The sequence below is a fragment of the Pseudarthrobacter sp. As-47 genome (assembly GCF_058215595.1).
Window position 1 is genome coordinate 724,892 of record NZ_CM177088.1, and the last position, 113,004, is coordinate 837,895.

Consider the following 113,004-nt stretch of genomic DNA (forward strand, 5'->3'; position numbering starts at 1 on the left):
GGGACGGGCGGGAACATGGCGACGTACTGCCAGATGGAGGAGCCGGTGAAGCCGACGACGGTGTCCACGCCGAGTGCCTTGGCGAGCCGGGCGGTGTGCTGCATTTCCTCGGCGGCGCGCTGGCGGACGCCCTCGGGGTCGCCGTCACCCCAGACCTTCGGCCCCACGATGGCCTGGTGGCGGAAGTCGATGGGGTCATCGCAGACGGCCTGGCCCTTGAGGTGGTTGGAGATGGCCCAGACCTTGAGGTTGTACTTCTCCAGCAGGGCGAGCTTGGACTCGACGTAGCCGGGCTCGTCCCAGCGCCAGGCGTCCAGGTGGTCTCCGGAGACGGCGATTTCCAGGCCGTCGTAGCCCCAGCCCGAGGCGAGTCTGGCAACTTCCTCGAGCGGCAGGTCGGCCCACTGGCCGGTGAACAGGGTAAACGGGCGGGTCATGTCAGGCTCCTTCGGTGGTACCGGCTGTGCCGGCTGCCGGGGTTGCGGCGGGGGAGAGTTGGACCAGGGTGCTGTTGGACGCGGCGGACTGCTCCACCGCGTCCAGGATGCGCTGGACTTCCAGTCCGTCCTCGAACGACGGCGATGGCGCGGTTCCGGAGCTGACGGCCAGCAGGAAGTCGCGCACCTCGTGCGTGAAGGTGTGCTCCCAGCCGATGATGTGGCCCTGCGGCCACCACGCATCCACGTAGGGGTGCTCCGGCTCGCTGACCAGGATCCTCCGGAAGCCCTGCTCCCGGGCGGGGGCGGTGGCGTCCAGGAACTGGAGTTCGTTGAGGTTTTCCAGGTCGAACCGGAGGGCTCCCTTGTCGCCGAAAACCTCGAGCTGGAGGGAGTTTTTCCGGCCGGTGGCCACCCGGGATGCCTCCACTGAGGCGATCGCTCCGGAGGCGAGGGACAGCGTAGCCCAGGCGGCGTCGTCGACCGTTACGTCCTCCAGCCCGCCTGCCTGACCGCCCGTGCCGGGGCGGCGGTTCACGAAAGTGTGCACACGGCCCGAGACTTCCGTGACCCGGTCATCGAGCAGGAACAGGACCTGGTCGATCGCGTGGGAGGCGATGTCGCCGAGCGCGCCGGAGCCCGCGGTTTCCTTCTTCAGCCGCCAGGACATCGGCGCCTGGTCATCCGCGAGCCAGTCCTGGAGGTAAGCGGCGCGGACGTGCCTGACTGTTCCGATCCTGCCCTCGGCGATGAGCTCTTTGGCCAGGGCGAGGGCCGGGACCCTGCGGTAGTTGAACCCGACCATCGACTGCACGCCCTTGGACCGGGCATGTGCTGCGGCGGCGGTCATGGCTTCAGCCTCGGCCATTGTGTTGGCCAGCGGCTTCTCCAGCAGGACGTGCTTGCCGGCATCCAGGGCGGCGATGGCGATTTCCGCGTGCATCCAGCCGGGTGCGCACACATCGATGATGTGGATGTCGTCCCGGTCCAGGACAGTCCGCCAGTCCGTGGCGGTTTCTGCCCACCCGTACTTGGCGGCGGCCTCCGCAACGGCTGCGGCATCCCGGCCCACCAGGACCTTCTGCTCGAACGCGGGGACGTCGAAGTAGCTGGCCACGTTCCGCCACGCATTGGAGTGCGCCTTGCCCATGAAGGCGTAGCCGATCATGGCCACGCCCAGCGGCGCGGTGGTGCCTGCGTCCGGGCTCATGCGGAGCCTCCGAGGGTCAGGGTTTCCGGCGCCCAGTCTTCGGGGAGGGGAGCCGACGCCGGTGCGGAGCTTGCCACGTCCACGAACGTTCCCGAGTCCATGGACTCCGAGATGGAGACCATCGCATCCAGCACGTGGTACGCCAGCCCGCCGGTGGCCCGGTGCGGGACACCGGCGCGGAGCGAACGCGCCATGTCCAGGACGCCCATGCCGCGGCCGTTGGCAGGCCCCGTGGCCGGGATGGTGGTCCAGTCCTCGTCGCCCGCGCGCCAGAGCCTGACGTCGCCGTCGAAGTTGTTGGGGTCCGGCAGGGACAGGGTGGCCTCCGTCCCGGTGATCTCCACGAAGCCCATCCGCTGGCGGGGGGATTCGAAGGAGAAGACGCTGTGGGAGGATGCTCCGCTCTCGAACTGGGCCATCGCTGAGACGTGGGTGGGGACTTCCACCGTGAATTCCTCGCCGGCCTTGGGGCCGGAACCGATGACGCGGACGTCCTTGGCTTTGGACCCGACGGCGGCCACCTTGCGGATGGAGCCGAATGCCTGGACCAGGGTGGTGAGGTAGTAGGGGCCCATGTCGAACAGGGGGCCCGCCCCGTAATGGAAAAGGAACGCCGGGTTGGGGTGCCAGGACTCCGGTCCGGGCGTCTGGAACGTGGTCATGGCCGTCAGCGGGGTGCCGATGTCGCCGCGCTGGATCAGGCGGAGCGCGGTCTGGAGGCCGGCGCCGAGGAAGGTATCGGGGGCGCAGCCCAGGCGGATGCCTGCGGAGTCGGCCGTCTTGAGGAGCCCCAGACCCGATTCGCGGTCGAGGGAAAAGGGCTTCTCGGTCCAGACGTGCTTGCCGGCGTTGACGGCTGCGGTGGCCACCTCAACGTGCGCTGCCGGGATGGTCAGGTTGACGATGATTTCGACGTCGGGATGGTGAAGCGCCTTTTCCACCCCGCCCCACTCGGCGATTCCGTATTCCTTGGCGCGGGCTTCGGCCGCCTCCTCGAAGAGGTCGGCAATGACGTGGACCTTCAGGTCAGGGAACGTGGTGAGGTTGTCCAGGTACTGCTTGCTGATGTTGCCCGCGCCGATGACGCCGACGCCAACCGGGCCCTTGGCCGTGGAGGGGGTGCTCATGCCTGGGCTCCTTCGGTGCTTGCGGCGGCCTTGAGGAAGGCAAGGCTCTCCGCGATGCCCTCGAAGATGTCCCCGTCGTAGTCATCGAATTCCACCACGCCTACCTCCAGGGAAGTGGCCGCGCCGATGACGTCGAGGACCGGAACCCGGCCCTTGCCTGCAGGCTGCTGCGCCTTGGTGTCCGTAGTGAGTGGCCCGTCCTTGATGTGGATCAGCTTTACCCGGTCGCCGAGCCTGGTGAGGATGTCCACGGGGTCCTGCCCGCCGACAGCCACCCAGTAGGTGTCCACTTCAAGGACCAGTTCCGGATCGAGCAGGCCGGCGAAGTATTCCAGGGCGGTCCTGCCCTCAATGGTGGACTCCAGTTCCCATTGGTGGTTGTGGTAACCCACCCGGATGCCGTATTCGGCACCCTTCCTGGCGGCCTCGTTCAGGGCCGCTGCCGTGGCCTGGATGTCCTCAGCCGCCTGCCAGCGGTCGGCGGGGATGAACGGGTCGATCACCGTGGTGATGCCCAGGTCCCGGGCTGCCGCGAAGATCTGGTCCTGGTCTTGGCTGAGCAGCGGTGCGTGGCCGGACGGTGCCGTCAGTCCGTTCTCTTTCAGGGCCGCCCCCAGTTCCTTTGCGGTGGCCACGAAGTTGTAGGGCTCCACCTGGGTAAAGCCGATGTCCGCGACCCTGCGGATGGTCCCTGCCAGGTCCTCCTGGATGGCGTCGCGCAGGGTGTAGAGCTGAATTGAGTAGGACAAGGTGTCTCCTGGTTGCTTGGCCGTACCGGCAGTGTGATGCAGGTCTACCTGCAAAGCTAGGAGTACTTTTGCCGAACGTCAAGCAAAAGCTGCTGCCGTGACATAAATAAGTAGATCTGCTATCCATGTCCTATGAACAAGACGACCGGTCGGCAGGTTTCCGCCGAGGCCCAGGCGTTGCCGGGACGCGCCGGCGACATCTTCCAGCTGCTGCGGGACGGCAGGGCCCGCACCCGCGCCGAACTGGCCGGCACCACAGGCCTGGCCAGGTCAACCGTGGCCGCCCGGATTGACGCCCTCATCTCTTCCGGACTTGTTGGCCCGGCAGGTGAGGCAACCTCCAGCGGCGGCAGGCCGCCGTCGCGCTTTGCCTTCAACCCGGCCGCCCGCGTGGTGCTGGCGGTGGACGTCGGAGCCACGCATGTGGCGCTGGCCGTCACGGACCTGGGCGGATCGGTGCTCGCTGAACGGCGGGTGGACCAGCAGGTGGCGGACGGGCCGGAGAAGGTCCTGGGGCTGGTGGTCCGCGAGGCGGCGAAACTTCTGGCGTCGGCATCCCGCGGCGTGGCGGACCTGGCGGGTGTGGGGATCGGGCTGCCCGGACCCGTGGAGCATGACACCGGCCGCCCCGTCAATCCGCCCATCATGCCCGGCTGGGACGGGTTCGATGTGGTCCGGTTTGTCCAGCGCTCGCTGCCGGTCCCCGTGCTGGTGGACAACGACGTCAACATCATGGCGCTGGGTGAGCGAACCGCCCACTGGCCGGACCAGGACAATTTCATCTTCGTGAAGGTGGCCACCGGCATCGGCGCGGGGATCATCAGCAGCGGCCAGCTGCAGCGCGGTGCCAACGGCACGGCCGGCGACCTTGGACATGTCCGCGTCCCCCGGGGGGACCACGTCCTGTGCCGGTGCGGCAACCATGGCTGCCTCGAAGCCCTCGCGTCAGGACCCGCCATTGCCGCTGGCCTTCGCAGCGAGGGGCTGGAAGCGGCGACGGGGGCGGACGTGGTCAGCCTGGTGGCCCACGGGAACCAGCAGGCTGTCCAGGCACTGCGCCAGGCAGGCCGGGACGTGGGCGATGTGCTCGCCACTGTGGTGAACCTCCTGAACCCGTCGGTCATCGTCATCGGCGGGAGCATCGGGGAATCGGGCGAGCACCTGGTGGCCGGCGTCCGGGAGGTTGTCTACCGGCGCTCGCTGCCCCTTGCCACGTCGCAGCTCCGGATCGGGCTGTCCCATGCAGGGGACAAGGCCGCGATCCTCGGCGCCAGCCAGCTGGTGACCCAGCATGTCCTTTCCCCGGCGGTTATCGAGGCAACCCTCGCGGGGAACGCCATGGCGGGCTGAAGACCGGCTACGGCGTGATGGTCCGGACGGGGGCGCCGGCCAGCCAGGCGGTGACATCCTCGAATGCCCCGCCGTAGAACTGGCGGTAGCTTTCCCGCGTGACGTAGCCGAGGTGCGGCGAGAGCACCGTGTTGGGTGCGGTGAGGAGCGGATGCCCGGCCTGCAGCGGTTCCTGGTCGAACACGTCCAGGGCCGCCCCCCGGATCCAGCCCTCGCTGAGGGCCCTGAGCAGTGCGTCCTGGTTGACCAGCGGGCCCCGGGCGGTGTTGACCAGGATGCCTTCGGGTCCCAGCAGGCGCAGCTCCGGTTCACCCACGATGTTCTCCGAGCGTGCCGAGAGCCGGAGGTGGAGCGTGGCGACGTCGGACTGGCGGAACAGCTCCTCCTTGGACACCAGCCGCGCACCGGCCTCCTCCGCCGCCCCGGCCGTCAGGTTCTGGCTCCAGGCCAGCACCTCCATCCCGAAGGCCTGCCCGTAGGCCGCAATGCGGCGCCCGATCTTGCCAAGTCCCACAACACCAAGGGTTTTTCCTGCCAGCTCGAATCCCACCGAGGTCTGCCAGGTACCGGCGCGCAGGGAGTTCTCCTCGGCTGTCAGGTTCCTGGCGATGGCCAGCAGGAGTGCCCACGTCAGCTCGGGAGCGGCGGTGGGCGAACCCGGAGTTCCGCAGACGGTGATGCCCTGCTCGGCAGCCGCGGCAACATCAATGGAGGCATTCGCCATCCCGGTGGTTACCAGGAGTTGGAGGCCGGGAAGTTTCTCGAGCACTTCGCGCGGAAAGGCGGTCCGCTCGCGCATGGCAACCACAATGGTGGCATCCGCCAGCGCGGCCACCAGGGACTCGGCCGAGGCGAAAGGTTCACGGTAGGTAACAACGCTGACCCCCTCCGCTTCCAGGGCTGCCCAGTCGGCAAAACCATGGGCTACATCCTGGTAGTCATCAAGGATGGCGAGGCGGTGCTGCATGGCGGTGTCCTTCGTCCCGGATCTCTCTGGCGTGAAGTTCATCGTAAGGCAGCAGGTCCTGCGGGGACGCCTGGAACCGCTGAACCGCCGGGCGTGATAGCAATGGGAGTGATGAAACCACCCCCAGACCGGTCCCTGGCCCTGTGAGCGGCCGGATCCTCGCCCGGGTTCCCTCCAGTTGGATCCTGCTGGCCTGCATCGGCCTGCTGGCGCTTAATCTTCGGGGACCGTTCATAGCCGTTGCCCCGGTGGTGGACCTGATGCAGGCCGAGCTCAACTTCTCGCCGGTGATGTTGGGGCTGCTGACCAGTATCCCGGTTCTTTGCTTCTCCCTGGCCGCGCCCTTGGCATCCCTGGCCTCCAGGAAGTTCGGTGCCGAGTTCGCAGTGACGCTGACCATCCTTGGAGTGCTGGCCGGCGTCCTGGTCCGTTCCTCTGGGGGACCGGTCCTGGTGATGGCCGGCACGGTCGTGATCGGCCTGGCCATTACGGTGGGCAACATCGCGGTGCCCCTGATTATCCGCCGCGACTTTGCCCCCGCCCGGCAGGGGACCGCGATGGGCATCTACACGGCAGCCCTGAACATCGGCTCGTTCCTGACGTCGGTGGCCACGGCACCGCTGGCCGGCGTGGCGGGGTGGAGGTTCGCGCTGGGATCGGTGGCGGTCCTGGCGGTGGCAGCGGTGGCGTTCTGGATTCTCGCCGTGGGTCCGCGAAACGCATTCCTGGTCTCGCCCGAAAGTACAGCGACCAGCAGCCTGGCGCCGGTCCGGGGCTCGCGCTGGATCACTGCGGGGCTGACGGCGGGCTTCGCCGGGCAGGCGTTTTCCTATTACGGGGTGACGGCCTGGCTGCCCAGTTACCTCAACGACGAGCTGGGAATGTCCGCAACCGAGGCCGGCGCGGCTTCCTCCATCTTCCAGATCCTCGCCATCGTGGGTGGTCTTGGCGTGCCGTTTGCCGCCAAATACATGAGCATGACGTCCGTGACGGTCACCTTGGGTGTCCTGTGGATCACCGTGCCCGCCGGTCTGCTGCTGGCACCCGGAGCATGGTGGCTGTGGTCCACTGCCGGCGGTATCGCCCAGGGCGGCGGCATCACCGTCATCTTCATCGCCATCATCCGGCTGGCAAGGGACCAGGCATCGGCGGGACGCATGTCCGCTGTGGTGCAGGGCGCCGGCTACGCAATCGGAGCCGCCGCCCCGCCGCTGGTGGGCTTCATCCACGACGCCTCCGGCTCCTGGACCCCGGCCCTGCTGGTGATCCTGGCGTCCGTGCTGACGTTCTTTGCCAGCACTGCCCTCTCCGTGCGGCGGGTGCCCAAGGGCCGCTGAGCCAGGCGCCGCCGTCGTACGTCCTTCCGCTCCAAGGGACGCTCTCTCACTTAATGCCGCTTAACGACGATCGCTCTCTCACTTTCCTGGGGAAAGTGAGAGAGCGATCGGGAATTTCCTGCATCAAGTGAGAGAGCGTCCGGGGGGTGTTCCGTCGCCGGGCCAGCCCTCCGGATTTCGGAGGGGCCTGTTGCGGAGGGCGTGCCGGCCCGGCGAACGGAATTCTGGTTATGCGGCGGCGAGTTCCTCGACCGTGGCCTTCTCGCGGGCCTCTGTCAGGTACCGCGCGTAGGCGGGCAGGGTGAGGAAGGACGGGAAGTCCCGGGCCATGGTGACCTCCTCGAAGATGTCGCGGGCGTCCTCGAAGCGGTCGCCGTCGAAGCGTTCCAGCCGCGCGAATTCCTCGTCCAGGAGTTCCTCGATCCAGTGGTGGGTGACGATTTCCCCGCGGTCCGTGATGGCGCTGGCGAACATCCACTGCCAGAGCTGCGAGCGGGAGATTTCCGCGGTGGCGGCGTCCTCCATGAGGTTGTGGATGGCCACCGCGCCGTTGCCGCGGAGCCAGGATTCGATGTAGCGGATGCCCACTTCGATGTTGTTCCGGATGCCCTGTTCGGTGATGGTGCCGGTGGTGGCGGCAACGTTGATGAGGGCCCGGTCGTCGGGGACCACGTCCTCGCGGGTGCGGTCCAGCTGGTTGGGCTTGCTGCCCAGGATGCTGTCGAACACCTCGCGGCAAACGGGCACCAGGTCAGGGTGGGCCACCCAAGAGCCGTCGAAGCCGTCGTTGGCCTCGCGGGTCTTGTCCGCACGGACCTTTTCGAGGGCGTTGGTGTTGGCGGCTTCGTCCTTGCGGTTGGGGACAGCTGCGGCCATGCCGCCGATGGCCATGGCGCCGCGCTTGTGGCAGGCACGGACCAGCTGTTCGGTGTAGGCCCGCATGAAGGGCTGGGTCATGGTCACCTGGCTGCGGTCCGGCAGGACGAAGCGCGGGCCGCGGGTGCGGAAGTTCTTGATGAGGGAGAAGATGTAGTCCCAGCGGCCGGCGTTGAGTCCGGCGGCGTGGTCCCGCAGTTCGTAGAGGATCTCCTCCATTTCGAAGGCCGCGGTGATGGTTTCGATCAGCACGGTGGCGCGGATGGTGCCCTGCGGAATGCCGAGCAGGTCCTGGGCCAGGATGAAGATGTCGTTCCACAGGCGGGCTTCGAGGTGGTTCTCGATTTTCGGCAGGTAGAAGTACGGGCCTTTGCCCTGGGCCAGGAGGCGGCGGGCGTTGTGGAAGAAGAACAGGCCGAAGTCCACGATGCCGCCGGCGATGGGTTCGCCGTCGATCAGCATGTGCTTCTCGGGCAGGTGCCAGCCGCGGGGGCGGACCACGATGGTGGGGAGGTCGCCGGCGGGGCGGAGCTTGTATTCCTTGCCCTCGGGGGAGGTGAAGTCGATGCGCCGCTCCAGGGCATCGGTGAGGTTCAGCTGGCCCTTGATGACATTCCGCCAGGTAGGGGTGGAGGAGTCCTCCATGTCCGCGAGCCACACCTTGGCCCCGGAATTCAGGGCGTTGATGGTCATCTTCTTGTCCACCGGACCGGTGATTTCCACGCGGCGGTCCTCCAGCCCCGGGGCCGGGGGAGCGACGCGCCAGGACGGGTCGTTGCGGATTTCCTCGGTCTCGCGGAGGAACCGCGGGTCCTGCCCGGCAGCGATCTCCGCCCGCCGCGTCCGGCGTGCCTGCAGCAGCTCCTGCCGCCGGGCCGCCGTCGTCCTGTGCAGCTTGGCAATGAAAGCCAAGGCATCCGGTGTCAGCACTTCGTCCTGCCGGCAAATCGGCTGGGCAGTCATGGTGATTCCATTGATCGTGAAACTGTCAGTAAAGCTGTTCATCTCGGTCTCCTGGTGCATGGCCCATCTGGGTAGCAGTAGGTGTCGTTTTGAGCCCTCAAAACGACACCTACTGCTACTTACTTGGGAAAGATTTAGTGGAACTGGCCCTCTTCGGTCGATCCGACCAGTGCGAGGGTGGATGCGTTCGGGTTGAGCGCAGTGGCGATGTCGTCGAAGTAGCCGGTGCCGACTTCGCGCTGGTGCTTGGTTGCGGTGTAGCCGCGGGATTCGGAGGCGAATTCCTTCTCCTGGAGCTCGACGTAGGCGCTCATGCCTTCACGGGCGTAGCCGTGGGCGAGATCGAACATCGAGTAGTTCAGGGCGTGGAAGCCGGCCAGGGTGATGAACTGGAACGTGAAGCCCATGGCGCCGAGTTCACGCTGGAACTTGGCGATGGTGGCGTCGTCCAGGTGCTTGCGCCAGTTGAACGACGGCGAGCAGTTGTAGGAGAGCATCTGGTCCGGGAACTCGGCCTTGACGGCCTCGGCGAACTTGCGGGCAAGTTCGAGGTCCGGGGTGCCCGTTTCCATCCAGATGAGGTCGGAGTACGGGGCGTAGGCCTTGGCGCGGGCGATGCAGGGTTCGATGCCGTTGCGGACCTTGTAGAATCCTTCGGCGGTGCGCTCGCCAGTGATGAATTCCTGGTCGCGCTCGTCGACGTCGGAGGTGATCAGGGTGGCTGCCTCGGCGTCGGTGCGGGCGATGACGACGGACGGGGTGCCGGCGACGTCGGCTGCGAGGCGGGCCGCGTTCAGGGTGCGGACGTGCTGCTGGGTGGGGATCAGCACCTTGCCGCCGAGGTGGCCGCACTTCTTCTCGGACGCGAGCTGGTCCTCCCAGTGAACGCCTGAGGCGCCGGCCTGGATCATGGACTTCATCAGTTCGTAGGCGTTGAGCGGCCCGCCAAAGCCTGCCTCGGCGTCAGCAACGATCGGGACCATCCAGTCCTCGACGGTCTGGATGCCTTCGGAGAACTCGATCTGGTCCGCCCGGAGGAGGGCGTTGTTGATGCGGCGGACCACCGTGGGAACCGAGTTGGCCGGGTAGAGCGACTGGTCCGGGTAGGTGTGGCCGGAGTTATTGGCGTCGGCTGCGACCTGCCAGCCCGAGAGGTAGATGGCGCGGAGGCCGGCTTTTACCTGCTGCACGGCCTGGTTGCCGGTGAGAGCGCCGAGGGCGTTGGTGTAGCCGCCGGTCTTGTGCTCTTCGGTGAGCTGCTTCCACAGCTTCTCCGAGCCGCGGCGGGCCAGGGTGTGCTCTTCGGAGACGCGGCCGCGGAGGCGGACGACATCGGAAGCCTTGTAGTCCCGGGTCACACCTTCCCAGCGCGGGTTGGCGGCCCACTCGAGCTCCAGGGCGGCGGCCTGCTCTGCGGGCGTCTGCTGGGTGGGCTCAAATGCTGCAGTCATCGTTGATCTCCTTGATTGAGCTCCGGAATCGGTAGGCGGGAACTGCGCCTTTGCAGTTCCCGCCGGCTTCCGGTGCGGTGTTTCTTTCCGTGATCACTACTTTTCAGCACTTTCAAGCACCTTTCTAGAGAAAAAGTATGGAAAGAAATGCACTTCTTCACGTATCCTTCAGAAATGACGCCTGGAAGCTGGAACAGAGAAGTCACGCCGCAAGCACCCTCCGCCGCGTCCGCCGGCCTGGACGTCATCAGCCTCGGCCGGCGGGTCAGGCATCTGCGCAAGCAGGCTGGACTGACCCTCGATGACCTCAGCGCCGCCGTCGGCACGGCGCCCAGCCAACTGAGCCTGATCGAGAACGGAAAGCGGGAACCCAAGCTGGGGCTGCTCCAGCACCTGGCCTCCGCGCTCAACGTCAGCATCGACCAGCTTCTTGGTGCCGAGCCGCCCAGCCGCCGAGCTGCCCTGGAGATCGAGCTGGAACGCTACCAGCGCAGCCCGCTGTACGAGACGCTGAACCTGCCCAAAATCCGCATCAGTTCGCGGCTTCCGCTGGATGTGCTGGAGGCCCAGGTGGGCCTGCTGCATGAGCTGGAACGCAAGATGAACGAGCAGGTGGCCACCCCAGAGGAAGCCCGCCGGGCGAATGGCGAACTGCGGGCGATGATGCGTGAACGCGGCAACTATTTCCCGGAGTACGAGGCCGAGGCGCAGAAGGTCCTTAAGGCCGTGGGCTACGCCGCCGGTCCGCTCAGTCAGCACGTCATCGCGGACATCGCCGAGAATCTTGGATTCACGCTCCACCACGTGGGTGACCTGCCGCATTCAACGCGGTCCGTGACCGACCTGAAGAACCGCAGAATTTACCTCACCCAGAACCAGCGGACGGACCATGACCCCCGGTCGGTGCTGTTGCAGGCGCTGGGCCACTACGTCCTGGGCCATGAAACCCCGAAGAATTACGGCGACTTCCTGGCCCAGCGCGTGGCAACAAACTATTTTGCCGCCGCACTCCTGCTCCCCGAGCAGGCCACCATGGAATTCCTGCACAAGGCCAAGGCCGCCAAGGAGATCGCGGTGGAAGACATCCGCGATGCTTTTGCCGTGTCCTACGAAACGGCCGCCCACCGGTTTACCAACCTGGCCACCCAGCACCTGGGCATCACCACGCACTTCCAGAAGACCCACCAGAGCGGGATCATCTACAAGGCCTACGAGAACGACGGCGTGGCGTTCCCCCAGGACCACACCGGCGCCATCGAGGGCCAGCCGTCATGCAAGGCGTGGACGTCCCGGGCAGTGTTCGACGTCCCGGACAAATTCAGTGCCTACAGCCAGTACACCGACACGCCCTCGGGGACTTACTGGTGCACCGCCCGCACCGAACGCTCCGCCACCGGGGAGTTTTCGCTGAGCATCGGGGTCCCGTACCAGCACGTGAAATGGTTCCGGGGGCGGGAGACGACGGCAAGGGCCAAGTCCACCTGCCCGGATCCAAACTGCTGCAAGCGACCGCCAGCCGAGCTTGCGTCGCACTGGGCCGGTAATGCATGGCCTTCCGCGCGTGCCCATTCGCACCTGCTGGCCGCCATGCCGCCCGGGGCCTTCCCCGGTGTGGACGAGACCGAGGTGTACAGCTTCCTTCAGGCGCACGCGGAGAGCTAGCCAGCGGGGGCAGTCGTGGCGACGTTAGCCGTCTCCGCGCCGCCGGGTGCCGTGCGCATGTCCAGGCAGATGATGTCCGTCAGGATGCCGTTTACTGCCCGGTACGATTCCGGCTTGCCGGACCACCGGCCGGAATCGTGGAGAAAGCGCAGGAACGTCGTCAGCGAATAGGTGGCCACGATGCCTTCATAGACGGTATGGATGATGAGGGACGCCAATCTTGCTGCGACCTCGGCCGGGTCGAGGGCAGTGATGGAACGCTTTTCATCAAACTCAGGGTAGAAGCGGAAGAAGAGCTTCAGGCTCGCCAGCACCTCTTCCACGTCTGTGCTGAAGGGGCGCTGGACGTACCAGCAGATGAAGGCCGGGGCCAGGGTTTCCAACTCCCGGACGTTGCCCGATGAAGGGGTGGCCACTTGCGGTGCGGAGGCTTTGAACGGGTCACCTGGTTGGTTCCGCACATGATTCGTTCGTGCCGCCTGCCTTCCCTGCTTTCTTGCCACCTTGATCCTCATCTCGCTTGCTGGTTCCGATTAGCTCAAACGTAGGGAGGCAGCATCCCGCACCGCCAGAACATAAAAGCTGTATGTGGAAAGCCCGGAAGCCGGGCCCTGCGGGCGACCTTGTGATAGGGCGTCCCGGGTTTTCTTGCGTTAAGTGAGAGACCGTCCGGCGGTGCTCCGGCGCGCGCGAGACCAAATCGAGTGCAAAGCGTGATCCTGCCGGCATGGTCCTCCGCCGCCGTCGCTGTTTCACTGGGAGGAGGCGGAGGATTCCCGCCCGCGGCGTGCCGGGGGAGGCAACAGAGGTGTTTCGTTTTCAGCGGATGATTGCGTTGGGTGCTGTGATGGGACTGGCAGGCTGTGGGGCGCCAGCCCCGCCGCCGGCGCTCCCGGAGCTCCTCACGGCCGACGGCGTCGAGCGGGTATCGGTGGACCGTGCGGACTACGCCGCTGAACTGCGCTCCTTCCGGGCGTCCGCGTTCTTCCTCGGCGAAGCATTGCTGGCCGACGGCGGCGACGGCTCAAACGGGAATGTGGTGTCCTCGCCCGGGAGCCTCCTGATTGCCCTCGCCATGCTCCGTGCAGGTGCCACAGGTAAGACCGCGGCCGAGATGGACAGCATCCTGCAATTTCCTGCTGAGAACAGGGATGAAACCATGAACTCGGTCCTTCGGTCGCTCGAAGAGTTTGACGGTGACCCTGGCGCGGTGGATGAGGACAACCCGCCGCGGAAGCCGGTCATGCACCCGGCCAACGGGCTGTTCGTCGACAAGGACGTGCCTGCCGGACAGCCCTTCCTGGACACCCTGGCTCGGCACTATGGAACCGGCGTGTATCCCGTGGATTTCAGCGATGAGGGTGCAACCAAGCCTGCCATCGATGCCTGGGTGAACAGGAACACCGGCGGCAGGATCAAGGAAGCCCCGGCGGAGTACAGCCCAAAGAACACTTTCAGCCTGCTCAACTCGTTGTACTTCGCCTCTGCCTGGAGCACACCGTTCGATCCGAACGCCACCTCTGACCTGCCCTTCACCACAGCCGCGGGGGAGGAAATCATCGTGCCCGCCATGCACAACGAACTCAGGATGAAATATGCGGAAGGCGCTGGCTGGCAGGGCGTGGATCTTCCCTATGTCGACGGTTTTGTCATGCGGCTGGTCCTGCCCGACGGGAACACCGCTCCCGACGGCACGGCCGCTTCCCGTGACACTCCCGCCCCTGGGGCCTTCGACGCGGAGAAACTGACGGAAATCGCGGACACGTTCGATACTGCCCAGCCCGCGTCAGTCCAGATCCAGCTGCCCCGCTGGGACCATAAGTCCAGTTTTGATCTCCGCAAGGTCTTCGGGGCGCTGGGGCTGGAGAACATGCTCGGCACCACGGAAGACTTCAACAACATCCAGCCGCAGATGATGATTACCCAGGCCGCCCAGGCTGCCAACATCACGGTGGCCGAAAAGGGCACCATTGCCGCCGCTGTGACCCAGATCAACGGCGAAGCCACCAGCGCTCCGCCGGAGCCCGAGCGGACCATCGCGTTCGACAGGCCGTTCCACTACCAGATCGTTCATGGCGAAACCGGGCTGCCGCTGTTCATGGGAACTGTCACCGACCCCAGGTGAACGTCGACTGGGATCGGTCCGCCGCCGTCCCCCTCCCAGTCGACGCTCTATCAGCTAATGCAGGAAAAGCCGGAACCCTCTCGCGCGCAGTGCAAGAGGGTTCCGGAAAAACGCGCATTAAGTGAGAGAGCGTCCGGAAAAACGCGCATTAAGTGAGAGAGCGTCCGGGGCTGGGCGGCGAAACTAGCGGGCGCCGCCCTGCCACAGTGCATCAAACGGGGCGCCGGAGGCCACGCGGTTCCGGATCCCCGCGGTGACAAACTCCTTGGCGGTGCGGGCAGCGTCAAGAGGCGACGCGCCCTTGGCGAGTTCGGCAGTCACTGCGGCCGCCAGCGAGCAGCCGGCGCCGGAAACGGCCACCTCGCCCACCTTGGGCGCGCTCAGCACTTCCAGGGTTTCACCGTCGTAGAAGACGTCGACGGCGTCCGGGCCTTCCAGCCGTACACCACCCTTTGCGAGCACAGCTGCACCGCTGAGTTCGTGGATGCGGATAGCGGCAGCCTTGAGGGACTCAACGTCGGTGATTTCCAGGCCGGACAGCGACTCGGCTTCAAAGTGGTTGGGCGTGACAAAGGTGGCCAGCGGCAGGATCTGCGCCTTGAGGGCCTGGTCCGTATCAAGGGCATGCCCCGGCTCCTGGCCCTTGCAGATCAGGACCGGGTCGAGGACAACGTTCCCGAACCGGTTTCCGCCCAGGGCATCGGCCACGGTGGCGATGGTGGCGGGGCTTCCCAGCATCCCGATCTTGACGGTGTCCAGCACCGGCCGGCCGGGCACGGACTGCCCGTCCGGGGCCGGACCGTACGCCGCCGTGGTCGCCTCCAGCTGGTCCGCGATAACCTGCTGGTCCACCGGGACAAAGCGGTGGTTCCAGTCGTCGTTCGGGTTGAACGAGACGATGCAGGTCAGGTTGGCGATGCCAAAGACGCCGAGCTCCTGGAACGTCTTCAGGTCGGCCTGGGCGCCGGCGCCGCCAGTGGCTTCGGAACCGGCGATGGTCAGGACGACGGCGGGAGTGTCAGCGGGGGACTGGGCGTCAAGGGAAGCGGAAGTCATGGCACCATCCTGCCATCCGGCGTCGAACGCTCGCTTTGTGGTGCTGTACAGCATGTGGCCGTGCTGCTGGTCAGGGTTCCAAGGCCGCGGCGGGGCCGAAAGTCACCCTGCGCGGCCGGCTCATGCGCCCCTGGCGATCTGCTGAAGCGCTCGGCCCAGTTCGGGCTGGCTGTAGACGAAGCCCGCGTCCAGCAGCTTCTCCGGCTGGACCCAGCGGCTCTTCAGCACCAGTTCCGCCTCCGTCCGGATCAGGATGGCTCCCAGCCGCAGCAGCCAGGCCGGAGTGGGGATGCCGAACCTGGCTCGATAGGCCCGGCGGACCATGCGCATCAGCTCGCGGTTGTCCACCACATCCGGAGACGCCACATTCACGGGGCCGCTGAGGTCCTTCCGGGCATGCACGAAGCGCACGCACCGGTAAAGGTCCTCCACATGGATCCAGCTGAACTTCTGCGTGCCGGGGCCCATCCGGCCGCCCAGGCCCAGCCGGGCAAGGGTGGCGAAGGGCCGCAGTGCTCCTCCTCCGGGGCCCAGGACGATCGAGATCCGCAACGGGATCTTACGCGTCCCCGGGGTAACGGCGGCTGCAAGTTCGGCTTCCCACGCGCGGGCAACGTCCACTGAAAATCCCGTGCCCGGTTCGCCGTCACGTTCGGTTTGCGGGCCATCCATGGCATGGCGGTAGATGGTGCCGGTGCTCGCATTGAGCCAGGTCGACGGCGGCTGCCGGCACAGTGCGACGGCACGGCCTAGTGCCGCTGTAGTGGAAACGCGGGACTCCCGTATGGCGGCCTTGTTCCGGGCGCTGTAGCGGCAGGAGACGGAGCGTCCCGCGAGGTTCACGAGGAGCTCCGCACCGTCCAGCACCCGGGCCAGGCGGGCGTCGTCGTCATCCCACGTGGCCGACGGCGACCCCTTGGCGCCTTTGCGGCCAATGGTGCGCACCGACCAGCCGTCCTTCTCGAACCGGGCCCGGAAATACCTGCCGATGAATCCGGAAGCTCCGGCCAGTACCACCGTTCTTGTGCCGCTCATGGTCCCCCCAACTGTGTTGTTTCGATCGTCAGCCACGGATGCTGCGGCTCAGGCTCAGGAAGTCGTCCAGGATCCTGCCCACACCGGGAACCCGGGCCAACGAGAGTCCCCGTGTGATCAGCGGGACGGCGCCGTCCACCAGGCGCCTGGTCCGCTGCTGCCCATCGGAGGTGTCGTAGACCCAGAAGAGGGTGACGGCCATGTAGAAAAGCCACAGCAGTTCCGGAAGATCGCACCTGAGCTTTTTCGGTGCCGGCGGTTTCGCGGCCTCAACCGCCGTGCGGAAGATGTCCAGCGAGGCTTCGCGCGCTGCGGTTGATCCGGCGGCGAAGGGATTGACCGGGGACGTCGGGCGGATGGCGGTGGCTATGAAGTCGCCGCCAAACCGGTGGTAGGGGGCCATGGCGTCCAGGCCCGTGTGAAGGGTGGCCTTAAGCCGGCTGGTGAGGTCGGCAGCGTCCTTGAGCGCTTCGGCCGCCCTGGCCGCGTGCTCAGCCTGTACCTGCAGATACAGCTCCTGCACCAGATCGTCCTTGGACGCGAAGTAGTAGTAGGCGTTGCCCACCGAGACGCCCGCCTCGGCTGCGATGGCCCGCATGGTGGTCTTGGCGAAGCCGATTTCCCGGAACATGCGCAGTGCGACGCCGGCCACCAGCTGTCGCGTCTGCTCGCTCTTTACGGTCATGGGCTTTCCTCGAAATTGAACGTGTTCAAGAAAACTACCACAGATTTGAACGCGTTCAGATTGGGCCCATCACGCCGCCGCACGGCAGTCTCCCGCACAGTGGGAGAATGGGGGAACAGTGCTAATACAGCCGGTGTTCCCGCTCCCCGGGCGCCGAGCGAACCACTACGAACGGACCTCCGCCATGACCCCAGCTTCAGGCCACCACACCATGCCCCAAAACCCTCCAGTTCCGGACCGCCCACGGTTCGCCTCGATCGGGTCCCCGTACTTCGGCATCATGCTGGCCATCATGGCGGTGGTGCTGATCCTGTCCAACATCGGGGCGTCCAAGGGAGTGGCCATCGGGCCGATCATCACCGACGGCGGCTTCTTCCTCTTCCCGCTGGCGTACATTCTTGGCGACGTCATCAGCGAGGTCTACGGCTTCAGGGTGGCACGCAAAGCCATCCTCACCACCTTTGGGCTGTCCGTCTTCGCATCACTCTGCTACTGGGCGATCATCGCCCTGCCCGGATTCGACGACGAGTTCGGAATGTCCAAGCAGGCAGCACTGGAGGGCGCGCTCGGTCCCGTCCCGCAGATCGTGCTGGCGTCGCTGCTGGCGTTCCTGGCCGGGCAGACCATCAACTCCTGGATCATGGTGCGGATGAAGGCACGCTCCGGCGAGAAGTCCCTGTGGGCCCGCATCATGGGCTCCTCGGTGGCCGGCGAGTTCGTGGACACGCTGATCTTCTGCAGCATCGCCGCCTCGGTCATCGGAATAACCGACGCCGCGACCTTTGTGAACTACGTGGTGGTTGGCTTTGTGTACAAGACCCTGGTGGAGTTCATCCTGGTCCCCGTAACGTCGCTGGTGATCCGCTGGGTGAAGAAGCGCGAACCGAGCTACGGTGCCCCGGCGGCAGCGGTGACGAACGCAGCTTAGGCGCCGCCCTTGAGCGTCCCGTCGAGCAGGGCCCGCAGTTCCCGGAAGTGCCGTTCCGTGGCCTTCGCGTGGAAGGCAGAGGTGTCGGCCATCGAGTAGCCATGCGATGCGCCCTTGTAGACCTCGTTGGATGACGCAAGGCCGGCCGCGTCGAGGGCCTTACCCAGCCGGGCCACGGCGTCGGGGCCCATGCTCTGGTCGTGGTCGGCGTGGCCGAACACGAACCGTGCCGTTGCCCTGTCCAGCCCCAGATGCGGGCTGTCCGGCTCGTCTGTGGCAAGACCGCCGCCATGGAATCCGCCACAGGCTGCCACCACGTCCGGGTGGGCCGTGGCGGTGCGCACCGCCAGCCTGGCTCCCATGCAGTAGCCGAACGTGCCGATGGGGCCCGGCGCAACGCCGTCGAGTGTTCCAAGGGCCGCCACCCAGGCGTCAATGTCCGGCAGCGCCTTGTCCGTGGTGAGGCGTCCCACCCGGGGAAAGGCAGCCTTGCCGGCCGCCTGCCTGCCCTCCGGCGTGGTCATGTCACCGCGCGGTGCCAGCTCCGCGGCCGTCCCTTCGCGGTAGAAGACGTTCGGTGCCAGGACCACATAGCCCCAGTCGGCGACGCGCTGGGCCATGTCCTCTATGCGCGGGCGCAGGCCAAAGGCGTCCATGTACAGGATGACGCCGGGAAACGGGCCGCTGCCCGTGGACGGGCGGGCCACCAGGGCTTCGGCAGTGCCGTCGGCGGCGGGGATCTGGATCAGCATCGGGTCAGGATACCGGAACAGCTGGCGACGGCGGCCTTCCGGGCAGGTCAGGAGTAGTACTGCCCCAGGGTCTCCGCCTTGAAATCGAAGAAGGTCCCGTCCTCGATGGCGAGGCGGGCGTCGTCCACCATCTTCACCACGAACCGTTCGTTGTGGATGGAGATCAGCGTGGCGGAGAGCATCTCCTTTGCCTTGAAGAGGTGGTGGATGTAGGCCCGCGAGTAGTTGGTGCAGGCGTAGCAGTCGCACCCGTCCTGGAGCGGGCCGAAGTCGCGCTTGTACTTGGCGCCGGAGAGGTTGAAGCGTCCCCGCGGGGTGTAGAAGGCGGAATTGCGGGCCACCCGGGTGGGGGAGACGCAGTCGAAGGTGTCGGCGCCGTTCTCGATGGCCGTGAAGATGTCGTCCGGTTCCGAGATGCCCAGCAGGTGGCGCGGCTTGTCCTCGGGCAGTTCCTCGTTGCACCACCGGACAATGGTGCCCAGGTTCTCCTTCTCCAGTGCCCCGCCGATGCCGAACCCGTCGAACGGCATCGCGCCCAGGTCCCGGCATGCCGTGCGGCGCAGGTCCTCGTACTGCGCACCCTGGATCACGCCGAACAGGGCCTGGTACGGCTTGCCCGCCCGGGACGAGGTCAGCCGGAAGTGCTCCTCGATGCAGCGCAACGCCCACAGGCGGGTGCGCTCGAGGGATTCCTCCTGGTACCTGCGGGAGTTCTGCAGGGTGGTCAGCTCATCGAAGGCGAACATGATGTCCGCGCCGATCTGGTGCTGGACCTGCATGGAGATTTCGGGGGAGAACCGGTGCCTGTCGCCGTTGAGGTGGCTCTTGAACCACACGCCGTCGTCGTCAATGTGGGCCAGGCGTTCCTTTCCGGGGGCGACGGCGTCATCCGGCCCGGACGCATCCACGGCTTTCATGTCGATGACCTTCTTGAACCCCGAGCCCAGGCTCATCACCTGGAATCCGCCCGAGTCCGTGAACGTGGGCCCGGACCAGTTCATGAAGGCGCCAAGGCCGCCCGCCTCGTCGAGAATGTCCGCGCCGGGCTGCAGGTACAGGTGGTAGGCGTTGGCCAGCACGGCCTGCGCGCCCAGGTCCGCCACGGCTTCGGGCAGCACCGCCTTGACGGTGGCTTTGGTTCCGACGGCGATGAACGCGGGCGTCTGGATTTCACCGTGCGGCGTGGAGATGGTCCCGGTCCGTCCCAGGAACCGGCCGCCGTTGGAAGCCACCTGGGCAGCGGTTGGCGGGCAGTTCTCGCTGAGCCGGGTGCCCACCCGGAAGGAGAATTCCGACTGCCGGTCCGCCGCGGCGCCGGCCGCAGTCCACGGCGCCGTTCCAGTAAGGGCCGTTTCAGCCGCGGCGGCAGGGAAAGGAGCTGGGGCAGGGTTGGCTGGCACCGTACCAGTGTGCCAGCTTTCCGTCCCGTCCCGGCAACCGGCCCTGTCAGCTGACCGGTTCGGATGCCGGGTAGTTCCCAGCCCGCCAGGCATCCCAGGAGGAGCGCACGGATTCGAGCCTTGCGGCGCCCAGGTCGTAGGTGGAGACGATGACCAGCGAGCCCTCGCCTTCCTCGCGCACGTCCTTGATCGCCGGGTGGTCGGCCACCACCAGGAGCCCCTCCCCATGCTCGGCATAGCTGTGGACAGTGAGGCCCACCTGGTGGCTGGTCCGGTACCAGACCTTGCCGCTGATCTCCTCGCCGGTCCCCAGTTTCACCTGGTAGTTTTCGCCCGGCGCCGGGACGTCGGTCAGCCCGAGCTTCTCGATGGCGGAGCCCTCTCCTTCCGTGAGATGCAGGAAGAGGGTGTGTCGTTTGCCGTGCGGATGGCGTTCCAGGGCGAAGCGGAGCTGCTGCATGAACGTGAGCCAGCCCTGGGTGATGTCCTCGTCCCAGGCAGCCCATTCGGAGTCGTGGTCCAGTGCCCCGCGGGTCACGCTGACCTGCGTTCCGTTGGGTACGGGTTTCAGCTCAAAGATGTCCCCGCCGTGGACGGTCAGGCTGGTGTGGTCCGGGGACTCCTCAACATCGCCGGAGAAGTAGATCTCCTTGATCTCGGAGTCCAGGTCTTCTGCCTGCCAGCCATGCCACTGGGCTACTTTGGACGGTTCCCGCAGCATGGTCCAGACCTGCGGCGCGTCGGCGTTGATCACTACGCTGAGATTGTTCGTCATAGCCCCGAATGTACAACTCCGGCACGGCGCCGGGTAGGGGGCAAATTACCCAACCAGGCACCGTACCGGCGGGAGGGGTCCGGCGTCAGGCGCGGACGGCCTCAAGCTCGTTGCTGATGCGCCGCTCCAGCTCGACCATCCCGATGGTTTCGGAGCCCCCGTGGGCCCGCAGGAACAGCAGGGACTCGAGCCGCAGCAGCCGCCATTCGCGTTCGGCGTCATGGTTGGAGTTGTCGATGGAGCGGAAAATTTCCTTGTCGTACAGGTTGGGCTCATTGAGGGAACGCTGCCGTACCTTGGCAGCCATCCTGGCCTTGAATGGGTCCGTCTCCTGGTTTTCCGGGGTCCGGATCAGCTTTTCGTAGACCTCGGCCCGTTCCGACTGGCCGTTCTGGCGGCAGATGTAGCTGGAGAGCGCCAGGGATGCTTCCACGGATGACCACCGGCCGGGATTCCCGTCGAAGGGAAGGACGTTGAGGAGGTCGGCCACGGCCAGGGCGCCGTCGGCGTCCTTGAGGGTGATGAACAGCTCATGGGCGAGGTCGCTCAGGTCCTTCAGGCAGCTGCCGGACTTGAAGTTGACGCCCTTGGCCAGCCGGTCGGACAGCAACAGGACGCCCATCGCGTCAGGATGGGCCTCCGCGGCAGCTTCCACAACGGACTCCGGGGTGCCCTGCGGGGCGGGAATCAGTGCCAGGTCCTCTTCGCTGGGTCCGCTGAGGGCCGGCGGGACCGGCGGAAGGGGAGGAACGACGACGGCGGGAGCGGCGGCAGCGGGCGCCGCCTCTTCGCGGAGCTGCCTGGGCTGCTCCTGCCCTGCGTCTTGCCCTGCCTTCTGCCCCGAGCCAGTCGCAGGGCGGGCCGCCCGCGGAAGCTGGGTGACGGCGTCGGGGTTTTCGTCCACCACCGTCACGGTGGTGCCCACCGCGATGCGCAGGGTTCCGCCGCCGGTAAGGCTGGCGAGCACCAGTGCGGGGGCTCCGAAGTCGTCCCGCTCCAGCTCGACCTGGTGGACTTCCGCCGTGCGCCCGCCGTCGGGCAGGACAATGTGGGTGCCGGTGGTCAGAGATCCAGCCTGCTGTTCAAGATGGTGCCTGGCGGCTGGTGTTTCGGTCATGGGAGTCCTTAAGTTCTCTTGCGGTCCGCCCTACAGTCTACAAAGGCGGGCACCTAAAATCGGGGACCCCCAGGTTCCGGCGTGAGTGTCAGAAGCCAACGCCGGCAAAGGCCAGCGCCTGGCGGATGAGGCTGCCGCGGCCGCCGACGAACTCCATCTGGACGCCGGGGCTGAGGACTTCCTCGGGGGTCATCCAGGTCAGTTCCAGGGCGTCCTGGCGGGGCTCGCATTCACCCGTGACCGGGATGACGTAGGCCAGGGCCACGGCGTGTTGCCGCTCGTCCGTGAAGCCGGTCTGGGACGGTGCGGGAAAGTATTCCGCCACGGTGAAGGGCACCGGGCTGATGGGGAGCTGAGGGAACGCCAGCGGTCCCAGGTCCTTTTCCATGTGCCGCAGCAGGGCAGCGCGGATGGTCTCGCGGTAGATGACGCGGCCCGAGACCAGGGAGCGGACCATGGTCCCGTCCTCATCCGCCTGGAGCAGGGTTCCCACCTCATTGACGAAGCCCAGCGGGTCCAGCCTGACCGGCACAGCCTCCACATAGACCATGGGCAGCCGCCCGCGTGCCTCAAAGAGGTCTTCTTCGGAGAGCCAGCCGGGATTCGGGTCAGGGGTGCGCACGTTCATGGTTAAGTTCTACCCCATGGGACGCTGCGTGACGGGTGGAACTCAGCTGCCGGCGGAATGCGTCGGTTCATCCGGCCTTCCCGTGGAGGTCCTGTCACGCGTGACGCTGGGAGATCCAGAGCGTCGCCGGCACGTGCGCAGCTGCCCCGGCATCCGGGTTGGCAACGTGGAGGGTGCGCGCGAAGGCTTCCTCCGTGATGCCGGCCTGGATACCCGCTGAGGCGAGGCGTTCCCGCAAAGGTTCCAGTCCGCCGTCGTACTCAAAACCCAGGCCGGAACGCGGCGCTCCCGAGGCCGGGCGGACCATCAGGACCCCGCCGTTCTTGGCGGTGAAGTCGGCGGTGTCGTCCTGGTCCGGAACCGGGCGGGGACGCGCGCCCACCTGCTGCAGGGTGCGGGAGGCAGACGCGGGGTCCTCCGTGAACCAGACCCCGACGACGGCCAGGGCAGGATCGGCGTCGGCGCACTGGGCGCCGTGGGCGGCTTTGTCCGCAAGGAAGCTGAAACCGTCGGGAGCCGTGATCCGGCAGGCGTCGCCATGGTCCGCGGCGACCAGCTCTGCGGGTGTGGTGCCATCTTCCGCAGCGGCCAGGTTGGTGCGCCGGGCGAACTCCGCGAGGTCCCCCACCTCCACTGCCAGCGCGGTGCTGCCGTCTTCCGCGGCACCCTCGGGGACGGCGTGGAGGGCCAGGCGTCCCAGCCCGGCGTCGAAAACCTGCCAGCCGGCGTCGTTCTCGGTCCGGACCATGCCCAGGGCGGTGAGGAGCCTGCCCCAGGAATCCAGCCTGGACGTGAAGTGAAGGGGGCGCACACGGAGCATCTTGGTTTCCTTAATCCTCGGTATCCAGGGACCTCTAGGCCCATGATGCCACGGCGCCGGCGCTTGTGGAGAGGGGCTGCCGTGGTGCCGTGATGCGGGGGCAGAATAGGGCCATGACCGTTGAACTTGAGGAGCTGCTGCTGCCGGACGCGGCGGCGTGGCGCCGGTGGCTGGAGGCAAACCACAGCACCAGTCCCGGGGTGTGGCTGGTCCTGCACAAGAAGGGCGGAAACGTCACGGAACTGGATTACGCCGCGGCGCTGGATGAGGCCCTGTGCTTCGGCTGGATCGATGGCCAGGCGCGCCGCCGTGATGAGCAGACGTCGCTCCAGCGGATGACACCGCGCCGGCCCAGGAGCCCGTGGTCTGCCAGGAATGTCGGCCATGTGGCGCGCCTGGACGCGGCAGGCCGGATGACCGATGCCGGCTGGGCAGCCGTGAATGCGGCGAAGGCCGATGGCCGCTGGGACAATGCGTACGGCGGCCAGGCGGTGGCGGAGGTCCCGGCTGACCTGGCGGCGGCCATCGCCGCGGTTCCAGCCGCCCAGGCGATGTTCGATGTCCTCACCGGGACAAACCGGTTCGCAATGATTTACCGGGTCAACTCCGCTGTCCGGCCTGCCACCCGCGCGAAGAGGATCACTGACTTCGTGGAGATGCTGGCGCGCGGGGAATCGCTCTATCCGCAGAAGAAGCGTCCCGGCGGCGTGGCCTGACCGTACGGGAAGTGGATCCAGGAATCCGTGCCCGGTTGGGTTCCTGCCGGCCTGCCTGTAAAATTGACGGTTCACTTGCGCTGGTGCCGTTCCCCTGCTGGGGAGCGGCACTTGTGCGTTCAGCGACGGATCGAAAACCATGCCCCGAAAAATCCTCGGACCTGTACTCCCTGCCCTTAGAAAGCGGCCCCTGCTCTGGGTGGTTGCCGCCGTGGCCGCTGCCCTGGCCCTGGTGGTTTCCCTGCTGCTCGCCGGCAACGTCCGGACGGGGCCGGCCGCCGTTGCCGGCCGCGTCCTGGACGGTGTTGCGTCGGCGCAGGCAACGGCCAGGGACTCCACCGGCAGCTACGCGACGCTGTGGCTGGACGGCGGGGACACCACGCTCGTGGACCGTGGCCGGGCGCTCGACGCCGAGGGCGCGGAGGATGTGCGGAGCATTGAATGCGGTGCGGGCTGGCTGGCCGGAGCGCGCGTGGACGGCAAGGTTTTCCTGCGAAGCAGCGCGGCCCCGGACACGGTTGGGGATGCTGCTGCGGCGCGCCTTCCTGACTGCATCAGCACCGAGGCGCGCGATGCCCTGCTGGCTGACCTCGGCGTGGACCGGACGTGGCCCGCGCCGGCTGCGGACCGCTTCGAGCCGCCCGCGGGGGAGTACCGCCCCGCCTACCACCTCACACCGGACCAGCGCTGGATGAACGATCCCCAGAAGCCGTTCTTCCTGGACGGCCAGTGGCACTACTACTACCTGTACAACGCCGATTACCCGGAAGGGAACGGCACCGAATGGTTCCACGCCACCAGCACCGACCTGGTCAACTGGAAAAACGAGGGCGTGGCCATCGGGAAGTACCGCAACGGACTCGGCGATATCGAGACCGGCACAGCGGTGGTGGATACGGAAGGCACCGCGGGATTCGGCAAGGGAGCCGTGATCGCGGTCCTTACCCAGCAGCATGACGGCGTCCAGCGGCAGTCACTGTTCTACTCCACGGACAACGGCTACAGCTTCCAGAACTACGAGCAGAACCCGGTGATGGAGAACCCCGGCGAGGAGCACTGGCGGGATCCCCGCATTGTCCGCGACGACGCCAACAACCAGTGGCTGATGCTGCTGGCCGAAGGCCACAAAATCGGCTTCTACACGTCCCCGGACCTCAAGGACTGGACCTATGTTTCGGCATTTGAGCGCGACGGGCTGGGCATCCTTGAGTGCCCGGACTTCTTCCAGCTGGACGTCGACGGCGATCCCTCCAAACGGACCTGGGTGCTGGCCGCCAGCGCTAACGGCGCGGACGAGGGCCGCACTACCGGGCTGGCGTACTGGACCGGCAGCTTTGACGGAAAGGGCTTCACGCCCGACGGAGACCACCAGTGGCTCGACGGCGGAACGGACTTCTACGCCGCCGTCACCTGGGATGATCCGCGCCTGACGGACGGCCAGCGGAAGGCCTCGCGGCACGCCATCGGCTGGATGAACAACTGGGCGTACGCCCGGGAATTGCCCACCGGCGATTGGTTCGGGGCGGCCTCCGTGGTGCGTGACATCCGGCTGGTGTCCGACGGCGGTCGCCCGGTTTTGGCCTCGGCGCCCACCCGTGCGCTGGCGTCCCTGGAGGGGAGCCCGGAGCGGATCCCTGCGGGAACGGCCCGCGAAGGCGCGGGGGAGCCGTTGCCGGTTCCGGACAGCGGTGCGTTCAAGGTGGACCTGGAACTGGAAAGGCCTGCATCCGGCCGCGGTGAAGCCCGTGTCCTCCTGCAAAGCGCCGGCAAGGTTTACGCCACGGTGGGCTACGACTTCGGGACCGGGCAGGCCTTTGTGGTCCGGGACGGGGATTCGGTGGCGCAGGCTGCCGGCGGCCCGGCGGAGGGGTACCGGACGGTGAGCTCGGCCAGTGGCAACACCGACGCGGACACGGTTCAGCTGACCGCCTATATTGACCGGTCTTCCGTGGAAGTCTTCGTGGACGGCGGCCGCGAGACGCTGACCTCGCTGGTCTTCCCGCCGGCGGGGGCCAAGGACGTCCGGCTTGCGGCTTCGGGTGGTGCCATCGGCATCAGGGGCGGTACCGTCACGCCGCTTGCCGCCATCCGCTGAGCCGGACGTCCCGTGGCGAACGTGGGCCCGCGCCTGTGCGCGGGCCCACTGTTCAGGAATGGAGACTGTTCAGGAATCGAGCGGGAATGCCACGCCTTCACCCACCACACGCAGGCACAGCTCCATTCCCGGGCGGGCGATGGACGCGTTCCAGTGCCGGATGGTGATGATCTCGCCGCCGCCGGGGTAGCGGTGGTCGGGGGTGGAGGCCAGCTGCGGCGGGACCGAGAGCTTCAGCCGGACGGTGGTTTCCGGACCAAAGTAGTCCGTGTCCACCACCACCCCGCGGATGGCCGCGTCCTCGGCAATCCGGATCTGCTCCGGCCTCAGCATCAGCTGCACCCGGCCCTGGGCCGGCGGCCTGCGGACGGGGATGGCACCCAGGGAACAGGTGGCGAGCGATCCCTCAAGCCAGGCATCGAGGATGACGGCGTCTCCAAGGAACTCCGCTGTGGCACGGTCCGCGGGGCGGGTGTACACCACGAACGGGTTGCCGATCTGGGCGAGTTTGCCGCCGCGCATCACGGCCACCTGGTCCGCGAAGGACAGTGCCTCGGCCTGGTCGTGGGTGACCAGGATGGTGGTGACCCCCGCCTCGTTCAGGACCTTGGCCACGGCACGGCGGGTGGCCACCCTGAGTCCCGCGTCGAGTGCTGAGAAAGGCTCATCCAGGAGCATCAGTTCCGGCTCGCGCGCCAGGGCCCGCGCCAGGGCCACCCGCTGCTGCTGCCCGCCGGACAGCTGGTGCGGGCGGCGCTTGGCCATGGCCGGGTCCAGGGACACCATTTCCAGCAACTCGCTGACCCGTCCGGCCACCGCCCGCCGGCCGCCCGGCAGGCGGTCCTGGTCCAGCCCGAACGCGATGTTCTGCCCCACGCTCAGGTGCGGGAACAGGGCGCCGTCCTGGGCCACATACCCAATGTGCCGTTTATGCGCCGGCACCCACACGCCGTCGCCCGCCACCTTGGCGCCGTTCAGCGCGATGCTGCCCGTGTCCGGGTGCTCAAACCCGGCAATCAGCCGGAGCAGGGTGGTCTTGCCCGATCCGGAGGGTCCCACAATGGCTGTGGTGCCGCCCCTGGCCACGGAAAGGTTGACGCCCTTCAGGACGGCCTGGTTGCCGAAGTTCTTGGTGACGTCGGTGATCTCCAGGTGGCTGTTGGTGGTGGGTGCCACGGACGGGGCCACCCGCGGCTCAGGCAACCTGGAAGGGGCTTGTTCTGTCACTGTCCGGCTACTTTCTTGGACTGCTGGAAGAGGAGGTACGTCATGGGCGCGGAGAGCAGGATCATCAGCAACGCATACGGCGCGGCGCCGGCGTAGTCGATTTCGCTGCTCTTGCTCCAGAATTCGGTGGCCAGGGTGCGTGTCCCGTTGGGGGACAGCAGCAGGGTGGCGGTGAGTTCGTTGGCGATGGCCAGGAACACCAGCGCCGCACCGCCTGCGGCGGCCGGCGCCGTGAGCCGCAGGGTGACCCTGATGAAGGACACCAGCGGGGGCTTGCCCAGCGCCTGTGCCGCCTCGTCCAGTTCCTTGGGCGCCTGGGCCAGGCCTGCCCGGAGGTTGACCAGGGCCCGGGGCAGGAACAGCAGCACGTACGCCGCCACCAGCACCCCTGCCGTCTGGTAGATCCCGGGAACAACCCGGATGCTCACCGTGACGAAAGCCAGGCCCACCACGATTCCGGGCAGCGAGCTGGTGACGTAGTTGGAGAGCTCCAGCGACTTGCTGAACCAGCCGGGATGGCGGACAGCAAGGTAGGCCATGGGGAACGCCACCACGGTGGTGGCAAGGGCGCCCGCCAGGCCGTAGCCGAGCGTTGTGAGCAGCGCCGGGAGGAACTCGTCCGCGGCCCAGGCTGCCGTTCCGCCGGAAGCCACCCAGCGCAGCACAAAGAACAGGGGCAGGCCGAAAGCCAGTGCCGTCAGCGCCAGCAGGAACAGCTGGGCGGGAACTTGGTACACGTGCAGCGGCAGGCGCAGCGCCTTGGCCTGTGCTCCGGGGCCGATGCGTGCGTACCGTGCGGTGCCGCGGCTGCGGACCTCGGCCAGCAGCAGCAGGAGGCAGAAGAACACCAGCACGCTGGCGAGCATGTTCCCTGCCGCCCCGTTGAAGGTCGACTGGTACTGGACCATGATCGCCGTGGTGAAGGTATCGAAGCGGATCATGGCGAACGCCCCGTACTCGGCCAGCAGGTGCAGGGCCACCAGGAGCGCGCCGCCGGTCATGGCGATGCGGAGCTGGGGGAGGACCACCCGGAAGAACGTGCGCCAGGCTCCGAGGCCCAGCGCGGCCGCGGACTGCTCAATGGCCGGGTCCAGCCGGCTGAGGGCGGCGGCGGCGGGAATGTAGACCAGCGGGAAGTAGGAGAGTGTGGCAATCAGGACTCCGGAGCCCAGGCCGCCCAGGGAAGGAATGGCGGAAACCCAGGCGTAGCTGTTGACGAACGCCGGGATGGCCAGCGGCGCAGCCAGCAGCACGGCCCACACCCGCGCGCCCCGCAGCGTGGTGCGTTCCACAAGCCAGGCGCCTGCAACCCCCAGGACCAGGCACAGCGGGACGGTGAAGAGCATCAGCAGGACGGTGTTCAGCAGCAGTTCGGCCACGCGCGGCCGGAAGATGAGTTCGACGGCGGTGTCCCACCCCGTTGCCACGGTCATGTAGGCCACGTAGCCCAGCGGGACGAGCGAAAACAGGGCAATCAGCACCGCCAGGGCGGACACCGCAGAAACGCCGAAAGGCGGGCGGGGGCTGATGCCCCGGCCCGCCGTCGTCGTGCTCCCCCGCGGGGGAGCCGATAGATCAGGAGTCACGAAATCAGAGGAGTCCTGCCGAGGTCATCAGTTCGGTGACCTTCTCCGAGTTCAGCTTGGCAGGATCCACGGTGGGGGCCTGCAGCTCCGCGATGGGAACGAGCTTCTCGTTTGCGGGAACGTCGGACGCGATGGCGTACTCGAAGGAGGTGCCGTCCTTGAGGATTTCCTGGCCCTTCTTGCCGGTGACGTACTTCAGGAACTCCTGGGCAGCTTCCTGGTTCTTGGAGGTCTTCAGCACGCCGCCGCCGGAGACGGACACGAACGCGCCCGGATCCTGGTTCTTGAAGTAGTACGGGGTGACGTTGTTGGAGTTCTCGCCGGTCTTGGCCTGGTCACCGTAGTAGTAGTAGTGGTAGATCAGCGCGGCATCAACTTCGCCGGCGTTGACGGCCTTCATGGCGGTGCTGTTGCCCTTGTAGGCCTTGAAGTTTTCCTTCATGCCCTTGAGCCATTCCTCCGTGGCAGCCTCGCCCTTGAGCTCCAGGAGCGCCGAGACGATGGCCTGGAAGTCGGCGCCGGACGGGGAGGCCGCCCACTTGCCCTTCCACTCCGGGGTGGCCAGGTCCAGCATGGACTTGGGCAGCTGGTCTTCGGTCAGCTTGTTCTTGTCATACACCAGGACGGTGGAGCGGGCAGCGATGCCGGTCCACTTGCCGGTGGACGGGCGGAACTCTTCAGGCACCTGCGCGATGGTGGCTTCGTCCACGTCGGCAAACAGGTCGGCGTTCTCCACCTGGGTCATGGCCGGGGAGTTCTCCGTCAGGAACACGTCAGCCGGGGAGGCTGCGCCTTCCTGGATGATCTGGTTGGAGAGCTCGGTGTCCGAGCCCTGGCGCATGGTCACCTTGATGCCGGTCTCGGCGGTGAAGCCATCGATCCATTCCTTGGTCAGGCTCTCATGCTGTGCGTTGTACACGGTGATTTCGCCGTTGCCCGCACCAGCGGTGGCGTCGGACGAGCCAGTGGCTGCGGGGGTGGTGCTGCCGCCGCAGGCGGTCAGTCCAAGTGCTGCGGTGGCGGCGAGTGCGATGCCTGCCAGGGCGCTGTTGCGGATCTTCATTGAGGGACTGCTTTCTGGGGAAACGTCGGGCGGACGGGGTCCTGTTGGGCGTCGGGGAAGGATGCCCACGCTTGGAACTGTAGGGTAGGCAAACCTAAGCAACAAACCAGAAAGCGCTTTAAGTGACGAGGGTCACAAGAATTACAAAACTATTGCGTGTCCTAATTGCCGGCGTCATTACCGGCGTCGCCGGTGTTGCCGGGGAGAGCTGCCGCGGCCTCCAGGGCCATCCACGCCTGCAGCTGGGTGGAAAGTTCGACGGCGGCGCCCGGGGGGTACGTTGCGTCCGCCGGTTGCGCGGCGTGCTGGGAGAAAATGACGGCGCCGCGGTGACTGTCCGCAGCCTCGCCGGCCTGCACGGAGCGCTTTCCGGACCAAAAGGCCCCAGCCGTTCCTGCCACCAGCCGGGCGGCGGTGGTGCGGGTCTGCGCCGGGAGCCTGCTGTCGGCTGCGGCGAGGGCAAGGTAACGGCACAGGATCCCGGTGAACAGGCCGCCATCGCCCGATCCCTCGCAGCGCAGCACCCGGCGCCCGCTGCTGGTCATGGCGCCGGTGGCCGGCAAATGGCCGGCTGTATTCATGGGTGAGGGGGCCTGTGGCTGTCCGGCGGGGGACGGGAGTGTGAGCAGCCGGTCCACCGCGTCCACCACCACGGCTGCCCTGTCAAGGTCTGCCTCCCTGCCCATTTCCAGGAGGGCGCCCAGCACCGGGCCCTGGTTGTAGGTGTAGACCGCGCGTTCCACCAGCACTTCCCCGGACGGGCCAAGCCGTGCACCGTCCAGGTACAGGCCCTGGTCCGGGTCGAAAAGGGTGGCATCCAGCCAGTCCAGCAGCGCCCTGGCTTTCTGAGGGTGGCCGGTCCGGGCAAAGTGGAGCGCTATGGGCGCCGAGGCCGGGGTGTTTTTGAAATCCCGCTTCTTGCTCCAGAAGGCACCGCCGTCCAGGTCATCCGTGCACGCGGCCTCGAACTGGAGCGTGAGGGACCTGCGGACGCGGGCGTTGCGCCGGCGTCCGGACCTGCGTGCTTCTTCGGCGAGGGTGTCGAGCCGGTGGGTGGCGAGTGCCAGCCAAGCCATGTCGTCGTAATAGCTGTTGACGAAGGTGAAGGCGTTGCGCAGGCGGATTCCCGTCACCAGCCGGGATGCCAGGCGGCCGGCGCTTGGGTGGCCGGAGCCGTTGAACCTGGCGTCCGGCGTGCCGCCGTTGGCCAATTCCCGCCGTCCCGCATCAACCAGGCAGTCAACATAGTGTGCCTGCCACCAGTAGTGCCAGGGCCCTGCCAGCGCTCCCTTGGGATCCTTGCGCCATGCGGGGGCAGGCCACTGCACGGCACCCAGGTGGGTGCCCGGCAGGAAGAACAGCCTCCGCCCGAACAGTGCGGTCACCGACTGTGCCGCCTGGTTGGCGCGGGCATCCCAGCCCAACGGGTCCTGGCGGGCGGGGGCGGGGTCCAGGCGGGTCATGCTTTCCACCCTAACGCGCGGCCCCGGGCCGGTCCCGGCCGGCGGCTGGTGCGGGTCGCCGGTATTTCAGTTAACATTCACTAACTAACACCGGGCGGCCGGCAGCCGCTGCGGGCCCGCATCAAGGAGGATGTATGGACGTCAAAGGCGCTGTTGCACTGGTGACCGGGGGAGCCTCCGGCCTGGGGGCGGCTACGGCCCGACGGCTGTTCCGTGACGGTGCCTCCGTGGTGCTGGTTGACCTCCCGTCCTCCGGCGGCGCGGCCCTGGCAGAAGAGCTCAATGCGTCCGGGACTCAGGGGCGTTCCGCCGTCTTTTCCCCCGCAGACGTGACGAACGAAGCCGAGGTGCAGGCCGCCGTCGACACCGCTGCCAGCCTGGGGCCGCTGCGCATTGTGGTCAACTGCGCCGGGATCGCCACGCCCGGGAAGGTCCTGGGCAGGGACGGCGTGCTTCCGCTCGAGGCCTTCAACCGCGTCATCCAGGTGAACCTGGTGGGCACCTTCAACGTCCTGCGGCTGGCAGCGGCGGCGATGGTGGCCACCCGGCCGGCGGTCACGGAACTGGGCGGCCCGGAGCGCGGCGTGATCATCAACACCGCCTCCGTTGCCGCCTTCGAGGGGCAGATCGGCCAGCCCGCCTACGCGGCTTCCAAGGGGGCCGTGGCGGCCATGACCCTGCCGGTTGCCAGGGAGCTGGCGCGCTCGCTGGTGCGCGTGGTCACCATCGCGCCCGGCATCTTTGAGACACCCATGATGGCCGGGCTGCCGCAGGAAGCCCAGGATTCTTTGGGAGCGCAGGTGCCGCATCCTTCCAGGCTCGGCAGGCCCGGCGAGTACGCGGCCCTGGTGGCGCACATCGTGGAGAACGCCATGCTGAATGGGGAGACCATCCGCCTTGACGGGGCCATCCGGATGGGACCGAAATGATGGGGGCTGACAAGGCGGGCTCCGAAACAGTGCGGGACAGCATGCCGGACCTGCCCTCAGCGGACTTTTTTGATTTTGAGTCCCTGCTGGACCGGAAGGAACGGGACAAACTGGCCGAGCTGCGGGAGTTCCTAGCCGCGGAGATCGCACCCCATGCGGGCGACTGGTGGAACAAGGCCGAGTTCCCGGCGCATATCCTGCCCAAACTGGCTGCCCTGGAACTGAGCACTCCCGCCGAGCGCGGCTACAGCCATCTGTTCGCCGGCCTGGTCATTGCCGAGATGACGCGCGTGGACACGTCGATCGCCACGTTCTTCATGGTCCACCACGACCTGTTCGTCCAGTCGCTCTATGACTTCGGCAGTGAGGACCAGAAACAGCGGCTGCTGGCCGACGCCGCCAGCCTGCGCATCACCGGTGCGTTTGCCCTCACCGAACCCAACCACGGTTCGGACGTTGCCGGCGGGATGGAGACGCGGGCGCGGCGGATCTCGTCGGCCACCGGAGAACCGGACGGCGGCGGTGACGCCTGGGTGCTGAACGGGGCAAAGCGCTGGATCGGCAACGGGACGTTCTGCGACTACATGCTGGTGTGGGCCCGCGACGAGGCTGACGGGTCCGTGCGCGGCTTTATTGTGGACGCCACCCTGCCGGGCGTCAGCCGGACCCGGATCGAAAACAAGATCGCGCTCCGGACGGTGCAGAACGCGGATATTGTCCTGGCGGATGTGCACGTGGCCGAGGCAGACCGGTTCGCGAATATCGGCAGTTTCGCGGACACCAGGGAGCTGCTGCGGGGTTCGCGGATCATGGTGGCGTGGCAGGCCGTGGGCCAGCAGCTTGCCGCCTTCGACGTCGCCCGGCAGTACGCCGTGGAGCGGCGGCAGTTCGGCCGGCCGCTGGCCCAGTTCCAGCTCATCCAGCAGCAGCTGGTGACCATGCTGGGCAACGCCGTGGCCGGCATGGGGATGATGGCCGGGCTTGCCCGGCTGCAGGATGCAGGCGCCGCGGACATGCCGCAGGTGGCACTCGCGAAATCGTACGTGAGCGCACGGATGCGGGAGACCGTGGCACTGGGCCGGTCCATCCTGGGCGGCAACGGCATTGTCACCGACTACCGGATGGCGAAGATCTTCTCCGATGCCGAAGCCATCTACACGTACGAAGGGTCTTTCGAGATCAACACCCTGATCGCGGGCCGCGCCGTCACCGGAATGTCAGCCATCGCCTGACGCAGCCAGTCGGCTGGATCAGCTCAATCAGCGGAGGGCAGCTTCTCGCCTGCCTCCACGCGCACATCCAGCGAGTTGTTCTTCACGGGCATGGGGCACGTGCCGTAGGGGGTGAACGCGCTGGGATAGTTGATGGCGCGGTTGAAGTCCAGGACCACGGAATGGTCCGGCCGCGGGCGGGGCACGGCGAGCTTCCGCCAGTCGTCCGTGGTTTCCCCGTTGGTTTCGTCATGGAACGTGACGGTCAGCGCCCCAAGCTTCTCCTCTTCCGCCTGCAGCCGGAACTCGTGCCCGCTGCCGGGAACACGGAACACCACCTCACCCACGGTCCGGTGGACGCCGTCCACCAGGGGGTTGGCGGTGGCGATGGGAACGTCCACGGGCTCGGGGTACGGCTCGAACCGGCCCGCCACCTCCCACTCCGGTTTGTATCCATAGGTGGGGACGCCGGTGAACTCCGTGAGTACCGGCGAGGTCGCGTCCCGGGTCCGGATGGCGTAGCGCCCGGCCCGCCTGGCCAGTTCCACCACCACTTGGTCCCCGCCGGGGCCGCCGAACTGGACCCACATCAGGGACTCCTCATCGGCCAGGGCCGCCGTGATGGTCCCGGTTACAGCGTCCCCTGACTCCACCAGGGACAGACCGTCCGCGGGCAGTGCGGTGAGTGACGCCGTCGTACCATCCGTTGACCAGAGGCCGGGTGCCAGTTGGACGGCGGCAGGGGAGTCCTCCAGCCACTGGAAGGAGGTGAGGGTGAGCCAGCCGTGGCGGGCGGCGAGGGCCTTGTTGCGGTTGTCGCGGAAGCGCTGCCAGCGTTCCAGCTTGGCGGCCGGGAGGTTGCCCATGGTTCCTTTCAAGCGTTTCGGGTTGCCCCGGCTACAACCGCTCCGCGCCGTTGTTCATTCCGGCGCTTGCCTTGTCCGGGCCGGGGAGTACCCTCGGAACCAGAGGGACCGGGTGCTTCACGGCCCCCGCACCTGCTTTTGACACCACTTCCAAACTGTCTGCTTTCCAGAGGGGGAGGCCATGAAGATCGCGGTGCTTGGCACAGGCATGGTGGGACGGACCCTCGCGGGGGCGTTCACCGCGCTGGGGCATGTCGCGGACATCGGAACACGGGATCCAGGCGCCACCTCCGCCAGGACCGGGCCGGACATGATGGGTGCGCCTGCTTTCAGCGAATGGCATGCCGCGAACCGCCACATCCCGCTGATGACCTTCGCCGAGGCTGCGGAGGCCGCTGAGCTGGTGGTCAATGCCACGAACGGCGCGGGAGCGCTGGACGCGCTGGGGTCAGCCGGGGCAGCACGCCTTGCCGGCAAAGTGCTGATGGACGTTTCCAACCCCCTCGATTTCTCCCAGGGCATGCCGCCGGTGCTGAACCCGGTGAACACGGACAGCCTCGCCGAGCGGATCCAGCGGGCCTTTCCCGGCGCGCGGGTTGTGAAGACCCTCAACACGATGAACGCCGGACTGATGGTGGACCCGCGCCGGCTCGCGGACGGAGACCATTCCGTTTTCCTGTCAGGGGATGATCCGGACGCAAAGGCGGTGGTCAAGGGTCTGCTGGAGGAGCTGGGCCACCGCGATGTGATCGACCTGGGCGACATCACCACGGCCCGCGGAGCCGAGATGCTGCTGCCGCTGTGGCTGCGCCTCTACGCCGCCCTGGGCACACCCAATTTCAATATCAAGGTGGTCCGCGCGGTTGAATAGGTGCCGTGGACATACTTGCTGGCATAAGTGGTGACTGGCTCAAAGCCCTGACGTGGATCACGGCCGTGACAGCCGGGGTGGCGGTCCTGCTGTGGCGGCCGCGGCGGCCCGACCTGGCAGGGCTCGCCTCCGTGATGGTCTTCATGGCAGCCAGCGCGGGCGCAGGGATCTACGTCCTGAACCACCTCGGCGACGGCCGCTGGGGCGGTGGGCGGCAGTCCCGGCTGAGCCCGCCCCCGCTCTCCGATGCGCCCATGGTGGGGCAGTTCCTGGAACCGCTGGAAGGGATGCTGGGCGGCGTCACGGACGGCGTCAACGAGTTCGTGGACTTCCGCTCCGCCCTGCCGGTGGCACTGGAATTCTTTGCTGCCGCGGGCTGGGCCCTGGCGCTTTCCGTGCCCCTGGCACTGGTGGCCCTGGCGGCCGGCGCCCGGGCTGCCAAGCGCCGCACCGCGGAAATTACCGTGTACCGGGCCGAAGTTGACCAGCTCCGCCAAGAGCTGGACCACGTCAAGCGCCATGTAGGTTACCCGGTGCGCGACATTATCTGAGACGGATTCCCCCACGGCGCCGCACTGCGGGTAGCATCTTTAGCTAGTTACGTGGCTCACAGTATCCAGCGCAGTGTACGAGCCAAGTCCGAACCCTCGAAAGATAGTTTCCATGGCTCACACTGCAACGAATCCCGAAACCGATCTTGCCTCCGAACTGAGGGCAGACGTCCGCCGCGTGTCCACCCTGCTGGGTGAATCGCTCGTCCGCCAGCACGGTCCCGAACTCCTCGACCTCGTGGAGCAGGTCCGCCTCCTCACCAAGGAATCCAAGGAAGCCGCCCGCGGCGGCGCCGATGCCACCGGCCCGTGGAGCGCACACGACGTCGTGGCCCAGGTCCGCGAACTCCTTGGCTCGCTGCCTATCGAGCAGGCCACCGACCTGGTCCGTGCCTTCGCCTTCTACTTCCACCTTGCCAACGCCGCTGAACAGGTGCACCGGGTGCGCGGCCTGCGGACCCGCGCCGAAAAAGACGGCTGGCTGGCCAAGACCGTAGCGGACATCGCAGAGCAGGCGGGCACCGGTGTGCTGCAGGAAGTGGTCAACGGGCTGGACGTCCGCCCCATTTTCACCGCGCACCCCACCGAAGCCTCGCGCCGTTCGGTGCTGGACAAGATCCGCAAGCTCTCCGACGTCCTGGCCCAGCCCAGCGCCGAGGGCACCACCGCCCGGCGCCGCCAGGATCGCCAGCTGGCCGAGATCATCGACCAGATGTGGCAGACCGACGAGCTCCGCCAGGTCCGGCCCACTCCGGTGGACGAGGCCCGCAACGCCATCTACTACCTGAGCAGCATCCTGACGGACGCGATGCCGGAGATGCTCACCGAACTCTCTGAACTGCTCGGCGAGCACGGCGTGAGCCTTGCCTCCCAGGAAGCGCCCATCCGCTTCGGCTCCTGGATCGGCGGTGACCGAGACGGCAACCCCAACGTCACCGCGGCAGTCACCCGCGAGATCCTGCAGATCCAGAACCAGCATGCGGTCCGGATCAGCATCGGAATGATCGATGAACTGATCTCCATCCTCTCCAACTCCACCGCGCTTGCCGGCGCGGACCAGGAGCTCCTGGACTCCATCGAGGCGGACCTGAAGAAGCTGCCCGGCCTGGACAAGCGCGTCCTGGAGCTCAACGCCCAGGAGCCCTACCGGCTCAAGCTGACCTGCGTTAAGGCCAAACTGATCAACACGGGCAAGCGGGTGGCTGCAAACTCCAACCACGAGCACGGCCGCGACTACAGCGGAACCGGCGAACTCCTTGCCGACCTGGAACTCGTGGAACTCTCGCTCCGGAACCACTCGGCGTCGCTGGCTGCTGACGGCGCGCTCGCCCGGGTCCGCCGCGCCATCGCCTCCTTTGGACTCCACCTGGCCACCCTGGACATCCGCGAACACGCGGACCACCACCATGACGCGGTCGGCCAGCTGATGGACCGGCTGGGCGGGCCCGGCGTGCGGTACGCGGAACTCAGCCGCGGGCAGCGGCTCGAGGTGCTCGGCTCCGAGCTCGCCTCGCGCCGGCCGCTCTCCGGACACCCCATTAAGCTCGACGGCGCCGCCGACGGTACGTACGACGTCTTCCGTGAGATCCGCCGCGCCCTGCGCGCCTACGGCCCGGACGTCATCGAGACCTACATCATCTCCATGACCCGCGGCGCCGACGACGTGCTTGCCGCGGCAGTCCTGGCCCGTGAGGCCGGCCTGGTGAACCTCTTCGGCGAGAAGCCCTACGCCAAGATCGGGTTCGCGCCGCTGCTGGAGACCGTGGAGGAGCTGCGGGCCTCGGCCGAAATCGTGGACCAGCTGCTGTCCGATCCCTCCTACCGGGAACTCGTGCGCCTCCGCGGCGACGTGCAGGAGGTCATGCTGGGCTACTCGGACTCCAACAAGGAATCCGGCGTGATGACCAGCCAGTGGGAAATCCACAAGACCCAGCGCAAGCTGCGCGACATCGCCGCCAAGCACGGCGTGCGCGTGCGCCTGTTCCACGGCCGCGGCGGATCCGTGGGCCGCGGCGGCGGACCCACCTATGACGCCATACTGGCCCAGCCCAACGGCGTCCTGGAAGGCGAAATCAAGTTCACCGAGCAGGGCGAGGTCATCTCGGACAAGTACTCGCTGCCCGAACTCGCTCGCGAAAACCTGGAACTGTCGCTCGCCGCCGTGCTGCAGGGCTCGGCCCTGCACCGCGATCCGCGCACCTCCGCGGACCAGCGGGAACGGTACGGGCACGTCATGGAGACCATCTCCGACGCCGCTTTCGACCGGTACCGAAAGCTGATCGACCATCCGGACCTGCCGGCCTACTTCATGGCTTCCACCCCGGTGGAGCAGCTGGGCTCCCTGAACATCGGGTCGCGCCCGTCCAAGCGCCCGGACTCCGGCGCCGGGCTCGGCGGGCTGCGCGCCATCCCTTGGGTGTTTGGCTGGACGCAGTCACGCCAGATTGTGCCCGGCTGGTTCGGCGTCGGCTCCGGCCTGAAGGCTGCCCGCGAGGCAGGCAACACCGCACAGCTGGTGGAGATGTGGGAGAACTGGAACTTCTTCCGGTCGGTGCTGTCCAACGTGGAAATGACGCTGGCCAAGACTGACCTGGACATCGCAGGCTACTACGTCTCCACCCTGGTCCCCGAAGAGCTCCACCACATCTTCCGCGCCATCCGCGAGGAGTATGAGCTCACCGTGGCCGAGGTCCAGAACCTGACCGGCGAAAACCTGCTCCTGGACGCCCAGCCAACGCTCAAGCGCTCGCTGGAAATCCGGGACCAGTACCTGGACCCCATCAGCTACCTCCAGGTGGAGCTCCTCCGCCGTGTCCGTGCGGAAGCTGCCGAAGCCGCGGAGAAAGCCGACGGCATCACCGGCGCAGAGATCGACGAACGGCTGCAGCGCGCCATGCTCATCACCGTCAACGGTGTGGCGGCAGGCCTCCGCAACACCGGCTAGCCCCGACGCTCTCTCACTTAATGCAGGTTTTTCACCAACGCTCACGCACCGGTGAGAGAGCGTTGGCAGTTTCCCTGCAGAAAGTGAGAGAGCGTTGCAGGGGCTTGGGGGACAGGGAAGCCGCCGGGATAGGCTGGAGGGCATGCCTTCCTTCCAGACCCGACTGAAAATCACCGGGCTGCGGCCGGGCAACCCGCCCGAGGCTGTCATGGACACCGCGGTGGAAGCCCTGGGGACCCGGCACCATGTGGAGGCGCACCAGCTGCAGCTTGCCGGGGGAGTGCCGCAGCTGAACCTGCGCTTCCTCGTTGACGCCACAGAATACAGCGGCGAGAACCGGCAGGCGCGGGATTCGGCAGCCATGATGCGTGACGCCGTAGAACGCGTGGCCCTGACCGGATCCCTGACGGTGCTGCGCCGCAGCCGCGGCCGCTGGACACCGATTTAGCTGCCCGCTGGACGCCGGTTTAGCGGCCGGTGTAAGACGGCGCTTCAGGCTTCGGGAGCCAGCGGGCCAGGTTCCTCCACGGGGGACGGATTGCCGCGCCGGCGCGTGGCAATAACGCCGACGGCGGCCCCCACCACCAGGCCGAGCACCACGCCGATGAGGGAGCTGGCCCAGAACGGAAGCCCTGTGGCCGAGCCGGTGAAGTAGCCCAGGCCCACCAGCCAGCAGGCCCAGAGCACCGCCCCTATTCCTGCGCACAGGCTGAAGCCCCGGACGGCGACATTGGCGATGCCTGCCGCGGCAGAGGTGGCGAGGCGGCCGCCCGGGATGAACCTGGCGCCGATGATGGTCCCGTACGTGGAGGAGCGGCCGGCCCGGGCGATGGCGTCATGGATCCCGCGGTGGATCCGGCGGCCCCACGCCCAGCGGTCCAGCACGTGGCTCAGCCGGCGCCGGAAGAGCTGGAATACCACCATGTCGCCGACCCAGGACGCCAAGGCGGAGAGGAACCCCACCAGGAAAACATTGGTCCGGCCGTCCGCGGACAGGGCACCGCCGGTGATCACCACCATTTCGGAGGGGATCAGGGGAAAAATGGCGTCGCCGAGGACCACGGGGATGATCCAGAAATAGATCGCCGACCCCCAGCTTTCAGCGCTGCCCAAGTCCATGGCCACAACGTACCGCAGATTTGGCCGGCCGGCCCTGCCCCTACGGTTCGGACTTCGGTGTACGACTAAGGTGCTGCCCCGCCAGGAAGTACCAGTAGGGCCAGGCGACCCAGGCGGCTGCTCCCGCCGCGACGCCTGTTCCGCCGATGCCGTAGCGGATCCAGAGGGGAAGCTGCTCCGCCCAGGTCAGGCCGGCCACCGGCAGCGCCACCAGCAGGGTGCCTCCGATGGCCTGTCCCAGCCGGGCGAGGTTCCGCGGGTAGGCGCCGGAGGCCAGGAGCGCCCGGTGCGCCAGCAGAAACCACGCGGCCTGGACCGTCATGGCCGCAACGGAGACAACTGTGGAGCTCTTGAAGTCGAGCTGTTTGACAACAAGCAGGAACGAGCTTGCGGAGCCGGCAGCGCAGGAAGCGGTGACCACCCATTTGCCGGCCTCCGAGGCCACCGTCCGCGGCAGCCGGCGGTGCACCTGCAGGATCACGGGGATGGCCGCCAGGTTGAACAGGGCACCTGTTGCGTCATTGATGGTGCCGAAAACGTAGGGGCCGTTGCGGGGTACTTCCACCGCATACATGGCACCGAGGGTGGCCACCCCCACTGCGCCCAGACCTGCGGCGGCGTAGGCGGCCCTGGCAGCGGTGCGGTCGCCCGGGATCCAGGCCAATGCGTCCATGATGGTTCCTTGCCTTGCCCCAGGTACCCCTCAGGATAGTCCTCTCCGCACCGGCCATCCAGAGGTAGACGGCGGATCAGGCCTGGCCCGGGTGTGCCTCGCTGAGTTCCAGCCCGCTGCGGTACTCCACGGGCTTGCCGCTGATGGGATCCACGAACCGGATGCCGCGGGCCAGAAGCTGGAGGGGCCTGGTGTAGTCGTCCGGAGCCTTGTCCAGCAGGTCCGGGTAGAAGGCGTCGTTGACGATGCCCAGCCCCAGCGACGCCATGTGCACCCGCAGCTGGTGCGTTTTTCCGGTGTGCGGCTCGAGCCGGTAGCGGGCCAGCCGCCGGGGACTGTCCGGTGCCGCGGCAGAGGTGACGGCCGCACCCGGCGCAGCGCCGCCGTCGAACATTTCCAGGCGCTCGATCCGCGTTTCCGCGTTCGGTTCGCCGTCGATGACTTCGGCGAGGAGGTAACTGCGCGACTTGGTCATCCGGTTCCGGACCACCACCGGGAAGCCGACGGCGGGATAACCCTCCGCGGGCTCGGCGGCGGACACGCACTCGTAGTCCTTCTGGACCTGCCGCTTCTCGAAGAGGACCTGGTACCTGCCGCGGGTCCGGGGATTGGTGGAGAAGAGCAGGACCCCGGCCGTCATGCGGTCCAGCCGGTGCATGGGGATCAGGTCCGGCAGCTCCAGCTGGTTGCGCAGCCTGACCAGCGCCGACTCCTGGATGTAGGTGCCGCCGGGGGTGGTGGGCAGGAAGTGCGGCTTGTCCACCACCAGCAGGTGCTCGTCCTGGTGGAGGATGGTGATCTCCACCGGAATCCGCGTCTCCGGCGGGAGGCTGCGATAGTACCAGATGAACGTGTGGTCCTGCAGGGGAGTGGCGCGGTCCAGTGGCACCCCGCCCTCGCCAACGATCTCGCCGGCGTCGAACCTGTCCTCGATGCCCTGGGGGTCGATGTGTCCCCAGCGGTGCATCATGTAGTCCATGGCCGTGTCCCAGGGCCCTTCTCCGGGGAGGCGCAGCCGGGTGGCGTTGACGCCGTCGCGCACGGGGAGGGGGGATTGCATCACCGGACCATTCTACCGGCGGGTGCTGCCGACCCTGGCGGAGCCCCCAGGGGCACACCCGGCACCGAACACAAAAAAGTTCTTGACAATAAAAATTGTCGGTAGAGATACTTGAATCATGTTGGAGATAGCCGTCATCGAGGATCCCGCCGCGGCCGAGGCGTCGCTGGATCCGATCCGGACCCGGATCCTTCGCGAACTGGTGGTGCCGGCCTCGGCAACCCAGCTCGCGGTGCGGGTGGGGCTGCCGCGGCAGAAGGTCAACTACCACCTCAGGGCCCTGGAAAAGCACGGCCTGGTGGAGCTGGTGGAGGAGCGGCGCAAAGGCAACATGACCGAACGCATCCTCCAGGCCACAGCGTCGTCCTACCTGATCTCTCCCCAGGCGCTGGCCTCGGTGTCCCCGGACCCGGGCCGCTTTTCCAGCCATTTTTCGGCATTCTGGCTGCTGGCGCTGGCGGGCCGCATGGTCCAGGAGATGGGAAAGCTGATCGCCGGCGCGGCCGCTGCCCGCCAGAAGCTGGCCACGTTCGCGGTGGACGGTGAAGTCACGTTCCGGACCGCGGCCGACCGCGCAGCGTTCGCCGAAGAGCTCGGCGTGGCGGTCACCCGGCTGGTGGACAAATACCACGACGGCGATGCCCCCCGCGGGCGCCGGCACCGGCTGGTGGTGGCGCTCCACCCCGTTCTCAAACCCGCCAAAGACCCCACACAGACCCCTTCAGGCAAGGAGCAGGACAATGACTGACAACCGCAACTTCGAAATCGTCTACGACACCGAACTTCCGGGCACGCCGGAGCGGGTCTGGGAGGCTGTGACCACCGGAACGCCCGCGTGGATGTTCCCCACGGACGGGTGGCCGGACGTCAAGACCGTCCAGGAGTACCCCACCCACCTGGTCTCCCGGATCGAGGGCCCGGACGGCTGGTTCAACCAGCTCGAGCATGTGCTGGAACCGCTCGACGGCGGCCGCGCCCGCCTGCACTATGTCCACAGCGGCATCTTCGCGGACAACTGGGACGAGCAGTACGACGGCGCCAGCCGCCACACGGAGTTCTACCTCCACACCCTGGGCCAGTACCTGAAGTACTTCGACGGACAGCCTGTGGTGTTCACGGACATCCAGGCGCCGGCAGCGTCACAGGCTCCGGACGGTTTTGCGCGCCTTCGCGGGGCGCTGGGCGTGGACTCCGCCGGGCAGGGTTCCCGGGTGGATCTGGAGCTTGACGGCCTGGGCCGGCTTTCGGGGGAAGTGGACTTCTCCAACGAGCACTTCCTGGGCCTGCGCACCTCCGACGCCATGTACCGCTTCTTCGGCCGCAACGCCTGGGGCGCTCCGGTGGGGATGACTGTGCATGATTTCAGCGGCACCGGCGACCCGGATGCCACGGCCAAGGCCTGGGGCGGCTTCCTCGAAAAGGCCTACGCGTAGGAGCCCGGGACCCAGTGATCGGCGGGCACGGGCTCCCGTCGGTCACGCAATGGCCACGGCCGGGGCGCTCTTCAGGGTCCGTCGGAGCTGCGGGGCGGCATCGAGCCGGTCCTGCGCTGAACGCAGGGCCAGGACCGCAGCTTCAAGCTTGTCCGGCGGCAGGGTGAACGGCACCCGCAGGTAACGCTCGAAGGCGCCGCCTATCCCGAAGCGCGGCCCTGCCGCCAGCCGGACCCCGAAGTCGGGGGCGATGACGGTCAGCGCAGTGCTGATGGGAGCGGGCAGCCGGCACCACGCGGACAGCCCGCCGGAAGGATAGGCCGCCTCCCACTCCGGCAGGTGGCCGGCAAGGAGCTCCAAAAGGGCGGCGCGGCTGTCCCGGAGGGCGGCAATCCGTGCCGGCAGCGGCTCATCCAGGGCCCGCACCAGGTGCGCTGCGGCCAGCTGTTCCATAAGGGGGCCGCCGAGATCAAGTGTTGTCCGGGCTCCCGCAAACCGTTGGATCAGGTCCTCCGAGGCCCTGATCCAGCCGGTGCGCAGCCCGCCCCAATGGGACTTGCTGAGCGAGCCGATGGTCACCACCGCCGGACTGAACGCCGCCACCGGTGCGGTCACAGCGCCGTCGAGGTTAAGCTCCCGCAGCGTCTCGTCCACCACCAGGACCGTCCCGGCGGCCGCAGCTGACCGGACCAGGTGGCGGCGCTGGAGGTCGGGCATCAGCTGGCCTGTGGGATTGTGGAAGTCGGGCACCACATAGGCCAGCCGGGGCCGCTGCTGCTGCAGGGCGGCCTGCAGGGCGGCCATGTCCCACGCCTGCGCGGCCCCGGCCCGGGCGCCGTGCGTGCCGGCGCTGGTGCCGGCCCTGCGTGGGCTTACTCCGGTACCGGCCGAGAATGCTACCGGGACCGGCCGGCAGCCCACAGCCCGGATGGCATCGAGGGCGTTGGGGTAGCTGGGGTGTTCCACCAGTACGCGGTCCTGCCTGCCGGCCAGGGCGCGGAGGATGATGTTCAGGGCGTGCTGCGCCCCCGATGTCACCATGATCTGGCTGGCGGTTGTGGGCACCCCGGCCGCCGTGTAGCGCGCAGCAACTGCTTCCCGGAGCGGGAGCAGGCCCAGGGCGTCGTAGCCGAATCCGGGGAGCAGGGCCGGAAGCTCGGTGAGGGCGGCGGCGAACGCACGGTGCACCACCTCCCCGCTGGCAGGAAGCGAGGCGTAGGCGAGGTCGATCAGTCCCTCCGGAGCCGCGAGCCCGGGGGCGGTCAGCGCCGGATCGTTCCGCACCGGTCCCGTGAAGAGCGTGGTGCCTGCCGGGGTGAGGCGCGGGATCCGCGTCCGGCTTCTGCTGCCCTGGCCGCCTGTGAGGAAGCCCTGCTCGCGGAGCAGCCCATAGGCGGCAGTCACCATGGTCCGGCTGACGCCCAGGGCTTCGGACAGGGCGCGCTCGCTGGGCAGCGCAGTGTCCAGGGCCACCCGGCCGTCGAGCACCAGCAGGCGTACGACGTCGGCCAGCTCGCGGTAGCCGGGCGTTGCGCCGACGTTCCACTCGCCCAGGAGACGGGACAGGCCTGAGGCAGTGAGGGATGACATCAGGCCAGTATCTCAAACTGGCTATGTAATTCAAGGCCAGTTTTCTGCCAGAGTCGTTCCTATGTTGACCCGCAGACTCCTTCAGCTCTTTACCGGCCTCGCCATGTACGGCGTTTCCCTGGCCATGTTCATCCGCGCAGGACTGGGCCTGGACCCCTGGGATGTCTTCCACCAGGGCGTGGCCGGCAGGACAGGACTCAGCATCGGCGTGGTGGTCATCATCGTGAGTTTCCTGGTGCTTCTGCTGTGGATTCCGCTGCGCCAATGGCCCGGTTTCGGAACACTGTGCAACGCCATCCTGGTGGGTGTGTTCGCGGACATTGGCCTCGCCCTGATTCCGGCCGTGACCCATCTGGGCGGGCAGATCTGCATGCTCGGCGGCGCGGTGGTGTTGAACGGCATCGCTTCCGCTTGTTACATCGGTGCCCGGTTTGGACCCGGCGCCCGCGACGGACTGATGACGGGCCTGGCCAGGCGCACCGGCTGGTCCGTCAGGTGGTCCCGCACGCTGATCGAGGTTGTGGTCCTGGCTTTCGGGTGGTTCCTGGGCGGATCGGTGGGCGTGGGCACCGTTGTCTACGCCCTGGCCATCGGCCCCCTGGTCCAGCTGCTGCTTCCGCTGTTCATGGTGCCGGCGCCACGCCGCGCAGACATCGCTTCACCGGGAGGCAGCAACCCTGGAACTCCTGCTCCGGCCTCCCTGGCCGGCAACAGCTGAGGCACCACACGGAGGCCTAACCCTGGGCCGGGAGCGGCTGGCACTGGGGGCAGTAGTAGATGTCCCGTTCCTCGTCGCCGTTCAGCTTGCCCAGCACGCCGCGCCGGATGGGGGTCCCGCACTTCAGGCAGGGCTGGTGTTCCCGGCGGTAGACCCAGTAGCCGGGCCGCCCCGCCATCCGGCCGACGGGCATGCCGCGGGCGTTGAGGATGGTGACGCGGCGGCCCGGGCCCAGGTTGACCTCCAGGAGCTGCTTGGCGTCCGTCATCATGGTCCGCACGTCCTGGACCGCCGAGACCGGGGAAGCGGGGTGCACGCCGGACAGGAAGCATGTTTCGCAGCGGTAGATGTTGCCGATCCCGGCCAGGTTGCGCTGGTCCAGCAGCGCCACGCCGATGGGGACGTCCGGGGCGGAACGGACCCGCCGCTCCGCCTCGTCCAGGTCCCAGTCCGGCCCCAGCAGGTCCGGACCCAGGAAACCCACGATGGAGTCCTCGCTGGCGGTGGCCACCACCTCAACAACCCCCAGGGAAAATCCGACGGCGTCCGCTGCGGCGGTGCGCAGCACGCACCGGGCGGTGTAGCCGGGTTTCCGCCACCTTCCGCCGGGCGGGTACACCTGCCAGGTTCCCTCCATTTTCAGGTGCGAATGGATGGTGAGCTTCTTGTCGTCCGGCCCCACCACGCGCATCAGCAGGTGCTTGCCGCGGGGCACCACTTCCGCCACGGTCCAGCCGGTGAGGTTGAGGGTTGCAAAGCGGGGCACGCGGAAATCGGAAGCAAGGAGTTTTTGTCCTGCCAGGGCCTGGTGCAGCTGGTTGGCTGCCCGCCAGACGGAATCGCCCTCAGGCACGGATCCTCAGTCCTTTCGGGGTGGAGTAGGCGCCGGCCGAGCTCAGGGCGGCAGCGACAGGGGTATCCAGGATGCCGTGCCCGTTGACCTTCTCCATGATCAGTTTGTCCACGGCTCCCCGGGTCACCACGCCCACCAGCGCCGCGCCGGCGGCCGAGAGGACGGCTTCATCGCCGCTGAAGGCCAGCAGTGTCTTGCCGCCCCGTTCAACATAGAGGACCAGGGCCCCGTCCACCAGCACCACCAGGGCACCCGCCTTCCGCCCGGGCCGGTGCCCCGTGCCGGCGTCGTCCTGGAGGGCCGGCCAGGGAAGGGCCGCTCCGTACGGGTTGGCAGGATCCGTCGCCGCCAGCGCCAGGGCGACCGGTTCGGGCCTGGCGAGCTGGGTGTCCTCCGAATAGGACCGCAGCCGGTCAACAGTGGCCGGAACCGCGAACTGGGCCGCCCCCAGGTGCTCAATGAAGTAGCCCCGCCGGCAGCGTCCGGCTTCCTCCAGCCTCGCGAGGACCTTGTACATGAGGCCGAAGCCGCCCAGGATCTGTTCCGCCATCACGGACCCCCTGGTGACCACGCCATAGCGGTCCAGCAGGAGTTCAGCCGTGGCCCGGGCATGGATGGTGGCGTCCAGTTCCGGCTGCGGCAGGGCAGACCAGCGGCCGGCGGCCATCGGGGGAGTTGACGCACCTCCGGCCGACGCACCGTACCTGCCGCCCGCCAGGCCCGGCGATCCCATGAGCCCGCTCCCGTGGGAACGGCCCAGCCTGCTGAGCCGGGGTGCCCTGGCGCGGGGTGCGCGGGCCACCTGCCGGTGCGCGGTGTGGCCACCGGCGATCAGCGCGCGGACCGGGGCGAACGTATCCCCGGTGATCCGGCCCGCCCACGCCAAGTCCCAGAGTGCCGTCACCACTTCCTGGTCGCTGAGGACGGCATCCATGCCCCCGGCGACGTCCGTGAGCTGCCGGAAGAAGTAGCCGCCGCCGTTGTTGCGAAGGTGCTCCAGGAGGCGCTGCTGCGCATCCCCGGGCTCGTACTCGATGGCAGGGTTGAGAGTCAGTTCGGCGGAGTCGGCAAGGTGGAGGCTGATCCAGCCGTCGTTTCCGGGCAGGGCTCCGGCGCCTGACCAGAGGACCTCCCCGGCGGCCATCAGTTCATCCAGCATTGCCGGCTGGTAGTTGGACACCCTGCCGGCAAGGACCAGCGGTTCCCAGGCCGAGGCCGGAATGGGCACCCCGGAAAGCTGGTCGACGGCGGTGATGATGCCGTCCAGCCCCCGCAGCGACGGCTGGCCGCGCCCTCCGCCGGGTGTCCTGACATGCTGCCAGGCGGGCAGGAAGCGCCCGTAGGCGGCCGCATCCACCGGTTCCACTTCCGCGCGGAGGGCTGCCAGCGAACGACGGCGGAGCTTGCGCAGGACCTCTGCGTCGCACCATTCGCTGACCACCGTGTGCGGGGAAAGGTTGGGCGCCGCTGGTTCACTTGCAGGCTGGCTTTCCTCCGGTCCGGTGCCTTCTCCGGCGGCACCGCTGCTGGTGTCCGGGACGGTTTCCGCTGGCCCTGCATGCGGCCGGAACTCGCCCTCCACTACGCGACCGTCTGCTGCCAGGCGTTTCAGGGCAGTGCTGACCACTGCCACGCCCAGGCCAAGCCGTGCTGCTGCCTCGGCCGCGGTGAAGGGTCCGTGCGTGCGGGCATACCGCGAAACAAGGTCGCTGAGGGGATCCGCGACGGGTTCGATGAACGCGAGCGGGACCCCCATGGGCAGCGGAACGCCTATGGCGTCCCGCAGCCGCGCGGCATCCTCCACAGCCGCAAAGCGTTCCACGCCGCCGATGTTGACCTTGATGGCACGGTTGGCGCGCTGCAGGGCCACCAGGTGGGCAGTGGCCTCCACCGGCTGGGCGTGCCCGGCGTCCACCGTGGCGTGGCCGTGCCCGGTGTCCTCTGGGGAAACGGAGTCGTCAGCGTCAACCAGGTCCTCAGCGACACCACCGGTGGCCTCCGCCGGCTGAGTTGCTGCCCCGTCCTGGTCGGATGCGGGGGGCGGCACCACTGCCGCGGGCTGGCCACCCGTTGCGGCCGGTTCCAGGCGCGCGGCCACCTCCTCGGGCGCCAGGGGGCCAAGCAGCCGCAGCAGGTCCGCCACCCCTTCCATGCCCCGCACCCGCCTGTCCGGCGCCAGCCGCTGGAGCTCGCGCTCGGTGGCTTCGATGACCTTGGAGTCCAGCAGTTCGCGCAGTTCAACGCGCCCCAGCAGCTCGTTCAGGAGCGTGGAATCAAGGGCCAGCGCGGCGGCTCGGCGCTCCGCGAGGGGAGAGTCGCCTTCGTACAGGAACTGCGCCACGTACCCGAACAGGAGGGACTTGGCGAACGGGGACGGCTGGGACGTGGTGGTCTGGACGATCCTCAGCTCGCGCCGTTCCACGGACGCCGCGATGTCCTTCAACGCCGGGAGATCGTAGACGTCCTGCAGGCATTCGCGGACGGTTTCCAGCACGATGGGGAAGGTTGGGTACTTCCGGGCGACATCGAGCAGCTGGGCTGACCGCTGCCGCTGCTGCCACAGCGGTTGCCGCTTGCCCGGGGTCTGCCTGGGCAGCAGCAGCGCCCGCGCGGAACACTCCCGGAACCTCGATGCGAAGAGTGCACTGCCGCCCACCTCGGCTGTAACGATCTGCTCCAGTTCCTCGGGGTCGAAGAGGAACAGCTCCGCCCCCGGCGGCTCATCCTCCATCATGGGCACGCGGAGCACAATCCCGTCGTCGGCAGCCATCGCCGAGCCGTCCAGCCCGTATCTCTGGTGGAGGCGCTGTCCGACGGCCAGTGCCCAGGGAGCATGCACGGGCATGCCGAACGGGCTGTGCAGGATGACGCGCCAGTCGCCCAATTCATCGTGGAACCGCTCAACCACCAGCGTGGTGTCGCTGGGAACGACCTCGGTGGCCAGCTTCTGCTCGGTGAGGTACTGGATCAGGTTGTTCGCGGCGAACTCATCCAGGCCGCTGGCTTTGCAGCGCTCGGTGGCAGGGCCGGCGTCGGACGCCGAGAGCTCACGGACGAACGCGCCAAGGGCGCGGCCCAGGTCCACTGGCCGGCCGAGCGAGTCGCCCTTCCAGAAAGGCAGCTTGCCCGGCTGGCCGAAGGCGGGCGAGACCAGCACGCGGTCATGCGTGATGTCCTCGATCTTCCAGCTGGTGGCGCCCAGCGCAAAGACGTCCCCCACCCGCGACTCGTACACCATCTCTTCATCGAGCTCGCCTACCCGGCGCCCGCCCTTGGGGGCGGGCGCCGGTTTGCCCTCCGTGGAAGGGGAAGCCGATCCTTCAACCTCCGTGCCGATGATGTACACACCGAAGAGCCCGCGGTCGGGGATGGTCCCGCCGGAGGTCACCGCCAGGCGCTGCGCGCCCGGCCGGCCCTCGATGGTGCCCGCGTTGCGGTCCCAGATGATCCGTGGGCGGAGTTCGGCGAATTCGTCGGACGGGTACCGTCCGGCCAGCAGGTCCAGGGTGGCTTCGAACGCTGAGCGCGGGAGTGATGCGAAAGGCGCCGAGCGCCGTACCGTGGCAAACCATTCCTCGACGTCGATGCTGCCCAAGGCGGCGGCGGCAACAGTCTGCTGGGCCAGGATATCCAGCGGGTTGGCCGGGATGCTGAGGCGCTCGATCTTTCCGCCGAGCATCCGTTCCACCGTAATGGCGGTGTGGACGAGGTCCGCCCGGTGTTTCGGGAAGAGGACGCCCTGGGAGACTTCGCCCACCTGGTGCCCTGCCCGGCCCACCCGCTGCAGGCCGCTGGCCACGGACGGCGGTGATTCCACCTGCACCACCAGGTCCACGGCGCCCATGTCGATGCCGAGCTCCAAGGAAGACGTGGCCACCACGCACCGCAGCCGGCCCGATTTCAGGTCGTCCTCGATGAGCGCCCGCTGGTCCTTCGAAACGGAGCCGTGGTGCGCGCGGGCCAGCACCGGATCTGCCCCCGCAGAGCTTCCGGCCTGCGCCATCATGTGCGCCGGCGTGGCGGTGGAGGCGGGAACGCCGGGTGCCGCTGCCTGCTGGGCCGGGTCATCCCAGCCGCCGCCTGCCGCCACCAGCTGCCGCTCCGCGTAAATCTCGTTGAGCCTGGCCGTGAGGCGCTCCGAGAGGCGGCGGGAGTTGGCGAACACAATGGTGGACTGGTTGGCCAGCACCAGGTCCACGATCTTCTCTTCCACGTGCGGCCAGATCGATGCCTGCGGCTGGAGCCCGGAGGCGGGGCCGGAGTCGAAAGCCCCCGCGGCGCCCTGGAGGTCGGACATGTCCTCCACCGGGACGGAGACGGTGAGGTCCCAGTTCTTTTTGGCAGGAGGGGCAACAATTTCCACCGGCGCTGTGCCTGCGAGGAACTGCGCCACGAGCTCCTTGGGTTCCACGGTGGCGGACAGTCCGACGCGCTGGGCCGGATTGGGCAGCAGCGCATCCAGCCGCTCGAGGGAGACCGCCAGGTGGGCGCCGCGTTTGGTCCCGGCCACGGCGTGGACCTCATCGATGATGATGGTGTCCACTTCGGTGAGCGTTTCCCGCGCCTTGGAGGTGAGCATCAGGAACAGGGATTCCGGGGTGGTGATGAGGATGTCCGGCGGGTTGCTCAGCAGGGCGCGGCGGTCAGCAGTGGTGGTGTCACCGGAGCGCACGCCCACGGTGGTCAGCGGGGCCGGCAGCCCAAGGCGCTTGGCGGTCTGGGTGATGCCGATCAGCGGTGAGCGGAGGTTCCGTTCAACGTCCACGCCCAGGGCTTTCAGGGGTGAAATGTACAGGACACGGGTCTTGCGCTTCGGCGCGCGGGATCGCTTGCCCTTCGAGGTGGCCGCGCCGGCGGCCACCGTGGCCTCCGGTGCTTCCGCGGCGGAGGCCAGGAGCCGGTCCAGCGCCCAGAGGAAAGCGGCGAGGGTTTTCCCGGACCCCGTCGGGGCCACCACCAGGGCGTGCGAGCCCGAGGAAATGGCGCGCCAGGCGCCCTCCTGCGCGGGCGTCGGCTCTGAGAAGGCACCGAGGAACCAGTCGCGCGTGGGCCTGCTGAACTGGGCCATGGTGCTGGCGCTTGTGCCCTTTCCGCCTGTGCCCTTTCCGCTGGTGGGGGCCTCTTCCTCGATCATGCCTCCATCATGCCCCAAGGCACCGACACTGATGCCGGCCGCCTGCCCGGGCTCACGCCTTGTCCGCGGCCGGGAGGTCCCTGGTGGCCGGCCCCTCCAGGAGTTTTCCGTCGCTGCTGAACCGTGAGCCGTGCAGCGGGCAGTCCCACGTGAGTTCGCTGTCATTCCAGTGCAGGATGCCCCCGAGGTGCGTGCAGACGGCTGACAGCCTGCACGTGGTGCCGTCCACGGTGGAGACAGCCACCGGCCTGGGTCCTTCGCTGTACACCCTGCCCTCGCCGTCGGCCGGAACCACCGGGGCGGGGGCCGGCTCCTTGCTGTGCTTCCGCAGGCCCTCCGCGGCCAGTTGTCCCCAGCCGGCGGCAAGCTTGCCTGCCACGCCGGCGTTGAGGGCGACGGCGGAGAAGGCTCCCGAGGGCGAGGTGACCCTGCGGTGGATGGTGTTTGCCCAGGGCACGTTCCCGCCGAGGATGTCGGCAGAGATGCCGACGGCGGCCGCCACCGCGTTGGTCATGCCCCACTTGCTGTAGCCGGTGCCGAAGTGGATGTGGCCTTTGCCGCGGGGGAACCTGCCGAAGAAAGGCATGAGGTTGGTGGGCATGTAGTCCTGCGCGGACCAGGTGTGGGTGGCAACGGCGCCGGGGTAGTGCCGGCCGGCCCAGTCCAGGAGGCTGCCAAGATGGTGTTTCTCGGACCGGGCCCGGCCCACGTGGTGCCCGTGGCCGCCCACCAGGAGCAGGCGGCGGCCGTCCGCGTCGTAGTCCCTCAGCGAATGGGTGGGCTGCTCCACGGAGAGGTACATGCCCCGGGGAGGAGCCTGGTCGTCCTGGAGCTGGAGGGCTGCCGCGTAGGAGCGGCTGGGCTTCAGTTTGGCGAAGTACAGGCCGCGGTCCAGCACGGGAATGCCGGTGGCGAGCACCACCTCGTTGGCGGTGACGGTGCCGTGGTCGGTATGCACCGTGGCGGGCCCGCTGCCGGTGACGTCCTGCAGCCGCACGCCGCCCACCACGGATCCTCCCCGGCCCCGGATGTCCGACACCAGCGTTTCCAGCACCTTCACCGGGTGGATCTGCGCCTGGTCCGCCAGGCGGACGGCGCCGTGGACGGGAAACGGCAGGCCGGCGTCGCGCACGTATTCCAGGTCCAGCCCGGCGGTGGTGCCGGCGCTGACTTCTTCGCGGAGCTTTTCGGTCCCCTGCGCGGAGGCTGCGTAGGTGTAGGCGTCCCTGCGCTGGTACGGCACACCCTGTTCGTCAAGGTACCGCAGGAGCCAGGCCTGGCCCTCGCGGTTGGCATCCACGTACGCCTGCACCTGCTTCTGTGAATACTGGCGGGCGAGCTGTGACAGGAATGTCCCCTGGAGCAGGGTTACCTTGGCGGTGGTGTTTCCGGTGGTTACGGCGCCGGGGTACCTGGCCTCGAGGACAAGCACGTTCTGCCCGGAGCGTGCCAGCAGCAGCGCGGTCACCAGGCCGGTGAGCCCTGCTCCGGCCACCACGGTGTCGTAGGTGCCTCCCGGCTCGAACGGATCGGAAACGAACGGTTCGCTGTGGTCCAGCCAAATCGACGTCATGCCTGCTCAGCCTACCTTTTGTCCAGGCCCTGCGGGGCCGGTTTGTGATGGGTCCCTTATGGCCCCCCACCCATCAATGGCGTATTTGCTAAGTATACTTATGATGTTGGGGTTTAAGTCTATGGTCAGGTGGCAGCCCGGCAGCCACGAAGTGAACATAGCGACAAAACAGCAGGAGACGTCATGACAAGCATGAGTTCCTACGGCCGCGCAGTGGGCCGGACTACCACGGCCACCAGGCAGCCACAACCAGGCAACCAAAGCCCCGAACAAGTCAAAATGAGAAACTGCAGGCGGCCCGGCATCATGCCGGACCGCCTGCAGTTTCCTTGTGGAGCGCCGCCGCGGAGGAATCAGGCGGGCTGGAACGGGCTGATTGTCAGGAGCGTGATCGCACCGTTGCTGCAGGCCCTGGTGGGCTGGGGCAGGAACAGGGACTCCGTGTCCTCGGGCGGGTAGATCCGGTAGCCGGCCGCATCCACCAGGGCGCAGTCCGAATAATTGCCGGCCTGGGTGTAGCGCAGCACGGCCGAGCCGGTTTGTCCGGGGGCCAGGAGGACGTCCACCGCCGCGGTGGATTCGTCCCGGACCGCCGGCGCGCCGATGGGAGCGCCGGCAGCATCAGCGGTCAGGGACACCCCGGCATAGCCGCGGAGGATGCACGGATCGGAGCCGGTGTTGGTGAGGTTGAGCTTCATGTACACGCTGCCGGCCGCCCCGCCCCCTGACGCGTCGGTAGCCGCCGAGAGCCCTGCCGCCTTGCAAAGTGCGGGGTCGCCCGGGGCCGGAGCCGCGGAGGACGGGGACGTGCCGGGGGACGACGGCGGCGCAGACACCGTGGGCGCCGCGGACGATGCGTCGGGGCTGGCTGGGCTGCTGGCCGAGCCGGTGCCTGTGCCGGTTCCTGCTGCAGTCGGCTGCGACTGCGGCTGCGCCGGCCCGCAAGCACTGAGCATCAGTGCCGCCGCCGCGGCCGCCGTGGACATGACCAACCCCTGGAAAATTCGCTGAGACCTCATGGCACCACCTTCGCCGCAGCGGGTGTCCGCGTCAACGGCACAACGGGCCGCCCCGGCATTTTGATGCCCGGATCGTGATGATCCGGGCATCAAAAGCCGTGGCGCTGCCGGCTGGGGCCGCCCTTGGTGCGGCTGTGACGGTGCGGCGCTACTTCGCCGGGGTGTCCGCCGGGTTGCGCCGGGCCGTGCTGCGGACCAGGGCCGTACCGCCCAGTACCAGCCCGCCGAGGCCCGCTGCCAGGCCTGCCCAGCTGCGCGCTCCTGCTCCGCCGTCATCTGCCCCGCTGCCGCTGACCGCCGAGGCTTGTTCGGTGGAGTGGGACGCGGTCGGGGCAGCCCCGTGGCCGTCAGTGCTTGCGGCTTCCGTCACGGTCACCGACGGTGCAGGTGCCTTCAGGGAATGGGGGTCCTGGCCGTCCGCCGGAATTTCGGACCAGTCAGTCTGGCCTGTTTGGCAGGTCTGGAGCGTGGGGAAGTACAGCGTTTTCCCGGCTGCATCAGGCAGTTTCGCCGAGAGGACCAGGGTGTCCCGGAGCTGGTGTTCCAGGGGCGCCTTGGCGGTGTAGACGATCTGGCTGGTCCGCTTGGTGATGGAGGTGCCGTCTGCGAGCTTCTTCGGTTCAGGGAGCTGCTCGGTCACCTTCTCCACGGTCCAGTTCGGGTTGACCGTGGGCTGGGCGTCGTTCAGCTCCGCGGGCAGCGTGATGGCCACCCTGGTGGTGCCGGACTCGTCGCAGCCGTGGGGGACCGCAAACGTGAGCAGGGCATAGGAGTTGGCCGAGGTCTTGTCCGGCGTGACGCCGACGTGGGCGGCGGCGCCGCCCGCGGCTGCCAGCAGAAGCGCAGCGGCGCCTCCGGTGGCTGCTGCCGTTGCCAGGGAACGTCGAAGGATGGAGGTGTGCATGGTTGCCTTTCCGGCGCACGCCCGGAACCGGGGTGCTAAAAGTCTTTTGTGGGCCCGGCGCCGCAGGACGCGGAGCGGGTCAGGAGGAAAGCACGACGGCGGAAGGCGGGCCGCGCCGGCTGTCCTGCCGGAGGTTGCGCCAGGGGCGCAAAGGGGCGGCGGCAGGAGGAAAAGCAGCTAAAGGCGGGGCGCCGTCGTCGCACGCCACCGGCTGGGGGAGCGCAACAAGGGGCCGAAGCCAGGCAGCCAGCGCCCACAGAGCGGCCTCGCCTTTGGCGAGGAGCAGCGCGGAGCCCAGTGTCGCCAGGACGTGCGCAGCGAGCATCAGGGGACCGGCTGTTGCCGCGGCTCCGGCGAGGTGGTCTGCCGCCGGGGTGAGGAAGCCGGGTCCGGCCACGTGGCTGACGTGGGATGCGGCAGGGCCGGACCCCGGGGCCGTACCGGAAGAACTGAAGGCCGTGAAGACCTCATGCAGTGCCACCTGCCCGCCGCCCAGGAGCGCGGCCAGCGCGGGAAATCCCAGGCGCAGGCGTGTTGCGGTGGTGCTGCCTAGCGCGGTCAGGGACAGCACGGCCAGCATGATGGCGGGCGTGGGGAGCTCCCCGCCGGCAGCGAGGTGCGCTCCGGCGGCAAGCGCCAGGATGACGGTGGCCACGGCGGTGGCGCGCAGGAGGTGGAAGGGGGTCCGGGGACGATGTGCCGGCACGGATGGTCCCCCTCCCAATGACGGAACGGGCCGCGGATGGCGGCGCCGGTTTAATGATGGCCGTTCAGATTCTACCGGCGGGAAGGGTGCGTGCGCGCGCCCCGGGCGGGCAGTTCCAGGCACGCCCGCAGGCCCGCCCGCCGGCTATGTACCGCCCCTTCGGGCCCGCGTAGACTGCGAGCGTAACTGCCAGGCGATCTTGAGGAGAAGTTCATGGACTACACCGGAAGCCAGTCAGAGAAGGCCGTTCCCGCCGGTGAACTGGACCGCGGGCATGTTGGCCACACGGTCAGCTTCCAGCCGAACGAGTTCACCGTGGTGTTCGGGAAGATCGCCGGAATAGCCCGCACGGAGGCCATGGTCTACCTGTCCCTAGCCGGAGTCTCGGGCGGCACGCACCTCAAGGATGAATACGATCTCCCGGTCACCCATCCGGTATACCTCCAGGTGGACGTCATCTCCAACGCCGAGTCCACCATCAAGGACCTGTTCGGCAAGGTCCAGGAGAATCTCCGCGGCTCGGGGCACAAGGGCGGCGAGGAACGGACCGACCGGCTGTAGCTTTCCAGCCGCAGGGGGAGCGGCCGGCGGCGGTGAGGCTGGGATCCGAGGGGTCCCGGCCTTCTTTCGTCGAATCACAAAGATCGACAACGTAGGAAAAAAGTTGTTGAACAATACCTTGCGCGGATTGTTCAACAACCTGTAATGTCGATCGGGACGACCACTGTGACTCCAGTCACCCTGAAAATTGGACGAACCCATGGCAGAAACCGGCATAAAACTGAACCTGAGCTCCTCTGCTCGGCGCACGGCCCTCCTGGGAGCCATGTTCCTGATGGCTACCAGCGCCATCGGGCCCGGCTTCATCACCCAGACCACTGTTTTCACCGCCCAGATCGGTGCGTCGTTCGCGTTCGCGATCCTGGCGTCGATCCTCATCGACATCGCGGTCCAGATGAACGTCTGGCGCGTTATCGGCGTCTCGGGGCTGCGCGCCCAGGAACTCGGCAACAAAGTCCTCCCCGGTATTGGCTGGTTCCTGGCGGGCCTGGTCTTCCTCGGCGGCATGGTGTTCAACATCGGCAACATTGCCGGAACAGGACTCGGCGTCAACGCGATGATGGGCGTGGATCCGAAGATCGGCGGGCTCGTGTCCGCAGTCGTCGCCATCCTCATCTTCGTCAGCAAGAAAGCCGGCATGGCGCTGGACCGGATCGTGGTCCTGCTGGGCGCCGTCATGATCCTCCTGATGATCTACGTGGCCATTGTTGCCGCCCCGCCCCTGGGCGAGGCCCTGAAGAACACGTTCCTGCCCGAGACGGTGGACTTCCTCATCATCACCACCCTCGTGGGCGGAACCGTGGGTGGCTACATCACGTACGCGGGCGCGCACCGGATGCTGGATTCCGGTGCCACCGGCGTGCGGCACGTCAAGGAGATCACCCGCAGCTCCGTCCTGGGCATTATGGTTACCGGCCTCATGCGCGTCCTTCTCTTCCTGGCCATCCTCGGCGTTGTGGCCGGCGGCACGGTGCTCAGCAGCAACAACATGGCGGCCGAAGCCTTTGGCGCCGCTGCCGGCGAAATCGGCCTCCGGATGTTCGGTGTGGTTCTGTGGGCCGCAGCAATCACCTCGGTGATCGGAGCTGCCTTTACCTCCGTCTCCTTCATCACCTCGTCCCGCACTTCAGAGCGCAAGCGCAACCTCATCACCGTTGCCTTCATCGCAGTCTGCGCCGTGATTTACGCCTTCCTCGGCCAGGCGCCGCAGCAGCTGCTGATCTTCGCCGGCGCCTTCAACGGCCTGATCCTCCCGGTCGGCTTCGGTGTCCTCCTCTGGGTGGCCTGGCGGCGCCGCGACCTCCTGCACGGCTACGCCTACCCCAAGTGGCTGCTGCTGGTCGGCGTCGCCACCTGGCTGATCACGCTGTTCCTTGGCTGGAACTCCGTCATGGGCCTGGCGAAGCTGTGGTCATGACCGGCCGCGCCTCCATGCTCCCCGCCGAAGCGCGCGAGGCCTTCCGCGCCGGACTGGTGGAGCCGACGTCGGGCTGGTCCCGCGGCTACGCGCAGGCCAACGTCCTGTCCATCCCGCGGGAGCATGCCTTCGACCTGCTGCTGTTCGCCCAGCGCAACCCCAAGCCGTGCCCCATCCTGGGCATCCTCGAACCGGGCCACACCACCGGGCCGCTGCTGGCCGGCGGGGACATCCGCACGGACGTCCCCAAGTACACCGTCTACAAAAACGGTGAAAAAGTGGATGAACCCACGGACATCACCGGCTACTGGCAGGACGACCTTGTGACGTTCCTGATCGGCTGCTCCTTCACCTTCGAGGCAGCCCTGCAGGACGGGGGCGTCCGGATCGCGCATATCGACCAGGGCGTGAACGTGCCCATGTACCGGACCAACCGGGCCTGTGACCCGGCCGGATCAATGTCCGGTCCGATGGTGGTTTCCATGCGCCCGGTACCGGCCTCGCAGGTTGCGGACGCGGTCCGCATCACCTCGCGGTACCCAGCCGTGCACGGCGCCCCGGTCCACGTGGGCAACCCGGAGGAACTGGGCATTGCCGATCTGGGCCGGCCCGATTTCGGCGACGCCGTGAAGATCCCGGCCGGCCACATCCCGGTGTTCTGGGCCTGCGGAGTGACGCCGCAGGCGGCCGTGATGCAGTCGAGGCCCCCGCTGGCCATCGGCCATGCGCCCGGCCACATGCTTATCACGGACGCACGGGACAGCGACTACCTGGTGCCGTAGGCGCCGCTCATAACAAGGGGTGCCGTAGGCGCCGCTCGTAACAACTGGTGCCGTAGGCGCCGCGGACAACTAAAGAACAAGGTGTGGGGCAGGAGGAAACCTCCTGCCCCACACCTGTATGTTTCGGCGGCGTGCCTATCCGGCGCGCTGCCGCATCCCGGACCCGCGGTCCTGCTCCGAGCCCAGGTGCGCCAGCAGCTCCGCCTCAGCCTCGTCCAGGTAGGCGCGCAGCCCCTCTGCAGCATCCTGGCGTGCGCCGGCGCGCAGCTGCTTCACCAATGTCACGTTGCGGTCCACGTAGTGGCTGTGGAAGTCCGGTGCCGAAGCCATGGAGTGGAACACCAGCCGCATTTCGGCCAGCACCCGGTCCATGAGCTCCTGCAGCGAAGCGCTGCCGGTCAGGGCTACCACGGCTCCGTGCAGTGCCTGGTTGGCATCGGCCATGTCGGGCACCGATCCGCTGTCCCGGGCCTGCTGCGCCCGCTGCACAATGGTTTCCAATCCCTCCAGCACCTGCGGTGTCAGCTCGCCCCAGAGGACGGCGGCAGGCTCAATCATCCGCCGCACGCGGTAGATTTCGCGGACTTCCTCCACGCCCGGTGACGCCACAAAGACGCCGCGGTTTGGTATGCGCGTCACAATGGATTCGCCGGCGAGCGTGGTGAACGCCTGGCGCAGGGTGTTGCGGGAAACACCCAGCGCTGCGCACAGCGGCTCCTCGGACAGCTTGGACCCCGGCGTAAGTTCACCCGCGGCAATGCGGGTGCGCAGCACCGACGCGATCCAGGCCGTGGTGTGTGCGTGTTCCGCCGTACCGTCTGCCGAAGTGTTCATTGGTTTCCCCCATTCCCGTTCGACTAACGATGCTAGCCGACAGTACCCAGCACCTCGCCGCGGGCCACGGCGGCGCCCGGTTCCTGCCCGCCGCGCCGGAAGGTTCCGGCGGCGGACGCCACCACCACGGTTTCCATCTTCATGGCCTCCAGGACGGCAACGGGCTCGCCGGCGCCGACTCCGGCCCCGTCGCCGGCCACCCACTTGACCAGGTTCCCGCCCATGGGGGCGGTGACCTCGCCGTCCGCGTCGGCGCTGTCCGTGCCCGCGGAAGGTTCGACGGCGGCCCCTCCGCCATGGAGCAGGGCGTGGAAGACCTTGGCGGGCAGACCCAGTTGGACGGCCTTCCCGTCGATTTCGACAGTCAGGGTTTCGCGCCTGGCCAGGGGGCCCTGGGCACCGGTCTGCAGGGAGGCGGCCAGGCGGCCGGCGAACTCCGTTTCAATCCAGGTGGTGAACACGCCCAGCCGGTCCGGTGCGGTGAAGTCGGGATCCCGCACCACGGCGCGGTGGAACGGAAGGACGGTGGGGACGCCCTCGATCCGCAGCTCGTCCAGGGCGGCGCGGGCGCGGCGCAGGGCCTGCTGGCGGTCCTCGCCGTGGACAATCAGCTTGGCCATCAGGGAGTCGTATTCGGCAGGAATGACGGAGCCGGACCGGACGCCGGAATCAACGCGGATCCCGGCCCCTGTGGGCGCCTCGAACACGTCCACCGGTCCGGGGGCCGGCAGGAAGCCCCGGCCGGCGTCCTCGGCATTGAGCCGGAACTCGAACGCATGGCCGGTGGGTGCCGGGTCCTCGGTGACGGACACGGGCAGCCCGTCCGCGATGCGGAACTGCTCCCGCACCAGGTCGAGCCCGGACGTTACCTCGGTGACGGGGTGCTCCACCTGGAGGCGGGTGTTCACTTCCAGGAACGAAATCACGCCGTCGGGGGCCACCAGGTACTCCACCGTGCCGGCGCCGGTGTAGCCGGCCTCCCGGCAGATGGCACGCGCGGACTCATGGATCCGGGTGCGCTGTTCCGCGGTCAGGAACGGAGCCGGTGCCTCTTCCACCAGTTTCTGGTTGCGGCGCTGCAGGGAACAGTCCCGCGTGCCCACCACCACTACGTTCCCGTGGGTGTCGGCCAGGACCTGGGCCTCCACGTGCCGCGGCCGGTCCAGGAAGCGCTCCACAAAGCATTCGCCGCGGCCGAACGCCACGGTTGCCTCACGGACTGCGGAGTCGAAGGCGTCGTCGATGTCTTCCACCCGGTGCGCGATCTTGAGGCCCCGGCCGCCGCCGCCGAAGGCCGCCTTGATGGCCACGGGGACACCGAATTCCGCGGCAAAGGCGCGGACCGCGTCGGCGTCGGCTACCGGTCCGTCGGAGCCGGGGACCAGGGGCGCACCCGCACGGACCGCAATTTCGCGGGCGGTGACCTTGTTGCCCAGGCTGCGGATCGCGTCAGGTGAGGGGCCCACCCACGTAAGTCCGGCGTCGAGCACTGCCTGCGCAAAGTCGGCGTTCTCGGAAAGGAAGCCGTATCCGGGGTGGACGGCGTCGGCGCCGGACCGGGCAGCGACGGCCAGGAGCTTAGGGATGTCCAGGTAGGTCTCCGCGCTGGCCGAGCCGCCCAGCGCGTACGCCTCGTCGCTGAGGCGCACATGCAGCGCGTCCGCGTCGGGGTCCGAGTACACGGCCACGGACACCAGGCCTGCGTCGGTGCAGGCGCGGGCAATCCGGACGGCGATTTCACCGCGGTTGGCGATCAGGACTTTTTTCATCATTGCTTCTTTCGCGTGCTCGGAAGAGGGGCCGGGGGCTGCAGTGTTTCGGGGTCAACCTCCACGAAGCGCACGGTGGCGCCCGGAGGAAGCTGCGCTGCGGCAGGAAGGTCTTCGGGAATAACGGCGCCGATCACGGGATAGCCTCCGGTGACGGGATGGTCGGCCAGGAACAGGACGGGAAGGCCCGACGGCGGGACCTGCAGCGAGCCGGCCACCACGCCTTCGCTGGGGAGTTCTCCCTCTCGTGCCCGCTCCAGCGGGGTGCCGGCGTCGGCTCCGGGCGTGGACGGCCCGGTGCCGAGCCGGACGCCGATGCGGTTCGATTCGGCGGTCACGGTCCACGCCTGCCCGGTCAGGGCCTCATGGGAGCGGGGCGTGAACCAGTCGTGGCGGGGGCCGGTGGTGATGCGCAGTACCACGGGACTGCCGCCGGCGCCTGGTGAGAGGTCTGCCGGCAGGGCAGGCGGTTCGGCGTGGCCCACTGCCCGGGCGCTGTCCACGGCGCCGACGGGCAGCACCGTTCCGGCGGCCAGCGGGGCCGGGCCGATGCCCGACATCAGGTCGGTCGAGCGGCTTCCCAGCACGGGCGGAACATCAATCCCGCCGCGGACGGCGAGGTAGGTGCGCAGGCCTGCCTCCGGCACGCCGAGGTGGAGGCTTTCGCCGTCGTGCAGGGGGAAGGGGGCATACATCGGCGCCTGCCGGATGATGCCGCCCTCGCTGTCGCCGCCCTCGCTCCGGATGTCCGCCGCCGTGCCCGCGCCGCTGAGCGCAACCGTCAGCTCGCCCCGTGCCTGCACGGAAAGGCCGCCCATGACGTTTTCGATCACGGCATCGGTGGGCAGGTTTCCCACCAGCCGGTTCGCCTGGCGGGCGCTCGCAGTGTCTGCAGCGCCGGCCGGGGAGACTCCCAAATCGCCGAGGCCCGGCCGTCCGAGGTCCTGGATGAGTGCCTGCGGCCCGGGTGAGAGGACCTCCAGGGCGGGGCCGGCGGCAGGTGTTTGAGCAGCCGCGGCGTCAGCCTGGGTCCCGTCAGCCTGGTCCGTCTCAGTCCGGCTGAGCTGAATGAGCTCGCGCACCGCGACGTACTGGACGGTGGTGCCGGGGCGGACCAGGGCGGGCTGCTCGCGCTGGAGGTCCCACATGCGCGTGGCGGTATGCCCGATGAGCTGCCAGCCGCCCGGTGACCGCCGCGGATACACGGCCGAGAAGTTGCCGGCCAGGGCCACCGACCCGGCGGGTACGGCGGTCCGCGGGGTGCCGCGCCGGGGAACGTTCAGGGCGTCCGTTTCCCCCACAAGGTAGGCGAATCCGGGCGCGAACCCGCCGAAGGCTGCGGTCCACAGCTGGCCGGTGTGGGCGGCGACGACTCCCTCGGGACCCATGCCGGTGAGTTCGCCCACCTCCGCAAGGTCTTCGCCGTCGTACACCACCTCGATGCGCACCGGCGTGTCCTGGACGGCAGCGGCGCCTGCGGGCATGCTCCCAAGCCGTGCAAGGGGTCCGCGGGCAGCGCGGGCGCTGGCGCGGGAGTCGAAGACAACCAGCACGGTCCGGGCGGCAGCCAGCACATCGACCTGTCCCGCGGCGGGGTTGTCCCTGAGGCGGGAGTGCAGGGACAGCACTGCGTCAAGGGAGTCCAGCTCCAGGAGCAGGGCGCGGGGCCCGGCCCAGCGTATCTCCGGGGAACTCACACGAAGCTCCTGATGTCCACGCCGGCTGCTTCGAGTTCGCGGCGGACCGCGGCCGCCATGGATACGGCGCCGGCGGTGTCGCCGTGCAGGCAGATGCTTTCGGCGGAGGTTTTGATGGTGGACCCGTCCCTGGCAACGATGGTGCCCTCGGTGGCCAGCCGCACCATGTTGGCGGCAACAGCATCCTCGTCATGGAGGACGGCGCCGGGTTCGCGGCGGGACACCAGGGTTCCGTCCGGGTTGTAGGCGCGGTCCGCGAAGGCCTCGGCTACTCCGCGCAGGCCGGCTGCTTCGGCGGCGGCCAGCGCCACCGAACCCGGCAGCAGCAGCATCGGCAGGTCCCCGCCGAAGGCCTTGACCGCATCCACCACCGCCTGCGCCTGCACCTGGTGGGTCACGATGGTGTTGTACAGCGCCCCGTGGGGTTTTACGTAGCTGATCCGGCCGCCGGCTGCGCGGGCAATGCCTTCCAGGGCGCCCAGCTGGTAGAGCACGTCATCGGCGAGTTCCGTGGGGGAGCAGTCCAGGAAGCGGCGGCCGAAGCCCGCGAGGTCGCGGTATCCCACGTGGGCTCCGATGCTGATGCCGGCGGCGACGGCGTCGCGGCAGGTCCGGGCAATCGTGGAGGGGTCGCCGGCGTGGAAGCCGCATGCGATGTTCGCGCTGGAGACGGAGCGGAAGATGGCGGCGTCGTCGCCCATGGTCCAGTTCCCGAAGGATTCGCCGACGTCGCTGTTGAGGTCAATGGAGGCCATAGTGATTCTCGTCTCGTTGAAGTGGTCTCTTTAGGATGCACGAGAATCCAAGATTGTTCAACAATTTTGGCCAAACTGGTGCCCAGGGCACCTGCCCGGCCGCGCGTTCCTGCCACCGCATCCCACGCATGCAACAGAAGGAGCGGACGACGGCGGAACCTCCCGCCGTCGTCCGCTCCCCGTGGGCGGCAGGGTCAGTAAGCCTTGACGCGCTGTTCCACCACGAGGTGGACCAGGGCGAAGACGCCGTCCCGGTCGATGGCGGCAAGGGCGGCGTCCAGCGCGGCCGGAACGTCCCTGTCCTCGGTGACCGTGATGCCGAACCCGCCGAAGGCCCTGGCCATCAGGCCGAAATCGGGGTTCTTCAGCTGGGTCCCGGAGACCCGTTCCGGGTAGTGCCGTTCCTGGTGGGTGCGGATGGTGCCGTATTCCTGGTTGTCCATTACCACCACCAGCGGCGTGGCCCCGTACTGGGCGGCGGTGGCGAGTTCCTGCCCGTTCATAAGGAACTCGCCGTCCCCGGCGATGGTCACCACGCGGCGGCCGGGCTCGGCCAGCGATGCCGCGATGGCCGAGGGGACCGAGTAGCCCATCGAGCCGTTGCGGGCGCTGATCATGGAGGCGTAGCGGCGGGTGGGGAAATACCGGTGGGCCCAGTTGGTGTGCTCGCCCGCGCCGAAGGTCACCATCGCATCCTCCGGGAGCCGTGGCACCAGGTTCGCCATCAGGGTGTCCATCCGCGCCCGGCCCGGCGCGGGGGCTGCCGGAGGCAGGGCGGCGAACCGTTGCTGCTCGGTCCGCATCCTCGCGGTCCAGGCCTTCCACTCCTCCTTGGCCGGCAGGCTGATGCCGGCGAGGTCGCGGACGAAGGCGTCCGGCTTGGCCAGGATCTGCCGGGACACCGGCCCGGACCGGCCGCGGAGGGAGGGGTCGATGGTCACCAGGAAGTTCTCCTTGGTCCAGTCCTGCCGGCAGACGAATCCGTCCGTGATGACGTCCCCGGGGACGGTTCCCACAAACACCAGGAGGTCGGTTTCCTCCAGCAGGTCGTAGGTGGGGCGGGGACGGCCGTAGCCGATGGGGCCAACGTAGGAGGGTGAATCGAAGGACACCGTGCCCTGGGTCCGCCATTCAGCCGCGGCCGGGATGTGATGCTGTTCCAGCCAGCCGGTGAGCTGGTCTGCCGACTCCTGCGTCCAGTCGTTGCCGCCGGTGACGAAAAGCGGCTTGCTGGACGCCGCCAGGGCGGCTTCCAGGGCTGCGGCGTCGGTGCGGCTCATACCGCCGGCCGCTACCGGGATGGCAGGGTGCAGTGCCGGGTCAATCTGCTGCCGGATGATGTCCTCGGGCAGGCCCACCACCACCGGACCGGGCCGTCCGCTCATCGCGGCAAACATTGCCTCGGCCACGATCTCCGACGCCCGCTCCGCGTGGTCCAGGACCATAACGCGTTTTGCGCCGGTATCGAACCAGGCCTTGATGTCGAACTCCTGGAATGCCTCCCGGTCCCGGTGCGCGAACGGGATCAGGCCCACGAACAGCAGCATGGGGGTGGAGTCCTGCCAGGCGGTATGCAGCCCCACATGGGCGTTTGCCGCGCCGGGCCCCCGGGTCACCATGGCGATGCCCGGGCGCTGGTTCATCTTTCCGTCCGCCTCGGCCATGTAGGCGGCGCCGCCCTCGTGCCGGCAGACGATGGTTTCGATGCTGGAACTGTGCAGGCCGTCCAGTACGTCCAGGAAACTCTCGCCCGGCACCACGAAGGTGCGGTGCACCCCGTGCGCCACCAGAGAATCGACGATGACGTGCCCGGCCGATTTCAGTGCCGGCGGGGTGGCCTGGGGTGCGGGCGGCCGGCCCGGCTTCTGGCCGGCGCCAGCAGGGTGTACGACGGCGGCAGGCTGGGTGGGGGATGCGGCTGGGGTTGCTTCGGTTTCCGTTGTCATGGGCTTTCTTTGGCGGTTCGGACGGTTTGGTGGAGGTGGTCTTTATCTGAAGGTGGTTGCGGGCGGGTTGGCGATGACGGGGGAGAGTCCGGTGTGGCCTCCGCGGGTTTGGGCGATTTCGCGGATGCGGGTGCGGCAGGCGTACCAGCCGGCGATCATGAGGGCGGAGGCGATGGCGGTGACGAGCATGGTGAGGGGGGAGTCGATGAAGACCATGGTGAGGACGCCGGCGAGGAAGAGCAGGGAGAGGTAGCCGGTGTAGGGGGCGCCGATCATGCGGAAGGAGGGGCGTTCCAGCCAGCCTTTGTCTGCCCAGCGTTTGAGTTGGAGCTGGCACAGGACGATGGTGGCCCAGGTCATGATGATGCCCACGGAGGCGACGTTGAGGACGATTTCGAAGGCCTGGGCGGGGACGAGGTAGTTCAGGGGGACGCCGAGGAGGGACACGCCGGCGGTGATGGCGATCCCGCCGTAGGGGACGCCGGCTTTGTTCATGCGGGAGGCGAAGCGGGGTGCGGAGCCGTTGACGGACATGGAGCGCAGGATCCGGCCGGTGGAGTAGAGCCCGGCGTTGAGGGAGGACAGGGCGGCGGTGAGGACGACGAGGTTCATGATGACGTCCACGCCCTGGATGCCGATGGAGCCGAAGAAGGTCACGAAGGGGCTGACGCCTTTTTCGTAGGAGGTGTAGGGCAGCAGCAGGGCCAGGAGGATCACGGAGCCGACGTAGAACACGGCGATGCGGAACACCACGGAGTTGATGGCTTTGGGCATGATCTTTTCCGGGTTTTCGGTTTCGCCCGCGGCGGTGCCGACGAGTTCGATGGAGGCGTAGGCGAACAGGACGCCCTGCATGAGGATGATCATGGGCAGCAGGCCGTTGGGGAAGATCCCGCCGTTGTCTGAGAGCAGGCTCAGGCCGACCTGTTGGCCGTCCACGGGGGTGCCGAAGATGACGAAGTAGGTGCCATCCGCTGCTATGGCATCCTTGCCAAGATCCTGGATATTGCTGTGAAGGACCGGCGCCTTTCCTCGAATGTCGCCAGGGGGGTGAAGATGCCTAGGAAGGTCAAGAAGGAGCATGTCTATCTGACCCATCAACAGGTGCACGACCTTGCCGCCGAAGCGAAACACGGCACTTTGGTTCTGGTCCTCGCCTACACCGGCCTCCGCTGGGGTGAAGTCACGGCGCTCCGGGTCAAGGACGTAAATCCTATGCGCCGTCGTCTCAACGTCGTTCTAAACGCCGTCGAGGTCGGCAGCAAGATCGAGGTCGGTACTCCCAAGACGCACAAGAAGCGCACCGTCCCGTTCCCGGCGTTTCTGGCTGACGCGCTCGCAGTGCAGATGGCCGGGAAGCACCCTGATGATCTGTTGTTCCCTGGCGACGACGGCAAGTACATGAAGCGGGGCGGTACAAGCCAGACAAGCAGGGGCTGGTTCGTAGGTGCGCTTGGCCGCGCTGGTCTCGAACGGATGACGGTCCACGATCTCCGCCATACTGCCGCATCGCTGGCCATCTCGGCGGGAGCGAACGTGAAAAGCGTTCAGGCGATGCTGGGTCACGCCTCCGCAACAATGACGCTGGACACCTACGCTGACCTGTTCCCGGATGACTTGGACGCTGTGGCCGTCGCGCTCGATGCCGCTGCATCACAACAGGTTGCGCTCAAAGTGCGCTCACGAGACTGAATTACAAAAAGCGAAGGCGCCTACTTCGCTGTGTTATCAACGATGTAGACGCCTTCTTACTTGGCGGTGACGGTGGGATTTGAACCCACGTTGGCTTTGACACCAAACAACATTTCGAGTGTTGCACCTTCGGCCGCTCGGACACGTCACCAACCTCAATAGGGTACCGGAGCAAGGCGTGCATCCCCAAAACGGGATTGTCGGGAGGAGCTCCCGCTGCCCTGGCAAAGAGGCCGGAAAAAGATTTTCACAATTCTTTTCAGCCGGGGTGCACCGGGCCCCTTAAATGTCAGACCCTCGCATGAAGATGGATTTATGGAAGGCAATCCGGTGGTGGTGGAGGCAGAGGCGTTTGTTGATGCTTCGGTGGCTGCTTTCACGGCCGTGCTCAGCGGCGCTGCTGTTGCCGGTACGACCGGTTCTGGGATGGCTGTTTCCGGTCCGGGTGCCGCTGGACCTGGTGCTGACGCTTGCGGGGTTGGTGATGATCCGTTGCAGCGGGTTGCTGATAATGCGTTGGATGTTCTTGCGGGGGTGGCGCGGTCGGAGGCGAAGCTGGCGGCGGTGAAGGCGCGGGCGGTTCAGGTGCTCGCTGCTGCCACGAGTGTGGTGAACGGTCCGCCGTCCTCGCCGCAGGAGGCCACGGCCCAGGACCGGAGCCTGGTGGCCGAGGTCGGGTGTGCGCTGGTGATTGGTGACCGTGCCGCCGGTGCCTTGTTGGCCGAGTCCCATGCCCTGGCCACGGCCCTGCCCCGGACCCTCGCCGCGTTGGGGTCCGGGACGATTTCCTGGGCCCATGCCCGGGAAATGGTGGACCAGGCCGTGGGGCTTGACCGGGCCGGGGCCGCCGCCCTGGAGGCTCACTTCCTGGATCCGGACACGCCACGGCCGGCCGGTGCGGCGACGATGGGGGAGATGCCGGCGTACCGGTTCAAGGCCAAGGCCCGGACGTGGCGGGAACGCCACCATCCCGAGTCGCTGGAGAAGCGCCATGCCAAGGGGGCGGCGGACCGGCGGGTGGAATACCGGCCTGACCAGGACGGCATGGCCTGGCTCTCGGCTTGTTTGCCCGCGCACCAGGCGCTGGCAGGCTGGAACCGCCTTAACGCTCTCGCGCGGGCCGCACAAGGACCCAACGAACCCCGCACCCTCACCCAAATCAGGACCGACAAATTCGCCGAAGCCATCCTCACCAGCGGAACCAGTGCAACCTTCCATGCAGACAACAGTGCAGGTAACGGCGAGGAAGCAAGCGACAGCGGCGGAGCCGGCGCAGGAACCGGTGCTGGCCTGCTTTCCCCGGGGATCCGGGCCCAGGTCCTGGTCACCGTGCCGGTGTTCTCGCTGATGGGCCTGACGGAGGAGCCGGCGGTGCTGGACGGGTTCGGCCCCATCCCAGCCTCGATGGCACGGAACCTGGTTGCACACGGAGCAGACTCCTTTCACCGCGTCCTGGTCGACCCGCGGGACGGGGCACCACTGGAAATTGGGCGCACCAGCTACCGGGTCACCAAGGCCATGCGGAGCTGGCTGCGGATGCGGGACGGCCGGTGTCCGTTCCACGGCTGCAGCAACAGCTCGTTGGATAATGAGGCAGACCACCTCCTCGCCTGGCATGACGGCGGGACCACCGGGATCAGCAACCTCGGACAGCCCTGCCCGAAACACCACAGACTGCGGCACACCAGCGGCTGGAAACCAACACCAGCCACCAAGAATCAACCACCCGGCTGGACCTCACCCACCGGCCGCCAGTACAAAAGCGAACACCAGGACTGGGAACCACCCCACTGGCCCCATTCTGTCCTGTCGGCCTCCGTGGCAGAGCTCAGGATCCCTGATGATCTTTCCGAGGCCGTGCCTCCGCCTGATGAACTCCCGCAGCGGCGCCAGTTTCCGGGCTACCTCTCCGAAGTCAGGGCTTCTGCCGACGATCTTGCCTTCGAGAGCCTGTTTCCCCACGACGAGTTTCCCGAGGACACCTTTGCTGACTGGTTCCTGCCCGGATACCGGCAGCCGAAGGACCCGCTGTCCGAAGAGGCCTGGTGGGTGTTGGCTGGCGAAGGAGTTCCTGCCGCCCCCTGATGGAGGGCGCGGCGGGGTGACGGCCATCTGCTGGCGGCCACGGAAGAGCATTACGGTTCTGTTCCGAAAGGGCAGTACGGTTCCCTTTCGGAACAGCAAGACGATTCCCGTTCTGGCGGCAATTGCGCAGGCCTTCACCCACAAGGGGACCATCCAACTTTCGCGGTACACGCCAGGAGGGCTAGATTCATCAGCAAGATGACTCATCAAACCAGTCCCACGCACGCAACCGCCTACTGGACAACGGCCAAGGAACACGGCGAGCTGCGGACTGAGGACCTTCCCGCGCCCGGCCCAGGCGAAGCCCTGGTGCGTACCCTCTACTCCGGGATCAGCAAAGGCACCGAGATGGTGGTCCACGCCGGCGCAGTCCCGCCCCGGGTGGCCCAGGAGATGCGGGCTCCCCACCAGGAGGGTGAGTTCCCGGGGCCGGTGAAGTTCGGATACCTGTCCGTGGGTGTCGTCGAGGAAGGGCCAGAAGGTTGGCCGGGGCAGCGCGTCTTCTGCCTAAACCCCCATCAGGACCGCTACGTGGCAGCCGTCAGTTCACTCACCAGGATCCCCGACGACGTCCCCTCCTCCCGCGCAGTGCTCACCGGAACGGTGGAAACTGCGGTCAACGCACTGTGGGAGGCCGGCCCGCGCCTGGGAGACCGGGTCGCGGTGGTGGGCGCAGGCCTTGTGGGCGGCATGGTGGCCACCCTTCTGAGGACCTTTCCCCTGGAACGCCTGCAACTCGTGGACCTCGACCCGGGACGGAAAAAACTGGCGGGCATCCTTGGCGTCGACTTTGCCCATCCGGATGACGCCCTCGCCGACTGCGACATCGTATTTCACTGCTCGGCCTCGCAGGAGGGATTGGAGCGGAGCCTGCAGCTTGCCGGTGATGAAGCGGACGTCATCGAAATGTCCTGGTACGCCAACCGCGGGGTCACCCTGCCGCTGGGGGAGGACTTCCACGCCCGGCGCCTGTCCATCAGGGCAAGCCAGGTGGGAGTGGTGGCACGGGCGCGCAGGCACCGCAGGACCAACGCCGGCCGCCTGAACCTCGCCGTCTCCCTGCTGAAGGATCCAGTCTTCGACGTGTTCCTCACCGGCACGTCGCCGTTCGCCGAACTGCCGGGCGTGGTGCAGGACCTCGCTGACGGCAACCTCGACGCCTTGTGCCACGTCATTGAGTACCCCGGCGACGAAACCCCCGAAACCCCCGAAAATCCCAGGAACCCCGCCCGAGAAGACCAGAGGTAAACCATGTTCAGCCTGACTGTCCGACGCCACTTCATGATCGCCCACAGCCTTCCGCGCAAGGTTTTCGGGCCGGCCCAGGCCCTGCACGGGGCAACGTTCGTCGCGGAGGTGAGCTTCCGCCGTCGGACGCTCAACGACGACGCGATCGTGCTGGACATCGGCGCGGCCGGGACCATGATCGAGGAGGTTCTGGCAGGCCTGAACTACCGGAACCTGGACGAGCACCCCGATTTCGCGGGCAAGCTCAGCACCACGGAAGCGCTGGCGGAATACGTTGCCACGTCCGTGGCGGAAAAGCTGAAGGATGACGACGACGGCGGCCAGCTCGCCGGGATTGACGTCACCCTGCGCGAGAACCCGGACGCCTGGGCCACCTACTCGCTGGACCTTCCAGCCGCCTGATCCCATGGACCGCATCCGCCTGCTGGTTCCGGGCAACATCCACCATCATTCCGGGGGAAACATCTACAACGCCCGGCTGGTGCAGGGGCTGAAGGCGCTGGGAGTGGACGTCGAGGTGCTCCCCGTCGAAGGCTCCTGGCCTTACGCCGGCACTCACGCCCGACGCCGCCTGGGCAGCCTCCTCGGGGCGTGGGAAACCGGGAGCGAAGCGGAACAACCCGATACCGTGACCATTGTCGACGGGCTCATCGCCATGGGCACGCCGGATGAGCTCGAATTCGCGGCCAAGGCCGGACGACAAACATGGGTGCTGGTACATATGCCTGCCCCGGCACATCACGAGCGTGAAGCACGGTCCCTCCGGGCTGCCACCGGTGTGGTGTGCACCAGCACATGGGCCCGCAAAGTCCTGGAAGAACGCCACGGACTCCATGGGCTCAAGGTCGCACTCCCAGGCACCGACCCTGCGCCGTTGGCCGAGGGGTCCGCGCCGCCCCACATGGTCATAGTGGCCGCGCTCCTGCCCAATAAGGACCAGCTGCTCACGGTCTCCGCGCTGGCACTGCTCCAGGACCTTGAGTGGACAGCGTCGTTTGTCGGGTCAGACCAGGCAGACGGGGATTACGCACAAAAGGTTAAAGCCGCAGTAGAAATGCACGGAATGGACGGGCGGATCCAGTTCACCGGTGAGCTGGCCGGTGAAGCACTGGAAAACGAATGGCGTGGGGCGGACCTCAGCCTCCTGGTGTCCCGTGCCGAGGCGTTCGGCATGGTGGTCACCGAATCACTCGCCCGGGGGATCCCCGTGGTGGTGCGCGATGGCACGGGCGCCGTCGAGGCCTTGCGCCTGGGAATGGCGGGGAAGGACGACGACGGCGGCGCGGTTCCGGGAGCGAAGGTAGCCTTCCCGGCGGATGATGATCCTGCAAATCCCGCCCTGCTGGCCCAGGCACTTCGGCGCTGGCTGGAAGATGCCGGGACCCGGGATGCCTGGCGGGCACGGGCCCTGGAGGCACGAGGCGTCCTGCCGGGCTGGGAACAGCCAGCGGCCCACGTGCTGGCCGCAATCAGGGGGTGACGCTGACAGCCTGGGGCATGAATCAGAGCCGCGAGCGGTGCCCGGCGAAGAACTCACGCAGCAAGGCGGCGCACTCGGCCTCGCGCACGCCCGGATACACCTCAACCCAATGGTTCAGGCGCCGCTCACGGAGAACATCGAACACCGACCCCGCAGCTCCTGCCTTCTCGTCCCAGGCGCCGAAGACCACCCGGGGGATTCGTGCCAGGACAATCGCGCCGGCGCACATGGCACAGGGTTCAAGGGTCACCACCAGCGTGCAGTCGGCGAGCCGCCAGCCGTCTCCGCTGCCGCCGTCGAGCAGGGAAACCTGGCGCAGCCGTTCCGCCGCCTCGCGGATGGCAACCACCTCGGCGTGCGCGGTGGGGTCGCCCAGCTCCTCCCGCTGGTTCCGCCCGGAACCCAGCACGGAGCCGTCGGGCCCAATCACCACCGCTCCGATGGGCACGTCCTCGGTATCGAGGGCGCGCCGGGCCTCGGCGAGGGCAAGGCCCATCCACGCGTGGTGTTTCTTATCTGCGGAGACCATGGCTCAATGATAGTTTCGAAGGATACCCAGAGCCCGTGACGCACATCCGCCGGGAGGCACAGTGAGCACAGTCCGAGACCGCGTGGACAAGTGGATCAAGCCGTACGCCGCCTTGTGGCTGACCATGATCATCGGCGGGACGCTGGTGATCGCCATGGCGCTCCTGGGTGCCGAGGTCTACTCGGATGTCGTGGACGAGGAAGGCCTGGCCAGCCTTGATATTCCTGCGCTGGAATACTCACAGTCCTTGCGGAACCCGGAGATGGACGCCTTCGCCACAGGATTCACCAACGTCGGCGGCGGGATCGGCATGCCCATCCTGGCGAGCATCCTCACAGCCTGGCTGACCTTCCTGAGCAGGACATGGCGGCCCATTGTCCTGGTGGGCGGGGCAGCCCTGGTCTCCACCCTGGCCACCACCCTGGGCAAGCGGCTTGTCGGCAGGACCCGTCCTGACCACTCCGAGGCCGTCCCGCCCTTCGAGACCTCGCCGTCGTTTCCCAGCGGCCACACCCTGAACACCACCGTGGTGATCGGGGTCCTGATCTACCTCATGTGCCTGCAGTTCCAGGTGCTCTGGGCCAGGATTGCGGCCATCACCGTGGGGACGATCTTCATTATCGCCATGGGCCTGAGCCGGGTCTTCCTGGGGCACCACTGGATGACGGACGTGATGGCGGGCTGGTTCCTGGGGCTGGCGTGGGTGGGCATCGTGATCCTGGCCCACAGGCTGTTCCATGTGATGCGGCGGCGCGAACACGCGGGCCCGGCACCCACCTTCGAACATCCGGTCCTGCGCGAGGACCAATCCGGAGACGCGGAAAGCACCACCGGTACCGCCCCGACGGCGAACGGCGGCGGTGCCCCGCCAAGGGTCGACGACGGCGCTTCCCAGTCGGGCACGGGCGGCGGACGGCAGGGGAGCGGCCCGGCGGCCGGGTGATAGTTTTGACCCATGCGCACTCTCGTTGTGGACCACCCGCTGGTCGCCCATAAGCTCACCGTCCTGCGGGACAAGAACACTCCGTCCCCGGTTTTCCGGCAGCTGACGGAGGAACTGGTGACCCTCCTTGCCTATGAGGCCACGCGAGAAGTCCGCACCGAGCCCGTCACCATCGAAACCCCCGTCAGCACGACCGTGGGCACCGCGTTCACCAAGCCCACCCCGCTGGTGGTTCCCATCCTTCGGGCAGGCCTGGGCATGCTGGAGGGCATGACCAAGCTGGTCCCAACCGCTGAAGTGGGCTTCCTGGGCATGGCCCGTGACGAGGAAACCCTGGACATCATCACCTACGCCGAGCGCCTCCCCGAGGATCTCACCGACCGGCAGATCTTCGTGCTGGATCCCATGCTTGCCACCGGCGGAACACTGCGCGAAGCCATCAAGTTCCTGTTCAAGCGCGGCGCCTCGGATGTCACGTGCATCTGCCTGCTCGCCGCGCCGGAGGGCCTGGCCAAGCTGGAGGAAGAACTCTCCGGCGCAAACGTCACCATTGTCCTGGCGTCCATCGACGAGAAGCTCAACGAAAAGTCCTACATCGTTCCGGGCCTGGGCGACGCAGGCGACCGCCTGTACGGCATCGCAGGCTAGGACTCAAGCCTTTCCCGCTTCCCAACACAAGGCTTAGCCTGTGCGCATGGACTGGAAACTGGAACTCGTTTTTGTGCCCGTGTCCGATGTGGACCGCGCCAAAGACTTCTACGTCAACAAAGTGGGCTTCAACGCCGATTTCGACGAGCGGCCCAGCGACTCCATCAGGTTCGTGCAGCTGACCCCGCCAGGGTCTGCCTGCTCCATCTGCATTGGGGAAGGGCTCACGGACGCGCCTCCCGGCACAGGCTCAAACCTGCAGCTCGTGGTCGATGACATCCAGGCCGCCCACGCTCAGCTGAAGGCCAACGGGGTGGAGGTCAGCGATGTGGACGTGCAGGACTGGGGCCATTTTGTGTACTTCGCCGATCCCGACGGGAACCGGTGGGCGGTCCAGTACATCCCGGGCCGGGACGCACTGGACCGCGAGGGGCACGCTGCTTCGGTTTAGTACCAGTTGTTGGCGTAGTGGAAGTTCAGTGCTCCACACGGGGACTGGTAGCGCTCCTGGATGTAGTTCAGGCCCCAGTTGATCTGCGTACGGTAATTGGTGAGGTAGTCGGCGCCCGCGCTGGCCATCTTCTCGGCAGGCAGGGACTGCACAATGCCGTAAGCGCCGCTGCTCGGGTTGGTGGCCGTGGTGGTCCAGTCTGATTCCTTGGTCCACAGGGTCTGCAGGCACTGCATCTGGTCGGCGGCCCAGCCGTAGGAGGCCAGCTGGCCGGCAGCGTAAGCCTGTGCCCCTGCGGGGTCGTTGACCGCGACGACGGGCGCAGGCTCCGGAGCGGGCGCCGGTGCCGGTGCGGGTTCAGGCGCCGGGGCCGGCGCGGGTGCGGGCTCGGGAGCGGGAGCAGGGGCCGGTTCGGCTGCCTGCGGTACCACGTTGATCGGCTCAGCTGCAGGAGCGGGAGCCGGGTTCGCCTGGATTTCGCTCTTTTCGATGCTCAGTTTCGACTGTGCCTCAACCGCCTGAGTCTGCGTGGCTGCCACCTGCACTGCGGTGTCGGTAGCCTGGCCCGCGGCTCCAACGCCTACAAGGAGGGCGCCGGACGCTGCGAGGATGGCAGCGCGCTGGCCGAAGGACGGGGTTTTGCCTGACGTGCGCGGGGCGCGGGCTTCAGGGCCTGGTTTCGGGCGTGCTTTACTAAGGAACTTAGACATGATGGATCGCCTCTCACACCTGCGGAGTTAGCTGTCGGGTTCGGATGAGGGCATCCGGCCACACGGAAAAATCACGTGCTGGCTTAACCCCAAGGGCAGTTGAATGCCCGGGACTGTTGGGTCCCCCGCCTCTGCCTATGCTCAAGCGGAATCCGGGAAGCGGCAGAGCTTGGCGTCATCCGGATATGCGGCCCGAACGGGAACCGCACCCAATCGACGGTACAGGAGTGCAGCGCTTAAGTCACATTTTGGTAACAGGGATCACGCTAGCGGCGCGCCGTCTTGCGCCTGAACTTGCGGCAGTGGGAGCTGGAGCACGAACCGGGTGCGGCCGGGCTGTGATGTCACCGTGACCTTGCCCCCGTGGGCCTCAACAATGGACTCCACGATGGAAAGCCCCAGGCCGCTTGTTCCTTCCGTGCCGGATGCGCCAGGCCCTTCGCTCTTGCCTGTCCGGGCCGCGTCTGCGCGGGCGAACCGTGCGAAGACCTGGTCCACGAACTCCGGCGGAATGCCCCCGCCGTCGTCCGTTACCGTTACCACCGCGGCACCCTCCGGCGTCTTCCCCACCCCGGTGACCACGGTGGTCCCCGGCGGCGTGTGCTTGCGCGCGTTGGACAGCAGGTTCATCAGCACCTGCCGCAGCTGGGACGGATCCCCGTTCATCACAACGGGCTCGTCGGGGAGCTCCAGTCGCCAGGTGTGCCCGGGCGCCATGACCTTTTCGTCGCTGACGCCTTCCACCACCAGCTGGTTCAGGTCCACCTCGCTGAGCTTCAAAGGCTGTCCCTCATCAAGCCGCGCCAGCAGCAGCAGGTCCTCCACCAGTGCCGTCATCCGCTGGGACTGGCTTTGCACCCTGGCCAGCGACTTTTCCCCGTCAGGAGTGAAGTGTTCCGTCATCCGCATCAGTTCCGTATAGCCGCGGATGGCCGTCAGCGGCGTGCGGAGCTCATGGGAAGCGTCCGCCACGAACTGCCGGACCTTGGTTTCGCTCTTCTGCCGCGCCTGCAGCGCGTTGGCCACGTTGTCCAGCATCAGGTTCAGCGCATGGCCCACGCTGCCCACCTCCGTTGCGGGATTGGAGTTCGACGGCGGCACGCGCACCGCAAGCGCCACCTCGCCGGCATCCAGCGGCAGCTGTGAAACGCGGGTGGCAACCTCGGAAAGCTGCTCCAGGGGCTTCATGGTGCGGCGGATCAGGACCGTTCCCACCAGGCCGATCAGGAGAAGTCCGCCCAGGGAGACAAAAACGAACGTCCACACCAGGGATGCGAGCGTGCTTTCCTTGGCGGCCAGGGGAAGTCCTGTCACCAGGACGTCACCGAAGCTGGTCTGGATGGCCAGCAGCCGGTAATCGCCGGTGGACAGCGTCCTGTCCACCGGCTGCACGTTGGCGGGCAGGGCCAGCAGGACCTGTTTGTCCTCCGTGGACAAGGGGGAGCGCGTGGTATTCGAGGTGAGGAAACCGCCGCTGTTGACCTGGCCGTTGAGGATCCGGGCGTTGAGGGTTCCGACGCTTTGGCCGCGGGCGTCCAGGGGATCCCTGCCGTTGAAGCCGCCCGAGGGAGGGCGGCCGGGATCGTTGGAACGGTCTGCGGCCTGGCTTAGCTGGTCATCGAGTTGCCGGGTGAGGAACGCGTCCATCGAGGCATAGCTCGCCACGCCCACCGCCCCGCAAATGGCGATCAGCAGGGTCATGGCCAGGAGGACAAGGCGGGTCCGCAGGTGCCAGGTGCCGGGCTTCAGCCAGCTCGGGGGCTGCGGCTCCGTACTGTGCGCTGACGCCATCGCTTTCCTACTCCGCCGGCTTGATGACGTACCCGGCGCCCCGCACGGTGTGGATCATCGGCGGGTGGACGGCGTCCACCTTCTTGCGCAGGTAGGAAATGTAGAGCTCCACGATGTTGGCCTGGCCGCCGAAGTCGTAGTTCCAGACCCGGTCCAGGATCTGCGCTTTGCTGATGACGCGTTTGGGGTTTTCCATAAGGTAGCGGAGCAGCTCGAACTGGGTGGCCGTCAGCTGGAGCTCTTCCCCGGCGCGGGTCACCTCACGGGTGTCAACGTTGAGGACCAGGTCTCCCACCACCAGCTCGGCGGTGTCCATCGCGGCCACGCCCGACCGCTGGACCAGGCGGTGCAGGCGAAGCAGTACCTCCTCCATGCTGAACGGCTTGGTGACGTAGTCGTCCCCGCCGGCCGCGAGGCCAACGATCCGGTCCTGGACGGCGTCCTTTGCGGTGAGGAACAGGGCGGGAACCTCGGGCGCGAAGGCGCGGATCCTGCCCAGGACCTCGACGCCGTCGAAACCGGGGATCATGACGTCAAGGACCAGGACATCCGGCCGGAAGTCTTTGGCCATTTTCACTGCCCCGGGACCGTCGGCGGCAACTGCCACGGACCAGCCGGCCATGCGGAGGCCCATGCTCATGAGCTCGGAGAGGCTCGGCTCGTCATCCACCACCAGGGCCCTGATGGGGGAGCCGTCCGGATGAGTGAGCGTGGGGAGGTTGTTTGTCATGGAGTGGGAGGTGGCCATGGAACAACTCTCCGATCATTGGTTTAAGCCCGGCTATGGCTTTCCTGTGCGCAAGCTGTGAATCCCAGCCTAGCGAGCTGGATGCGTGGAGGGTCCCAAGCGTGTAATCCCCGCGTCCGCGGCCGCCCGGACGCGGACGTTCAAACGGCGGCATATCGGGCTTCGGTATGCCCAACCATCAGCTCCGAACACAATTTTTTCTGTCCAAAAGCGGGGGCGGCTGGACACGCCACCATGGTGAAGAGCGAGATTCCGCTATCAGACGCTCTGGTGAACGGATCAATCGCAGGACGCTCTTTGGTCGAACAAAATTCTGTAGACCACGTGGAGAAAGGCAGAACGCCGGATAACAAGCGTTATTTTTTACAGCGTCCAGAATTGTGATTTGGAACACTATCGCGGAATTTGTCTCATTATGCGGACGATCGCGTCCATTGTTACTTGCAAGTTGCCATTGTTACGCTGCACACTTCCAATGTGAACAAGAACTCAACAGCACCTGCAGCCGCAGAATATTGGCCCAGCACATCCGCTGCTGCCGACATGCGCTGTTGTCGAATGCACGCCTGACCTTCCCACCCTCCGAAGTTCTTAGGCATTCGCCCCCAGCCCAGCGTCGGGCGCCCCTCCCCAGTTCGCATTGCGGGGATTCCCAGCATTCGGGCCGCGATGACGGCCATTCACATTGAGGTAAGCATTCCATGTCAGTTGCATCCGGATACGTCCACATTTCTGTCCGTAACGCCGCCAAGGCCGGCCAGCCCTCGGGCCTCCGCCCCGGGTTTGGACCGCGCCCCGCCCTGGCGCCATCATCATCTGGAAGCAGCTTCCCCTCCCAGGGCTACGCGCCGCAGGGCTTCAACCCCAGCTCCTACGGGCAGCTCCGGGCGGTCCAGCCCGCAGAGGCGGCACCCATGACCGTCCCCACTCCCGTGGTGGCCGGTCCGAATACCGTCCGGCCCGTAGCCAACGACAACGTTGCCCGTGGTTTTGTCCTCTACATGGGCATTGACGAGGAGACGGCGGCAGCGGCCGGAACCTCCATCGCCAAGCTGGCCCAGGAGATCCGCGCCTACGCCCAGTCCCTCGTGTCCGGTGCCGAAAGCTACGCAGCAGTTGCCGTTGCCCCCGCCGGCACACCCGGTTCCGCGCTCGACGTCGTCCGTTCCACCTTCGGTGACCCCACCGTCAACGCCCGCCAGCGCACGGAGGCCCCGCGTCCGTCGCAGGCACAGGAGCCGCGTCCGTCCGGCGTCCTGATCGACCTGGCCCGCCGCGAAGTCCACCTGGACGGCGAGTCGCTCAACCTGACGTTCAAGGAGTTCGAGCTCCTGAACTACCTCGTGGAGAACGGCACCCGCACCGTGGGGCGCGACGAACTCCTTGAGGGGCTGTGGCGCAACGCCGAAGAGGTGCCCAACGAGCGCACCATCGACGTCCACATCCGCCGGCTCCGCTCCAAGCTGGGCCGCCTTGCCAACACCGTGCGCACAGTCCGCGGCCAGGGGTACCGGTTCTACGAGCACCCCGAAGTTGTTGTCTGGGCCGCTCCCGAATACTCGATCTAGCACTACCCCTGCCGCCTTCCCGGGGGGGGCATGTGCCCCCGCGGCTCGTGGCATGTTCGCTAGGCTTGGGCCATGAGTGAGCACCATCTTCGACGGCTTGTGATCATGCGGCATGCCAAGGCCGACTGGCCGGGCGGGGTGGCTGACCACGAGCGTCCGCTGGAGGAGCGGGGCCACCGCGAGGCGCCGCTTGCCGGCCGGTGGCTGCTCAAGCACAACATTGTGCCGGACTTCATCCTCTGCTCCAGTGCCCTTCGCACCCGGCAGACCTGCACGTGGGTGTGCTCAGAGCTGGGGGACAAGGCCCCCACGCCCAAGCTTGAGGACGGGCTGTACGCTGCGTCGGCGCTCCGGATGCTGACGGTCATCAACCATGTCCCGGATACAGTCACCACGCTGATGCTGATCTCGCACCTGCCCGGAGTGCAGGACCTTGCCATGCACCTGGCCTCACGCGATTCCGACCACGACGCCTACATGGATGCCGCCACCAGGTACCCCACCAACGCCCTCACAGTCCTTGAGACTGAAAAGTCATGGGCGGAGCTGGACGGACAGGACGCGCGCATCACAAGGTTCAAGGTCCCCGGCGCGCACTGACTCGAGCACCAACCAAGGCTTTGGCGGCGATCCTGCCGCCCGGGGTCAGCGCCGGGGCGCGGACTTGGCTCTTGGGGTCAGCGCCGGGGCGCGGACTTCGCGCCCCCTGCCGACGACGGGTTCCTGGCCGGAGGGGCCGACGACGACGGCCGCCTGGCAGGGACGGAAGGCACCCGCGCGGGTGCGCGGAGGCCGCCTTCGCCCTTGATGCCTGTGCCTGCTCCGCTTGTGCGTGCTGCCGGCCTGCGCTGGGCCGTTCCCTTGGCAGCCGGGCGGGCCGCCGTCGTCGTGCGTCTGTTCCCCGCTGCGCCCCTGCCGGGCCTGCCCTGCGTTTGCCTGCCCTTGCTGGCCGCGGTGCGCAGCCGCCGCCCCCGCGGCCAGGCCGCGCCGAGGAACAGGACGCAGAGTGTTGCCACGGCTGCAGCGGCAGCGCCGAAAAAGTAGTTGTCCGGGTCGCCGGTGGGGAGCGGCGTGCCGAAGACCGAGGGCTCTCCGGCAAAGGCCAGCTCCCACGTGCTGACAAACGCGAGGGAGAAGGCCACGGTAAAGCCGGTACCGGCACCGGCAGCCAGCAGGGCGATGCGGCGCCCCCGGTTCAGGATTTCGATAAGGCACGCCAGGCACGCCAGGCACGCCAGCGCCAGGGCACCGAGGAACGCCACGAACACCGGCTCGGCGAGCGTCATCCCGGTCAGCACCAGCAGGCCGGCCGCAACAATGCCGGCAATGACCGCGAACTTTCCGCTTTTCCCCATACGCTCCATCATCCCCGAGGACCGGGCTGCTGCAGCACGTAGCCGCGCATGAAGGCCATGATTGCCGCAACGCTTTGGTCACGGGTGCGTTCAGGGTGGTACGTCTGGCGGTCGAGCCCCACAACAAAGCAGGCACCGAAGATTGCTGTTTCAAGGCTGCCCCGCGGAACGGTGCTGTCCACGGGGTAGGCCTGAGCCACCCTTTCCACTGCCTCCCCAATCACGGCCAGCAGCTCGCCCCGCAGGACAGCGAACGTGCCCTGCCACTCGCTGGGCGTCCGCCAGTTCTCGCTGACCCAGAGCCGGGCAAAGGACGGGTACTCGGACATGAAGTCCAGGGCCTGCCCGATCATTGCCTCCATCGCGAGCAGGGGGTCCCCGGACACGGCGGTGGCTGCCCCCTGGGCCGCGGCCTCCTGGCCCGGCGCCTCCTGCAGGCGTGCCTTCAGGATGTCCACCCCGTGGCGGAGCAGCTGCGCAATGAGCTCCGATTTGCTGCCGAAGTTGTAGTAGACGGTCCCCTTGGAGACGCCCGCGGCAGCTGCGATCTCGTCAACGGTGACCCCCGCTGCGCCCCGCTCGCCGATGAGTTCCATGGAGGCGTCGAAGAGTTTCTGGCGGGTGGCGGTGGTCCTGGCGGGTCGAAGGGTCCTCACTGGCCCCGGCGGTCCGGCGTTCATACCGCGATCTCGGGCTTCAGCGTCTTCAGTGTCCAGTACTTGTTCCTTCGAACGGCCAGCGTGGACATGGCCACACCCAGAGCGGTGTAGCCCGCCAGGCCCAGGACGGTGGGAGCGATCATGGACAGGTCAGCGCCATAGATGAGGTGCCTCATGCCGGTCACTACGTAGCCCATGGGGAGGATTTCATGCGCCGCGTGGAGCGGCTGCGGCGTGGTCTGCCAAGGGAACGTGCCGCCCGAGGACACCAGTTGCAGGACCAGCAGAATGAGCACCACGAGTTTGCCCGGCGATCCAAGCAGCGCAACAACGCCCTGGATGATCGCGCTGAAGGCCATGGCGGCCGCAAGCATGAACAGCCACATCAGCACCGGATGCGCGGGGTTGAGGCCCAGGGCAAGGTTTACCACCAGGGTGAGGAGGCTCGCCTGCACCACAGAAACCGCCAGGAAGGGCAGCCAGCCGCCAACCGCGATCTTCCAGGACGGGGCATTGGAGGCCAGCGCCCGCTGGGTAATGGGACGCATGGCCTGGACCAGCATGAAGATGCCGATCCACAAGGCGAGGGTGAGGAAGAACGGCGCCAGCCCGGCACCGTAGGATTCCGCCTTGGCCTGCGAGACGTTGCTGACCGCAACGGGGTCGGCCATGACGCGGGACAGGTTGCTCTTCTGGGCATCATCCGGGTTGGGCACCTGCCCGGCGCCCTTGCCGATCTCATCCGCCAAGGTCCGCGAACCGTCCGCCGCCGTGACGGTGCCGTCCGCCAGCCGGGCCGCCCCGTCGTCTACCTGGCGGGCTCCGTCCGCCAGCCGGCCTGCGCCGTCGAGGGCCGCCTGCCCTCCGGTGGCCAGCGCGGCCGCGCCGGTGTGGAGCTGGTCGGCGCCGGAGGAAGCCTGGGAAACGGCGTCCCTCAGGGCGGGCGTGCCCGCAGCAAGCTGGGCAGCGCCGGTACTCACGGCTTCGGCTCCGGAGGCCAGCTGCTGGATCTGTGCCGCATCTGCCTGGATCTTCGTCCTGGCGGCTGCCACCGGGCTCGAACCGGCCGCGGCGTCAAGATCCGCCACGATCCTGTCCGCCTGCTCCTGGGTCAGGACGCCTTCGGCCATGAGCCTGCTGTTCGATTCCACCACCCATGCCCGGAGGCCCTGGTCAGCGGCATCCAGCTGGGCTGCGACATCCTGCACTTTGGCGTTCAGCTGTGCGTTTCCGGCAGCCACCTGTGCCGCCCCCGCAGCCAGCGTCTGGGAGTCCGTGGGCAGGGTGGCGGTCTTTTCCTTGAGCGTGGACAGGCCGCTGCTGAGCTGGCCCGCGCCGTCGGTCAGCTGGCTGGCTCCATCCCGGAGTTTCACCTGGCCCGCGTACAGCTCGCCGGCTCCGCTGCTCAGGGCTGAGGTGCCGTCGTGGAGGGTGGCAGCCCCGTCCCGAAGGTCGGCCACACCGTCGGCCAGGTGGCCGGCGCCGTCCGCTGCCTTGACCATTTGGGAGTGGATGGTCCCGAAGCCCGTCAGCAGCTGGTTTGCCGTTTCCTCGCCTACCTCGGTGGCCACCGTGCTGTGCACAGCGGTGGTGAGTTTATCCACGATGGTGCTCAGCAGGTAGTTGTTGGCATCGTTGGTGGTGACGTTGAGCATGGCCTGGCTGGCGGAATCAAAGCTGCCGGGGGATACCAGGTTCGCCGAAAAGTCCTCCGGAATCTTCAGGGCGAAGGCGTAGTCCCCGCTGCTGACCCCCTGGTCCGCCTCCTGTGTTGTGGCCACCGGGATCCAGTGGAAAACATTGCCATCCACCAGGCTCTCTGCCACCTTTGCCCCGGCTTCAAGGCGTGTGCCCTCGCTGGTTGTGGCACCTGCATCCTCCACCACCAGGGCCGCATCGAGGTTGTCCAGGTTGCCATACGGGTCCCAGTTTGCGTACAGGTACACCGCCCCGTACAGCAGCGGGACCATGGTCAGCGCAAGGATGGTGAGTTTGGGCATCAGCCCGGCGGTCATGCGCTTAAGTTCGGAGCGGGCCAGCCGCAGTACCGTCACGTGGCAACCTCGGTTTCGAGTTCAGTGGTGTTTACGGCATCCGGTTCCCTGCCATCCCCATGCGCGGGCAATTCACCCGTGGGGCTTTCAAGGGGGACCGCATTGCCAATAGCGGCGGCGGGTCCGTCCCACGAGGGCGGGAGGGCGCCGACGGTGGCGACGACGGCGAGCGGCCGTCCGGCGTCGAACGCCAGACGCTGCAGCCTTGGCAGCCATTCAGCGGCGTCGGCGGTGTGCCGGTCAGGGGAGTCGACCACCAGCATGTCCGTGTGCGGGTTAGCCAAGGCAAGCGCAGTCAGGAGTTCGAGCCGCCGGGCAGGGTCCAGCTGTTCCGTCCAAGAGTCCGCGATGTCCTCGAAGCTGTTCACCTTCAGCCAGGGGCCGCTCACCAGGGCGCCCCGGTAGCGGCGCGGGATCAGGGCCAGGTCTTCGGTAACCAGGTCGCGCACGCTGAGGTGTTGTTCGGGCTCGTTGACGCCGGGGGAGTCCACCAGGGCGCTCGCAAGCCGGCGCGCCTTGAGCCGCTCGCTGCCGTCCCAGCTGACGAGCCCTTCGGACGGCTTCATTCTCCCGCTGAGGAGCAGGGCGAGCGCCGTCCGGTGGTCCTGCCGCCCGCCGGTCACCAGCAGGAGTTCGCCGCGCCGGACGTGGAGTGAGGTTGCCGGAAGGAGGGGATCCCTGCGGCCATGGGCAGAGAGCCGTTGTGCTGAGAGCAAGGGTGGCCTTTCGCGGAATGCATCTGCTCTCAGCCTAACCAAACTGACCAGTCAGTTCAAATAAGCCCTCTAGGCCGGTATTTAGAGGCCGTACTTCTCAAGAAGGCGAAGCCACACCTCGCTGATGGTCGGATAGGACGGCACCGCATGCCATAGGCGGTTCAACGGCACCTGGCCCACCACGGCGATGGTTGCGGCGTGCAGGAGTTCGGAGACATCCGGTCCGGCGAACGTGGCCCCCAGAAGCACCTGCCGGTCTTCGTCAATCACCAGTTGGGCCCAGCCCTCGTAGTTCTCCGAATGCAGCGAGGACCCCGCCACCTGGATGGGCAGCTCCACTGAAGAGGCGTTGAAGCCGTCCTGGCGGGCGGTTTCCAGCGTGCGGCCCACAGTAGCCAGTTCAGGATCGGTGAAAACTACATTCGGCACCGCGTGCTGGTTGGCTGTGTGGGAGTACCGGCTCCAGTCCTCCGGTGCTCCGTTCAGTTCACCCCTGGCGCGGGCTGCGATGGCGTCGCCCGTGGCCCGCGCCTCGTACTTTCCCTGATGCGTCAGGAGGTTCTTGCCGGCCGCGTCACCCACCGCATACAGCCAGGGCCCGTCGCCGGGTACGCCCTGCACCAGGCCGGAGTTGTCCGTGGTGATGGCCAACTGGCCCCGGTCATCCGGTTCAACGCCGATACTCTCCAGGCCCAGGCCCTCCAGTGCGGGGTGCCGGCCGGTGGATACGAGTACTTTGTCCGCCGTGACAGTGGTCCCGTCGCCCAGCCGCAGGCTTAACGTGCCGTCGTCGTTGGTGCTGATTCGCTGCGTCTCGGTGTGAAGGCGGAGTTCCACGCCGTCCGCGCGCAGCCCCGCGGCCACAAGGCTGGCGGCCTCCTCCGGGTACTTTCCCAGCAACCTGCCGCGGGTAACAAGGGTCACCGCCGAGCCGAGGCGGGCGAACGCCTGGGCAAGTTCGGTTCCGGCAACGCCGCCGCCAAGGACCGCCAGACGCTCGGGGACCTCGCTGGCGGACGTGGCCTCCCGCGTACCCCAGACCTGCACGTCTTCGAGCCCCTCAATGGGAGGAGTATTGGGCATGGAGCCGGTGGCCAGCACCACTGCGTGGCGGGCACGCAGCCGGTGAGAGGTACCGTCCAGGCCCGCGACCTGGACGCCCTGCGGGGCGGTGAGCCAGGCGTGGCCCCTGATGAGGTCGATCCCGGAATCCTTGACCCAAGCGACCTGGCTGTCATCCTGCCAGTTGGACGTGAAATAGTCCCTGCGCTTGAGGACGGCTGCAGCGTCAAGCGTCCGCGTGACGGCTTCCTTGGCGCCCGGGGTTGTTTGGGCCGCATGCAGTGCAGTCCCGGGCCGAAGCAGCGCCTTGGACGGCATGCACGCCCAGTAGGAGCACTCTCCGCCCACCAGTTCCGCTTCCACCAACACCACCGAGAGGCCGCCCTGCGCCACGCGGTCCGCAACGTTTTCTCCGACGGCGCCGGCGCCGATAACAACAACGTCAAATTCCTGCTCAACAGGCTCGGGCATCATGGGGAAAGCCTACGCCCGGGTGCGGCGGGGTGGTCCGCGTGCGCCGGGGAAGTCGGATCGGAAAGTCGCGCTGCACAACGAAAGTCGCGCTCCCCAAACTAACTTGCGCTGCTTAACGCAAAAGGTCCGCCCCGGCGAACCGGAGCGGACCTGATTGGTGCGCCCAAAGGGATTCGAACCCCTGACCTTCTGTTCCGTAGACAGACGCTCTATCCAGCTGAGCTATGGGCGCATCTCGTGTTCCTGGAGAAGAACCGCTCTCCCTGAACCTCGAATTACTTTACGCGAGGGGTGGCTGCCATGACAAATCGGGAGGCATGTAATCTCCGCAACTAGACCGGTATAGGTGACCTTCGTCACATAAATCCCAATTTTGCCATCGAAATTCCTTGATTTCCCGCGGAATTCCATTTTTGTGGCCTCGAAAGATCAGCCTACGTCCCAAAAACGGCAGTGGTCCGGACCATAGCATTTAGCTCACACCGATGTACCCCAAGAAAGGGAACCGAAATGGGCGATCTGGCGCAGAAGCCGTTGCTTGAGAAAGCACCCACCACACATGCCGGCCTGCTGGCGTGGGTCGAAGAGGTTGCAGAGCTAACGCAGCCGGACCGCATCTACTGGGTGGACGGGTCCGAAGAGGAAAACACCCGGCTGACTGACGAGCTCGTGGCAGCAGGGACACTGACGCGGCTGAACCCCGAACTGTTCCCCAACTCTTTTGCGGCCTTCTCCGATCCCGCCGATGTGGCCCGCGTTGAAGAGCAGACCTTCATCTGCTCGGAGAACAAGCGCGACGCCGGGTTCACCAACAACTGGATGGCGCCCGCCGAAATGAAGGAAAAGCTGCGCGGCCTGTTCTCCGGGTCCATGCGCGGCCGCACCATGTACGTCATCCCGTTCGTCATGGGCCACCTGGACGCCGAGGATCCCAAGTACGGCGTGGAGATCACGGACAGCGCCTACGTTGTGGCCTCCATGCGGATCATGGCCAACATCGGCACCGCCGTGCTGGACAAGATGACCGAGACCAACGCGTTCTTCGTCCCCGCGCTGCACTCCCTGGGTGCACCGCTCGAAGCCGGCCAGGCGGATGTTCCGTGGCCGTGCAACCCGGACAAGTGGATTGTCCATTTCCCCGAGGAACGCTCCATCTGGTCCTTCGGCTCCGGTTACGGCGGCAACGCCCTGCTGGGCAAGAAGTGCTACGCCCTGCGCATCGCCTCGGTCATGGCCCGCGACGAAGGCTGGCTGGCCGAGCACATGCTCATCCTCAAGCTGACCTCGCCGGAGAAGAAAAAGTACTACATCTCCGCTGCCTTCCCGTCAGCCTGCGGCAAGACCAACCTGGCCCTGCTGGATCCCACCATTAAGGGCTGGGAGGTCGAGACCCTCGGTGACGACATCACCTGGATGCGGATCGGCAAGGAAGGCGAACTGCGTGCCACCAACCCGGAGGCCGGCCTGTTCGGCGTGGCCCCCGGCACCGGCTGGGGCACCAACCCGAACGCCATGCGTGCCATCGCCAAGGGCCACAGCATCTTCACCAACGTGGCACTGACCGACGACGGCGGTGTGTGGTGGGAGGGCATGACGGACGAGGTGCCCGCGCACCTGACCGACTGGCAGGGCAATTCCTGGACGCCCGACTCCGACAAGCCGGCAGCCCACCCGAACTCCCGGTTCTGCACGCCGATCTCGCAGATCGACATGCTGGCCGAGGAATACTACAGCCCCGAGGGTGTTGAGCTCTCCGCCATACTCTTCGGCGGCCGCCGCAAAACCACGGTTCCCCTGGTCACCCAGGCCCGCAGCTGGACCAACGGGATCTTCATGGGCTCCACGCTCTCCTCGGAAACCACGGCCGCCGCTGCAGGCCAGGTTGGCGTGCTCCGGCGCGACCCCATGGCCATGCTGCCGTTCATCGGCTACGACGCGGGTGACTACCTCAAGCACTGGATCAGCGTCTCGGGCAAGGCCAACCCGGAGCGGCTGCCGCACATCTTCCTGGTGAACTGGTTCCGCCGCACTGCCGACGGCGGGTTCGCCTGGCCGGGCTTCGGCGACAACGCACGCGTCCTGAAGTGGGCCATCGAGCGCATCGAGGGCAAGGCTGACGCTATCGAGACCCCCATCGGCTTCGTACCGGCGGGCCACTCGCTGGACCTCACAGGCCTGGACCTCACCCACGCCCACGTGGAAGACGCCGTCCGCGTCGACCGCGAGGAATGGGATGCCGAGCTGGCCTCCATCGAGGAATGGTACGCAAAGTTCGGCGACTCGCTCCCGGAGGCCCTGCGCTCCGAACTTGACGCCCTCAAGGAGCGGATGGCTGACCACAGCTGACCCTTCGGGGACAAACATAACGACGGCGGCGCCGCACCTTTCAAGTAGAAGGTGCGGCGCCGCCGTCGTTCCCCACCGGCCCGTCATCGATTGCTCCGCACCTGTCGTTATGGAACTCCAAAACGACAAGTACGGAGCTATGGATCAGCTGGCCAGCCAGATGTCCGGGCCGAAGACCTCGTAGTGGATCCGCGTGGCCGGGATGCCCGCGTTGATGGCCTCGTTGCGGATGTTCTTCATGAACGGCAGTGGGCCGCACAGGTACAGCGACGCGTCGGCGGGAAGGTCCACCTCGCGCAGGGACATGAAGCCTTCCTTTGCTCCGGCCACCGGCTGCTCAAGCCACAGCTGCAGCTCGGCACCATCAAGGCGTTCGACGTCGTCCGTCATCTGGCTGCGCAGTGCCCAGCTGTCCAGGGTGCTTTCCGCGTGGAGCACCAGCACCTGCCGCTCGGACCCGGCCTCCGCCAGTGAACGAAGGATGGACGCGGTGGGGGTGCAGCCAATCCCTGCGGACGCCAGGACCACCGGGCCGTCGCCGTCCTTGAGGGTGATCTCACCGTAGGGGTTGGAGATCTCCAGGACATCGCCCACCTGCACGCTGTTGTGGAGCACGGGGGAGACCTCGCCGCCGTCGTCGAGTTTGGTGGTGAAGCTGCGGCTGGTGCCGGCCTCGCCGGACAGTGAGTACTGGCGGACCTGGCGGAGGCCGTCCGGCAGGGTTACCTTGACGCTGATGTACTGGCCGGGCAGCGCGTCGGTGACGGGGGTGTCGTCCGCCGGCTCAAGGGTGAAAGTCATGGAGCCCGCACCGGCGGGGGTCTTGGCTGCCACCCGCCACGGCATCCACATCCTGTCATTGGCCTGCGCGGCGTAGAGGCCCTTCTCGAGCTTGATCAGGGCGTCGGCCATCAGCCAATACACCTCTGTCCAGGCGTCGGCGATCTCCGGCGTGATGACCTCGGCCAGGTCCTCTGCTATGGCGGCGAACAGGTGCTCGTAGACCACCTGATACTGCGGCTCGGTGATTCCCAGGGACGCGTGCCGGTGGGCGATACGGGACAGGACGGTTTCGGGAAGGGTGCCCGGGTTGTTCACAAGGTGGGTGGCGAAGGCGGCAATGCTGCCCGCCAGCGCCTGCTGCTGGTTGCCGGAGCGCTGGTTGGAACGGCTGAAGAGGCCGTCCAGGAGTTCGGGGTGGGCAGCGAAGAGTCGGGCGTAGAACTTGGGCGTGATGGCACCAATCCGTGAACCCACAAGCGGCAGGGTTGCTTCAATGACGGGGCGGGATTTTTCCGAGAGCATGGGAACTCCTGAGGGTAGTGACCGGGGCCTTCGTCCGGCCTTAGCGAATACCCGCATTCAAAATGCAAGTTTTCATACCCAAGTTCTACAGCTTGTAGAAAATTGACGCAAATCGGGTAGTAACAGAGTCTTCTGAAGGGGCGCCGCAGGGGCAGTCCGCGCAGCTGCGGGCGGGTTCAGAGCCCCGGGCGCAGTCCGATCATGTCAAAGACCGGAGCCATCTGGCGGGAACCCGGGAGGTCCGCAATCACCACGGAATCGAGTTCCCGGTAAAAGGCTTCGCGGGCCCGGGCCAGCGCGGCGCGGAGCCTGCACTCATTGATCAGTGGGCAGTTGCCTCCAGGGGCAACGCAATCCGCTGCGTCGGTCCTGGTGTCGAGCTGGCGCAGGACCTGCCCCACGGTGGCGGTGCGGCCGGCATGGCTGAGCCGGGAGCCGCCTGTCCGGCCGCGGACCACTTCAATCAGCCCCAGGCTGCGGAGCTTCGTCATCGCTTTGCTGACGTGGTTGTAGGGGGTCCCCACGGAGTCGGCAATGTTCTGTGTTGTCAGCAACGCGCCGCCTGGAGCCGCCGCAAGCACCATCAAAGCCCGGAGGCTCACGTCCGCGAAGGCATTGATCTTCATGGTGGCCTGGCCGGTCTAGTCCACCCAGATGGCAGGCTCGCTGGCGTCGGCGGCCAGTTCGCCGAATTCCCACGTCTGCGTTCCGGCATTGGCCGCGTAGGGCAGCACGGCTGCGAAGACAGATCCGTCGCGGTGCTCGGCTGCCACGTGGATGGCGTCGGAGTCCTCCTCAACCAGCAGGATGTCGCACACGATGGCGGCAGCCCGGAAGTCCTTCCGGTTCTGCTGCAGCAGGGCGGTGAGGTCGCTGATCATGGCCTCGGCGTCGAAGTCCCCGTCCGAACCTTCGCCGGCATCTGCCGGGGAGACCGCCACCAGCCGCACCTCGCCGTCGTTCTGTACGGTCAGCGCGAAGGGGAGGAAGCCGCCGTTGCGCTGGAGTTGTTCCTGGGCGGCGCTGACTCCCGTCCCCAGGAGGTTCTCCAAGTCCGTTGCCGTGCCCTCGGGTACTGAGTCCCGCCAGGATTCCCGGTGGCCGGAACCCTGTTCTTCGGTCGCGGGCCCCATGCTTTCCGTCATGCTGCCCTATGCCCGGACAAGCGCCAGGACACGGTCCCGGATGCGTTCCATGGTGGCCTGGTCCGTGGCTTCCGCGTTGAGCCGGAGGAAGGGTTCGGTGTTGGACGGCCGCAGGTTGAACCAGTAGCTGCCGTCGTTGGCCGTGAACGTGCTGCCGTCCAGGGTGTCGATGGTGACGTCCTCGCCAGCAAAATCCGCGCGGACACGCTCCACGGCGGCAGGCTTGTCATCCACTTCGGAGTTGATTTCACCGGAGCTGACGTAGGGCTCGTATTCCCGGCCCAGCTCGGACAGGGGGCCGTCCTGTTCGCCCAGGGCTGCCAGGACGTGCATGGCCGCCAGCATGCCCGTGTCAGCGTTCCAGAAGTCGCGGAAGTAGAAGTGGGCCGAGTGTTCGCCACCGAAGACCGCCCCTTCCTCCGCCATGACGGCCTTGATGAAGGAATGGCCCACGCGTGTACGGACGGCTCGGCCGCCGTCGTGCTCTACGAGCTCTGATACGGCGCGTGAGGTGAGCAGGTTGTGGATGATCGTGGGTGTCGCTTCACCCTGTGCCTTCGCACGGGCGATTTCGCGGCGCGCCACCATTCCGGTGATGGCCGACGGCGACACAGGGTTGCCCTTTTCGTCCACCACGAAGCAGCGGTCGGCGTCGCCGTCGAAGGCGAGTCCGATGTCGGCGCCGTGCTCAACCACTGCCGCCTGCAGGTCGCGGAGGTTTTCCGGCTCCAGCGGGTTTGCGGGGTGGTTGGGGAAGGATCCGTCCAGCTCGAAGTACAAGGGAACGATGTCAAGGGGAAGCTTGGGGAGCAGGGTGTCGCCCAGCACCGCGGGGGTGGTGAGGCCGGCCATGCCGTTGCCCGCGTCCACGACCACCTTCAGCGGCCGGGAACCGGAAAGATCCACCAGCTTGCGGAGGTACTCGGAGTAGTCCTTGAGCACGTCCCTGACGCCGATCTGCCCGCGTTTTTCGGCAGCCGGCATGGACCCTGCGTTGAGGTACTGCTCGGCCAGCGCCTGGATGTCCTTGAGCCCGGACTCGGAGGAGATGGGCACTGCGCCGGCCTTGGACATCTTGATGCCGTTGTAGCCGGCTGGGTTGTGGCTGGCGGTGAAGGTGGCGCCGGCACGGTTCAGGTAGCCGCAGGCAAAGTAGAGCTCATCAGTGGAGATCAGGTCCAGCAGCTCAACGTTGGCGCCACGGGTGGCCGCGCCGTTGGCGAAAGCCTTGCTGAAGTCCGGGGAGGACGGGCGCATGTCGCCGCCCACCAGGATGGTCTGGCCTTCGAGCTTGAGGACATCCACGAAAGCGGCCCCCACGGCTTCGACGATTTCGGCGGTGATGGACACGCCTACGATGCCCCGGACGTCGTACGCCTTGAAGGATGCCGAAAGGTCAAAAGCCGTTGTCTGTTCGCTAGTCACGGGCTTTATCTTACGGTGCAGCCGGTGCTCGGCAATTGAGGGAGGGCTATGTTTGTGGATAAACACATCTGGAGTAATGGGCCTTCCGCCCCCTGTCGTCGCATATCCACATAGCAGCGGCCGTGCTCCTGGGTGTCGGACGTGGCTGGGATACTGAATCAATGGTCGATAACCAGCACGCCAGATTTCCTGAACCAGCTCTTAGCGAAACCGCACATTCCGAACCGGCACTTCCTGGGACCGGGCTTTCTAAACCTGCAACCACAGATGTCCCTTCTTCGACAGCTACGCACGCACAGGCCCTCGAGGTCCTCCGCGAGCTGGTCGGCAACCCGACGGCAGGCTTCCACGAGGGCCAGTTCGAAGCAATCGAGGCGTTGGTCGACGGCGGCCGGAGAGCCCTGGTGGTCCAGCGCACCGGCTGGGGAAAATCGGCAGTCTACTTCGTGGCTTCCCTGCTGTTGCGGCGCAGGGGCGCCGGGCCCACCCTGATCGTGTCGCCCCTCCTGGCCCTGATGCGGGACCAGGTGGCTGCCGCCGCCCGCGCCGGGGTGCGCGCTGTGGCCATCAACTCCGCCAACCAGCTGGAATGGGACAGCGTCCGCGAACAGCTCGCCGCTGACCAGGTGGACGTCCTGCTGGTGTCGCCGGAAAGGCTGACCAACCCCTCCTTCCGCGAAAACCAGCTGCCGGAACTGATCCGCCGGACCGGCCTGCTGGTGATTGACGAGGCCCACTGCATTTCCGACTGGGGCCACGATTTCCGCCCCGACTACCGCCGGATCGCGGACCTGATCACCCAGTTGCCAGACACCGTCCCGGTGCTCGCTACCACCGCCACGGCCAACTCGCGGGTGGTGCACGACATCGAAGAGCAGCTCGGGGCCGGCGTCCTGACCATCCGCGGCGCCCTTGGCCGGGACTCCCTCCGGCTGGGTGTCCTGTCCCTTCCCGACGCCAAACAGCGCCTTGGCTGGCTGCTGACGCATCTGGCGGACCTGCCGGGCAGCGGAATCATCTATACCCTGACGGTGTCCGCAGCGGAGGACACGGCCCGGCTGCTGGCCGAGGCCGGCCATGAAGTGCTCGCCTATACGGGCCGCACCGACCCCGCCGACAGGGAGCGGGCGGAACAGCTCCTCAAGGACAACCAGGTCAAGGCCCTCGTGGCCACCTCAGCCCTGGGGATGGGCTTCGACAAACCAGACCTGGGCTTCGTGGTCCACCTCGGCGCGCCTTCTTCCCCCGTTGCGTACTACCAGCAGGTGGGGCGTGCCGGCCGTGGAGCGGCGAACGCCGACGTCCTGTTGCTTCCGGGCGCGGAGGACCGCGACATTTGGCAGTACTTTGCCACCGCCTCCATGCCCTCTGAAGAGAAGGCGGCGGCCGTCCTTACCGCCCTGGCAGAAGCGGGCACCGCACTTTCCACAGTTGCACTGGAAGCACGGGTAGACCTTCGCCGAACTCCGCTGGAACTGCTGCTCAAGGTGCTGTCAGTAGACGGGGCCGTGGAACGGGTGGGCGGCGGGTGGCGGTCCACCGGCCAGCCCTGGATATACGACGCCGAGCGGTACCAGCGCATTTCTGAAGCCCGCGTGGACGAGCAGGACTCCATGGTGATCTACCAGGACACGGCCGGATGCCGGATGGAGTACATCACCTCAGTCCTGGACGACGAGACCGCGCACGCCTGTGGCCGGTGCGACAACTGCGCCGGTCAGTGGTTCCGGGCAGACATCGCTGAACAGGCCACGGCGGCGGCCAGCCAGACCCTCAGCAGGGCGGGCGGCGTGCTGGAGGCGCGGCTGCAGTGGCCCAGCGGAATGGACCGCCTCGGAGTTCCGGTGAAGGGAAAGCTCAAGCCCGGTGAGGGGCTCGCCGAGGGGCGCGTCCTGGCAAGGCTTACCGATCTTGGCTGGGGCGGTGCACTGCGGGAGCTGTTCGCGGCCGGTGCCGCAGACCGGCAGGTCGATCAGGGCATGCTGCAAGCCTGCGTCCAGGTTCTGCGCGAGTGGGGCGCCGGAGACTCACGCAATCCCGGCTGGAGCGGGGCGGGACGGCCTGCAGCCATCGTCAGCGTCCCCTCGCGAGGAAAACCGGAACTGGTGGGCTCCCTTGCCAGGGGCATTTCCGAGATCGGGCGCATCCCGTACCTGGGAGAGCTGCAGCTGGCCCACGGTGGTCCCACCGGGAGCCGCGGCGGCAACAGTGCCTACCGCCTGGCAGGGGTATGGGACCGCCTGGTGGTGGGGCCCGAACTTGAGGCGGCGCTGGGCTCCGTGCAGGGCGGCAGCGTGATGCTGATAGACGACATCGTGGACAGCCGGTGGACGCTCACGGTTGCCGGCCGGGCGCTTCGCGAGGCAGGTGCGGGAGCTGTCCTTCCGCTGGTGCTGGCGCAGGCCGGCTGACGCGGGGGATGCCTGGTCCAGCGGGCTGACGCCGGACCGGACCACCCGTGGGCCGCTGTGACGCACACCGGCCAAGGCAGGGCTGGTTCAAACCTGTTGGGCTCTGCGCTGGCTGACTTCTGCGCCGGCGTGCCGCGGCAGGAACAGGCTGTCCGCGGTGCTCGCCAGCATCAGCACCGCCATCGCGAGGAATGCTCCGCGGAAGGGGCCGGCGGCGTCGGACGGGAAAGTGCCGAGTCCGTCGAACAGCCGGATGAGCAGGGCTCCAACGGCGATGCCGGCGGCAGCGGCGAGCTGCACCAGTGTTGCTGAGACGACGTTCGCCGAGGTGAGCTGCGCAGGGGCGATGTCCGCGTACTGGACCGAGGCGTAGGCGGAGAAACCGATGGAGCGGAAGGCCCCGCTGCAGACCAGCAGCGCAAAGGTCAACGGCTCAGGGGTGTCCGCCGTCAGCAGGGCGCAGAGGGCGAAGGTCGCTGCAGAAGCCAACGAGGCAAACACGAGCATGGCCTTGAAGCCAAAACGCCGGATCAGGGGAGTCGTGGCCGGCTTGATGCCGATGTTGCCGATAAAGACCGCAGCCACCATGGCACCGGCGTGCAGGGGGGACCAGCCGAACCCGGCCTGGAACATCAGCGGCAGCAGGAAGGGAACGGAACTGATGGTCAGCCGGTAGGCGAACCCACCGGTGGCCATCGCCCTGAATGTTCGGGTGCTGAAAACCCCCAGGTCAAAGAGCGGATTGCGGGCCCTGCGCATCCAGAGCACGGCGCACGCCAGGGCAGCCGCTCCTGATCCGGCACTCAAGGCAGCCCAGGGAGCGTCCGGATGCGTGCTCGCCAGTTCAAGGCCCACTACCAGTGCCCCCACGCCGAGCGTGGTGAGGGCCAGCCCCAGCCAGTCCAGCCGCCGCCCGCCATCGCCCGCTCCTGCGGGCACCAGCCGGAGAGCCGCCAGGAATGCGGCCGCACCCAGGGGAAGGTTGATCAGGAAAATCCAGTGCCAGGACAGGTATGTCGTCAGCGCCCCGCCAACCAGCGGAGCCAGGACGGGCGCCAGCAGTCCGGGCCACACCAGGAATGCGGTGGCGCGCAGCAGTTCGGCCTTGGGCGTCCCGCGAAGGACCACGAGGGTTCCGACGGGAACCATCATGGCGCCCCCGAAACCTTGGGCGATCCTGCTGAGGGTGAGGGCGGCGAGGTCCTGGCTCAGCGAACACGCCAGTGATGCGATGGTGAAGATGGCAATGGCAAGGCAAAAGATCCGGCGGGCACCGAACCGTTCCGCCAGCCAGCCGCTGAGCGGAATGCCCATGGCCACGGTCAGCAGGTACGCCGTCATGGTGATGTTGACGTCCGGAGCCGGCACCCGGAAGTCGGCAGCGATATTGGGGATGGCCGTTGTGAGGACGGTGCCGTCGAGGAATTCCATAAAGAAGGTGGCGGCCACCAGGAGGGCCAGGCGGGGACTCCATGCCTGGGCGGTCCCGGGTGTCCCATCCACCGCGTTGCTTGCTGCCATCCGTTCATCCTGCCACCGGCAGAACGTGCCGGGCCCCCGGTGTCCGCACCCCGGACGCAGGAACCGGACATTAAATCCCGGGTCCAAAGGCCCGGGTGCCCAAAGGCCCGGGATCCCAAAGAGCCCGGAAACGCAAAAAGGCCCCGGTCCAGGACCGGGGCCAAAACGCGGAGACGGGGGGATTTGAACCCCCGGTGGAGTTGTGCCCCACACTTCATTAGCAGTGAAGCCCATTCGGCCGCTCTGGCACGTCTCCAATTGCTATTCCTAGCCCACCAAGGATACGCAGAACGGGCCATGCAGTGCAAAACGGATCACCTGCCCGCCCGCAGCACTCCTCAAAGCACCCCGCAGTTGCCTGGGGCCCGCGTCACTGCCGGGGCTGCCCGCCCCGGACCATCCTGATTTCGCGGAGGTGTTCCCAGTCCGGAATCGTGTCCGCGGCCCCGTCCGGTTCGAAGCCGAAGTGCCGGTAGAAGCCGATGGCGCGCCCGTTGTCCGCGGCCACCCACAGGCTCGCCGCGCTGGTGCCCAGGGCGGCCTCAAGGAGGCGGCGTCCCAGGCCAAGCCGCTGGTGGGACGCCAACAGGTACAGTCCCCAAAGTTCCAGGTCCCCGGACGACGGCGGCGCGGCAGCATGCGTCGTATCCCCGGCAGGCACGTGGTGGACGCCCGCAAACCCAACCAAAGTTCCGCCGTCGGACGCCACCCACACGACTCCCGGTTCTGCTGACTCCAGCAGGTGCCGCCAGAGAGGCAGCCGGTCGGCCGGGACCCGGGAGTCGAGAAACCCGTCGGACAGCATCCCGCGGTAGGTCTCCTGCCAGCAGCGGACGTGGACCGCCGCCAGCCGTTCAACGTCGGCAGGCTCCGCCCGCCGCAGGTCCAGGCCCACCGCTACGCCAGTCCGCCTGCCAGGGCCTTCCACAGGAAGTGCTGGCTCCGTGCCTGCAGTGCCGCCGCCTGCCGGTTGTCGGATGCCCCGGCATGCCCGCCCTCCAGCGCCTCATGGAACCAGACGTTCGGAATGCCCATGGCCAGCATCCGGGCGGCCATCTTGCGCGCCTGGACCGGACCAACCCGGTCATCGGAGGTTGCGGTCCAGATGAACGTTTCCGGGTATTCCACCCCGTCCTTGAGCAGGTGGTAGGGGGAGAAAGTCCTGATGTATTCCCACTGTTCGGGGACGTCCGGGTCGCCGTACTCGGCAATCCATGAGTGGCCGGCGGAAAGCCTGGTGTAGCGGCGCATGTCCAGCAGCGGCACCCCGCAGGACACGGCGCCGAACAGTTCCGGGTAACGGGTGAGCATGTTGCCCACCAGCAGCCCGCCGTTGGAGCCGCCCACGCAGCCCAGCCGTTCGCGGGAGGTGACCCCGCGGGAGATGAGGTCCCGGGCGACGGCGGCGAAGTCCTGGTAAGCCTTGTGCCGGTTCTCCTGGAGGGCTGCGCGGTGCCACGCCGGCCCGTACTCGCCGCCGCCGCGGATGTTCGCCACCACGTAGACGCCGCCGCGGGAGTGGGGAGCATCCCCGTCAGCACCGGCAGACAGCGAGGTGCGGCGCTCCAGCCACGCCCTGCCCACCGTGCCGCTGTAAGCCGGCGTGCGGGACACCTCAAACCCGCCGTAGCCGGAAAGCTGCGTGGGATTCTGCCCGTCCAGCGCCAGGTTCCGCGGGGCCACCTGGAAATAGGGAACGCGGGTGCCGTCCTCGGACACGGCAAAATGCTGCTGCACTTCGTAATCGGCGTCTGCAAAGAACGACGGCGACGCCTTCACCACGGCGTGCCGGCTCACCACGCCGGGCGTTCCGTCTGAGGTCCGCTCCAGGGTGCCGCGCATCAGCGTGGTGGGAGTGGTGAACCCGGTGGCGACGAGCCAGAAGTCGTCACCCGCACCGCCGTCGGACGCTTCCGCGTCTTCATCGTCGACAGCGTAGGCGTTGACATCGTGCAGGGGCGGGCAGGCGTCGAGGAGCGTGGCGGCCCAGGCGCCACCCGGACCGTCAGACGGGCGGGAAGGATCAAGGACCCGGATTTCGGACGAAACATCCTTGAGGAGGTTGAGCAGCAGGAAGTTCCGGGTCCAGCTCCAGGACTGCAGCGACGTGCGGGCGTCGGGCGCGAACAGCACCGCCAGCTCCCGTGCGCCGGCGAGGTAGTCCTCGAACCCGCAGGCAAGCAGTGAACCGGCCGGGTAGGTGGTTCCGTCGATTGCCCAGTCCTGCTGGGGCCGGAACAGGAGCCATTCCCGGTGCGCGCTGACGTTTACGTCGGTGGGCACGTCGATCTGCATCCATTCACCGTCCCGCAGCACCAGGTTCCTGCGGTTGAAGAAGTCGATGTAGTCAACGGCGAAGGTCCGCTCGAATCCGGGCGTGGAGTCGTGCGCCACCACTGCCATCATGTGGTGCTCGGGGACCTCGAACAGCAGGGGCGCGCCGGCCAGCTCAGCGCCGCGCTTCAGGGTGACCGCCGTGCGGGCGTAGGACGAAGCAGTCTTCGGCAGCCCGTCCGCGGTGGAGGCGACCAGCAGCGTGTCCGCGTCCAGCCACGAAACGTTGCCCTTCGCCGTCGGCAGGTCAAAACCGCCCCGGGCCGGATCCACGAAGGACCGGCTCTCCACGTCGAACTCCCGGTACCTGTTCGCGTCGCCGCCATCCGGTGAGAGCGCCAGCAGCGCCAGCCGGTAGGGCTCCCCGGCACCGGGGCGCAGGAATGTAGCGCCGTGGAAAACCCACTCCTGGCCCTCCGCCGCAGCCAGCTCATCGACGTCGAGCAGCACGTCCCATTCCGGGGAATCCGTGCAGTAGCTCTCCCACGTTGTGCGCCGCCACAGGCCCTTGGGGTTGTGGCGGTCCTTCCAGAAGTTGTAGTACCAGTCCCCGCGCTTGCCCACCATGGCGATCCGGTCCGTGGAGTCCAGCACCTCCAGGATGCTTCCTTCCAGGCCGGCGTAGTCCGCGTCCTCCAGGAGGTCTTCGGTGCGCGAGTTCTGTTCCTTGACCCAGGCAAGCTGCTCTTCGCCGTAGATCTCCTCCAGCCAGACGTTCTCGTCGACGGGCTCGGGCGCTGAGTCAGCTGCAGTGGTGGTCATTGGGCCATCCAAACAACTTAGCTGCCGGCGGGCAAGTCACGCGTTCAGCCCGTACGCTGGATGCCGTGGAAAAAACGCAGAGCATCCGGACCTCCATCATCGGTGCAGGTCCCCGGGGCACCAGCGTTCTGGAACGCCTGCTCGCGCACGCGGCTGCCCTTGCCACGGACGGTACCGGCGCCGTGCAGCTCCACATCGACGTCATCGACCCCTACCCGGCAGGGCCCGGGCACGTGTGGCAGCCGCAGCAGTCACGGCTGTACCTGATGAACACGCAGTCCTTCTATCCCACGCTGGTTCCGCAGGACCCTGCCCTGGCAGCGCCCGTCGCCGGGACCACCTTTGACCAGTGGCGGGCGGAGCAGCAGGCACACCCGTCGCCGTCCCTCACCCCGGATGAGCTGGCGGAGCTGGCGGTGCTTGGATCCAGTGACTTTCCCAGCCGGGCCCTGTACGGCCGGTACCTCCGCTGCACACTGGACGAGCTGACGGAAAAGGCTCCCGACGGCGTCACCATCCAGTTCCATGAAACGTCCGCTGAGTCGGTGCGTCCGGCCGCGGACGGAACGTTCGACGTCGGCCTGGCAGGGGGATCGACGCTTCGCACCGGCGCCGTGGTGCTGGCCCTGGGGCACGTCCCTTCCCGGCTGAACCCGGAACAACGGGAACTGCAGGGCGCGGCGGAGCAGCTGGGCCTGCGGTACCTGCCGCCCGCGGTGCCTGCAGACGTCGACTGGGCGGCCATTCCCGCCGGCCAGCCCGTCCTGGTCCGCGGCATGGGCCTGAACTTCTTTGACGCCATGGGCCAGCTCACCGAGGGCCGCGGCGGGAAGTTCGTCAGCAACGGCGGGAAGCTGGACTACGAACCGTCCGGCCAGGAGCCGCTGATCATCGCCGCCTCACGCCGGGGGACGCCCTACCGGGCCAAAGCGGCGCTCGCCGGCTACTACCCTGCTTCGGTCACCCTGCGGTACCTCACTGACGCCGCCCTGGAACGCTTCCGCACCGCCGGGATCCGGCCGGGTTTCGACCACGACCTTTGGCCGCTGCTGCACCGCGACACGCTTTGGGCGTACTACTCAACCCTGGTGCGCTCGCAGCCCGGCGCGGTTCCCGATACCGCCGCTTTCCTTACCGCGCTTGAAGAGGCGCTGCACCCGCATGCCCACAGCGCTGCCAAGTGGGAGGACAGTGTCGAAAGCGTCCTTGCCGTGCACGTGGGCCCGCGGCACCGGCTCGACCTTCCCGGGCTGGCCGCGCCGCTGGCGGGGCGTTCCTTCGCGTCGCGCACCCAGCTTGACGCCGCCGTCGTCGAATACCTGCTCGACGACGCCCGCCGCTCGGCCCTTGGCGAGGATGATCCGGTGAAGATGGCCATCGGCGCCCTGCACCGCGGCCGGGCGGTCCTGAAAACAGCAGTGGCCGACGGCGGCATCACCGACGAATCATGGGTCGCCGGGCTGCGGGGCTGGTTCGAGTCCTTTGTGGAAGGGCTGGCCAGCGGGCCGCCGGCGCTCCGTTCGGAGCAGCTGGCTGCGCTGGCACGGGCCGGGATTGTCAGCTTCGTCGGGCCCGACCCGAAGTTCGGCGTGGACCGCAGGAACGCTGTGTTCACCGCCTCGTCCCCCTGGGTGGACGGACCGCCCGTGGCCGCAAGGACCATGGTGGAGGCGCTCGCCCCCGGCAACAGGGTGTCCGCAAACGATTCGCCGGTGCTTGAGCAGCTGCTCGCGGACGGGCTGGTCAGGCCGAGGCTGATGATGACGGCGGAGGGCGCCCCCGTGCAGTCCACGGGCCTGGATGTTGTGCCCCACCCCTACCGGCCCCTGGCAGCGAACGGGTCCGTGACGGAGAACCTCTACGTGCTGGGCCTGCAGCTTTCGTCCTCGCAATGGGGGACAGCCATCGCCGCGGAGGCCGTGCAGCCCGGCCAGCCCGCCTACCGGAGCGGCCAGCGGACGCTCCGGGACGCCGACGAAATCGCGCGAGCCATCCTGGGGCTGTAGACCCCCGGGACGCTCTCTCACTTAATGCGCTTAAAACCCACATGCTCTCTCACGAGTGAGAGAGCATGTGGGGAAATGGCGCTTTAGGTGAGAGAGCGTCAGCGGTATTCCGGACCTTTCACGCTTCCAGACGGGGCGTCAGCCGCGCAGGCAGGCCCGGTAGGCAGCCATGGCCTGGCCGTAGTTCAGCTGGCCCGCCAGGTCCGCAGGCCGTGCGGGCTTGACCGGGGCCGTGCACACCGGCCCGGCAGGACCGGCTGCCGCCACCTCGACCCCCACCGTGACCCTCGTGCCCGATTCCGCGGCGGTGAGGACCAGGGTTCCCGGCCCGGCCGCGGCACCGGACGGGACCGGCAGGTTGACCGTTGCGGAACCGGCCGTGACCGGCACGGACCCGAGCTCGGCCACAACCCCGGCGGTGTCCGTAAACACTGCCGTGAGGGTCTTGTTGACCGGGCTGCCCAGTGAGGTCAGGTCCAGTTTGGAGACCGTAAGGCTGACCTGTTCGCCGGGCTTGACCTCCGTGGCGGTGGTGTTGGTAACGGCCACTGAGCGGCGCGCGAAATCGGGCGAAACCGGGCTGCTGTCCTGCAGGTAGCCGATCCAGGCGTCACGGTCCACCAGCCCCGAGTCCTTGGTGTTGGATCCTTCCGTGAAGACGCGGAAGTTGTCGCCCCCGGTTGCCAGGAAGCTGAACGTACCCACCCGGTAGGACCGTGCCGGATCGAGCGCAGCCCCGTTCACCCGGACCGAGGTGATGCGGTCACCGGCCGGCCGTGCGGCGTCGTACGTGTAGTTCACGTTCTTGGACAGACCCAGCTGGATGTAGGCGCGGCTGGGAACCGTGCCGTCCGGGTTAGTCTGCCACTGCTGCTCCAGCAGCGTCTTGAACTGCGCACCCGTCAGGGACGTGGTCCACAGGTTGTTGACGAACGGAAGTACCGCGTTGGCCTCGGCATAGGTGATGGTGCCGTCCGGGGCGTAGTAGAGCTCGTTCCGCAAACCGCCGGCATTGACCACACCGATCTCGGCGCCGCCCAGCTCGGCGGGCTGCAGCGAGTTGAGCAGGGAATCTGCCACCAGGTTGCCCAGGGTGGACTCGCTGCCGCGGTCATCGCGTTTGGCCAAACCGGCGGCGTCCGTGGTGAAGGCCGTGGTGATGTCCGCCGTGACGGTACCAACGGGCTGGTTGCCGACGACGGCGGCGTCCGCGAGTGCCTTCCTGACGATCGCGTCGACGGCGGCCACGCGCGGGTAGGCTGCGATGAGATCCGCGGCAGGATCCGTGGTGCGCTTCACGTTTCCGGCCTTGTACGCGGTCACCTGCCGGGTGGCGGTGTCCACGGTGAGCTGGATCTGCCCCACGTTCTCGCCGTAATTGCCCGTCTGGACGATCGGGCGGGTCTTGCCCTCGGCGCCCGGGACGGGCGCGTCCCAGGCGTACTCCTTGTGCGTGTGGCCGGTGAAGATGGCATCAACATCCGCGGAGGTTTCGGTGACCAGCTTCGCGAACGGACCGCCGGCAGCCACCTCCTCTTCCAAGGTGGAGCCTTCCACCGTTCCCGAACCGGCGCCGTCGTGGTTTTCCACGATGATGACGTCGGCCAGCTTCTCCGCGGTGATCCGTGCAGCTGCACGGTTGATGGCGTCCACAGGATCGCCGAACTCAAGGTCGGCGATGCCGGCGGGGGTCACCAGGGAGGGTACTTCCTGGGTGACCGTGCCGATGACGGCAACCTTGATGCCGTTCATGTCCAGGACGGTGAACTCGGGCAGGGCCGGCTCGGTGGTGCCCTTCCTGTAGGCGTTCGCACCCAGGTAGGGGAACCGGGCGTTGGTGCCGCCGGCAATGACGCGGTCCTGCAGGTCGGCCCAACCGCCGTCGAACTCGTGGTTGCCGACGGCAGAGGCCCTCAGGTCCAGGGCGTTCATGACGTCGATGGTGGGCTGGTCCTTGGCTACGGCGGAGGCAAACAGCGACGCGCCGATGTTGTCGCCGGCTGAGAGGAAGGCGGTGACGCCGGGGGCGGCCGCCGCGCGGAGTTTCTCGATGGTGCCGGCGAACAGGACCGTGTTGGTGTCGATCCTGCCGTGGAAGTCGTTGACGCCCAGGAAGTTCAGGTCGACGGCGGCGGGAGCGGACTGCAGGTCCAGGCCCACCACCACGGGATCGTGGTCACTGGCGCGGAACTGGTCCGGTGCGTAGTAGTTGGTGACGTTGTTGTTGTAGCGGCTGTACTCCAGGGCAACGGACTCAACCGAGTTGATGTTCCAGATGTCAGCCCCGGTGACCACCGCATTGGCGGCAGGGGAAGCCAGGATGTGGTCCAGCGAGCCCACCATGCCGCCGAAGAGGTAGGAGTGCTTGGCGGAGCCGTCGGCGTTGCGGGCCTTCTCGTCCTGGTTGACGTAGCCCTCAGCCGTGAAGACATTGATGGGGTCTTCCTTGGCATAAGCGTTGAAGTCGCCGATCAGGAACACCTTGTCCGTGCCCTTGGACTGCTGCAGGGACTTGGTGAACTCCAGCAGGGACTTCGCCTGGGCTGTGCGCGCCAGGTTTGATGCGCCCTGCCCCTGGTCCGTGTCCTCGGGCGTGGCAGCGGAGCCTTTGGACTTGAAGTGGTTTGCGATGGCGATGAACTCTGTCCCCGCACCGCCACCCACGGGCTTGAACACCTGGGCCAGCGGCTTGCGGGCGTTGGAGAACGCCACGGTGTCGTTGTGGATGATGGATTCACCCACGGGCTCCGCCACGGCTTTTTTGTAGATGAACGCGGTGCGGATCATGTCCTCGTCGCTCAGCGGCGGCGCGTTGGCAGGTGAGCGGACGTAGTCCCAGATGCCCGGCGTCTCGATGTTCAGGGCGTCCACCAGCTTGGCCAGGGCGTCGTCCCGGTTCTTGCCGAACTGTGCCGAGTTTTCGATCTCCATCAGCGTGACAACATCCGCGCCGGCCTTGGAGATGGCGGAAACGATCTTGTCCTGCTGCCGGTTGAAGCTCTCCGCGTTGGCAGCCCCGCGGGCATCGCACCCGCCGCGGACCGTGATCGGGTTGCCGGCCCTGTCCTCGTAGTAGGTGCAGCCGGTCAGGGTGTCCCCTGTGGTGGGGAAGTAGTTGAGCACGTTGAAGGAGGCGATCTTGAGGTTGCCGCCCACCGCTGCGGGAGCTTCCGTCCTGGTGGCCCCAAAGGTTGCGGGCTGGACAGAGGCCTTGTTCGTATCCGTGAGGTGGGTCAGCGGCTGGAGTTTCCAGGCATTGTTGCCGTAGCCCAGCACCACATTGGTGGTGAAGGTGGCAGGGGAGCCTACCCGTACCGGGTCGGCCGTGGTCAGGTAGGGAAGGACCTGCGCCTTCGTGGTGGGGTCCTTGAGGAAGTTGGTGCTGGAGCCGTCGTCGAGCTTGATTCCGCGGGCGGCGTTGTCCGCCACCGTCGCGGTGTACCCGGCGGAGCCGTAGGGAGCGACGGCGGTGGGCTGGACCAGCGGCGTTGTTCCGCCGGCGAGGCCGATCTCGCCGTACTGGTTCAGGGAGTAGTTGTCCGTGACGGTCAGCGGCCCCTGGGGTGCCAGGAGCATGCCTTCCAGGGATTCGCGGAAGGCCTCGCCGGCGGGCAGTGTGAAGGGCGTGGCCTTGACCTCCGGCGCGGCCTCGGCCAGCTTGGTGAGTCCGGCGGCCGCGGTGACGTTCAGCTGGGTCATCCCGTAGTACTCCGCCACGGCACCTGTCACCTGCACGTGGTCTCCGGCCTGGACCGATGCCACCGTGGCGGGGGAGTAGACAAAGATTCCGTCCGACGCGGCATGGTTGGTTGCCGTCAGGTCGCCGCCGGTTCCCGGTGTCTGCAGGTAGTAGCCGTTAAGGCCGCCGGTGGGGAAGACTGCGGTGACCTTTCCGGTGGTGGTCACTGTTGAGCCGGTGAGGGGGCTTTGCGCACCCGTGCCCTGGATCTCGGCAATCGACGTGCTGGACGGCACGGGGGCCGGATCCGGGGTGGGGTCCGGACTGGGATCGGGCCCGGGGGCAGTGGAGCCGCTTGGGGTTGGACTGATTGTGGTGCTGAGGCTGAAGTCGGCGGCGTTGCTGTTGCTGTCCGCACCTCCGCTGCGGTTCAGGCTCCTGGCGTCGCCCGTACCCGCAGGGCCTGCAGCTGCTGCGGTCTCGAAGGTGTTGGAGGAGCCGTAGCCCAGCAGGTCCGCAACGCCTGCGGGCTCCACCTGGGAACCTGTGGAAAGCGCGACGGCGGTGGGCTGCTTGGCGAGCACGATGGTGCCGGATGTGCCGCTGAAGTTCAGGCCGCCCGCCACGAGGTCCGGGGTGGGGAGGGCGGCGCCGTTGGTTCCGTTGCTGGCACCCTGGATCAGGTAATGACCCTTTGCCGCGATGGTGCCGGTGAGGGGTGCCACGGTGGTGGGGGCTGCGAGCCCGGTTGCGGAACGGTACTGGACTGACCAGCCGTCCAGCCGCACCGGGGCGTCCGAGGAGTTGTAAAGCTCCAGGAACCGGTTCTTGTAGGCGGCGCCCGTGCTGCCGCCGCTGAGGTAGGCCTCGTTGATGACAACGGGGGATGTGCCTGCCGCGGGTGAGACCTCCGCGGCTGTAGTGTCCGCAACTGCGGGAAATGCTGCCAGGGGAGCCAGCAGCCCCGCCGACAACGCTGTCCCCAGCGCTAGTTTCCAAGGTGTGTGATGCATCCGCTCTTACTTTCATAGGGGTGTCCCGGTGGGGACCCAATGGAAGATGTCCGGGTTGTACCGACGGACAGGGGCCCGGATCCTGCTCCTGGTCAAGTGGTATCCGGCACATCACAACAGCGCTGAATGAACGCAGGGTTGATAGCGCGTGCATTCGGCGGGACGCTCCCCAGCGGAACGGGCCACCTTCCGGCCGGGAGCCCCAGTAGCCCCGGTTCCGGTGATGCTGTTGGCGGTATGTGGTGGCCGGCATCTGCCCCAGTGTGCCGACTATCACAAAGGATACCGGCCAGTAGCTTTGCTGGAAGGGGACGGCGGAAATTTGCCAGGACGATTTACGTGGCGGCACCGGTTCCCGTCATGGCGGCCACGTCAGGGCCGGCGGTGCCCGCCGCAGGTTAAACGAAGGACCCCTGTCTGCCAGGCGTGCTGGCGGACAGGGGTCCTTTTTCGCGGAAGGTAAGAGATTCGAACTCTTGGTACGGGGTTACCGCACACTAGTTTTCAAGACTAGCTCCTTCGGCCGCTCGGACAACCTTCCTCAACAAGTAGTGTTTCATAGGCACTTGCCTGCAACAAAACAGAGTCCGGAAGGTGTCCGGTGCACACTGGTTGCACGCAGTATTCAGTCAGAAACGGGAGTGTTCCATGAAAGCCGTCTACATTTCGGAGCCGGGCGGCCCGGAAGTGCTGGAGGTCCGCGAGGTCGAGGCCCCGGTACCCGGTAACGGAGAGGTGCTGATCGACGTCGTCGCGGCCGGCCTCAACCGGGCGGACGTGCAGCAGCGCAGGGGTTTCTACCCGCCCCCGCCCGGCGCATCGGACATCCCCGGCCTTGAGGTATCCGGCCGGATCGCCGGGTTCGGTCCCGGTGTCACGAAGGCGTTTTCCCTCGGGGACAAAGTGGTGGCGCTGCTGGCCGGGGGCGGCTACGCCCAGCAGGTGGCCGTCCGTGCCGAACAGGTCCTGCGGGTGCCCGACGGCGTGGACCTGGTGACCGCAGCAGCCCTTCCCGAAGTTGCCGCCACCGTCTACTCCAACCTGGTCATGACCGCCCAGCTTCAGGAGGGTGAAACTGTCCTGATCCACGGAGCCACCGGCGGGATCGGCACCATGGCCATCCAGCTGGCCAAGGCGCTCGGCGCCAGGGTTGCCACTACCGCGGGCTCTGATGAAAAAGTGAGCACGGCGAAGGCCTTCCTGGGTGCGGACATTGCCATCAACTACGCCGAAGAGGATTTTCCCGAGAGCCTCCGCCGCCAGAACGGAGGCAAAGGCGCAGACGTCATCCTCGACGTCGTCGGAGCCAAATACCTCAAACAGAACGTGGACGCGCTCGCTGACTATGGACGCCTGGTGGTGATCGGACTGCAGGGCGGCACCAAGGGGGAGCTCGATCTGGGGCAGCTGCTGCAAAAGCGGGCCGCCGTGGTGGCTACGGCCCTGCGCCCGCGGCCCGTGGAGGAAAAGGGTGCCATTATGAACGCCGTCCGCGAGGCCGTCTGGCCGCTGGTCAGTGACGGTCGGGTGCGGCCGCTGGTGGCAAAGACCTTTCCGCTCGACCAGGTTCGTGCGGCCCACCGGTACTTCGACACGGGTGACCACGTAGGAAAGATCCTGCTGCTCATGTGAGTGCTCCGCCCCGCAGACCGTTGCCCGCCGAGCACAAGGAACAGCATGTCCATCCGCCATAGCCTCCTCGCCCTGCTGCAGGACCAGCCGCGCTACGGCTACCAGCTGCGGGCCGAGTTCGAGAACCGCACCGGCAACACCTGGCCGTTGAACATTGGACAGGTGTACACCACCCTGGACCGCCTGGAACGCGACGCTTTGGTGGCCAGGGACGGCGACGACGGGAACGGGCACGTGGTGTACAGCATTACGGCGGCCGGAAGGGCGGAGATCCGGGAGTGGTTCGCGGCCCCCGTGGAGCGGAACAACCCGCCGCGCAATGAGCTGGCCATCAAGCTGGCCCTCGCTGTCACCGTGCCCGGCGTCGATATCCAGGCCATCATCCAGGGCCAGCGGATGGCCTCCGTCCGGGCGCTGCAGGACTACACCAAAGCCCGCCGGGAGACGGCTTCGAGCCAGCGGAGCGTTGATACGGCGTGGCTTCTGGTCTTGGACTCCCTGATTTTCCAGACCGAGGCGGAGGTCCGCTGGCTGGATCTGTGCGAGGCGAGGATGATCCAGCAGGCGCAGGGGAAATAGGCAACACAATTGGGTCTTTTTGATTGCAGTGGACAGGTTTAGCGTGGGGCTCAGGAGCCGCCCGGCCGGGCGGTGGAACTTGGAGGAAGCTCATGGCAACCCACGTGGCCGACTGCAGCGTAACGAACTGTTCCTTTAACGATCACACCAACTGCAATGCTGCCGCCATCACGGTCGGCGGCGCCGAAAACCACGCGCACTGCGCCACCTTTATCGACACGGGCATGCACGGCGGACTGCCCAAAGTCCTTGCCGACGTCGGAGCCTGCCAGCGCTCTGAATGTGTCCACAACGACCACCTGATGTGCAAGGCCGCAGAGGTGCATGTCGGCCCCGGGGCGGACAACGCTGACTGCCTCACCTACTCACACGCCTGAGGAGCAGCTTTACGCTTTTCCCACGAGCCAAGGCCTCCGCCCGAAGTGTTCGGACGGGGGCCTTCGCTGCGTTGGTCCGGCTGCGACCCCAAGCTGATCCGTCGTTCGTCGCCGCTTCCCCTCCGCTCAGCGCAGGTTTCTGCGCCATCTGGCAGAACGCCCCTGGAATGGGGCTGCGGGTTGGTAGGGTGCGTCACAGCAGAAGCGAAACAATCTCAAGGAGGAGACATGGCCGAAACGCCTGATCAACGGAGGAACGCATCCGGGGAAAGGGGCGTGGTGGCCACTGACCCGGCCCTGCCCCCGACAGCCATCGATGAGGAGGTCCGCGAGGCAGAAGACCGGAAATGGACGCCGGGGAAGATCGCGCTGTGGGCAGGCATCGCCCTGCTGGGCGGTTTGGCCTGGTTCATGCTGGCCATCATCCGCGGAGAGACCGTCAACGCCATCTGGTTCGTCTTTGCCTCGGTGTGCACCTACCTCATCGGCTACCGCTTCTACTCCAAGGTTATTGAGCGCTACATCACCCGGCCTGACGACCGCCGTGCGACGCCGGCCGAGTACAAGGCCGATGGCAAGGACTACGTCCGGACTGACCGCAATGTCCTGTTCGGCCACCACTTCGCCGCCATCGCCGGCGCCGGACCGCTGGTGGGTCCTGTCATTGCAGCCCAGATGGGCTACCTGCCCGGCACTATCTGGATCATTATCGGCGTCGTCCTTGCCGGCGCTGTCCAGGACTACCTGGTGATGTTCTTCTCCATGCGGCGCGGTGGAAGGTCCCTGGGCCAGATGGCACGCGAGGAGCTTGGCGTGATCGGCGGCACGGCGGCCCTCATTGCCACCCTGCTGATCATGGTGATCATCGTGGCCATCCTCGCGCTCGTCGTTGTCAATGCCCTGGGCGAAAGCCCGTGGGGTGTCTTCTCCGTGGGTTTGACCATCCCCATCGCCCTGTTCATGGGCGTCTACCTCCGCTACCTCCGGCCCGGCAAGGTCATGGAAGTGTCGCTGATCGGCTTCGTCCTGCTGATGGCGGCTATTGTCGGCGGCGGCATCGTGGCCGAAACCCCGTGGGGCGCTGACATCTTCAGCCTGGACAAGGTCACCATCGCGTGGGGGCTCATCGTCTACGGCTTCATTGCCGCCATCCTGCCCGTGTGGCTGCTCCTGGCACCCCGGGACTACCTCTCAACGTTCATGAAGATCGGCGTCATCGTGATGCTCGCGCTGGCCATCATCGTGGTCCGCCCGGAGATCACCGTCCCCGCCTTCAGTGAATTTGCCAGCAGGGACAACGGACCCGTGTTCCCGGGGGCCCTGTTCCCGTTCCTGTTCGTCACCATCGCCTGCGGTGCCCTGTCCGGCTTCCACGCCCTGATCTCGTCCGGCACCACCCCGAAGCTCGTCGAAAAGGAACGCCAGACCCGGTTCATTGGCTACGGCGGCATGCTGATGGAGTCATTCGTGGCCATCATGGCCCTGGTGGCCGCGATTTCCATCGACCGCGGACTCTACTTCGCCATGAACTCACCGGCCGCGCTGACCGGCGGGACGGTGGAAACAGCAGCCACCTGGGTCAACAGCCTGGGCCTCGCCGGGGTAAACATCACCCCGGAGTTCCTGTCCCAGACAGCAGCCAATGTGGGTGAGGAAAGCATCGTGTCCCGCACCGGCGGTGCTCCCACCCTGGCTGTGGGCCTCGCGCACATCATGCAGCAGTTCATTGGCGGTACCGCCATGATGGCCTTCTGGTACCACTTCGCCATCATGTTCGAAGCCCTCTTCATCCTCACCGCCGTGGACGCCGGCACCCGCGTTGCCCGCTTCATGCTGCAGGACTCGATCGGAAACTTTGTCCCCAAGTTCAAGGAGCACTCCTGGCGGCCCGGCGCCTGGCTCTGCACCGCCATCATGGTGGGGGCCTGGGGCGCGGTGCTGCTGATGGGCGTCACCGACCCGCTGGGCGGCATCAACACGCTGTTCCCGCTGTTCGGCATTGCCAACCAACTGCTCGCGGCAATCGCGTTGTCCGTGTGCCTTGCCATCGTGGCGAAGCGCGGCACGTTCAAGTACCTGTGGATCGTTGCCCTGCCGCTCAGCTTCGCTGCCGTGGTGACCATCACCGCGAGCTACCAGAAGATCTTCTCGTCCACGCCCGCGGTGGGCTACTTCGCCAACAACGCGGCGTTCAGCAAGGCCCTCGCAGAAGGGAAGACGGAGTTTGGGACGGCGAAATCCGTGGCGGCCATGGAGGCCGTCGTGCGGAACACGGCCATCCAGGGCTGGCTCTCCGTGATCTTCGTGGTGCTCAGCATCATCGTGATCGCGACGGCGTTGCTCGCCACGGCCAGGGCCTTCCGCAACCGCGCGGACGGCACCGCCGTCCAGGACAACGAGGACCCTGCCCTCCCGTCGCGGGTCTTCGCCCCTGCCGGAATTATCCCCACACCCGCCGAGCGCGAGCTGATGGCGGAGTGGGACAAGGTGCCGGCTGAGCTGAGGTTCGAAAGGGGTGGCCACCACTGATGGCAGCGGGACTGGCTGTGCTGACGCGGGGAGTCCGGGGCGTTGCCCGGTATTTCGGCGGCGTCCTGGGCGCGGATGCGTACGCCAAGTATCTGGAGCACCACAGGGCGGCCGGCCACGTGGATGCGCCACTCACGGAGAGGGAGTTTTGGCGTGACCGGACAGACCGCCAGGACAGCAATCCGCAGGGCCGGTGCTGCTGATTGAGCTTGCAGCGGACAAACCGTCAGGTGGGTTCGTCCGGTGGGTCGCGGGTGGATCGCTCATGAGAGTATGAACGCATGAGCGATCCACAAGACACTCAGCCAGCTGAGGACCTCCCGGTAGAAGGCACTCCCATTGACGACCGGCAGCCGCCGGTGCACGCCCACCCCGGCCCTCCTGAGGGCATGAGGCCCAAGGGGAGCAACCTTCAGGACCTGGTGGATGAGCCGGCCAAAGTGATGCGGATCGGAACCATGATCAGGCAGCTCCTGGAGGAAGTGAAGTCCGCACCCCTGGATGAGGCTGCCCGGGGCAGGCTGGCCGAAATCCACGAGCGCTCGATCAAAGAGCTGGAAGACGGACTTGCGCCGGAGCTGGTGGAAGAGCTGGACAGGATCAGCCTTCCCTTCTCCGACGACGGCACTCCCTCGGACGCTGAACTGCGCATAGCCCAGGCCCAGCTCGTGGGGTGGCTTGAGGGGTTGTTCCACGGGATCCAGACGGCCATTGCCGCCCAGCACGCGGCCCGTGAGCACGCGGCCGCGCAGATGCAGCTGCGCCAGCTGCCGCCGGGAACCATGATTGCCCCCGGCGTGGTGATTGGGGAAAACGGTGAGCCTCAAAGGGCCGCCGCAGGTTCGCGCTCCGGCAATTCCGCGCGGCCAGGCCAGCGGGAAGACCCGGACCACGGTCCCGGACAATACCTGTAAGGGTGCGCTTGGGCTTTTTCAGCGCCGCCAGGCAGGGGCGCAAGGATGATGCGGAACTGGGGAAGGGACTGTGGCGCCGGGCCCACGACCGCTTCCAGCGGGGACTGGACCGCTTCCACCAGGTCCTCGAAGGCGTCGAGGACGACCAGCTCTACGGCGAGCTGCTTGAGATCGCCAACGAGCTTGCTGCCCTCCTCGAAAGGGTACGGCTGGTCTGCATGGAAGCGCAGCGGCGTTCACCGAATGAAGGCCTGGATATTCCCGTTGGCCTGGCCGGCGTGCACCGTGCCCTGTCCAAAGCCGGCAACTCGCTGGCCACCACGGCCGAGGCGGCCGCCATGCTCCGGCTCGCCGTGGGCCCGGTCCCGGTAGGTGCGGCGTCCGTCCGCAGGCGCGCCGAGTCCGTCTTCCAGCAAGTGGCCGACGCCGAGCGCCACCTGAGCGAGGAGGGCTAGGGACCGCGGCAGCGGATATTCCCGGTTAAGCGCCTGGCTTACTTCCGGCCGATACCCTCCTGCTGGGCCCAGGGGTTTGGCAGGATAGACGAATGACTCTTTCACCTACATTGACGTTCAATGACGGAAACACGATTCCCCAGCTCGGCTATGGCGTCTGGCAGGTTGAGGACGACGTCGCCGAAAAGGTGGTCCGGCAGGCGTTTGAAGCAGGCTTCCGCCACATTGACACCGCCAAGATCTATGGCAACGAGGCAGGCGTGGGGCGGGCGATCGCCAGTTCCGGCCTTTCCCCGGAGCAGCTCTTCATCACCACCAAGCTCTGGAACGCTGACCAGGGCTACGAGTCCACCCTGGCAGCCTTTGAGGCCTCGATGGACAGGCTGGGGCTCGAGACGCTGGACCTGTACCTGATCCACTGGATGCAGCCCAAGCAGGACAAGTACCTGGACACCTGGAAGGCGCTGATCGAGCTCCAGAAGCGCGGCAGGGTCAAGTCCATCGGCGTATCCAACTTCACCGCCGAGGGCCTGCAGCGGCTCATCGATGAAACGGGCGTTGTCCCGGCCATCCACCAGATTGAACTGCACCCGTACTTCAGCCAGCGTGAACTGCGCGAGTTTGGTGCTTCGAAGGGCATCCTGACCCAGGCTTGGTCGCCGCTGGGCCAGGGCGGCGAGCTGCTCGAGGACGCTACGGTGGCCTCCATTGCCGCCAAGCACGGCGCCACGCCAGCGCAGGTGGTCATCGCCTGGCATCTCGCCATCGGCAACGTGGTGATCCCCAAGTCCGTCACAGAATCCCGGATCCGCGAGAACTACGCGGCTCTTGAGGTAAACCTGG

95 protein-coding genes, 4 tRNA genes, 1 pseudogene and 1 riboswitch (2 of these 101 only partly in view) are annotated in these 113,004 nt (G+C 67.2%); of the genes and pseudogenes, 41 read left to right on the forward strand and 59 right to left on the reverse strand.

The features are described from left to right. The 4 genes in view from AC4BCK_RS03510 to AC4BCK_RS03525 are tightly spaced (at most 1 nt apart) and all read right to left on the reverse strand, a layout consistent with a single transcriptional unit that may run on beyond the window. Positions 1-437: the 5' portion of a sugar phosphate isomerase/epimerase family protein gene (locus AC4BCK_RS03510; protein WP_174179977.1), read on the reverse strand. The gene continues 559 nt to the left of window position 1, outside the view; the window shows 437 of its 996 coding nt (coding positions 1-437); its start codon is at positions 435-437; its stop codon lies beyond the left edge, outside the window. Between the two features lies 1 nt (position 438). Further along, positions 439-1,647, reverse strand: coding sequence for a Gfo/Idh/MocA family protein (locus tag AC4BCK_RS03515; protein WP_246256366.1), 1,209 nt, complete (start codon positions 1,645-1,647; stop codon positions 439-441). Then, positions 1,644-2,774, reverse strand: a complete 1,131-nt coding sequence (locus AC4BCK_RS03520; RefSeq protein ID WP_490566579.1) for a Gfo/Idh/MocA family protein — start codon at positions 2,772-2,774, stop codon at positions 1,644-1,646. The genes AC4BCK_RS03515 and AC4BCK_RS03520 overlap by 4 nt, the downstream gene beginning before the upstream one ends. Continuing rightward, positions 2,771-3,523 carry a sugar phosphate isomerase/epimerase family protein gene (locus AC4BCK_RS03525; protein WP_490566580.1) on the reverse strand — a complete coding sequence of 251 codons (753 nt, stop codon included), beginning with the start codon at positions 3,521-3,523 and terminating at the stop codon, positions 2,771-2,773. The genes AC4BCK_RS03520 and AC4BCK_RS03525 overlap by 4 nt, the downstream gene beginning before the upstream one ends. 132 nt (positions 3,524-3,655) lie before the next feature. Between AC4BCK_RS03525 and AC4BCK_RS03530 the strand changes: the two genes are divergently transcribed. Next, complete coding sequence (locus tag AC4BCK_RS03530; protein ID WP_490566581.1) at positions 3,656-4,873, forward strand: ROK family transcriptional regulator; 1,218 nt, start codon at positions 3,656-3,658, stop codon at positions 4,871-4,873. A 7-nt stretch (positions 4,874-4,880) separates the two neighbouring features. Here the strand turns inward: AC4BCK_RS03530 and AC4BCK_RS03535 are convergent, their stop codons facing one another. Beyond that, the gene (locus AC4BCK_RS03535) at positions 4,881-5,840 is read right to left on the reverse strand and encodes a D-2-hydroxyacid dehydrogenase family protein (RefSeq protein WP_310111655.1); all 960 of its coding nucleotides are present in this window, start codon (positions 5,838-5,840) and stop codon (positions 4,881-4,883) included. A gap of 143 nt (positions 5,841-5,983) precedes the next feature. On the opposite strand from AC4BCK_RS03535, the gene AC4BCK_RS03540 reads away from it, so the two are divergent. Then, a complete protein-coding gene (locus tag AC4BCK_RS03540; protein WP_174179987.1) occupies positions 5,984-7,177 on the forward strand; it encodes an MFS transporter in 1,194 nt (397 codons plus the stop codon). Between the two features lie 228 nt (positions 7,178-7,405). Here the strand turns inward: AC4BCK_RS03540 and aceB are convergent, their stop codons facing one another. Together aceB and aceA are read right to left on the reverse strand one after the other, a co-directional pair. Continuing rightward, positions 7,406-9,058, reverse strand: coding sequence for a malate synthase A (gene aceB, locus AC4BCK_RS03545; RefSeq protein WP_174179989.1), 1,653 nt, complete (start codon positions 9,056-9,058; stop codon positions 7,406-7,408). 92 nt (positions 9,059-9,150) lie between these two features. Next, positions 9,151-10,467 carry an isocitrate lyase gene (gene aceA / locus AC4BCK_RS03550; RefSeq protein WP_174179991.1) on the reverse strand — a complete coding sequence of 439 codons (1,317 nt, stop codon included), beginning with the start codon at positions 10,465-10,467 and terminating at the stop codon, positions 9,151-9,153. A gap of 147 nt (positions 10,468-10,614) precedes the next feature. Between aceA and AC4BCK_RS03555 the strand changes: the two genes are divergently transcribed. Continuing rightward, a complete protein-coding gene (locus AC4BCK_RS03555; RefSeq protein ID WP_364320119.1) occupies positions 10,615-12,129 on the forward strand; it encodes a helix-turn-helix domain-containing protein in 1,515 nt (504 codons plus the stop codon). On the opposite strand, the gene AC4BCK_RS03560 is transcribed toward AC4BCK_RS03555, so the two are convergent. Further along, on the reverse strand, positions 12,126-12,545 hold the full coding sequence (locus tag AC4BCK_RS03560; protein WP_364320121.1) for a hypothetical protein: 420 nt from the start codon (positions 12,543-12,545) through the stop codon (positions 12,126-12,128). The genes AC4BCK_RS03555 and AC4BCK_RS03560 overlap by 4 nt on opposite strands. A gap of 431 nt (positions 12,546-12,976) precedes the next feature. Between AC4BCK_RS03560 and AC4BCK_RS03565 the strand changes: the two genes are divergently transcribed. Then, positions 12,977-14,254 carry a serpin family protein gene (locus AC4BCK_RS03565; RefSeq protein ID WP_490566893.1) on the forward strand — a complete coding sequence of 426 codons (1,278 nt, stop codon included), beginning with the start codon at positions 12,977-12,979 and terminating at the stop codon, positions 14,252-14,254. A gap of 183 nt (positions 14,255-14,437) precedes the next feature. Here AC4BCK_RS03565 and AC4BCK_RS03570 read toward each other — a convergent pair whose 3' ends face one another. The 3 genes from AC4BCK_RS03570 to AC4BCK_RS03580 form a co-directional block, all read right to left on the reverse strand. After that, on the reverse strand, positions 14,438-15,310 hold the full coding sequence (locus tag AC4BCK_RS03570; RefSeq protein ID WP_174179997.1) for a hydroxymethylpyrimidine/phosphomethylpyrimidine kinase: 873 nt from the start codon (positions 15,308-15,310) through the stop codon (positions 14,438-14,440). Positions 15,311-15,430: 120 nt separating this feature from the next. Then, complete coding sequence (locus tag AC4BCK_RS03575; RefSeq protein ID WP_364274635.1) at positions 15,431-16,345, reverse strand: TIGR01777 family oxidoreductase; 915 nt, start codon at positions 16,343-16,345, stop codon at positions 15,431-15,433. A 28-nt stretch (positions 16,346-16,373) separates the two neighbouring features. Beyond that, positions 16,374-17,030, reverse strand: coding sequence for a TetR/AcrR family transcriptional regulator (locus AC4BCK_RS03580; RefSeq protein WP_490566582.1), 657 nt, complete (start codon positions 17,028-17,030; stop codon positions 16,374-16,376). Positions 17,031-17,214: 184 nt separating this feature from the next. Between AC4BCK_RS03580 and AC4BCK_RS03585 the strand changes: the two genes are divergently transcribed. Further along, positions 17,215-17,958, forward strand: coding sequence for a queuosine precursor transporter (locus AC4BCK_RS03585; protein ID WP_174180002.1), 744 nt, complete (start codon positions 17,215-17,217; stop codon positions 17,956-17,958). Here AC4BCK_RS03585 and AC4BCK_RS03590 read toward each other — a convergent pair. The 6 genes from AC4BCK_RS03590 to AC4BCK_RS03615 form a co-directional block, all read right to left on the reverse strand. Then, positions 17,955-18,710 carry a dienelactone hydrolase family protein gene (locus AC4BCK_RS03590; RefSeq protein WP_174180004.1) on the reverse strand — a complete coding sequence of 252 codons (756 nt, stop codon included), beginning with the start codon at positions 18,708-18,710 and terminating at the stop codon, positions 17,955-17,957. The two genes, AC4BCK_RS03585 and AC4BCK_RS03590, sit on opposite strands and share 4 nt — an antisense overlap. Positions 18,711-18,757: 47 nt before the next feature. Beyond that, positions 18,758-20,110 carry a tRNA guanosine(34) transglycosylase Tgt gene (gene tgt, locus AC4BCK_RS03595; protein ID WP_490566583.1) on the reverse strand — a complete coding sequence of 451 codons (1,353 nt, stop codon included), beginning with the start codon at positions 20,108-20,110 and terminating at the stop codon, positions 18,758-18,760. A gap of 46 nt (positions 20,111-20,156) precedes the next feature. After that, positions 20,157-20,885, reverse strand: a complete 729-nt coding sequence (locus AC4BCK_RS03600; RefSeq protein WP_400576070.1) for an SRPBCC family protein — start codon at positions 20,883-20,885, stop codon at positions 20,157-20,159. Between the two features lie 85 nt (positions 20,886-20,970). Then, positions 20,971-22,002, reverse strand: a complete 1,032-nt coding sequence (locus AC4BCK_RS03605) for a DUF6707 family protein (RefSeq protein ID WP_174180008.1) — start codon at positions 22,000-22,002, stop codon at positions 20,971-20,973. Between the two features lie 88 nt (positions 22,003-22,090). Beyond that, positions 22,091-22,630, reverse strand: coding sequence for an NUDIX hydrolase family protein (locus AC4BCK_RS03610; RefSeq protein WP_066273708.1), 540 nt, complete (start codon positions 22,628-22,630; stop codon positions 22,091-22,093). A 94-nt stretch (positions 22,631-22,724) separates the two neighbouring features. Continuing rightward, a complete protein-coding gene (locus tag AC4BCK_RS03615) occupies positions 22,725-23,450 on the reverse strand; it encodes a VOC family protein (RefSeq protein WP_174180010.1) in 726 nt (241 codons plus the stop codon). A 113-nt stretch (positions 23,451-23,563) separates the two neighbouring features. Here AC4BCK_RS03615 and AC4BCK_RS03620 point away from each other — a divergent pair, with 113 nt between their 5' ends. Together AC4BCK_RS03620 and AC4BCK_RS03625 are read left to right on the forward strand one after the other, a co-directional pair. After that, positions 23,564-24,166, forward strand: a complete 603-nt coding sequence (locus AC4BCK_RS03620) for a YdeI/OmpD-associated family protein (protein WP_174180012.1) — start codon at positions 23,564-23,566, stop codon at positions 24,164-24,166. Positions 24,167-24,305: 139 nt separating this feature from the next. Beyond that, entirely contained in the window at positions 24,306-26,261 is a 1,956-nt protein-coding gene (locus tag AC4BCK_RS03625; RefSeq protein ID WP_490566584.1) for a glycoside hydrolase family 32 protein, read from the forward strand. A gap of 69 nt (positions 26,262-26,330) precedes the next feature. Here the strand turns inward: AC4BCK_RS03625 and AC4BCK_RS03630 are convergent, their stop codons facing one another. The 4 genes from AC4BCK_RS03630 to AC4BCK_RS03645 form a co-directional block, all read right to left on the reverse strand. After that, a complete protein-coding gene (locus AC4BCK_RS03630) occupies positions 26,331-27,488 on the reverse strand; it encodes an ABC transporter ATP-binding protein (RefSeq protein WP_174180016.1) in 1,158 nt (385 codons plus the stop codon). Further along, positions 27,485-29,074 (reverse strand): ABC transporter permease, encoded by a 1,590-nt coding sequence (locus tag AC4BCK_RS03635; RefSeq protein WP_251421849.1) that lies wholly within the window; start codon positions 29,072-29,074, stop codon positions 27,485-27,487. The genes AC4BCK_RS03630 and AC4BCK_RS03635 overlap by 4 nt, the downstream gene beginning before the upstream one ends. Positions 29,075-29,078: 4 nt before the next feature. Then, positions 29,079-30,137 carry an iron ABC transporter substrate-binding protein gene (locus tag AC4BCK_RS03640; protein ID WP_174180020.1) on the reverse strand — a complete coding sequence of 353 codons (1,059 nt, stop codon included), beginning with the start codon at positions 30,135-30,137 and terminating at the stop codon, positions 29,079-29,081. A gap of 161 nt (positions 30,138-30,298) precedes the next feature. Further along, on the reverse strand, positions 30,299-31,600 hold the full coding sequence (locus AC4BCK_RS03645; protein WP_490566585.1) for a glycoside hydrolase family 76 protein: 1,302 nt from the start codon (positions 31,598-31,600) through the stop codon (positions 30,299-30,301). Positions 31,601-31,734: 134 nt separating this feature from the next. Here AC4BCK_RS03645 and AC4BCK_RS03650 point away from each other — a divergent pair, with 134 nt between their 5' ends. Together AC4BCK_RS03650 and AC4BCK_RS03655 are read left to right on the forward strand one after the other, a co-directional pair. Beyond that, positions 31,735-32,529 carry an SDR family NAD(P)-dependent oxidoreductase gene (locus tag AC4BCK_RS03650; protein WP_363938386.1) on the forward strand — a complete coding sequence of 265 codons (795 nt, stop codon included), beginning with the start codon at positions 31,735-31,737 and terminating at the stop codon, positions 32,527-32,529. Then, positions 32,526-33,761 (forward strand): acyl-CoA dehydrogenase family protein, encoded by a 1,236-nt coding sequence (locus AC4BCK_RS03655; protein ID WP_251421840.1) that lies wholly within the window; start codon positions 32,526-32,528, stop codon positions 33,759-33,761. Before AC4BCK_RS03650 ends, AC4BCK_RS03655 begins: the two co-directional genes overlap by 4 nt. Before the next feature lie 23 nt (positions 33,762-33,784). On the opposite strand, the gene AC4BCK_RS03660 is transcribed toward AC4BCK_RS03655, so the two are convergent. Continuing rightward, complete coding sequence (locus tag AC4BCK_RS03660) at positions 33,785-34,606, reverse strand: DUF1684 domain-containing protein (protein WP_490566586.1); 822 nt, start codon at positions 34,604-34,606, stop codon at positions 33,785-33,787. Positions 34,607-34,787: 181 nt separating this feature from the next. Here AC4BCK_RS03660 and AC4BCK_RS03665 point away from each other — a divergent pair, with 181 nt between their 5' ends. The 4 genes from AC4BCK_RS03665 (at position 34,788) to AC4BCK_RS03680 (ending at position 39,420) form a co-directional block, all read left to right on the forward strand. Next, positions 34,788-35,477 (forward strand): NADPH-dependent F420 reductase, encoded by a 690-nt coding sequence (locus tag AC4BCK_RS03665; RefSeq protein ID WP_174180029.1) that lies wholly within the window; start codon positions 34,788-34,790, stop codon positions 35,475-35,477. A gap of 5 nt (positions 35,478-35,482) precedes the next feature. Then, positions 35,483-36,028, forward strand: coding sequence for a hypothetical protein (locus AC4BCK_RS03670; RefSeq protein WP_490566587.1), 546 nt, complete (start codon positions 35,483-35,485; stop codon positions 36,026-36,028). Between the two features lie 112 nt (positions 36,029-36,140). Further along, the gene (gene ppc / locus AC4BCK_RS03675; RefSeq protein ID WP_174180032.1) at positions 36,141-38,972 is read left to right on the forward strand and encodes a phosphoenolpyruvate carboxylase; all 2,832 of its coding nucleotides are present in this window, start codon (positions 36,141-36,143) and stop codon (positions 38,970-38,972) included. 142 nt (positions 38,973-39,114) lie between these two features. Then, positions 39,115-39,420, forward strand: a complete 306-nt coding sequence (locus AC4BCK_RS03680; RefSeq protein WP_490566588.1) for a hypothetical protein — start codon at positions 39,115-39,117, stop codon at positions 39,418-39,420. A gap of 44 nt (positions 39,421-39,464) precedes the next feature. On the opposite strand, the gene AC4BCK_RS03685 is transcribed toward AC4BCK_RS03680, so the two are convergent. The 3 genes from AC4BCK_RS03685 to AC4BCK_RS03695 all read right to left on the reverse strand — a co-directional run bounded on the left by AC4BCK_RS03685 (position 39,465) and on the right by AC4BCK_RS03695 (position 41,824). After that, positions 39,465-40,091: a DedA family protein gene (locus tag AC4BCK_RS03685; RefSeq protein WP_251421831.1), complete on the reverse strand. Its 627-nt coding sequence runs from the start codon at positions 40,089-40,091 to the stop codon at positions 39,465-39,467. Between the two features lie 40 nt (positions 40,092-40,131). Further along, positions 40,132-40,764 carry a hypothetical protein gene (locus AC4BCK_RS03690; RefSeq protein WP_310111588.1) on the reverse strand — a complete coding sequence of 211 codons (633 nt, stop codon included), beginning with the start codon at positions 40,762-40,764 and terminating at the stop codon, positions 40,132-40,134. A gap of 76 nt (positions 40,765-40,840) precedes the next feature. Then, positions 40,841-41,824 (reverse strand): RluA family pseudouridine synthase, encoded by a 984-nt coding sequence (locus AC4BCK_RS03695; protein WP_364274692.1) that lies wholly within the window; start codon positions 41,822-41,824, stop codon positions 40,841-40,843. Positions 41,825-41,942: 118 nt separating this feature from the next. On the opposite strand from AC4BCK_RS03695, the gene AC4BCK_RS03700 reads away from it, so the two are divergent. Then, complete coding sequence (locus tag AC4BCK_RS03700) at positions 41,943-42,572, forward strand: winged helix-turn-helix domain-containing protein (RefSeq protein ID WP_174180039.1); 630 nt, start codon at positions 41,943-41,945, stop codon at positions 42,570-42,572. After that, a complete protein-coding gene (locus AC4BCK_RS03705) occupies positions 42,565-43,257 on the forward strand; it encodes an SRPBCC family protein (protein WP_490566589.1) in 693 nt (230 codons plus the stop codon). The genes AC4BCK_RS03700 and AC4BCK_RS03705 overlap by 8 nt, the downstream gene beginning before the upstream one ends. Before the next feature lie 42 nt (positions 43,258-43,299). On the opposite strand, the gene yczR is transcribed toward AC4BCK_RS03705, so the two are convergent. Beyond that, the gene (gene yczR / locus AC4BCK_RS03710) at positions 43,300-44,847 is read right to left on the reverse strand and encodes a MocR-like transcription factor YczR (protein ID WP_490566590.1); all 1,548 of its coding nucleotides are present in this window, start codon (positions 44,845-44,847) and stop codon (positions 43,300-43,302) included. 61 nt (positions 44,848-44,908) lie between these two features. Between yczR and yczE the strand changes: the two genes are divergently transcribed. Then, positions 44,909-45,565 carry a membrane protein YczE gene (gene yczE / locus AC4BCK_RS03715; protein WP_471899710.1) on the forward strand — a complete coding sequence of 219 codons (657 nt, stop codon included), beginning with the start codon at positions 44,909-44,911 and terminating at the stop codon, positions 45,563-45,565. 16 nt (positions 45,566-45,581) lie between these two features. Here yczE and AC4BCK_RS03720 read toward each other — a convergent pair whose 3' ends face one another. From AC4BCK_RS03720 to AC4BCK_RS03735, 4 genes are all read right to left on the reverse strand, one after another. Then, positions 45,582-46,418, reverse strand: a complete 837-nt coding sequence (locus AC4BCK_RS03720) for an Fpg/Nei family DNA glycosylase (RefSeq protein ID WP_174180045.1) — start codon at positions 46,416-46,418, stop codon at positions 45,582-45,584. Next, a complete protein-coding gene (locus AC4BCK_RS03725; RefSeq protein ID WP_490566894.1) occupies positions 46,411-51,486 on the reverse strand; it encodes an Lhr family helicase in 5,076 nt (1,691 codons plus the stop codon). Before AC4BCK_RS03725 ends, AC4BCK_RS03720 begins: the two co-directional genes overlap by 8 nt. Positions 51,487-51,604: 118 nt before the next feature. Next, positions 51,605-53,125, reverse strand: a complete 1,521-nt coding sequence (locus AC4BCK_RS03730) for an FAD-dependent oxidoreductase (protein ID WP_490566591.1) — start codon at positions 53,123-53,125, stop codon at positions 51,605-51,607. Positions 53,126-53,478: 353 nt separating this feature from the next. Then, positions 53,479-53,829 carry a DUF4232 domain-containing protein gene (locus AC4BCK_RS03735; protein ID WP_309296834.1) on the reverse strand — a complete coding sequence of 117 codons (351 nt, stop codon included), beginning with the start codon at positions 53,827-53,829 and terminating at the stop codon, positions 53,479-53,481. On the opposite strand from AC4BCK_RS03735, the gene AC4BCK_RS03740 reads away from it, so the two are divergent. Next, the gene (locus tag AC4BCK_RS03740; protein WP_363958533.1) at positions 53,822-54,136 is read left to right on the forward strand and encodes a hypothetical protein; all 315 of its coding nucleotides are present in this window, start codon (positions 53,822-53,824) and stop codon (positions 54,134-54,136) included. The two genes, AC4BCK_RS03735 and AC4BCK_RS03740, sit on opposite strands and share 8 nt — an antisense overlap. Before the next feature lie 156 nt (positions 54,137-54,292). Here AC4BCK_RS03740 and AC4BCK_RS03745 read toward each other — a convergent pair whose 3' ends face one another. Further along, complete coding sequence (locus AC4BCK_RS03745) at positions 54,293-55,048, reverse strand: YcnI family copper-binding membrane protein (RefSeq protein WP_490566592.1); 756 nt, start codon at positions 55,046-55,048, stop codon at positions 54,293-54,295. A 79-nt stretch (positions 55,049-55,127) separates the two neighbouring features. Next, complete coding sequence (locus AC4BCK_RS03750) at positions 55,128-55,754, reverse strand: hypothetical protein (RefSeq protein ID WP_364274599.1); 627 nt, start codon at positions 55,752-55,754, stop codon at positions 55,128-55,130. Between the two features lie 213 nt (positions 55,755-55,967). On the opposite strand from AC4BCK_RS03750, the gene AC4BCK_RS03755 reads away from it, so the two are divergent. The 3 genes from AC4BCK_RS03755 to AC4BCK_RS03765 all read left to right on the forward strand — a co-directional run bounded on the left by AC4BCK_RS03755 (position 55,968) and on the right by AC4BCK_RS03765 (position 58,514). Next, positions 55,968-56,315, forward strand: coding sequence for a hypothetical protein (locus AC4BCK_RS03755; protein ID WP_174180054.1), 348 nt, complete (start codon positions 55,968-55,970; stop codon positions 56,313-56,315). A 199-nt stretch (positions 56,316-56,514) separates the two neighbouring features. Continuing rightward, a complete protein-coding gene (locus tag AC4BCK_RS03760) occupies positions 56,515-57,732 on the forward strand; it encodes an NRAMP family divalent metal transporter (protein WP_174180056.1) in 1,218 nt (405 codons plus the stop codon). Next, positions 57,729-58,514, forward strand: coding sequence for a putative hydro-lyase (locus AC4BCK_RS03765; protein WP_174180058.1), 786 nt, complete (start codon positions 57,729-57,731; stop codon positions 58,512-58,514). The genes AC4BCK_RS03760 and AC4BCK_RS03765 overlap by 4 nt, the downstream gene beginning before the upstream one ends. A gap of 135 nt (positions 58,515-58,649) precedes the next feature. Here the strand turns inward: AC4BCK_RS03765 and AC4BCK_RS03770 are convergent, their stop codons facing one another. The 6 genes and pseudogenes from AC4BCK_RS03770 to AC4BCK_RS03795 all read right to left on the reverse strand — a co-directional run. Beyond that, positions 58,650-59,348: a GntR family transcriptional regulator gene (locus AC4BCK_RS03770; RefSeq protein ID WP_377084662.1), complete on the reverse strand. Its 699-nt coding sequence runs from the start codon at positions 59,346-59,348 to the stop codon at positions 58,650-58,652. Between the two features lie 32 nt (positions 59,349-59,380). Then, positions 59,381-61,117 carry an acetyl/propionyl/methylcrotonyl-CoA carboxylase subunit alpha gene (locus tag AC4BCK_RS03775; protein ID WP_174180082.1) on the reverse strand — a complete coding sequence of 579 codons (1,737 nt, stop codon included), beginning with the start codon at positions 61,115-61,117 and terminating at the stop codon, positions 59,381-59,383. Continuing rightward, positions 61,117-62,814: a 5-oxoprolinase subunit B/C family protein gene (locus AC4BCK_RS03780; protein ID WP_251421804.1), complete on the reverse strand. Its 1,698-nt coding sequence runs from the start codon at positions 62,812-62,814 to the stop codon at positions 61,117-61,119. Before AC4BCK_RS03780 ends, AC4BCK_RS03775 begins: the two co-directional genes overlap by 1 nt. Then, positions 62,811-63,569, reverse strand: a complete 759-nt coding sequence (locus AC4BCK_RS03785) for a LamB/YcsF family protein (RefSeq protein WP_366277964.1) — start codon at positions 63,567-63,569, stop codon at positions 62,811-62,813. The genes AC4BCK_RS03780 and AC4BCK_RS03785 overlap by 4 nt, the downstream gene beginning before the upstream one ends. Positions 63,570-63,763: 194 nt before the next feature. Beyond that, positions 63,764-65,515 (reverse strand): thiamine pyrophosphate-dependent enzyme, encoded by a 1,752-nt coding sequence (locus AC4BCK_RS03790; RefSeq protein ID WP_490566593.1) that lies wholly within the window; start codon positions 65,513-65,515, stop codon positions 63,764-63,766. Beyond that, positions 65,512-66,484 (reverse strand): annotated as a pseudogene (locus AC4BCK_RS03795) (amino acid permease); the annotation flags it as partial. The pseudogene AC4BCK_RS03795 and the gene AC4BCK_RS03790, both read right to left, overlap by 4 nt. Before the next feature lie 87 nt (positions 66,485-66,571). Here AC4BCK_RS03795 and AC4BCK_RS03800 point away from each other — a divergent pair. After that, on the forward strand, positions 66,572-67,207 hold the full coding sequence (locus AC4BCK_RS03800; RefSeq protein WP_363958551.1) for a tyrosine-type recombinase/integrase: 636 nt from the start codon (positions 66,572-66,574) through the stop codon (positions 67,205-67,207). A 61-nt stretch (positions 67,208-67,268) separates the two neighbouring features. On the opposite strand, the gene AC4BCK_RS03805 is transcribed toward AC4BCK_RS03800, so the two are convergent. Beyond that, positions 67,269-67,358 (reverse strand) — tRNA-Ser (locus AC4BCK_RS03805). A 164-nt stretch (positions 67,359-67,522) separates the two neighbouring features. Between AC4BCK_RS03805 and AC4BCK_RS03810 the strand changes: the two genes are divergently transcribed. The 4 genes from AC4BCK_RS03810 (at position 67,523) to AC4BCK_RS03825 (ending at position 72,020) form a co-directional block, all read left to right on the forward strand. Beyond that, positions 67,523-69,292 carry an HNH endonuclease signature motif containing protein gene (locus AC4BCK_RS03810; protein WP_490566594.1) on the forward strand — a complete coding sequence of 590 codons (1,770 nt, stop codon included), beginning with the start codon at positions 67,523-67,525 and terminating at the stop codon, positions 69,290-69,292. A 198-nt stretch (positions 69,293-69,490) separates the two neighbouring features. Beyond that, positions 69,491-70,540: a zinc-dependent alcohol dehydrogenase gene (locus AC4BCK_RS03815; protein WP_364321159.1), complete on the forward strand. Its 1,050-nt coding sequence runs from the start codon at positions 69,491-69,493 to the stop codon at positions 70,538-70,540. Positions 70,541-70,543: 3 nt separating this feature from the next. Further along, on the forward strand, positions 70,544-70,942 hold the full coding sequence (locus AC4BCK_RS03820; protein ID WP_174181259.1) for a 6-pyruvoyl trahydropterin synthase family protein: 399 nt from the start codon (positions 70,544-70,546) through the stop codon (positions 70,940-70,942). Positions 70,943-70,946: 4 nt separating this feature from the next. Then, complete coding sequence (locus AC4BCK_RS03825) at positions 70,947-72,020, forward strand: glycosyltransferase family 4 protein (protein WP_490566595.1); 1,074 nt, start codon at positions 70,947-70,949, stop codon at positions 72,018-72,020. 22 nt (positions 72,021-72,042) lie between these two features. On the opposite strand, the gene tadA is transcribed toward AC4BCK_RS03825, so the two are convergent. Then, positions 72,043-72,549 (reverse strand): tRNA adenosine(34) deaminase TadA, encoded by a 507-nt coding sequence (gene tadA / locus AC4BCK_RS03830; RefSeq protein ID WP_174181255.1) that lies wholly within the window; start codon positions 72,547-72,549, stop codon positions 72,043-72,045. 61 nt (positions 72,550-72,610) lie between these two features. Here tadA and AC4BCK_RS03835 point away from each other — a divergent pair, with 61 nt between their 5' ends. Genes AC4BCK_RS03835 through AC4BCK_RS03845 form a run of 3 tightly spaced genes read left to right on the forward strand, consistent with a single transcriptional unit; the run spans position 72,611 to position 74,591 of the window. After that, positions 72,611-73,492, forward strand: a complete 882-nt coding sequence (locus tag AC4BCK_RS03835) for a phosphatase PAP2 family protein (protein WP_363938440.1) — start codon at positions 72,611-72,613, stop codon at positions 73,490-73,492. A 12-nt stretch (positions 73,493-73,504) separates the two neighbouring features. Then, positions 73,505-74,140, forward strand: a complete 636-nt coding sequence (gene upp / locus AC4BCK_RS03840) for a uracil phosphoribosyltransferase (RefSeq protein WP_013599856.1) — start codon at positions 73,505-73,507, stop codon at positions 74,138-74,140. A 46-nt stretch (positions 74,141-74,186) separates the two neighbouring features. After that, complete coding sequence (locus AC4BCK_RS03845) at positions 74,187-74,591, forward strand: glyoxalase superfamily protein (protein WP_490566596.1); 405 nt, start codon at positions 74,187-74,189, stop codon at positions 74,589-74,591. On the opposite strand, the gene AC4BCK_RS03850 is transcribed toward AC4BCK_RS03845, so the two are convergent. The 3 genes from AC4BCK_RS03850 to AC4BCK_RS03860 form a co-directional block, all read right to left on the reverse strand. Further along, positions 74,588-75,301 (reverse strand): aggregation-promoting factor C-terminal-like domain-containing protein, encoded by a 714-nt coding sequence (locus AC4BCK_RS03850; protein WP_490566597.1) that lies wholly within the window; start codon positions 75,299-75,301, stop codon positions 74,588-74,590. The genes AC4BCK_RS03845 and AC4BCK_RS03850 overlap by 4 nt on opposite strands. A 5-nt stretch (positions 75,302-75,306) precedes the next feature. Next, positions 75,307-75,469: riboswitch (cyclic di-AMP (ydaO/yuaA leader) on the reverse strand. Between the two features lie 93 nt (positions 75,470-75,562). Continuing rightward, positions 75,563-77,092, reverse strand: a complete 1,530-nt coding sequence (locus tag AC4BCK_RS03855; RefSeq protein ID WP_490566598.1) for a sensor histidine kinase — start codon at positions 77,090-77,092, stop codon at positions 75,563-75,565. 7 nt (positions 77,093-77,099) lie between these two features. Further along, on the reverse strand, positions 77,100-77,840 hold the full coding sequence (locus AC4BCK_RS03860) for a response regulator transcription factor (RefSeq protein WP_174181247.1): 741 nt from the start codon (positions 77,838-77,840) through the stop codon (positions 77,100-77,102). Between the two features lie 701 nt (positions 77,841-78,541). Here AC4BCK_RS03860 and AC4BCK_RS03865 point away from each other — a divergent pair. Together AC4BCK_RS03865 and AC4BCK_RS03870 are read left to right on the forward strand one after the other, a co-directional pair. Continuing rightward, positions 78,542-79,408 (forward strand): winged helix-turn-helix domain-containing protein, encoded by an 867-nt coding sequence (locus tag AC4BCK_RS03865; RefSeq protein ID WP_104189022.1) that lies wholly within the window; start codon positions 78,542-78,544, stop codon positions 79,406-79,408. Positions 79,409-79,480: 72 nt separating this feature from the next. Beyond that, positions 79,481-80,008: a SixA phosphatase family protein gene (locus AC4BCK_RS03870; RefSeq protein WP_366285578.1), complete on the forward strand. Its 528-nt coding sequence runs from the start codon at positions 79,481-79,483 to the stop codon at positions 80,006-80,008. Positions 80,009-80,085: 77 nt separating this feature from the next. On the opposite strand, the gene AC4BCK_RS03875 is transcribed toward AC4BCK_RS03870, so the two are convergent. The 6 genes from AC4BCK_RS03875 to AC4BCK_RS03900 all read right to left on the reverse strand — a co-directional run bounded on the left by AC4BCK_RS03875 (position 80,086) and on the right by AC4BCK_RS03900 (position 85,960). Then, positions 80,086-80,763 (reverse strand): hypothetical protein, encoded by a 678-nt coding sequence (locus AC4BCK_RS03875; protein WP_490566599.1) that lies wholly within the window; start codon positions 80,761-80,763, stop codon positions 80,086-80,088. Between the two features lie 8 nt (positions 80,764-80,771). Next, positions 80,772-81,443 (reverse strand): TetR/AcrR family transcriptional regulator, encoded by a 672-nt coding sequence (locus AC4BCK_RS03880; RefSeq protein WP_174181243.1) that lies wholly within the window; start codon positions 81,441-81,443, stop codon positions 80,772-80,774. Further along, on the reverse strand, positions 81,440-83,476 hold the full coding sequence (locus AC4BCK_RS03885; RefSeq protein WP_490566600.1) for a YhgE/Pip family protein: 2,037 nt from the start codon (positions 83,474-83,476) through the stop codon (positions 81,440-81,442). Before AC4BCK_RS03885 ends, AC4BCK_RS03880 begins: the two co-directional genes overlap by 4 nt. After that, positions 83,473-84,192 (reverse strand): P-loop NTPase family protein, encoded by a 720-nt coding sequence (locus AC4BCK_RS03890; RefSeq protein ID WP_246256477.1) that lies wholly within the window; start codon positions 84,190-84,192, stop codon positions 83,473-83,475. Before AC4BCK_RS03890 ends, AC4BCK_RS03885 begins: the two co-directional genes overlap by 4 nt. Before the next feature lie 81 nt (positions 84,193-84,273). Then, positions 84,274-85,728, reverse strand: coding sequence for a dihydrolipoyl dehydrogenase family protein (locus tag AC4BCK_RS03895; protein ID WP_310111503.1), 1,455 nt, complete (start codon positions 85,726-85,728; stop codon positions 84,274-84,276). A gap of 155 nt (positions 85,729-85,883) precedes the next feature. Continuing rightward, a tRNA-Arg gene (locus AC4BCK_RS03900) sits at positions 85,884-85,960 on the reverse strand. Positions 85,961-86,238: 278 nt separating this feature from the next. On the opposite strand from AC4BCK_RS03900, the gene AC4BCK_RS03905 reads away from it, so the two are divergent. After that, complete coding sequence (locus AC4BCK_RS03905; protein WP_174181237.1) at positions 86,239-88,074, forward strand: phosphoenolpyruvate carboxykinase (GTP); 1,836 nt, start codon at positions 86,239-86,241, stop codon at positions 88,072-88,074. A gap of 144 nt (positions 88,075-88,218) precedes the next feature. Here AC4BCK_RS03905 and AC4BCK_RS03910 read toward each other — a convergent pair whose 3' ends face one another. The 4 genes from AC4BCK_RS03910 to AC4BCK_RS03925 form a co-directional block, all read right to left on the reverse strand. Next, positions 88,219-89,379: a globin domain-containing protein gene (locus tag AC4BCK_RS03910; RefSeq protein ID WP_251421753.1), complete on the reverse strand. Its 1,161-nt coding sequence runs from the start codon at positions 89,377-89,379 to the stop codon at positions 88,219-88,221. A 176-nt stretch (positions 89,380-89,555) separates the two neighbouring features. Further along, positions 89,556-90,005 carry an RrF2 family transcriptional regulator gene (locus AC4BCK_RS03915; RefSeq protein ID WP_310111496.1) on the reverse strand — a complete coding sequence of 150 codons (450 nt, stop codon included), beginning with the start codon at positions 90,003-90,005 and terminating at the stop codon, positions 89,556-89,558. A 15-nt stretch (positions 90,006-90,020) separates the two neighbouring features. Next, the gene (locus AC4BCK_RS03920) at positions 90,021-90,512 is read right to left on the reverse strand and encodes a hypothetical protein (protein ID WP_366279211.1); all 492 of its coding nucleotides are present in this window, start codon (positions 90,510-90,512) and stop codon (positions 90,021-90,023) included. An 18-nt stretch (positions 90,513-90,530) separates the two neighbouring features. Further along, positions 90,531-91,949, reverse strand: a complete 1,419-nt coding sequence (locus tag AC4BCK_RS03925) for a phosphomannomutase/phosphoglucomutase (protein ID WP_363938460.1) — start codon at positions 91,947-91,949, stop codon at positions 90,531-90,533. A gap of 161 nt (positions 91,950-92,110) precedes the next feature. On the opposite strand from AC4BCK_RS03925, the gene AC4BCK_RS03930 reads away from it, so the two are divergent. Beyond that, complete coding sequence (locus AC4BCK_RS03930) at positions 92,111-94,360, forward strand: RecQ family ATP-dependent DNA helicase (RefSeq protein WP_363938463.1); 2,250 nt, start codon at positions 92,111-92,113, stop codon at positions 94,358-94,360. 87 nt (positions 94,361-94,447) lie between these two features. Here AC4BCK_RS03930 and AC4BCK_RS03935 read toward each other — a convergent pair whose 3' ends face one another. From AC4BCK_RS03935 to AC4BCK_RS03950, 4 genes are all read right to left on the reverse strand, one after another. Then, entirely contained in the window at positions 94,448-95,881 is a 1,434-nt protein-coding gene (locus AC4BCK_RS03935) for an MFS transporter (protein WP_251421742.1), read from the reverse strand. 168 nt (positions 95,882-96,049) lie between these two features. Then, positions 96,050-96,137 (reverse strand) — tRNA-Ser (locus AC4BCK_RS03940). 114 nt (positions 96,138-96,251) lie between these two features. Beyond that, a complete protein-coding gene (locus AC4BCK_RS03945) occupies positions 96,252-96,776 on the reverse strand; it encodes a GNAT family N-acetyltransferase (RefSeq protein ID WP_364321142.1) in 525 nt (174 codons plus the stop codon). 2 nt (positions 96,777-96,778) lie between these two features. Next, complete coding sequence (locus AC4BCK_RS03950; protein WP_400620833.1) at positions 96,779-98,977, reverse strand: prolyl oligopeptidase family serine peptidase; 2,199 nt, start codon at positions 98,975-98,977, stop codon at positions 96,779-96,781. Positions 98,978-99,042: 65 nt separating this feature from the next. Here AC4BCK_RS03950 and AC4BCK_RS03955 point away from each other — a divergent pair, with 65 nt between their 5' ends. After that, the gene (locus AC4BCK_RS03955) at positions 99,043-100,983 is read left to right on the forward strand and encodes an FAD/NAD(P)-binding protein (protein ID WP_364275028.1); all 1,941 of its coding nucleotides are present in this window, start codon (positions 99,043-99,045) and stop codon (positions 100,981-100,983) included. Between the two features lie 138 nt (positions 100,984-101,121). Here AC4BCK_RS03955 and AC4BCK_RS03960 read toward each other — a convergent pair whose 3' ends face one another. Next, complete coding sequence (locus AC4BCK_RS03960) at positions 101,122-105,675, reverse strand: ExeM/NucH family extracellular endonuclease (RefSeq protein ID WP_490566601.1); 4,554 nt, start codon at positions 105,673-105,675, stop codon at positions 101,122-101,124. A 453-nt stretch (positions 105,676-106,128) separates the two neighbouring features. Further along, a tRNA-Ser gene (locus AC4BCK_RS03965) sits at positions 106,129-106,216 on the reverse strand. 107 nt (positions 106,217-106,323) lie between these two features. On the opposite strand from AC4BCK_RS03965, the gene AC4BCK_RS03970 reads away from it, so the two are divergent. The 8 genes from AC4BCK_RS03970 to AC4BCK_RS04005 form a co-directional block, all read left to right on the forward strand. After that, positions 106,324-107,307 carry an NAD(P)H-quinone oxidoreductase gene (locus AC4BCK_RS03970; RefSeq protein ID WP_174181207.1) on the forward strand — a complete coding sequence of 328 codons (984 nt, stop codon included), beginning with the start codon at positions 106,324-106,326 and terminating at the stop codon, positions 107,305-107,307. 45 nt (positions 107,308-107,352) lie between these two features. Beyond that, positions 107,353-107,886: a PadR family transcriptional regulator gene (locus AC4BCK_RS03975; protein WP_174181205.1), complete on the forward strand. Its 534-nt coding sequence runs from the start codon at positions 107,353-107,355 to the stop codon at positions 107,884-107,886. Between the two features lie 92 nt (positions 107,887-107,978). Next, the gene (locus AC4BCK_RS03980; RefSeq protein WP_104189059.1) at positions 107,979-108,263 is read left to right on the forward strand and encodes a DUF1540 domain-containing protein; all 285 of its coding nucleotides are present in this window, start codon (positions 107,979-107,981) and stop codon (positions 108,261-108,263) included. Positions 108,264-108,491: 228 nt separating this feature from the next. Then, positions 108,492-110,792 (forward strand): carbon starvation CstA family protein, encoded by a 2,301-nt coding sequence (locus tag AC4BCK_RS03985; RefSeq protein WP_251421728.1) that lies wholly within the window; start codon positions 108,492-108,494, stop codon positions 110,790-110,792. Then, positions 110,792-110,995: a YbdD/YjiX family protein gene (locus AC4BCK_RS03990; RefSeq protein WP_174181201.1), complete on the forward strand. Its 204-nt coding sequence runs from the start codon at positions 110,792-110,794 to the stop codon at positions 110,993-110,995. Before AC4BCK_RS03985 ends, AC4BCK_RS03990 begins: the two co-directional genes overlap by 1 nt. Before the next feature lie 78 nt (positions 110,996-111,073). Continuing rightward, positions 111,074-111,706, forward strand: a complete 633-nt coding sequence (locus AC4BCK_RS03995; RefSeq protein WP_174181199.1) for a bacterial proteasome activator family protein — start codon at positions 111,074-111,076, stop codon at positions 111,704-111,706. Positions 111,707-111,714: 8 nt separating this feature from the next. Next, on the forward strand, positions 111,715-112,161 hold the full coding sequence (locus AC4BCK_RS04000) for a hypothetical protein (protein ID WP_174181197.1): 447 nt from the start codon (positions 111,715-111,717) through the stop codon (positions 112,159-112,161). Between the two features lie 92 nt (positions 112,162-112,253). Next, on the forward strand, positions 112,254-113,004 hold the 5' portion of the coding sequence (locus tag AC4BCK_RS04005; protein ID WP_174182100.1) for an aldo/keto reductase. 95 nt of this gene lie beyond the right edge of the window; the window shows 751 of its 846 coding nt (coding positions 1-751); the start codon lies at positions 112,254-112,256; the stop codon falls past the right edge of the window.

Excerpts from the sequence above, each read along its gene's own strand:
- AC4BCK_RS03570 (WP_174179997.1), bottom strand. The coding sequence starts at position 15,310 with ATGACTTCCGCTTCCCTTGACGCCCAGTCCCCCGCTGACACTCCCGCC.
- AC4BCK_RS03860 (WP_174181247.1), bottom strand. The coding sequence starts at position 77,840 with ATGGCCACCTCCCACTCCATGACAAACAACCTCCCCACGCTCACTCAT.
- AC4BCK_RS03845 (WP_490566596.1), top strand. The coding sequence starts at position 74,187 with ATGGACTGGAAACTGGAACTCGTTTTTGTGCCCGTGTCCGATGTGGAC.
- AC4BCK_RS03585 (WP_174180002.1), top strand. The coding sequence starts at position 17,215 with ATGACCCCAGCTTCAGGCCACCACACCATGCCCCAAAACCCTCCAGTT.
- AC4BCK_RS03920 (WP_366279211.1), bottom strand. The coding sequence starts at position 90,512 with ATGGGGCCCGCGACCGAAGAACAGGGTTCCGGCCACCGGGAATCCTGG.
- AC4BCK_RS03915 (WP_310111496.1), bottom strand. The coding sequence starts at position 90,005 with ATGAAGATCAATGCCTTCGCGGACGTGAGCCTCCGGGCTTTGATGGTG.
- AC4BCK_RS03730 (WP_490566591.1), bottom strand. The coding sequence starts at position 53,125 with ATGACGTCGATTTGGCTGGACCACAGCGAACCGTTCGTTTCCGATCCG.
- AC4BCK_RS03745 (WP_490566592.1), bottom strand. The coding sequence starts at position 55,048 with ATGCACACCTCCATCCTTCGACGTTCCCTGGCAACGGCAGCAGCCACC.
- yczR (WP_490566590.1), bottom strand. The coding sequence starts at position 44,847 with ATGTCATCCCTCACTGCCTCAGGCCTGTCCCGTCTCCTGGGCGAGTGG.
- AC4BCK_RS03520 (WP_490566579.1), bottom strand. The coding sequence starts at position 2,774 with ATGAGCACCCCCTCCACGGCCAAGGGCCCGGTTGGCGTCGGCGTCATC.
- AC4BCK_RS03660 (WP_490566586.1), bottom strand. The coding sequence starts at position 34,606 with ATGGGCAACCTCCCGGCCGCCAAGCTGGAACGCTGGCAGCGCTTCCGC.
- AC4BCK_RS03775 (WP_174180082.1), bottom strand. The coding sequence starts at position 61,117 with ATGAAAAAAGTCCTGATCGCCAACCGCGGTGAAATCGCCGTCCGGATT.
- AC4BCK_RS03625 (WP_490566584.1), top strand. The coding sequence starts at position 24,306 with ATGCCCCGAAAAATCCTCGGACCTGTACTCCCTGCCCTTAGAAAGCGG.
- yczE (WP_471899710.1), top strand. The coding sequence starts at position 44,909 with ATGTTGACCCGCAGACTCCTTCAGCTCTTTACCGGCCTCGCCATGTAC.
- AC4BCK_RS03880 (WP_174181243.1), bottom strand. The coding sequence starts at position 81,443 with ATGAACGCCGGACCGCCGGGGCCAGTGAGGACCCTTCGACCCGCCAGG.
- AC4BCK_RS03685 (WP_251421831.1), bottom strand. The coding sequence starts at position 40,091 with ATGGACTTGGGCAGCGCTGAAAGCTGGGGGTCGGCGATCTATTTCTGG.
- AC4BCK_RS03725 (WP_490566894.1), bottom strand. The coding sequence starts at position 51,486 with ATGGCCCAGTTCAGCAGGCCCACGCGCGACTGGTTCCTCGGTGCCTTC.
- AC4BCK_RS03600 (WP_400576070.1), bottom strand. The coding sequence starts at position 20,885 with ATGACGAACAATCTCAGCGTAGTGATCAACGCCGACGCGCCGCAGGTC.
- ppc (WP_174180032.1), top strand. The coding sequence starts at position 36,141 with ATGGCTCACACTGCAACGAATCCCGAAACCGATCTTGCCTCCGAACTG.
- AC4BCK_RS03760 (WP_174180056.1), top strand. The coding sequence starts at position 56,515 with ATGGCAGAAACCGGCATAAAACTGAACCTGAGCTCCTCTGCTCGGCGC.
- AC4BCK_RS03970 (WP_174181207.1), top strand. The coding sequence starts at position 106,324 with ATGAAAGCCGTCTACATTTCGGAGCCGGGCGGCCCGGAAGTGCTGGAG.
- AC4BCK_RS03740 (WP_363958533.1), top strand. The coding sequence starts at position 53,822 with ATGTACACGCTGCCGGCCGCCCCGCCCCCTGACGCGTCGGTAGCCGCC.
- aceB (WP_174179989.1), bottom strand. The coding sequence starts at position 9,058 with ATGAACAGCTTTACTGACAGTTTCACGATCAATGGAATCACCATGACT.
- AC4BCK_RS03975 (WP_174181205.1), top strand. The coding sequence starts at position 107,353 with ATGTCCATCCGCCATAGCCTCCTCGCCCTGCTGCAGGACCAGCCGCGC.
- AC4BCK_RS03620 (WP_174180012.1), top strand. The coding sequence starts at position 23,564 with ATGACCGTTGAACTTGAGGAGCTGCTGCTGCCGGACGCGGCGGCGTGG.
- AC4BCK_RS03990 (WP_174181201.1), top strand. The coding sequence starts at position 110,792 with ATGGCAGCGGGACTGGCTGTGCTGACGCGGGGAGTCCGGGGCGTTGCC.
- AC4BCK_RS03680 (WP_490566588.1), top strand. The coding sequence starts at position 39,115 with ATGCCTTCCTTCCAGACCCGACTGAAAATCACCGGGCTGCGGCCGGGC.
- AC4BCK_RS03700 (WP_174180039.1), top strand. The coding sequence starts at position 41,943 with ATGTTGGAGATAGCCGTCATCGAGGATCCCGCCGCGGCCGAGGCGTCG.
- AC4BCK_RS03820 (WP_174181259.1), top strand. The coding sequence starts at position 70,544 with ATGTTCAGCCTGACTGTCCGACGCCACTTCATGATCGCCCACAGCCTT.
- AC4BCK_RS03555 (WP_364320119.1), top strand. The coding sequence starts at position 10,615 with ATGCACTTCTTCACGTATCCTTCAGAAATGACGCCTGGAAGCTGGAAC.
- AC4BCK_RS03875 (WP_490566599.1), bottom strand. The coding sequence starts at position 80,763 with ATGGGGAAAAGCGGAAAGTTCGCGGTCATTGCCGGCATTGTTGCGGCC.
- AC4BCK_RS03790 (WP_490566593.1), bottom strand. The coding sequence starts at position 65,515 with ATGACAACGGAAACCGAAGCAACCCCAGCCGCATCCCCCACCCAGCCT.
- AC4BCK_RS03905 (WP_174181237.1), top strand. The coding sequence starts at position 86,239 with ATGGGCGATCTGGCGCAGAAGCCGTTGCTTGAGAAAGCACCCACCACA.
- AC4BCK_RS03785 (WP_366277964.1), bottom strand. The coding sequence starts at position 63,569 with ATGGCCTCCATTGACCTCAACAGCGACGTCGGCGAATCCTTCGGGAAC.
- AC4BCK_RS03605 (WP_174180008.1), bottom strand. The coding sequence starts at position 22,002 with ATGACCGAAACACCAGCCGCCAGGCACCATCTTGAACAGCAGGCTGGA.
- AC4BCK_RS03640 (WP_174180020.1), bottom strand. The coding sequence starts at position 30,137 with ATGAAGATCCGCAACAGCGCCCTGGCAGGCATCGCACTCGCCGCCACC.
- AC4BCK_RS03765 (WP_174180058.1), top strand. The coding sequence starts at position 57,729 with ATGACCGGCCGCGCCTCCATGCTCCCCGCCGAAGCGCGCGAGGCCTTC.
- AC4BCK_RS03755 (WP_174180054.1), top strand. The coding sequence starts at position 55,968 with ATGGACTACACCGGAAGCCAGTCAGAGAAGGCCGTTCCCGCCGGTGAA.
- AC4BCK_RS03960 (WP_490566601.1), bottom strand. The coding sequence starts at position 105,675 with ATGCATCACACACCTTGGAAACTAGCGCTGGGGACAGCGTTGTCGGCG.
- AC4BCK_RS03535 (WP_310111655.1), bottom strand. The coding sequence starts at position 5,840 with ATGCAGCACCGCCTCGCCATCCTTGATGACTACCAGGATGTAGCCCAT.
- AC4BCK_RS03580 (WP_490566582.1), bottom strand. The coding sequence starts at position 17,030 with ATGACCGTAAAGAGCGAGCAGACGCGACAGCTGGTGGCCGGCGTCGCA.
- AC4BCK_RS03665 (WP_174180029.1), top strand. The coding sequence starts at position 34,788 with ATGAAGATCGCGGTGCTTGGCACAGGCATGGTGGGACGGACCCTCGCG.
- AC4BCK_RS03895 (WP_310111503.1), bottom strand. The coding sequence starts at position 85,728 with ATGATGCCCGAGCCTGTTGAGCAGGAATTTGACGTTGTTGTTATCGGC.
- AC4BCK_RS03515 (WP_246256366.1), bottom strand. The coding sequence starts at position 1,647 with ATGAGCCCGGACGCAGGCACCACCGCGCCGCTGGGCGTGGCCATGATC.
- tadA (WP_174181255.1), bottom strand. The coding sequence starts at position 72,549 with ATGGTCTCCGCAGATAAGAAACACCACGCGTGGATGGGCCTTGCCCTC.
- AC4BCK_RS03645 (WP_490566585.1), bottom strand. The coding sequence starts at position 31,600 with ATGACCCGCCTGGACCCCGCCCCCGCCCGCCAGGACCCGTTGGGCTGG.
- AC4BCK_RS03870 (WP_366285578.1), top strand. The coding sequence starts at position 79,481 with ATGAGTGAGCACCATCTTCGACGGCTTGTGATCATGCGGCATGCCAAG.
- AC4BCK_RS03690 (WP_310111588.1), bottom strand. The coding sequence starts at position 40,764 with ATGGACGCATTGGCCTGGATCCCGGGCGACCGCACCGCTGCCAGGGCC.
- AC4BCK_RS03530 (WP_490566581.1), top strand. The coding sequence starts at position 3,656 with ATGAACAAGACGACCGGTCGGCAGGTTTCCGCCGAGGCCCAGGCGTTG.
- AC4BCK_RS03650 (WP_363938386.1), top strand. The coding sequence starts at position 31,735 with ATGGACGTCAAAGGCGCTGTTGCACTGGTGACCGGGGGAGCCTCCGGC.
- upp (WP_013599856.1), top strand. The coding sequence starts at position 73,505 with ATGCGCACTCTCGTTGTGGACCACCCGCTGGTCGCCCATAAGCTCACC.
- AC4BCK_RS03575 (WP_364274635.1), bottom strand. The coding sequence starts at position 16,345 with ATGAGCGGCACAAGAACGGTGGTACTGGCCGGAGCTTCCGGATTCATC.
- AC4BCK_RS03910 (WP_251421753.1), bottom strand. The coding sequence starts at position 89,379 with ATGCTCTCGGAAAAATCCCGCCCCGTCATTGAAGCAACCCTGCCGCTT.
- AC4BCK_RS03850 (WP_490566597.1), bottom strand. The coding sequence starts at position 75,301 with ATGTCTAAGTTCCTTAGTAAAGCACGCCCGAAACCAGGCCCTGAAGCC.
- AC4BCK_RS03770 (WP_377084662.1), bottom strand. The coding sequence starts at position 59,348 with ATGAACACTTCGGCAGACGGTACGGCGGAACACGCACACACCACGGCC.
- AC4BCK_RS03590 (WP_174180004.1), bottom strand. The coding sequence starts at position 18,710 with ATGCTGATCCAGATCCCCGCCGCCGACGGCACTGCCGAAGCCCTGGTG.
- AC4BCK_RS03825 (WP_490566595.1), top strand. The coding sequence starts at position 70,947 with ATGGACCGCATCCGCCTGCTGGTTCCGGGCAACATCCACCATCATTCC.
- AC4BCK_RS03800 (WP_363958551.1), top strand. The coding sequence starts at position 66,572 with ATGCCTAGGAAGGTCAAGAAGGAGCATGTCTATCTGACCCATCAACAG.
- AC4BCK_RS03815 (WP_364321159.1), top strand. The coding sequence starts at position 69,491 with ATGACTCATCAAACCAGTCCCACGCACGCAACCGCCTACTGGACAACG.
- aceA (WP_174179991.1), bottom strand. The coding sequence starts at position 10,467 with ATGACTGCAGCATTTGAGCCCACCCAGCAGACGCCCGCAGAGCAGGCC.
- AC4BCK_RS03695 (WP_364274692.1), bottom strand. The coding sequence starts at position 41,824 with ATGCAATCCCCCCTCCCCGTGCGCGACGGCGTCAACGCCACCCGGCTG.
- AC4BCK_RS03655 (WP_251421840.1), top strand. The coding sequence starts at position 32,526 with ATGATGGGGGCTGACAAGGCGGGCTCCGAAACAGTGCGGGACAGCATG.
- AC4BCK_RS03985 (WP_251421728.1), top strand. The coding sequence starts at position 108,492 with ATGGCCGAAACGCCTGATCAACGGAGGAACGCATCCGGGGAAAGGGGC.
- AC4BCK_RS03935 (WP_251421742.1), bottom strand. The coding sequence starts at position 95,881 with ATGGCAGCAAGCAACGCGGTGGATGGGACACCCGGGACCGCCCAGGCA.
- AC4BCK_RS03950 (WP_400620833.1), bottom strand. The coding sequence starts at position 98,977 with ATGACCACCACTGCAGCTGACTCAGCGCCCGAGCCCGTCGACGAGAAC.
- AC4BCK_RS03610 (WP_066273708.1), bottom strand. The coding sequence starts at position 22,630 with ATGAACGTGCGCACCCCTGACCCGAATCCCGGCTGGCTCTCCGAAGAA.
- AC4BCK_RS03980 (WP_104189059.1), top strand. The coding sequence starts at position 107,979 with ATGGCAACCCACGTGGCCGACTGCAGCGTAACGAACTGTTCCTTTAAC.
- AC4BCK_RS03995 (WP_174181199.1), top strand. The coding sequence starts at position 111,074 with ATGAGCGATCCACAAGACACTCAGCCAGCTGAGGACCTCCCGGTAGAA.
- AC4BCK_RS03930 (WP_363938463.1), top strand. The coding sequence starts at position 92,111 with ATGGTCGATAACCAGCACGCCAGATTTCCTGAACCAGCTCTTAGCGAA.
- AC4BCK_RS03855 (WP_490566598.1), bottom strand. The coding sequence starts at position 77,092 with ATGGCGTCAGCGCACAGTACGGAGCCGCAGCCCCCGAGCTGGCTGAAG.
- AC4BCK_RS03615 (WP_174180010.1), bottom strand. The coding sequence starts at position 23,450 with ATGCTCCGTGTGCGCCCCCTTCACTTCACGTCCAGGCTGGATTCCTGG.
- AC4BCK_RS03565 (WP_490566893.1), top strand. The coding sequence starts at position 12,977 with ATGGGACTGGCAGGCTGTGGGGCGCCAGCCCCGCCGCCGGCGCTCCCG.
- AC4BCK_RS03865 (WP_104189022.1), top strand. The coding sequence starts at position 78,542 with ATGTCAGTTGCATCCGGATACGTCCACATTTCTGTCCGTAACGCCGCC.
- AC4BCK_RS03705 (WP_490566589.1), top strand. The coding sequence starts at position 42,565 with ATGACTGACAACCGCAACTTCGAAATCGTCTACGACACCGAACTTCCG.
- AC4BCK_RS03810 (WP_490566594.1), top strand. The coding sequence starts at position 67,523 with ATGGAAGGCAATCCGGTGGTGGTGGAGGCAGAGGCGTTTGTTGATGCT.